This window comes from Salmonella sp. 32031103-2018-00083-FB-01-SM-01, from assembly GCF_017571995.1.
Classification (GTDB): Bacteria; Pseudomonadota; Gammaproteobacteria; order Enterobacterales; family Enterobacteriaceae; genus Salmonella; species Salmonella enterica.
The window spans coordinates 1-115,343 of the sequence record NZ_JAGEQL010000006.1 but is presented as its reverse complement, the minus strand read 5'-3'; the positions used below and the strand labels follow the sequence as shown (position 1 = coordinate 115,343).

Here is a 115,343-nt window from a genome sequence, read left to right as displayed (position 1 = left end):
TCGCGGTACTGTTTATCGCGACGCTTATCGTCGGCGCTATCGTGAATTTTGTGATAGGTCAGCTAGTAGAAAAGACCGGCCTGTCGGGAACTGACCGGGTGTTGGGGATCTGTTTCGGCGCACTGCGAGGGGCGCTGATTGTCGCCGCCATTCTGTTCTTCCTTGATACCTTTACCGGCTTGTCGAAAAGCGAAGACTGGAGCAAATCGCAGCTCATCCCGCAGTTCAGCTTCATCATCAGATGGTTCTTTGACTATCTGCAAAGCTCGTCGAGTTTCTTGCCCAGGACGTAACAGGTTCTGAGATGTGGCTTAACGAGGAAAATGACGTATGTGCGGTATTGTCGGTATCGCCGGTGTTATGCCGGTCAACCAGTCGATTTATGACGCGTTAACAGTGCTCCAGCATCGTGGTCAGGATGCTGCCGGTATCATCACCATTGATGCGAATAACTGCTTCCGCTTGCGTAAGGCAAACGGACTGGTGAACGATATTTTTGAAGCTCGCCACATGCAGCGTTTGCAGGGCAACATGGGGATCGGCCATGTGCGCTACCCTACCGCAGGCAGCTCCAGCGCTTCGGAAGCGCAACCTTTTTACGTTAACTCGCCGTATGGCATCACGTTGGCCCATAATGGCAACCTGACTAACGCGCACGAGCTACGTAAAAAGCTGTTTGAAGAAAAGCGCCGTCATATCAACACCACCTCCGATTCCGAAATCCTGCTCAATATTTTCGCCAGCGAGCTCGACAACTTCCGTCACTATCCGCTGGAAGCCGACAATATTTTTGCCGCGATTGCCGCGACTAACCGTCAAATCCGCGGCGCCTATGCCTGCGTGGCGATGATTATCGGTCACGGTATGGTGGCTTTTCGCGATCCGCACGGCATTCGCCCATTAGTGCTGGGCAAGCGTGACGTTGGCGATGGTCGTACGGAGTATATGGTCGCTTCTGAAAGCGTGGCGCTGGATACGCTGGGCTTTGAATTCCTGCGCGATGTCGCGCCGGGCGAAGCTATCTATATTACCGAAAAGGGGCAACTGTTCACGCGCCAGTGCGCGGATAACCCGGTCAGTAACCCCTGTCTGTTTGAGTACGTTTATTTTGCTCGCCCGGACTCCTTTATCGACAAGATCTCCGTCTACAGCGCTCGTGTGAATATGGGCACCAAACTTGGCGAAAAAATCGCTCGTGAATGGGAAGATCTGGACATCGACGTCGTGATCCCTATCCCGGAAACCTCCTGCGATATCGCACTGGAAATTGCCCGTATTCTCGGCAAGCCGTACCGCCAGGGATTTGTCAAAAATCGTTACGTGGGACGTACCTTTATCATGCCGGGCCAACAGCTACGCCGTAAATCCGTGCGCCGTAAGCTCAATGCTAATCGCGCGGAATTCCGCGATAAGAACGTCCTGCTGGTGGATGATTCCATCGTGCGTGGCACCACATCAGAGCAGATCATCGAGATGGCCCGGGAAGCCGGCGCGAAGAAGGTTTATCTGGCGTCCGCCGCGCCGGAAATTCGTTTCCCTAACGTCTATGGCATTGATATGCCGACCGCCAATGAGCTGATCGCGCATGGTCGCGAGGTGGATGAGATTCGTCAGATCATCGGCGCAGACGGGCTTATCTTCCAGGATCTAAACGATCTGATCGAAGCCGTGCGCGCGGAAAATCCGGATATCCAGCAGTTTGAGTGTTCGGTATTTAACGGGGTATATGTCACCAAAGACGTAGACCAGCAATACCTCGACTTCCTGGATTCATTACGTAATGACGACGCCAAAGCGGTGCTGTTCCAGAACGAAATGGAAAACCTGGAAATGCATAACGAAGGCTAATGGCTTTGCCAGCGGCGCAATGCCGCTGGCCGATGTCAATTACGCACCACGCCGAAGCGAATAGCGTATTTTTGTACTTTGTACTGTAACGTGGTGCGCGATACGTTAAGGCTGCGGGCCGCGGCGGCAATATTCCCCTGATGCGTATCCAGCGCGGTTTCTATTAAATGCCTTTCGTAGTTGGCAACCCGTACCTCCAGCGACCCTTCATACTGCGGATCGGGTGACGAGGGAAGGGGATTTTCCGGCGCGGTTTCCGGTACGCCTAAATTTAACTCGTCCTGTTCAAAAATGATGTGTTTGAGCAGCCCGTCTTTTTCCTGCATGATCATGCTGCGTACAATCGCGTTTTCCAGCATCCTGACATTACCCGGCCAGGCGTGATTGAGCAGATCAGCACGCGCCGTCTCGCTTAATCCGTGAATATCCTGCGGCACGTCATTACGGTATTTATCAATAAAATAATTCGCCAGTAAGGGAATATCTTCCGGGCGGGCGCGCAGCGGCGGTAGCGTTAACATTCCGACGCTCAACCGATAAAAAAGATCTGCCCGCAGACGTTCTTGTTGAATTAATTTGACGGGCGCTTCGTTCATGGCGGCAACGATCCTGACATCAGAGTGGAGCTGCTGTTGTCCGCCGAGCCGCCAGAAGGTTTTATCCTGCAAGAATCGCAGCAGCTTACTTTGCATCTCTATCGGCATGGCGTTCAGCTCATCAAGAAAGAGCGTTCCCCCGTTTGCCAGCTCCAGATAGCCCTGGCTATTTTCCGCGCCGGTATAGGCGCCGCGCACGGTGCCGAAAAGCGTACTTTCGATAAGCGTAGGCGGTAGAGCGCCGCAGTTCAGGGCGATAAATGGTTTATTCGCCCGCTTGCTGCATTGATGTATCAGGCGGGAAAATAGCTCCTTACCCGTTCCCGTCTCCCCGACAATCGTCACCGGAATATTACTGGCGGCCAGCCGTTTGGCTTTGGCGATATTACTGAGCATTTCCGGGTTTTCGGTAATAATGGCATGGTGCTTCTCATGGTGATCGGCATACAGCAGTTGGTTCAGTTCTACCACCTGCTCCTGGAGCCGCCTGACGCCGGACATATTCCTGCCGATTTCGATAACGCCGACCATGCCGCCATCGCTTGCATAGAGCGGCGCGGTGGTGTGCTGATAGTCAACGGCCTGGCCTCGCGCATTGTAATAAATTTGATAATGGCCAATGTATTCCACGCCTTTTTTTAACGATGAAAGCATCGTACTTTGGGTCTCTTTCATGCCCGGATAGACATCCAGCATATGTTTTCCCATTGCCCGTTCAATACTGTAGCCGTCCAGATCCGCGCTTTCCTGATTGTAGTAAACGTATTCACCACGCTCATTAATGACGGCCAACGGCTGATGAATCAAATCGAAAAAGCGGGAAAACATCCTGAGCGCCGAGGCCAGTTCCTGATTGGTGGATGCCATACATGCATTCCTCATATCTATTGTTCATGTTGCCATTATAAAAGTGACGAATTTTCGTCGTTGTGATGAATAGCAAACTCAATGACGAAAATGAGGAAAAACTTATTTTTATAACTAATTGATTATTTGACAAAAAATAGTGGCATACCTTTTGCTTTATCCCTGTAAAGAATACGGATTTTTACCATAAACATTAAGCAGAGGGCGTTATGACTGACTCGATTATGCAGAATTACAACCAGCTACGTGAGCAGGTAATCAACGGCGATCGCCGTTTCCAGCACAAAGACGGTCATTTGTGTTTTGAAGGGGTCGATCTGGACGCTCTGGCGCGCCAGTACCCCACGCCGTTCTATGTGTTTTCTGAGCCGGAGATTATTCGTAACATTCATGAAATCCAGCAGGCATTTGCGGCGCATAAAAATACCAAAACCTTCTTTGCGTCAAAAACCTGCTCGGTCATGGGGGTGTTGAAAGCCATTCGTGACGCCGGAATTTGCGCGGAGGCAAACTCACAATATGAGGTTCGCAAGTGTCTGGAGATAGGCTTTCGCGGCGATCAGATCGTCTTCAACGGCGTGGTGAAAAAGCCTGCCGATCTGGAATATGCCATCGCTAACGATCTGTATCTTATTAATGTTGATAGCCTGTATGAGCTGGAACATATTGATGCCATCTCTCGCAGGCTGAAGAAAGTCGCCAATGTTTGCGTCCGCGTAGAGCCGAATGTTCCCTCGGCGACGCATGCGGAACTGGTTACCGCTTTCCATGCGAAGTCGGGTCTCGACCTGGAACAGGCGGAAGAAACCTGCCGCCGCATTCTGGCGATGCCTTATGTGCATTTGCGCGGCTTGCATATGCATGTGGGCGATCAGGTGCCGGAGTCAGAGCCTTTCGCAAAAGCGACTAAAGTGCTGGTGGATGAATCCCGTCGCCTGGAAGAGGTGCTCGGTATTAAATTTGATTTGATCAACGTGGGCGGCGGAATTCCGGTTCCCTATAAATATGACGACGAGAATGGCGACCCGTTAAAAGATAATATGTATGCCGGTATTACCGCCCAGGATTTTGCCGATGCGGTCATTCGCGAAGTGCATAAATGGCGTACCGATGTGGAAATATGTATTGAACCGGGACGTAAAGTGACCGGGTCGGCGGCGGTTTTACTGACGGAAGTCTCCTGCGAAAAACGTAAAACAAATTACGATCTTAACGGCAATGTGGAATGCCACGTTGAATGGAAATTTGTCGACGCTGGTTACAGCGTACTCTCTGACAGCCAGCATTTTGACTGGTTCTTTTATGTCTATAACGCCTCTCGCATGACGGCAGCGCACGACGCCTGGATAAAATTAGCCGGGCCGCTATGTGATGGCGGAGATTATTTCCACATGGGAGTGAAAGGTGAAGAGTTTTTACTGCCGAAGGAGACTCATGTTGGCGATATTGTCGCGTTTCTTGATGCCGGGGCATACACCATTGAAAGTCAAACCGTTTATAACAACCGTCCGCGCACGGGCGTGGTGATGATCGATAAAAATGGTGAAACGCGTCTGATTCGTCGGGAAGACAGTTACGAAGACATGGTCAAGTACGACATTTATTAATACTGTTTTGGGCTTCAGTTTCATGCTGAAGCCCGTCGTCAGATGATAAGAAGAGGGCAGTGATGCCTGAATGCATAACAGGAGATGGCCATGAGTAACACAAATTCTGGCTTACTTGGCATCAAAGACATTGTCTTTATGAATGTCATCGCTATTCTGAGTTTGCGGCAAATCCCTAACGTGGCGCCTTACGGGGCATCGGCCATGTTGCTATGGGTGATAGCCGCATTCTGCTTGTTTTTTCCTTTAGCGATGGTATGCGGCGAGCTGTCAACCGGCTGGCCGAAAGATGGCGGGATATTTGTCTGGATTAAAGAGGCATTTGGTAAACGTATTGCATGGATTGTCGTGGTTTGTTTTCTCTTTTCCTGCGTACTGTTTTTCCCATTAATGCTGCAATTCGGCTTTACCGCGTTGGGCTATATGATCGGCGGCGGCCTGGCGGAAAATAAAGCATTTATCGGTATTGGTTCCGCGGTAATTTTCTGGCTATTAACGCTGATGAATATCCGCGGGATGGAATGGACAAAAATTATTAATAGCATCAGCGCCTGGTGCGGCGTATTTATTCCCTCCGCCATCCTCATTTTACTGGCGGTGGTATGGCTATGTACCGGACACCAGATGCAGACGGACTACACTACAGCGAAAAACTGGATTCCGGATCTCGGACACTGGGATACGATCGTTTTCTTATCCAGCATGATGTTTGCGTTTGCCGGACTGGAGGTCGCCCCGATGATTGCCGGGCGTACCCGTAATCCACAGCGTGATTTTCCGCGAGCGATGGCCGTCTCCGCCGCCGTTATCGTTGGGATCTATATGGTCGGCACCTGGGCGCTAAACACGCTTTTACCCGCCGGGAAAACCGACATCGTGGCAGGCGTCATGCAGGCTATGCATGCTGCTGCGGACACGCTGCATATGCCGTGGTTAATTCCTGTTATGGCCATCTGTATGTTTTTTGGCGCACTCGGGCAGATTAACTCCTGGCTGGTGGGGCCGATTTATATGCTCCAGGAAGCCTCGCGTGAAGATAATCTGCTGGGGGACCGAATCGGCAAATTACATCCGGTGTGGAAAACGCCCGCCTTTGCCTTGACTGTACAGGCGATTATTGTCACGGTCCTGTGTTTTTCGACTTTTATTTCGCCAAGCGTTGCGGCGGCTTACTGGATGTTAACGGCGCTAACGACCATCACCTATTTTATTCCTTATCTGGTGATGTTCCCGGCGTTCTGGCGTTTACGTAAGACTCAGCCGGATACGCCAAGAAGTTTTAAAATTCCGGGCAAGGTTTTACCGGCTATTTTACCCGCGCTGGGTTTTCTTTCTATCGCCTTTGCCGTTGCGCTGTTATTTATTCCGCCTTCTCAAATTGATATGGGCGGATATTTCCAGTACGCCGGGAAGATTATTGGCGGAGCCGTGCTGGCGGTTGTCGTCGCGGAGTACATTTACCATCGGGCGCAGAAACGTAATGCCCGTTTAAGCATGGCGGGAGGAAAATAAAATGTATATGCCAGTTCTGGAAATAAATCTACGCAAGCTGGAAGAAAACGCCCGCACGGAAAAAGCTCTGCTGGCAAGTAGCGGTATTGACGTGATGGCTGTCAATAAAGTTTTTGACGGCTGCGTGGAAACCGCGCAGGCGGTGTTCAACGGCGGAATTACCGTTATTGCTGAATCACGAACCTATAATTTGAAAAAAATACGCGAGACAGGATGTACGACCTGCCTGTTACGCAGCCCGTGTCTGAGTGAAATCGAAGATGTGGTGCGCTACGCGGATATTAGTTTAAATAGCGAGCCGGTGGTATTACGGGCATTATCGCAAGAAGCCCAACGCCAGGGGAAAACGCATCAGGTATTACTGATGGTGGATATGGGCGATTTACGCGAGGGTATCTGGTTTGGTGAATATCAACGCATTCTTGAGACCGTGACTCTGATTACTGGTCTGCCCGGTCTGGAATTATATGGACTGGGCACCAACTTTAATTGTTACGGCACCGTGTTGCCAACGGTAAAAAATGGCGAGGATTTTCTGGCGCTGGCCGCCCGGCTGGAAGCCGACAGCGGTATTCCTGTCCGGCGGCTTTCTGCGGGAAACTGCACCAGCTATCACCTGCTGGATAAAGGTATCTGGCCGCAGGGGCTGAATCATCTGCGCATCGGCGGACTGCATGAATTCGGCATTGAATATGTGGACATGAAATACCTGAATGAATTTCACCACTCCGCAAAACCGGTCGATAAAGCCTGTTCCGATATGTATATCCTGGAAGCGGAAATCATCGAACTGAACAGTAAACCGACCGTCCCGGTTGGGGAGCTGGGCGTCGATGCCTTTTTGCAAAGTAAAACCTTTGTCGATCGTGGCATACGCCGACGCGCATTGCTGGCGTTTGGTCGTCAGGATGTGCCGTCGGATAACTGTGTGCCATGCGACGACGCTATCACTATCTTAGGGCAAACCAGCGATCATACGCTGGTGGATATTGAAGATTGTCGTCAGTCGCTAAAAGTAGGCGATGTGGTTCGCTTTGAGCTGGATTATACGGGCCTGTTAATGGCCTGCCAGACCAAAGGCGTCGCCTGGAGGTTTACGCGTTAACGCATAACCGCCGCGGCTATGTCGCGGCGGCATCTTTGACCTCACGAAAGACAGGGAGTAACGATGGATACCCTGCAACAATCTCCGCCAGCAGAGCCTGAAGGCGGTCTGCGGCGTAACCTGAAGAAGCGGCACCTGCTGATGATGTCGCTGGGCGGCACGATTGGCACCGGCTTATTTATCGGCATTGCCGAACCGTTAAGCAGCGTCGGGCCGGCGGGAACCTTACTGGCCTATCTGTTTGCCGGAACCATTATGCTGGCGACGATGATGTGTCTTGGCGAATTATCATGCGCCTTTCCTCACTCCGGTTCATTTCAACATTACGCGCTGATGTTTATGCCGTCACCTTGCTGGAGCTATACCATTGGCTGGCTTTACTGGTTTAGCTGGGTGTTTTCCCTGGCAGCCGACCTCACTGCCGCAGGGTTTATTGCTCACCAGTTTTTCCCCGCGGTTCCGGTATATATGTTCTGCCTGGCGATTCTGCTCATCCTGACGGCCATCAATCTTACCTCCGCAAAAAGTTTTGGCGAATGCGAATACTGGCTTTCGGCCATTAAGGTCTTCGCGATCGTGCTGTTTATCTGCGCGGGCGGGGTCATGATCTACTCGCTAATGGGCCATAGCGACTGGCACCCGACATTAAAAGCAGACGGAATGTGGTTTCCCCACGGTTGGGAGCAAATTGTGGTCTGTATGACGATCGTGATTTACTCCTTCCAGGGGGTGGAACTGGTAGGAAATGCGGCAGGGGAGACCGAATCGCCGCACATTATTTTACCGAAAGTGATCCTGGGGATCGGTCTCAGAATCATTTTGTTTTACGGCCTGGCGATTGCGGTGCTGGCGCTGGTCTATCCGCATGAACTGACGCCAAATGGACAAAGCCCCTTTGTATGGGTATTCTCCCACGCGGGCATTCCGGGGGCGGATACGCTGATGACGCTGGTGATCTTTTCCGCCGCGGTTTCTGCCGCTAACTCGGCCATTTACGCCAGTTCGCGTATGCTGTGGTCTATGGCGGGCGATCGCTTTGCGCCAGCCTGCTTTGGTAAAACGAACGGCGGCGGCGTGCCGGTGTATGCTATTTTAATCACGGCCTTGCTGGCGTTGGTGTCGTTGCTGACCCGCTATATTCCCGCACAGCAATTTTATTTATATCTGATCGCCAGTACCGGGCAGGTGGGTTGCCTGGCATGGATAACCATCGGATGGTGCCAGTATCGTTTCCGACAATCGGTGCGTAATGGAACGTACGCCAGCGATTTGCTACGCTATCGATCGCCGCTTTTCCCCTGGACGGCCCGATTTGTCATTATCACCAATTTTGCCATTATGGTCGGCACCTGGTTTAGTGAGCAAGGGGTAGTGATAATGTTGGTTGAGCTGGCTTTTATGATAGGGATTCTTTTGTCATGGTATCTCTTCAGACCCACTTTGAGCCGATTACGTAACACAGTGGGATGAACGGCGCTCGTAAACGGTAAGAGAACATGAAACGACTCATTGTAGGAATTAGCGGCGCCAGCGGAGCGATTTATGGTGTGCGCTTATTACAAATTTTGCGCGATGTCGATAGCGTGGAAACGCATCTGGTGATGAGCCAGGCGGCCCGGCAAACGCTGGCGCTGGAGACCCATTTTTCGCTGCGCGAGGTGCAGGCGCTGGCCGATGTGACGCACGATGCGCGCGACATTGCCGCCAGCATTTCCTCGGGCTCTTACCCGACGGCGGGAATGGTTATCTTGCCTTGTTCGATTAAAACGCTGTCGGGGATTGTCCACAGTTATACTGACGGACTGCTTACCCGCGCGGCGGATGTGATATTAAAAGAGCGGCGACCTCTGGTGCTGTGTGTGCGCGAAACGCCGCTGCATATCGGGCATTTGCGTTTAATGACCCAGGCCGCTGAGATAGGCGCGGTGATTATGCCGCCGGTTCCGGCTTTTTATCATCTTCCTCAGACGTTAGATGATATTATAAATCAAACGGTTAACCGAGTTTTGGATCAGTTTGATATCCCCCTTCCGCACGATCTTTTTGTTCGCTGGCAGGGCGCATAGCGTTGTCTGTTTAGCGTGCATTATTGTCCCTGTTGCCCTGTTTCAGGGCAATTTTGTAACCGCGATCATATCCTCAACATTTAATTCGTTAAAAGCCGCCGAAACGCTGCGGTTCAACCGTCATACCTGCTATCTTCAACATCAGGACAATATTGCAACGTTTTATTAACAAATTTAACGTCGAATCGTTTTGCTGACGTGAAAATGGCATAAGACCTGCATGAAAAAGTCTGCAAACACACAACACCACGTAAAACATAAGAAAATGACGCCACTTGAGGGGTATGTATGAAGAAGACCGTTCTCGCTTTGTCTTTGCTGATAGGTCTGGGCGCGACGGCGGCCAGTTACGCCGCGCTCCCGCAAACGGTTCGTATTGGAACAGATACCACCTACGCGCCTTTCTCATCAAAAGATGCCAAAGGCGAGTTTATTGGCTTTGATATCGATCTCGGTAATGAAATGTGTAAGCGTATGCAGGTGAAATGTACCTGGGTCGCCAGCGACTTTGATGCGCTTATTCCCTCACTAAAAGCGAAAAAAATTGATGCCATTATTTCATCGCTCTCTATCACCGATAAACGCCAGCAAGAAATTGCGTTTTCCGACAAACTTTACGCTGCGGATTCACGCCTGATTGCGGCAAAAGGGTCTCCCATTCAGCCGACGCTGGAATCGCTGAAAGGCAAGCATGTCGGCGTGCTGCAAGGGTCCACGCAAGAGGCTTACGCCAATGATAACTGGCGCACAAAAGGTGTGGATGTGGTGGCTTATGCCAACCAGGATCTTATCTATTCCGATTTAACTGCCGGTCGTCTGGATGCCGCATTACAGGATGAAGTCGCCGCCAGCGAAGGTTTCCTGAAGCAGCCAGCGGGCAAAGAGTATGCGTTTGCCGGTCCTTCCGTGAAGGATAAAAAATATTTTGGCGACGGGACGGGGGTTGGGCTGCGTAAAGACGATACCGAGCTAAAAGCCGCGTTTGATAAAGCGCTGACCGAACTGCGCCAGGACGGAACTTACGACAAAATGGCCAAAAAGTACTTCGATTTTAATGTTTACGGCGATTGAGGGAAGGGGATAACGCGCCGCGCTGGGGAACTATCACGGTGCAAAATAGATGTTTTGCACCTTTTTGGTGCATAAGCCGTTGCGGAACAGGCGCATAAATGCATACTTAATCGATTTTTATGCAAAATAAACCGGCTGACAAGGTAGAATGCTTTGCCTTGTCGGCCTGATTAATGGCACGATAGTCGCATCGGATCTGTAAAGATCTCCTGGAAAGACAGTCTGTTGAGGATAGTTATGAAAAAACTGGCGTTATCCCTTTCTCTGGTGCTGGCATTTTCCAGCGCTACCGCAGCATTTGCCGCTATTCCACAAAAGATTCGTATCGGTACCGATCCTACATACGCGCCGTTTGAATCCAAAAATGCACAAGGTGAATTGGTCGGCTTTGATATCGATCTGGCCAAAGAGCTGTGCAAACGTATCAACACACAGTGTACGTTCGTGGAAAACCCGCTGGATGCGCTGATTCCGTCTTTAAAAGCGAAGAAAATTGATGCCATCATGTCCTCGCTGTCCATCACTGAAAAGCGCCAGCAGGAAATCGCGTTTACCGACAAGCTTTACGCCGCTGATTCCCGTCTGGTGGTGGCGAAGAACTCTGATATTCAGCCAACCGTCGCGTCGCTGAAAGGCAAGCGCGTCGGCGTGCTACAGGGGACGACGCAGGAGACCTTCGGCAATGAGCACTGGGCGCCGAAAGAGATTGAGATCGTCTCTTACCAGGGGCAGGACAACATTTATTCCGATCTGACGGCTGGCCGTATTGATGCGGCGTTCCAGGATGAGGTCGCGGCCAGCGAAGGTTTCCTTAAACAGCCTGTCGGAAAAGACTATAAATTCGGCGGCCCGGCGGTGAAAGATGAGAAGTTATTCGGCGTAGGAACCGGTATGGGGCTGCGCAAAGAGGATAACGAGCTGCGCGAAGCGCTGAACAAAGCCTTTGCTGAAATGCGTGCTGACGGTACTTACGAAAAGCTGGCGAAAAAGTACTTTGATTTTGATGTTTATGGCGGTTAATCACCGTCGGTGCAGATAAAGCCCAAAGAATGTTGACTGTCTGCATTGCCTGATGGCGCTGTGCGTGTCAGGCCTACGGGGAGCATCGTAGGCCGGGCAAGGCACAGCCGCCATCCGGCGTGATGTGAGGCAAAAATGCAAAAGAGGCTTCTTACTTCACCACACACAACAGGACAGGCTGCATGTTGTACGGGTTTTCAGGCGTAATTTTACAGGGCGCGATCGTCACGCTGGAACTGGCGCTCAGTTCCGTTGTGCTGGCCGTGCTTATTGGTCTCGTCGGCGCGGGGGCGAAGCTTTCGCAAAACCGGGTAACGGGGCTTATTTTTGAAGGGTACACCACCCTGATTCGCGGGGTGCCGGATCTGGTCTTAATGCTGCTGATATTTTACGGATTGCAAATCGCGCTTAACGTGGTGACCGATTCGCTGGGTATCGACCAGATAGATATTGATCCGATGGTGGCCGGTATTATCACCCTTGGTTTCATCTACGGCGCCTATTTTACCGAAACCTTTCGCGGCGCGTTTATGGCGGTGCCGAAAGGCCATATCGAGGCGGCGACGGCCTTTGGTTTTACCCACGGGCAAACCTTCCGGCGGATTATGTTCCCGGCGATGATGCGTTACGCCCTGCCGGGGATCGGCAATAACTGGCAGGTGATACTCAAAGCGACGGCGCTGGTGTCGCTGCTGGGTCTGGAAGATGTCGTCAAAGCCACGCAGCTTGCCGGTAAAAGCACCTGGGAGCCTTTCTATTTTGCCGTGGTCTGTGGACTTATCTACCTGGTATTTACCACCGTTTCCAATGGTGTGCTGCTCTTACTTGAGCGTCGCTATTCCGTGGGCGTGAAGAGGGCCGATTTGTGATTGAGATCATTCAGGAGTACTGGAAATCCCTGCTGTGGACGGATGGCTATCGTTTTACCGGCGTGGCGATTACGCTGTGGCTGTTAATTTCATCGGTGGTGATGGGCGGTCTTCTGGCGGTGATTCTGGCGGTAGGTCGCGTTTCCAGTAATAAATTCATCCGTTTTCCCATCTGGCTGTTTACGTATATTTTTCGCGGCACGCCGCTGTACGTACAGCTACTGGTGTTCTATTCGGGGATGTATACGCTGGAGATAGTCAAAGGCACCGATCTTCTTAACGCGTTTTTCCGCAGCGGACTGAACTGTACCGTACTGGCGCTGACGCTGAATACCTGCGCGTACACCACGGAAATTTTCGCCGGGGCGATTCGCTCGGTGCCGCACGGTGAAATTGAAGCGGCACGGGCCTATGGCTTCTCGTCATTTAAAATGTATCGCTGCATTATTTTGCCGTCGGCATTACGCATCGCCTTGCCTGCCTACAGCAACGAAGTGATTTTAATGCTGCACTCTACGGCGCTGGCGTTTACCGCGACGGTGCCGGATTTGTTGAAAATCGCCCGCGATATTAACTCAGCGACTTACCAGCCGTTTACCGCGTTTGGCATTGCCGCCGTGTTGTATTTACTCATTTCGTATGTCCTGATAAGCCTGTTCCGTCGGGCGGAAAGACGCTGGTTGCAGCACGTGTCCTCTAAATAATTCGAGTAACATGATGTCAGAAAATAAATTACACGTTATCGATTTGCACAAACGCTACGGCGGTCATGAAGTGCTGAAAGGGGTATCGCTGCAGGCCCGCGCCGGAGATGTGATTAGCATCATCGGCTCGTCCGGCTCCGGTAAAAGCACTTTTTTGCGCTGCATTAACTTCCTCGAAAAACCGAGCGAAGGCGCGATTATCGTGAACGGTCAGAACATTAATCTGGTGCGCGACAAAGACGGGCAGCTCAAAGTGGCGGATAAAAATCAGCTACGCTTGTTGCGTACCCGCCTGACGATGGTGTTTCAGCACTTCAACCTCTGGAGCCACATGACGGTGCTGGAAAATGTGATGGAAGCGCCGATTCAGGTACTGGGATTAAGCAAGCACGACGCGCGCGAGCGGGCGTTGAAATATCTGGCGAAGGTGGGGATTGATGAGCGCGCTCAGGGCAAATATCCCGTCCATCTCTCCGGCGGCCAACAGCAGCGCGTTTCTATTGCGCGCGCGCTGGCGATGGAACCTGACGTTTTACTGTTCGATGAACCCACATCGGCACTCGATCCTGAACTGGTCGGCGAAGTGTTGCGCATCATGCAACAACTGGCGGAAGAAGGCAAAACGATGGTGGTGGTCACGCATGAAATGGGCTTCGCTCGCCATGTCTCTTCGCACGTTATTTTTCTGCATCAGGGGAAAATTGAAGAAGAGGGCGATCCGGAGCAGGTGTTCGGCAATCCGCAAAGCCCGCGTTTACAGCAATTCCTGAAAGGCTCGCTGAAATAAAAGAAGCCCGGCGGCGCATCGCTCACCGGGCAGGATACGGCGCTTTGGGAACTAGCGAATCACATCCGCCAGCGCCTCTTCTAAATCATACCAGCGAAATGCGAATCCGGCGGCTTCAAGCCGTTTTGGCAGCGCCCGCTGTCCGCCCAGCACCAGCACTGACGACTCTCCCATCAATAAGCGAATTGCCGTCGCCGGAATGCGAATAATCGCCGGACGGCGCAGCGCGCGACCCAGCGCATGAGCAAAATGCTCATTATGGACGGGATACGGCGAGACCATATTGAAGGGACCGCGAAGATCGTTATCCAGCAGCCACAGGATGCCGTTGACCATATCGTCGATGTGAATCCAGGCCAGATATTGCCGACCATTACCCACCGGACCGCCGAGCCCGAGGCGAAACGGCGGAACCATTTTCCCCAGAATCCCGCCTTGCGGCGCCAGGACAACGCCGGTACGCAGCAGGCAGACGCGGGTCTGGTCGCTCTGCGCACGACAGGCAATCTGTTCCCAGCGGGCGCAAAGTTTATGCGTAAATTCGTTGTGCGGCGGCTCATCTTCAGTGACGACAACGTCGCCCAGATCGCCGTAATAGCCCGTGGCGGAGCCGGATATCAACACCGAGGGCGGCGTAGCGCTGGCATGAATTAAATCCACCAACTTTTGCGTGATAGCCCAGCGGCTTTGGCACAACCGTTCTTTTTGTTGCGACGTCCAGCGCTTGTCGGCAATCGGTTCGCCCGCCAGATTGATGATGGCATCAATCTCATTGAGGTGCTCACGTTCCGCCAGCCCTTTCCATAATGTCACTCTGGAATCGAGAATCTGACGCGCGTTATCGGGATTGCGCGTAACGACCGTCACCTGGTGCCCCAGTGTTAACAGCCGGGGAATGAGATGACGCCCTATCAGGCCCGTACCGCCGGTAATCAGAATCTGCATATGACCTCCAGAGTAGGGAGGATTTCCTCTTCCCTAATGTCAGGTTTTTAATACGAATAAGGGTGCCGGACGCAGGTTTTTTCCGTGTATACACCTCTACATCATACATGATGTATGCTACCGCGTTACGCTTTCGTACTGTTACAGTGCAGTTGCGCTTGTAACAGTGCGCGCGCTGTCGCAGGACGCGTGCGAATGCGTTCAAACCAGTTATACACCGCCGGGTAGGTATCAAGATCGATTCGCTGACGCTGATGTGCGTTAACCCACGGCCAACTGGCGATATCCGCAATACTGTAGTGGTCGCCGCCCAGCCACGGGGAGGTTTCCAGGCGTTTATTCAGGACGTTGTATAAGCGTTGCGTTTCAACCTGATAGCGTTCAATCGCATAGGGGATGGCCTGCGGCGCAAAGTGGTTAAAGTGGTGATTCTGGCCCAGCATCGGCCCTAACCCGCCGACCTGCCAGAACAGCCATTGCAGCGTGGTATGGCGTTCACGCAGCTCCCCGCTAAGCAGTTTGCCGCTTTTTTCCGCCAGGTAGAGAAGAATTTCGCCGGATTCAAAAAGACTAAGCGGTTGACCGCCGTCTGCCGGGGCGTGATCGACGATGGCAGGAATTTTATTATTGGGAGAGATAGCCAAAAAATCAGGGCGAAACTGATTGCCCTTGCTGATATCTACTTTTAGCAAACGATACGCCAGCTCCGCCTCTTCCAGAAACAGCGTTATTTTATGCCCGTTGGGCGTGGGGGCGTAGTAAAGGTCAATCATTTTGGCTCCTGCATATGCGTAAAGAGTCTGGGCTGAATTAAGTATAGAAAGCCTCCTGATGTGTGTGAGTTTTCATCAGGTGACAGCAGGCGAAAGACGCTATATTTTGGGAAGAAACCTAATACGCCCTCAAGAGGACATTATGAGTAAGCCTGTTATTGTGCTGTGGTCGGATGCGAACTTTTTCTCTCCCTACGTCTTGTCCGCCTGGGTGGCATTACAAGAAAAAGGGCTTTCCTTTACTCTGAAAACCCGCGATCTGGACCAGGGAGAACATCTGCAACCTGGCTGGCGGGGATATGCGCTGACGCAGCGCGTACCGGTGCTTGAGGCCGACAATTTTGAGCTGAGCGAGTCGTCCGCTATTGCGGAATACCTGGAGGAGCGTTTCGCGCCGCCGCAGTGGGAGCGTATCTACCCGCACGATTTACAAAAACGCGCCCGCGCGCGACAGATTCAGGCGTGGCTACGCAGCGATTTACTGCCGCTTCGCGAAGAACGGCCTACCGACGTGGTGTTTGCCGGGGCGAAAAAAGCGCCGCTAAGCGAGGCTGGAAAAGCCAGCGCGGCAAAACTGTTTGCGACGGCTGAAGCGCTATTGGGGCAGGGGACGCAAAATTTATTTGGTGAATGGTGCATTGCCGATACCGATCTGGCATTGATGATCAATCGTCTGGCGCTGCATGGCGATGACGTGCCGGCGTCGCTGGCGGCGTATGCGACATTCCAGTGGCAGCGTGCTTCCGTACAGCGTTTTATTGCGCTTTCCTCGAAGCGTTCAGGCTGAAAATCTATTCATATTCCAGTATCATAACGCCGTTTTTCACAACGAGGAGTGAGCGATGAAACTGATGTTCGCATCGGACATTCATGGTTCTTTACCCGCCACGGAACGCGTGCTTGAGCGGTTCGCGCAAAGCGGCGCGCGTTGGCTGGTGATATTAGGCGATGTCCTTAACCACGGGCCGCGCAATGCGCTGCCTGAAGGCTATGCGCCCGCCCAGGTCGCCGAACGCCTGAACGCGGTGGCGACGCAAATCATTGCCGTGCGCGGCAACTGCGATAGCGAAGTGGATCAGATGCTGCTGCATTTCCCGATAACAGCGCCGTGGCAGCAAATATTGACGCAAGAGAGGCGGCTATTTTTAACGCATGGGCACCTCTTCGGGCCGACGAATCTGCCCGCTCTGCATACTGGCGATGTGTTGGTCTATGGTCATACGCATCTGCCGGTGGCGCAACAGCAGGAAGGACTGTATCACTTTAATCCTGGGTCAGTGAGCATCCCGAAAGGCGGGTATGCGGCAAGCTACGGTATTCTGGATGATAATGTGTTGAGCGTAATCGCACTCAATGATCAAAGTATCATTGCGCAGGTTGCAATTAACTCGTAATTTACCTCACAAACGTAAATGCGCCGTAAGAGCGCCAGAAATAAGAAGGTTTCCTGATGGTGGAACAGCGTCGTTTGGCAAGTACGGAATGGGTGGATATTGTGAATGAAGACAATGAAGTCATTGCACAGTCCAGCCGGGAACAGATGCGTGCGCAACGCTTACGGCATCGTGCGACGTATATCGTCGTTCATGATGGTATGGGTAAAATTCTGGTGCAGCGTCGTACCGAAACAAAAGATTTTTTGCCCGGTATGTTAGATGCTACCGCAGGCGGCGTGGTCCAGGCTGATGAGCAGCTACTGGAATCTGCCCGCCGCGAAGCGGAAGAAGAGTTGGGTATTGCAGGCGTGCCGTTTGCCGAACACGGTCTGTTTTACTTTGAAGACCCACATTGCCGGGTTTGGGGCGCTCTGTTTAGCTGCGTTTCCCACGGGCCTTTCGCGCTTCAGGAAGATGAAGTCAGCGAAGTGTGTTGGCTGACTCCGGAGGAGATCACCGCGCGCTGTGATGAGTTTACGCCGGACTCGCTCAAAGCGCTGGCGCTGTGGATGACCCGCAACGCCAAAAACGAAGCCGCGCTCCAGGAGAAACCGGAAGAGACGGAATAAGCGTTTTAGCAGCTTTCCCGCATACATAAACTGGAGGCGATGGATTTTCGATCGCTCCAGTTTCCCTGATTTAACCTTTCCAACAGCGCCCGTCCGGCTTCACTGCCAATCTTACGGTGCGGTACGGCCATTGTGGTTAACGGCGGCTGGCAGACCCGGCTGACATCGCTATCACCAAACCCGACCACCGCTAAATCGTCCGGAACTTTGATCCGCCGTCGTTGGCACTCGTATAACGCGCCGCAGGCCAGCTCATCCGATACGCATACCAGCGCGTCCAGCTCCGGCCACGCCAGTAAAAACTCCGGCAGTTGCGACGCGCCGGTAGAAAAATTGGGCGGCAAGGCGGCATTAATCACCCGGTTTGGCGACATATGGTGGCGAAGCATCGCTTTGTACCAGCCGTGCAGATGTTGCTGAAAAATCCACTGCTCCTGATTGGCGCATAGCAGCCCGATATTCTGATAACCGCGCTGAATCAGCATTTCCGTCAGCTCATACATTGCCGCAACGTTATCAATACCGATATTCATATCAATAGGATCGCTGCGAATCGCGCCCATCTCCATCACCGGGATAGAGGCATTTTTCAGCCACTGGCGCACGGTAGTGCTATGTTCGACGCTAAGCAGAATCGCCGCGGCAATGTTGGAGGCCAGCAGCGTTTCGAGCAGCTTCTCCTCTTGTTCCACGCGATGCTGCGATTCCGCCAGCATAATCTGGTAGCCAGCGGGCTGTAAAATTTGTTGCAGCCCGGCGAACATTTCAGAACACCCCGCTTCCGCAAGGTTCGGTACGACCATCGCGATGGTGTGCGAGGAGGCAGACGCCAGCGCGCTGGCGGCGAGATTAGGCATATAGCCCAGCTCATGCACTGCCGCTTCGATTTTTTCCCGGAGTTTATCAGAGACCTGTTCCGGCGTGCGTAAGGCTCGTGATACGGTCATCGTGCCTACACCGGCAAGTTGGGCTACATCGGCGATAGTCACTTTACCGGTACTGCGCCGTTTACGGGGTATCGACATACAAATTCCTGCGTCATTACAACATGTTGAGATGCTTTTTTATTGTCGTTCTTTGCTTCGCATAATTGGCAGTATACGCCTTAAATCCGCTTTTTTGCTGTGATTTCACACCATGATTTTAATTTGATAGCGCTATCACAATTCTGAGTAATAGTCGCTGGTAGCGCTATCTTTGTGATAACGATCGCAGCTAATATCGAATGGCTTGAATAAAGTTTGTTCATAATTTCATACACCGTGGGGGCGAATAACATGCTGGGAACCTGGTTATCTGACGCAACCATCACGCTACAGGAGAGCGTGGAAACGTGGCCGCAGGCGCTGGAAATTTGCGGCAAACCCCTGCTGGACGCAGGTGTTATCGCACCGGAATACATTACGGCGATTGTTCAGCAGCACCAAAAGCTTGGGCCGTATTATGTATTAGCGCCAGGGTTAGCGATGCCGCATGCGAGGCCGGAAGAGGGGGCGAAAGGGTTAGGTTTATCGTTACTGAAACTACAGCGCGGCGTTTCATTTGGCGCAGACGAATTCGATCCGGTTGACATCATTATTATGCTGGCGGCGCCTGATAAGCACAGTCATATCGAAATGATATCGGCGCTGGCGGAATTATTTTCCAGTGATGTAGATATGGAAAAATTACATCAGGCAAAAAACCTGGAGGACATTAAAACGATTATTGACCGTTTCTGATTTTATTCCATTTTCTTGCGGTAAATAACATTACGCCCGTGCGTGATGCAGACCAACTCTACTTTTAAAAGGTGACAATAATGAAAATCATGGCAATTTGCGGTTCCGGCCTGGGTAGTAGTTTTATGGTAGAAATGAACATTAAAAAAGTATTAAAGAAACTCAATATTGACGCTGAAGTGGAACACTCCGATCTCTCATCGGCCACGCCCGGGGCCGCCGATCTTTTTGTAATGGCCAAAGATATTGCGGCCAGCGCTAGCGTACCGGAAAGCCAACTGGTGGTGATCAATAACATCATCGACATCAACGAACTGGAAACGCAGCTGCGCGCATGGTTCGCTAAACAATAATTATTGCTGGCGAGGTGGATATGTTTATCCTTGAAACGCTGAATTTTGTTGTTGATATTTTAAAAGTGCCCTCGGTGCTTGTAGGATTAATTGCGCTGATTGGTCTGGTGGCGCAGAAAAAAGCATTTTCCGATGTGGTAAAAGGCACGATTAAAACCATTTTAGGTTTTATTGTGCTTGGCGGCGGCGCAACCGTACTGGTGGGTTCATTAAATCCGCTAGGGGGTATGTTTGAACACGCTTTTAATATTCAGGGCATTATTCCTAATAATGAAGCGATAGTTTCAATCGCGCTGGAGAAATATGGCGCGTCCACGGCGTTAATTATGGCATTTGGTATGGTGGCCAATATTGTCGTGGCGCGCTTTACGCGTCTTAAATATATCTTTTTGACCGGGCATCACACCTTTTACATGGCCTGTATGATTGGCGTAATCCTGACCGTGGCGGGGTTTGAGGGCGTAGGGCTGGTCTTCACCGGATCGCTAATCCTGGGGCTGGTGATGGCCTTCTTCCCGGCGTTGGCCCAACGTTATATGAGGCGGATTACCGGTACCGATGACATTGCGTTTGGTCACTTCGGTACCCTGGGATATGTGCTTTCCGGCTGGATTGGCAGCCTATGTGGTAAAGGCTCCCGCTCCACGGAAGAGATGAACCTGCCGAAAAACCTCAGTTTTTTACGCGACAGTTCTATCTCGATTTCGCTGACCATGATGATTATCTATCTGATCATGGCAGTCAGCGCAGGGCGTGAGTATGTTGAAGCGACGTTTAGCGGCGGGCAAAACTATCTGGTGTACGCCATCATCATGGCAATCACCTTCGCCGCCGGCGTATTCATCATTCTGCAAGGCGTCCGTCTGATTCTGGCGGAAATTGTTCCGGCCTTTACCGGATTTTCAGAAAAACTGGTGCCAAACGCGCGTCCGGCGCTGGACTGCCCGGTGGTGTATCCCTATGCCCCTAACGCGGTACTGATTGGCTTCCTGTTCAGTTTTCTCGGCGGGCTGGTGGGGCTGTTCCTGCTTGGACAGATGAAGCTTGTGTTAATCCTGCCTGGCGTTGTGCCGCACTTCTTTACCGGCGCGACCGCAGGCGTCTTTGGCAATGCCACCGGCGGTCGCCGCGGGGCGATGATCGGCGCATTTGCTAATGGTCTATTAATCACTTTCCTGCCAGTGCTGTTACTGCCGGTTCTCGGCGCGATCGGCTTCGCCAATACCACGTTCTCGGATGCTGACTTTGGCGTAATCGGTATTTTGCTGGGCAACCTGGCGCGTTATCTGTCGCCGATGGCTATCACGGGGCTGGTGGTGGCGCTATTCGCGCTACTGGTGGCGTACAACGTGCTGGCCAAAAACAAAAAAGTGAATGCCGAAGTGCAGGAAAATAGCGGAGCGAAAGAATGAACGTAACCGAAATCACCCAACTGGCGCGCGACATTCGCGTCGCCACGCTCAAATCCTTAAACCATCTTGGCTTTGGTCACTATGGCGGCAGCATGTCGGTAGTGGAAACTCTGGCGGTTCTGTACGGCGCGGTGATGAAAATCGACCCTGCCGACCCGGACTGGCCGGAGCGCGATTACTTCGTGCTGTCGAAAGGCCATGCGGGCCCCGCGTTGTACAGTACCCTGGCGATTAAAGGCTATTTCCCGCTCGAAGAGCTGAATACGCTTAACCAGAACGGCACCCGTCTTCCCAGCCATCCGGATCGGCTAAAAACGCGCGGCGTGGATGCCACGACCGGCTCACTGGGACAGGGCATCTCTATTGCGGGCGGAATGGCTTTGTCGCATAAACTGGCGCGGCGACCCAACCGGGTATTTTGCATTGTCGGTGATGGGGAGCTCAATGAAGGGCAGTGCTGGGAGGCGTTTCAGTTTATTGCCCACCATCGTCTGAATAATCTGACCGTTTTCATTGACTGGAACAAACAGCAGCTTGACGGTGAGCTGGAGGAGATTATCAATCCATTCGATCTGGAAGGGAAATTCCGCGCGTTTGGTTTCGATGTCGTCACTGTCAAAGGCGATGATATCGCCGGACTACTGGCGGTGGTTCAGCCAGTGCCGCCCGCTGATGCCCGGCCAAGGGTAGTGATCCTTGACAGCATTAAAGGGCAGGGGGTGCCATGCCTGGAGCAGTTAACGAATTCTCACCACTTACGCCTGACGGATGGCATGAAGCAGACGCTCAATGAGGCCATTCATCAACTGGAGGTCATGCATGATTAAGCTTGCGCCCGCAGGGCTTAAAGACGATATCGAAATGCGCAAAGTTTACGCCGGTTTTGTCGCCGGGCAGATTGAGGCCGGAAGCCCAATTATTGCGCTTGAGGCTGATTTAATGAGCTCAATGGCGATGGACAGCGTGGCGCGTGACTACCCGCAGCATGTCATTAACTGCGGTATTATGGAGGCGAATGTGATTGGCACTGCGGCGGGGCTGGCGCTGACCGGTCGTAAACCGTTTGTGCATACCTTTACCGCTTTTGCCAGCCGTCGCTGTTTTGATCAGCTCTTTATGGCGCTGGATTATCAGCGTAACAACGTCAAAGTGATCGCCTCCGATGCCGGAGTGACAGCGTGCCATAACGGTGGCACCCATATGTCTTTTGAAGATATGGGCATTGTTCGCGGGCTGGCGCACTCCGTAGTACTGGAGGTGACGGATGCGGTGATGTTCGCGGATATTTTACGCCAGCTAATGGACCTGGACGGTTTTTACTGGCTGCGTACCATCCGTAAGCAGGCGCGGAGTATCTATGCGCCAGGCTCTACCTTTACCATTGGCAAGGGCAACGTACTGCGCGAGGGCGATGATATTACGCTTATCGCCAACGGCATTATGGTGGCGGAGGCGCTGGAGGCGGCGCGCCAACTGGAGCAGGAAGGCGTGAGCGCCGCAGTCATTGATATGTTCACCTTAAAGCCTATCGATCGCATGTTGGTGAAAAACTACGCGGAAAAAACGCGGCGTATCGTCACGTGTGAAAACCACAGCATCCATAATGGACTGGGATCAGCGGTGGCGGAAGTGCTGGTGGAAAACTGCCCGGTGCCGATGCGCCGTGTTGGCGTCAAAGAGCGTTATGGGCAGGTAGGAACGCAGGATTTCTTACAACAAGAGTACGGACTCACCGCCGCAGCGATTGTAGAAGCCGCGAAATCACTGCTTTAATCATGGAGATATTGCCGGATGGCGCTGATGCTCATCCGGCATTTTGGATCAATGATATCCCATCATCTGCGCGCCAATGACGACCACGCTGGACATAATAAACAGTAGTCCCAGCAGCGACGCTCCCACTTTCAGCCAGTTGCGAAAATCGACCCGGCACACGCCCAGCGTGGCCATCAGCGAAGCTGATGTCGGATAGATAATATGGCTGAAGCCATCACCAAACTGGAAGGCCAGAACAGTCACCTGACGGTTAACACCGACCAGATCGCCGAGCGGCGCCAGTAATGGCATGGTTAATGCCGCCTGACCCGAACCGGACGTGACAAAGAAATTAAATACCGCCTGGAAGAGCAGCATAAACCAGGCGGCGATAGCATTATTAAGCCCGCTGATGCCATGCGCGATACTGTTAAGCAGCGTATTGAGCACGCTGGGTTCCCCGGCTTCGCCGTTGCCGACCAGCAGCAGAATGCCTTTGGCAAAACCCACCAGCAAGGCGGGCGCGATCATCATCCTCGCCCCTTCGGTGAATGAGGACGCCATCACGTTGACCGTCATACCGTTGAGGCGGAAGATAACGCCGATGAGGCCGATCACCACGCCCATGGTGAAAAACTGGCTGGCGATCTCCGGAATAAACCAGGCGTGGACAATCACACCCCAGACGACCCAAATCATTACGCCGGTCAGGACCAGCAGTACCAGCCAGTCACCGAAGGTGAAAGGGCGCTGGACGACTTCATCCTGCTGTTCGCGGAAATAGCGATCGGATTCGTGGACGCGGGAAAGCAGCGGATTCTTTTTCACGCGTGAGGCGTAGACCAGCGTAAAAACCAGCCCAATCAGCGTGGCGACAATCCAGACCACAATACGCAGCCCGGAGCCGGAAAGTACCGGCACGCCGGCAATCCCCTGGGCGACGACTACGCAGAAAGGGTTCATCCACGAACTGGCAAAGCCAATTTGGGTGGCGATATAGGTCACCAGGACGGTGGTAATGCTGTCATAGCCCAGCCTGACCATCAGCGGGGCTATGATAATTGCAAAGGCGACCGCCTCTTCGCCCATGCCAAATACGGCGCCCCCTAACGAAAAGAGGACAAATAGCACCGGAATAAACAGGACTTCGTTGCCCCGCGTGTGGCGAATAAGCGCCAGAATGCCGTTATCCACGGTGCCGGTACGCATCACGATGCCGAATGCGCCGCCAATCACCAACATAAACATAATAATGCCGACGGCAGTGCCGAATTTCGATCCGGATGTTAACCCTTCAAACGGAAAATTCATCAGCCCTGGTCTTTCATCGCCGGTAGTGAAAAATTGTACGCGATGATACTGCGCTTCCCCGGCCTCATTGGTCACAATGCGAAAAGAGTGCGGGTCGACGACTTTGCGGGTTTTTGTCTGGCCATCGACCTGATACTGCACTTCCTGGCTATCAAACATCCCAACGGGGACGACCCAGGTGGCGATACTGGTTAAAATGGCGACAAAAAAGATGATGACCAGCGTATCGGGCATTGCCCATTTTCTGGCTGTTTTTGATTCTGTAACGACAGACATGACAGACTATCCCTGTTGCAAAGCAAGAGGCTAAGTATGAGAAGAAGGGAATAGTTATTCATTGATGCAGCGCAGTTAAGCAAAAAATTCCGCTTTGCAGGGTAAATAGCAGAATGCCGGATGGCGATGCTAACGCGTCTTATCCGGCCTACAACGGTATTTCCCCTGTAGGCCGGACAAGGCGTTCACGCCGCCATCCGGCATTGGCTTTTACTGTTACTGCTGCTGTTGAGAAGCCTGGATCGCCGTCAGGGCGATGGTGTAGACGATATCGTCAACCAGCGCGCCACGGGACAGGTCGTTCACCGGCTTGCGCATACCCTGCAGCATCGGCCCGATGGAGATCAGGTCGGCAGAACGCTGTACCGCTTTGTAGGTGGTGTTACCTGTGTTCAGATCCGGGAAAATGAACACGGTAGCGCGACCCGCAACCGGCGAGTTCGGCGCTTTAGATTTCGCTACGTCAGCCATGACCGCGGCGTCGTACTGCAACGGACCGTCGATCATCAGGTCAGGACGTTTTTCCTGCGCCAGACGCGTCGCTTCACGTACTTTCTCTACGTCGCTGCCTGCGCCAGAGGTGCCGGTGGAGTAGGAGAGCATTGCCACACGCGGTTCGATGCCGAAGGCAATGGCGGAATCCGCAGACTGAATCGCGATTTCTGCCAGCTGCTCTGCAGTCGGGTCTGGGTTGATTGCGCAGTCGCCGTAAACGTAAACCTGTTCCGGCAGTAGCATAAAGAACACAGAAGAGACCAGGGAGCTACCCGGCGCCGTTTTAATAAGCTGCAGCGGCGGACGGATGGTGTTGGCGGTGGTATGAACCGCGCCGGAAACCAGGCCGTCGACTTCGTCTTGCTCCAGCATCAGCGTGCCGAGCACCACGTTGTCTTCCAGCTGTTCGCGGGCAACCGGTTCGGTCATGCCTTTGCTCTTACGCAGCTCAACCAGGCGAGCGACATAGCTTTCACGCACCACTTCCGGATCGACGATTTCAATACCTGCGCCCAGCTCAACGCCCTGAGATGCCGCGACACGGTTGATTTCATCCGGGTTGCCCAGCAGTACGCAAGTGGCGATGCCGCGTTCAGCGCAGATTGCCGCCGCTTTGACGGTACGCGGTTCGTCGCCTTCCGGCAGCACTACGCGTTTACCGGCTTTACGCGCCAGCTCAGTCAGTTGGTAGCGGAACGCCGGCGGAGAGAGACGACGGCTACGCTCGGAAGTGGCGGTCAGCGACTCGATCCAGTCAGCGTTAACGTAGTTCGCGACGTATTCCTGAACTTTCTCGATGCGCTCATGGTCATCAACCGGGACTTCCAGATTGAAGCTTTGCAGGCTCAGTGAAGTCTGCCAGGTGTTGGTGTTCACCATAAAGACCGGCAGACCGGTGGCGAATGCGCGTTCGCACAGTTTAGAAATGCGCGCGTCCATTTCATAGCCGCCGGTCAGCAGCAGGGCGCCGATTTCTACGCCGTTCATCGCGGCCAGGCAAGCTGCGACCAGTACGTCCGGACGGTCAGCGGAGGTCACTAACAACGATCCTGCGCGGAAATGTTCCAGCATATGCGGAATACTACGCGCGCAGAACGTGACGGATTTAACGCGGCGGGTTTTGATATCGCCTTCGTTAATGATGGTGGCGTTCAGGTGACGCGCCATATCGATAGCGCGGGTCGCAATCAGGTCGAAACTCCACGGCACCGCGCCCAGAACCGGCAGCGGGCTGGATTCCTGCAGTTTAGCAGGATCGATTTTGATCACCTGCGCTTTGGAAGAGTCGTCAAAGATCTCCGACAGATCCGGGCGAGTACGGCCTTGTTCATCAACCGGCGCATTCAGTTTGTTGATGATAACGCCGGTGATGTTGGTGTTTTTCGCGCCGCCGAAGCTGCTGCGCGTCAATTCGATACGCTCGTTCAGCTGTTCTGGCGTGTCGGTCCCCTGAGACATGACAAAAACGATTTCCGCATTCAGCGTTTTCGCGATTTCATAGTTCAGAGACTGAGCGAACTGATGTTTACGGGTCGGAACCAGACCTTCAACCAGCACCACTTCCGCGTCTTTGGTATTCGCATGGTAGTTCGCGATGATCTCTTCCATCAGCACGTCTTTCTGGTTGCTGGAGAGCAGAGATTCAACGTGGCTCATCTTCAGCGGTTCAGCCGCCGGCAGGGTAGAGTTCGCGCGAACGATAGTGGTGGTCTGGTCAGGCGCATCGCCGCCAGCGCGAGGCTGGGCGATAGGCTTAAAGACGCTCAGACGAACGCCTTTGCGTTCCATAGCACGGATGACGCCGAGGCTGACGCTGGTCAGGCCGACGCTGGTTCCGGTAGGGATCAGCATAATAATACGGGACACGGTTTATCCTCTTTCGTTACCGTCTTTTGGAGACGGGTTACAAAACAGCACCGCCAGCGAGGCTGGCGGTGTCAAATCAGGCAGTCAGACGGCTCGCGTCCTGCGCGATAACCAGTTCTTCGTTGGTTGGGATCACCACCGCCGGACGGGTACCTTCTTTGTTGATGAAACCAGATTTGCCGAAGCGGGCCGCCAGGTTACGTTCGTGGTCGACTTCAAAGCCCAGCACGCCCAGTTTACCCAGAGACAGTTCGCGAACCATCGCGGCGTTTTCACCGATACCACCGGTGAACACGACTGCATCCAGACGACCGTCCATCAGAGCGGTGTAAGAACCGATGTACTTCGCCAGGCGGTGGCAGTAAACGTCCATCGCACGTTTTGCGTCTTCTTTGGTGGCGTAGTTGTCTTCGACATAACGGCAGTCGCTGGTCACTTCAGTCAGACCCAGCAGACCGGACTCTTTGGTCAGCATTTTGTTGATCTGATCTACGCTCATGCCCAGAGTGTCGTGCAGGTGGAAGATAATCGCAGGGTCGATATCGCCGGAACGGGTACCCATGACCAGGCCTTCCAGCGGGGTCAGACCCATAGAGGTATCCACGCATTTACCGTTACGGATAGCAGAAACAGAACCGCCGTTGCCCAGGTGGCAGGTGATAATGTTCAGTTCTTCTACCGGCTTGTTCAGCATTTTTGCCGCTTCCTGAGTTACATAGAAGTGGCTGGTGCCGTGTGCGCCATAGCGACGAACGCCGTGTTCTTTATACAGGCTGTACGGCAGGGCATACAGGTAAGATTCTTCCGGCATGGTCTGATGGAAGGCGGTGTCGAATACTGCAACGTTTTTATCTTTCAGCTGCGGGAAAGATTTCAGCGCTTCGGCGATACCAATCAGGTGAGCCGGGTTATGCAGCGGTGCGAAAGAGGCGGAATCTTTGATGCCCTGAATGACGGACTCATCAATGACTACGGAACTGGTATACTTCTCGCCGCCGTGTACGATACGGTGACCAATTGCAGTTAACTGCGCAGACAGTTCTGGTTTTTGTGCCAGAATAGTGTTAACGATAAAGTTCAGCGCTTCACTGTGAGCGGCGCCTGCACCTAAAGCCGCTTCTTGTTTACTGCCGTCCATTTTCCATTTGATGCGTGCTTCTGGCAGATGGAAACATTCGGCTAAACCAGAAAGGTATTCATCACCATTAACTGCATCAATAATTGCAAATTTCAGTGAAGAACTACCGCAGTTCAGAACCAGTACTAACTTACTCGACATGGAAGTACCTATTTATGATACGTGGCTAAAAAAACGTCAGTGAGCCATAGAGCGTAGCGCATGATAGCCCTGACATTTATGATTAACATCATGCGCAGGAGTTTTTTTGGGCATGATGGAAGAAATACCTTTGAGTCTATGCCATTTTGCGTATTTTTCAGCCAATGGCATACTATGTGTAATATTGACGACTCAATGATTTTAAACTACCGGCCTTTGACAGGCCGACACAGGATACCTGATAGTGGGTATCGAAGACAAAATGTTTTGAACGTTGTCCCTCGCAGTTGTTGTTTTGCACAAATTTTTTAAATTTTATATGTGAAGTTGAGGTAGGCCATGTCGACACCGGATAATCGCTCCGTAAATTTTTTTAGCTTATTTCGCCGGGGGCAGCACTACGCGAAGACGTGGCCGATGGAAAAACGGCTGGCGCCCGTTTTCATCGAAAACCGCGTCATTCGTATGACGCGCTATGCCATACGATTTATGCCGCCTGTCGCCGTTTTTACATTATGCTGGCAGATAGCACTGGGCGGTCAGTTAGGTCCGGCCGTGGCGACCGCCCTGTTCGCCCTGAGCTTGCCTATGCAGGGATTATGGTGGTTAGGGAAACGTTCCGTGACGCCGTTGCCGCCTTCAATCCTTAACTGGTTTTACGAAGTTCGCGGTAAATTGCAGGAGGCTGGACAAGCGCTGGCGCCGGTAGAAGGAAAGCCGGATTACCAGGCATTAGCTGACACGCTTAAGCGCGCCTTCAAACAACTGGATAAAACTTTCCTGGATGATTTGTAATTGACCCCGGATTACGCATATAAAAGAAGGCATACCAATGCCTTCTTTTTTCATCGCCATAGCGTGATACAGGAGTTCAAAATGGAAATGACCAACGCGCAACGTCTGATTTTGTCTAACCAGTACAAAATGATGACGATGCTCGATCCCACCAACGCCGAGCGTTACCGTCGCTTACAAACAATTATTGAACGCGGCTACGGCCTGCAGATGCGCGAGCTGGATCGCGAGTTTGGCGAGCTGACGGAAGAGACCTGTCGTACCATCATCGATATTATGGAGATGTACCATGCGCTGCACGTCTCCTGGACCAACCTCAAAGATACGCAAGCCATCGACGAACGTCGCGTCACCTTCCTGGGGTTTGACGCTGCGACGGAAGCGCGTTACCTCGGCTATGTCCGTTTTATGGTGAATATAGAAGGACGCTACACTCACTTTGACGCCGGGACGCACGGCTTTAATGCCCAGACGCCGATGTGGGAAAAATACCAGCGGATGTTGAATGTCTGGCATGCCTGCCCGCGTCAGTACCACCTGAGCGCGAATGAAATCAATCAAATCATTAATGCCTGAGGAGGCTCGCGTGCAGTGTAAAGGTTTTCTGTTTGATCTGGATGGAACGTTGGTTGACTCATTACCTGCCGTCGAACGCGCGTGGTGTAGCTGGGCCGATCGTTTTAACCTTGCTCATGATGAGGTGCTGGGCTTTATTCATGGCAAACAGGCGATCACCTCGTTGCGGCATTTTATGGCGGGTAAATCGGAGGCGGAAATTGCCGCTGAGTTTACGCGCCTGGAGCAAATAGAAGCCACTGAAACCGCAGGGATCACCGCGCTGCCGGGGGCAGTCGATTTACTCAATCACCTGAATAAAGCGGGCATTCCGTGGGCTATCGTCACCTCCGGTTCAATGCCGGTCGCGCGTGCGCGCCATCAGGTCGCGGGCCTTCCAGCGCCAGAGGTGTTTGTCACCGCCGAACGAGTCAAACGCGGCAAACCGGAGCCGGATGCGTATTTGCTGGGCGCACAACTGCTTGGCCTGGCCCCTCAGGAGTGCGTCGTAGTAGAAGATGCCCCGGCTGGCGTGCTGTCCGGACTGGCTGCGGGCTGCCACGTCATTGCGGTCAATGCGCCGGCCGACACGCCGCGTCTGGCGGATGTTGATTTTGCGTTGGATAGCCTGACGCAATTATCGGTCGCTAAACAACCAAACGGCGATGTGGTGGTGTTAAGAAAGACCTGATCATGATATCGCCCCGCTTTGGCGGGGCATATTTATGGCAGAATCTCGTTATCTTCTCATCTGACAAGGATATGTTGTGAACGGTGAATTGATTTGGGTTCTCTCTTTACTGGCGATTGCCGTCGTGTTGTTTGCGACGGGCAAAGTACGTATGGATGCGGTGGCTTTATTCGTCATTGTTGCTTTTGTCCTTAGCGGTACCTTGACCCTTCCGGAAGCCTTCTCCGGCTTTAGCGATCCGAATGTCATTCTTATCGCCGCCTTATTTATTATTGGCGACGGCCTCGTGCGCACCGGCGTTGCTACGGTGGTCGGTACCTGGCTGGTTAAAATGGCGGGCAGCAGTGAAATCAAAATGCTGGTTTTACTGATGATCACCGTCGCCGGACTTGGCGCTTTCATGAGTTCAACCGGCGTGGTGGCGATTTTTATCCCCGTTGTTCTTAGCGTTTCTATGCATATGCAGACCTCGCCTTCGCGCCTGATGATGCCGCTGAGTTTTGCCGGGCTTATCAGCGGAATGATGACGCTGGTGGCAACGCCGCCGAACCTGGTGGTTAACAGTGAACTGCTGCGTGAAGGCCTGCACGGGTTCAACTTTTTTAGTGTGACGCCGCTGGGGGTAGTGGTGTTAGCGCTCGGCATTGTTTATATGCTGGTGATGCGCTTCATGCTAAAAGGCGATGCGCCCGGACAACAGGCCGGTAAGCGGCGCACTTTCCGCGATCTTATCCGCGAGTACCGTCTGACGGGGCGCGCTCGCCGTCTGGCGATTCGCCCCGGTTCGCCGATGGTGGGACAGCGACTGGACGACCTTAAACTGCGCGAACGTTACGGCGCCAATGTCATCGGCGTTGAACGCTGGCGGCGCTTTCGGCGGGTTATCGTCAATGTGAACGGCGTATCGGAGTTTCGCGCTCGCGACGTTCTGCTGATTGATATGTCGGCGGCGGAGGTTGACCTCAGAGAGTTCTGCGCCGAGCAACTGCTGGAACCGATGGTATTGCGAGGAGAATATTTTTCCGATCAGGCGTTGGATGTCGGGATGGCGGAAATTTCGCTTATTCCGGAGTCTGAACTGATTGGCAAGTCGGTGCGTGAAATCGCCTTCCGTACACGTTACGGGCTGAATGTGGTCGGCCTGAAACGCGACGGCGTCGCGCTGGAAGGGTCGCTGGCCGATGAGCCGTTATTGATGGGCGATATCATTCTGGTCGTGGGGAACTGGAAGTTAATCAGCCTGCTGGGGCAAAAAGGCCGCGACTTTGTGGTGCTGAATATGCCGGTCGAGGTCAGCGAAGCCTCTCCTGCGCACAGCCAGGCGCCGCACGCCATTTTCTGCCTGGTACTGATGGTGGCGCTGATGTTGACCGATGAAATTCCCAACCCGATCGCGGCGATTATCGCCTGCCTGCTGATGGGAAAATTTCGCTGTATTGATGCTGAAAGCGCGTATAAAGCGATCCACTGGCCGAGCATTATCTTGATTGTGGGTATGATGCCGTTTGCGCTGGCGTTGCAAAAAACCGGCGGCGTCTCTCTGGTCGTGCAAGGGTTAATGGATATCGGCGGCGGCTATGGGCCGTATATGATGCTGGGATGCCTGTTCGTGCTGTGCGCCGTCATAGGACTGTTCATTTCTAACACGGCAACGGCGGTGCTGATGGCGCCGATTGCGCTGGCGGCGGCGAAATCGATGGGGGTGTCGCCCTATCCGTTTGCGATGGCGGTGGCGATGGCGGCCTCCGCCGCCTTTATGACGCCGGTTTCATCGCCGGTCAATACTCTGGTTCTGGGGCCGGGAAACTATAGCTTTAGCGATTTTGTGAAGCTTGGCGTGCCGTTCACGCTTATTGTGATGGCGGTTTGTATTGTGATGATTCCGATGTTGTTTCCGTTTTAACCCCAGACAGGAAAAGGCCTGATGGCGCTGCGCTTATCAGGCCTACGGGAAGAACGGTAGGCCGGATAAGGCGTTAGCCGCCATCCGGCAACTAAAGCGGTGAATCCTGGCTTATCTCGTCAAGAGAAAGATGGAAACTTGGTACGAACACCGCCATAAAATAGTCCATCTCCTGGCTGCGACGTAATTCCAGCGTTTTTTCCAACCGCGTTTTTGCCAGGCCAAACTCATTGTTTCCCGCCGATAGCTCCTCCAGGCATTTCAGGTAGGCGCAAAGCGCATCGGCCTGTTTTACGATTGCCTGTTCTTCTTCGCTCCAGGCATTCTCATCAATAAGCGGTGCGAAAATATCGCGCAATTCATCCGGCGCCATATCAACCAGCTTTTGCTGGGCGATTTTTTCGATCGCTTTATATTCCTGGGCTATCTGGGAATTAAAATATTTTACCGGCGTCGGCAGATCGCCGGTCAGTACTTCCGAGGCATCATGATACATCGCCAGAAGCGCGATGCGTTCAGCATTGAGCTGACCGCCAAATTTACGGTTTTTTATCGCCGCCAACGCATGGGCGACCATCGCCACCTGCAGACTATGTTCGGAGACGTTTTCCGTACGCACGTTACGCATCAGCGGCCAGCGGTTAATCAACTTCATGCGGGAGAGATGGGCGAAAAAATGGCTCTGCTTCATAGATTACCTTTTGTTTTCACTGCGGCAGACTTCATTGTGCGGGGAGGGAGATGAAGATGCAATTCAGGCTACCGAAGTAGCCTGAATTTAAGATTATTGATGGTAACCTGAGAGGAAACGCCCAAAACGGTTGATGGCCATCTCCAGGTCATCTTCACGCGGTAGCGTCACAATGCGGAAGTGATCCGGCCACGGCCAGTTAAAGGCGGTACCTTGTACCAGCAGCACCTTTTCCTGTAGCAGGAAGTCCAGCACCATCTTCTGGTCGTCGTGAATATTAAAACGTTTAGCGTCGATCCTGGGGAACATGTACAACGCGCCGCGCGGTTTTACGCAGGAAACGCCGGGGATATCGTTAATCAACTCCCAGGCGCGGTTACGCTGTTCATACAGTCGGCCGCCCGGCAGAATAAATTCGCTAATGCTTTGATAGCCGCCGAGCGCGGTCTGAATAGCATGTTGCGCCGGGACGTTGGCGCACAGGCGCATTGAGGCTAACATCTCCAGCCCTTCAATATAGCCCTTCGCATGTTTTTTCGGCCCGTTCAGCACCATCCAGCCCTGGCGGAAGCCGGCGACGCGATAGGTTTTAGACAAACCATTAAAGGTGATGGTCAGCAGATCAGGCGCCAGTGCGGCGATAGAGTGATGCTCGGCATCGTCATAGAGAATCTTGTCATAAATTTCATCGGCGAAGATGATGAGATTATGCTCGCGCGCAATGTTGACAATTTCCATCAACAATTCTTTAGAATAGACGGCGCCAGTAGGGTTGTTTGGATTAATAATGACAATACCACGCGTACGTGGGGTGATTTTGGCGCGGATATCGTCAAGGTCCGGGAACCAGTCGGAAGATTCATCGCAAAGATAATGTACCGCCTTGCCGCTGGAGAGCGATACCGCCGCTGTCCATAACGGATAATCGGGCGCGGGAACCAGCATTTCATCGCCACTGTTAAGCAACGCCTGCATCGCCTGAACGATCAGCTCGGAAACGCCGTTACCGATATAGATATCTTCCACGGTTACATCGCGCATTCCACGGGCCTGATAATGCTGCATAATTGCTTTACGGGCGGAATAAAGCCCTTTCGAGTCGCAATATCCTTGCGCCGTCGGCAAATTACGAATGACATCGACCAGAATTTCGTCCGGCGCTTCGAATCCGAAGGGGGCGGGGTTGCCGATATTCAGTTTAAGAACTTTATTACCTTCTTCCTCAAGGCGTTTCGCTTCTTTCAGAACGGGGCCACGAATGTCATAACAGACATTTTCGAGTTTGCTGGATTTTTCAATGGGGGACATGAATCTTGACCTTTTAGCTGTTATTGCCACTCCCTGCCGTGGAAGTCAGCACGAAACAATGTACTCCCACGACGGTGAGTTTTGAAGAGTGAACAGAAGAAGATTTTGTTTATTTTTAACGCGCTTTCGTACTGTTTAAAACTTCATAAAATCATTTGGTTAGATGTATTTTCTATTTTTGTTTGTATGTATAGTGTTTTATTCTATGTGATTGCGCGTAATGTAGTTTTTTATGTTGTTGGAAATTATCTGTTTTATGAGAGATAAGCATTCATCATTAGTGTCGCGCTGGCTATTTCGGAAATACTGAGTATTAAAGGTAAAATGAGAAGGTTAGACCTTTCCGGCGGCGGGGGGTGTGAAACTATTGTTAAGTATAATTAATGAATGGTAGAAATCTTAATTAATTATTATTTAATATTTAAAAAGCATTTACTAAAGTCGTAATAATATCTTTCTGGTCCGATTAGTATAACATATCCCAGGTTAAGATTATTCGTAATAATACTTATAAATATAGCGGTTTTAGGTTAAGATAATGATCCGAAACGGGGGCGTAGTCTGCGTTGTCTGCTAATTATCATGACGCGATTTTATACATAACCTATTGTTCAATATATTGTTTTTGTATCTGTGCGTCTCGGTAAACTATTTGACGCTGTTACAAGATTTACACGTCCATCATTAGCAGAAATCTGTAGACGCCTAAAGGTATGACACATTCTCTTTGATATATCCCGATCAGTTGCATTTGGTATTATATCAGTAAGTAAGAGAAGTGTTTTGGTCGTATTTTCAATTACATTCTAACATTTACCTGGGTAACCAGGCGGTACTGCGAAGGATGCACATTACAAATGGAATTGCTTGTTTCTGAATGCACAGCATTAACCAGGTCAGCCCGATATGACCCGCCAGTAAGTGAAAAATTATGATAAATGCAAATCGTCCGATAATTAACCTCGATCTCGATCTGCTGAGAACGTTCGTGGCCGTTGCCGATCTGAACACCTTCGCCGCGGCGGCGGCGGCGGTATGTCGTACTCAGTCTGCGGTCAGTCAGCAAATGCAGCGTCTTGAGCAACTCGTGGGAAAGGAATTGTTCGCCCGCCATGGTCGTAACAAACTTTTGACCGAACACGGTATCCAGCTTCTGGGGTACGCCAGAAAAATCCTGCGTTTTAATGATGAGGCGTGTTCATCATTAATGTTCAGTAATCTTCAGGGAGTGTTAACAATCGGCGCTTCTGATGAATCAGCTGATACTATCCTGCCTTTTTTGCTTAGCCGAATCAGCTCGGTTTATCCGAAACTCGCGCTTGATGTACGGGTAAAACGCAACGCCTATATGGTGGACATGGTTAAATCGCAGGAAGTAGATTTGGTGGTGACGACTAACCAACCTCATTCGCTGGACTGTCTGAATTTGCGGACCTCGCCCACCCATTGGTATTGTGCGGCTGAGTATGTTTTGCAAAGGGGAGAGCCTGTACCACTAGTCCTGCTGGACGATCCCAGCCCATTCCGCGATATGGTGCTGGAGACGCTAAATGCAGCGGGTATTCCCTGGCGGCTGGCCTATGTGGCGTCTACATTACCGGCGGTACGTGCGGCCGTTAAAGCCGGTCTTGGCGTAACGGCTCGACCTGTCGAAATGATGAGTCCCGACCTTCGCGTGCTGGGCGCTGCAGACGGATTACCGCCTTTGCCGGATACGGAATATCTGTTGTGCCGCGATCCCAATAGCCAGAACGAGCTGGCGATGGTGATTTTCCATGCGATGGAAAGTTATCAAAACCCATGGCATTACAACCAGTTTTCTGCAGAGGGCGGAGATGATCCGCTGATGGTGGAAGGGGGTTTTGAGTAGCTCGCAGGCAAAAGGCGCTAAGTCGTAAATGTAAAAAAGAGCCGCTGGCGATGAAAAAACGCTCAGTGGCTCTTTTTTTGTGCCCATCTGTACGCGCTTAACCGCACAAATTGTAAAAGTTGCGGTAAATCAGCCAGTAGCGATTCGCAGTTCAATGTGGGTAAAAAATAACCAGAACATTCATTTTATGAATTTGCATGTTAAAAAACTAGAGAAATTGTTGCTGTTTTAGGGGGTGAATTAACAAAAGCGTGTCACAGATCAAGAAAATACTCCCATTTAGGGGGAGGCATCTTCACAAATTCCTGTCAAAATAGATGTGTGTTATTTCTTTTGCTTCACAACGGACACGATTCAACAACATAAAATCCCCCCTGGTCGAAGAGTCATTTTCTCCAGGATGGCACTTAATGTTAATGATGATGAATTGATGTAAATTAATGTGAAGGAACTTTTGTTAAAGTTGACAAAAGGTTATAGAAAGGAGTAAAAAACCACATCAATTAGCTGTTTTTATCATTTTCTACAGTAATTGTAGGGTTTTTTTTATTCCTCCCCATGAATCGATGTGGCGCCCATCTGCCGTAAAGAGCAGAGAAACTGGCGCTACTTTTGATGAGTAAGCAATGAGTATGTCAACATCCACTGAAGTCATCGCTCATCACTGGGCATTCGCTATCTTTCTTATCGTTGCCATTGGCCTGTGCTGCCTGATGCTGGTAGGCGGTTGGTTTTTGGGCGGTCGCGCACGCGCGAGGCACAAGAACGTTCCGTTTGAATCAGGTATCGACTCGGTCGGCACCGCCCGCTTACGCTTGTCTGCCAAGTTTTACCTGGTAGCCATGTTCTTCGTTATCTTCGACGTTGAAGCGCTGTATCTGTTCGCATGGTCGACTTCTATCCGCGAAAGCGGCTGGGTTGGCTTTGTGGAAGCTGCAATTTTTATTTTTGTGTTACTGGCTGGTCTGGTTTATCTGGCGCGTATTGGCGCGTTGGACTGGACGCCCGCGCGTTCACGCCGCGAGCGTATGAACCCGGAAACGAACAGTATCGCTAATCGTCAACGCTAACCGCGAGGCATTAAGATGGATTATACGCTCACCCGCATAGATCCTAACGGTGAGAATGACCGTTACCCCCTGCAAAAACAGGAGATCGTAACTGACCCCCTGGAGCAGGAAGTTAACAAAAACGTGTTCATGGGCAAACTGCATGACATGGTTAACTGGGGCCGTAAAAACTCAATTTGGCCCTACAACTTCGGCCTTTCTTGCTGCTATGTAGAGATGGTGACCTCTTTTACCGCAGTGCATGACGTCGCCCGTTTCGGCGCGGAAGTGCTGCGTGCGTCGCCACGTCAGGCTGACCTGATGGTGGTGGCCGGTACCTGCTTTACCAAAATGGCCCCGGTTATTCAGCGTCTGTATGACCAAATGCTGGAGCCAAAATGGGTCATTTCTATGGGCGCCTGCGCCAACTCCGGCGGCATGTACGATATTTATTCGGTAGTGCAGGGCGTTGATAAGTTTATCCCGGTGGATGTGTATATCCCTGGCTGTCCGCCGCGTCCGGAAGCGTATATGCAGGCGTTGATGCTGCTGCAAGAATCGATTGGCAAAGAGCGCCGTCCGCTCTCATGGGTGGTGGGCGATCAGGGCGTGTATCGCGCCAATATGCAGCCAGAACGCGAACGTAAACGCGGCGAGCGTATTGCCGTCACGAACCTGCGTACCCCGGACGAGATTTAATTTGCGCCTGTCGGCAGCAGCACTTCACTTCGCTAACCACTATTTTAATAGCGCGAAGCACTGCCGACCACCACGGACCATTTGCAATGGTGAACAATATGACCGACTTAACCGCGCAAGACGCTGCATGGAGTACCCGCGATCATCTTGATGATCCGGTTATCGGCGAACTGCGCAACCGTTTTGGGCCGGATGCCTTTACCGTTCAGGCGACCCGCACCGGTATCCCCGTTGTTTGGGTCAAGCGTGAACAACTACTGGAGGTTGGCGATTTCTTAAAGAAACTGCCGAAACCTTACGTCATGCTGTTTGACTTACACGGCATGGATGAACGCCTGCGTACGCACCGTGACGGGTTACCCGCCGCGGATTTTTCCGTTTTCTACCACCTGATTTCCATTGAGCGTAATCGCGATATCATGCTCAAGGTGGCGTTGTCTGAAAACGACCTGCGCGTGCCGACCTTCACTAAACTTTTCCCTAACGCCAACTGGTACGAGCGTGAGACCTGGGAGATGTTTGGTATTGATATCGAAGGCCACCCGCACCTGACGCGCATCATGATGCCGCAAACCTGGGAAGGCCATCCGCTGCGTAAAGATTATCCGGCGCGCGCGACCGAATTCGACCCGTTTGAGCTGACCAAAGCCAAGCAGGATCTGGAAATGGAAGCGCTGACCTTTAAGCCGGAAGACTGGGGGATGAAGCGCGGGACTGACAACGAGGACTTTATGTTCCTCAACCTCGGCCCGAACCACCCGTCTGCGCACGGTGCGTTTCGTATTATCCTGCAACTTGACGGCGAAGAAATCGTCGACTGCGTGCCGGATATCGGTTATCACCACCGCGGCGCCGAAAAAATGGGCGAGCGCCAGTCCTGGCATAGCTACATTCCCTATACCGACCGTATCGAATACCTCGGTGGTTGCGTCAATGAAATGCCGTACGTGCTGGCGGTAGAAAAGTTGGCAGGGATCACCGTCCCGGATCGTGTGAACGTCATCCGCGTGATGCTCTCCGAACTGTTCCGCATTAACAGTCATCTGCTGTACATCTCGACCTTTATTCAGGACGTCGGCGCGATGACGCCGGTCTTCTTTGCCTTTACCGACCGGCAGAAAATTTATGACCTGGTGGAAGCCATTACCGGTTTCCGTATGCACCCGGCCTGGTTCCGTATCGGCGGCGTCGCGCACGACTTGCCGCGCGGTTGGGATTGCCTGCTGCGAGAGTTCCTTGAGTGGATGCCGAAGCGTCTGGATTCTTACGAGAAAGCCGCGCTGCGTAACACCATTCTGAAAGGGCGTTCGCAGGGCGTTGCCGCTTACGGCGCGAAAGAGGCGCTGGAGTGGGGCACCACCGGCGCAGGGCTGCGCGCGACCGGGATCGACTTCGACGTGCGTAAATGGCGTCCATACTCTGGCTACGAAAACTTTGACTTTGAAGTGCCGGTGGGCGGCGGCGTTTCCGACTGCTATACCCGCGTGATGCTGAAAGTGGAAGAGCTGCGCCAGAGTCTGCGCATTCTTCAGCAGTGCCTCGATAACATGCCGGAAGGCCCGTTCAAAGCGGATCACCCGCTGACCACGCCGCCGCCGAAAGAGCGCACGCTGCAACATATCGAAACCCTGATCACCCACTTCCTGCAGGTCTCCTGGGGCCCGGTAATGCCGGCGCAGGAGTCCTTCCAGATGGTGGAAGCGACGAAGGGGATTAACAGTTACTACCTGACCAGCGACGGCAGCACTATGAGCTACCGTACCCGCGTGCGCACGCCGAGCTTTGCGCACCTGCAGCAGATTCCCTCGGCGATCCGCGGTAGCCTGGTCTCCGACCTGATTGTCTATCTGGGTAGTATCGATTTTGTTATGTCAGATGTGGACCGCTAATTATGCACGAGAATCAACAACCACAAACCGAGGCTTTTGAGCTGAGTGCGGCAGAGCGTGAAGCGATAGAGCACGAGAAGCACCACTACGAAGACCCGCGTGCGGCGTCCATTGAAGCGCTGAAAATCGTTCAGAAGCAGCGTGGCTGGGTGCCGGACGGCGCGATCTACGCTATTGCCGATGTGCTGGGTATTCCGGCGAGCGACGTCGAAGGCGTCGCCACATTCTACAGCCAGATCTTCCGTCAGCCGGTCGGTCGCCACGTGATTCGCTACTGCGACAGCGTGGTGTGCCATATCACCGGCTATCAGGGGATTCAGGCCGCGCTGGAAAAAAATCTCAACATCAAACCGGGGCAGACGACCTTTGATGGTCGCTTTACGCTGCTGCCGACCTGCTGCCTGGGGAATTGCGATAAAGGGCCGAACATGATGATTGATGAGGATACTCACAGCCATCTGACCCCGGAAGCCATTCCTGAACTACTGGAGCGGTATAAATGAAAAACGTTATCCGTACTCCCGAAACCCACCCGCTGACCTGGCGTCTGCGCGATGACAAACAGCCGGTCTGGCTGGATGAATATCGTAGCAAAAACGGCTACGAAGGCGCGCGTAAGGCGCTGACCGGCCTGTCTCCGGATGAAATCGTCAGCCAGGTAAAAGACGCCGGTCTGAAAGGGCGCGGCGGCGCGGGCTTTTCCACCGGTCTGAAGTGGAGCCTGATGCCGAAAGATGAATCCATGAACATCCGTTACCTGCTGTGTAACGCCGATGAAATGGAGCCGGGCACCTATAAAGACCGTCTGCTGATGGAACAGCTGCCGCACCTGCTGGTGGAAGGTATGCTGATCTCCGCGTTCGCGCTGAAAGCGTATCGTGGTTACATCTTCCTGCGCGGCGAATATATCGAAGCGGCTGTACATCTGCGCCGTGCGATTGCTGAAGCAACCGAGGCCGGGCTGCTTGGCAAAAATATCATGGGCACCGGGTTCGACTTTGAACTGTTTGTCCACACCGGGGCAGGGCGTTACATCTGTGGTGAAGAAACGGCGCTGATTAACTCCCTCGAAGGCCGCCGCGCGAACCCACGCTCCAAGCCGCCCTTCCCTGCGACCTCCGGCGTATGGGGCAAACCGACCTGTGTGAATAACGTCGAAACGTTGTGCAACGTCCCGGCAATCCTCGCCAACGGCGTGGAGTGGTACCAGAACATTTCGAAAAGCAAAGATGCGGGTACCAAGCTGATGGGCTTCTCAGGCCGCGTGAAGAATCCGGGCCTGTGGGAATTACCGTTCGGCACCACCGCGCGCGAGATCCTCGAAGACTACGCGGGCGGTATGCGCGATGGCCTGAAATTCAAAGCCTGGCAGCCGGGCGGGGCGGGAACCGACTTCCTGACCGAGGCGCATCTTGACCTGCCGATGGAGTTCGAAAGCATCGGTAAAGCAGGCAGCCGTCTGGGCACCGCGCTGGCGATGGCGGTAGACCACGAAATCGGCATGGTATCGCTGGTGCGTAACCTGGAAGAGTTCTTTGCCCGCGAATCCTGCGGCTGGTGTACGCCATGCCGCGACGGGCTGCCGTGGAGCGTGAAAATTCTACGCGCGCTGGAGCGTGGCGAAGGCCAGCCGGGGGATATCGAGACACTTGAGCAACTGTGTCGTTTCCTCGGACCGGGTAAAACCTTCTGCGCGCATGCGCCGGGCGCGGTTGAGCCACTGCAAAGCGCAATTAAGTATTTCCGCGAAGAATTCGAAGCTGGCATCAAGCAGCCGTTCAGTAATACCCATTTAATCAATGGTATTCAGCCGAACCTGCTCAAAGAGCGCTGGTGAGTTAACGATTTTTAATTTGGAAGCATGCTAATGGCTACGATTCATGTAGACGGCAAAGAATACGAGGTCAACGGCGCGGACAACCTGCTACAGGCATGTCTGTCCCTCGGCCTTGATATTCCGTATTTTTGCTGGCACCCGGCGCTGGGAAGCGTCGGTGCTTGCCGCCAGTGTGCGGTGAAGCAATACCAAAACGCGGAAGATACGCGTGGTCGCCTGGTGATGTCCTGTATGACGCCAGCCACCGACGGTACCTTTATCTCTATTGACGACGAAGAAGCGAAACAGTTCCGTGAAAGCGTGGTGGAGTGGCTGATGACTAACCACCCGCACGACTGTCCGGTTTGTGAAGAGGGCGGTAACTGCCATCTTCAGGATATGACCGTGATGACGGGTCACAGTTTCCGTCGCTACCGTTTCACCAAACGTACCCACCGCAACCAGGATCTGGGGCCGTTCATCTCTCACGAAATGAACCGCTGCATCGCCTGCTACCGTTGTGTGCGTTACTACAAAGATTATGCCGACGGCACCGATCTGGGCGTCTATGGCGCGCATGACAACGTCTACTTCGGGCGTCCGGAAGACGGTACGCTGGAAAGCGAATTCTCCGGTAACCTGGTCGAGATTTGCCCGACCGGCGTCTTCACCGATAAAACGCATTCCGAGCGTTACAACCGTAAATGGGACATGCAGTTTGCGCCGAGCATCTGCCAGCAGTGTTCCATCGGCTGTAACATCAGCCCGGGCGAGCGCTATGGCGAACTGCGCCGTATCGAAAACCGTTACAACGGTACCGTTAACCACTACTTCCTCTGCGACCGCGGTCGTTTCGGCTATGGCTATGTGAACCTGAAAGACCGTCCGCGTCAGCCGGTTCAGCGCCGTGGTGATGACTTTATTACTCTCAACGCCGAGCAGGCGATGCAGGGCGCGGCGGATATTCTGCGCCAGTCGAAGAAAGTGATCGGTATCGGTTCGCCACGCGCCAGCATTGAGAGCAACTTTGCGCTGCGTGAGCTGGTTGGTGCGGAAAACTTCTACACCGGTATCGCGCGCGGCGAGCAGGAACGTCTGCAACTGGCGCTGAAAGTGTTGCGTGAAGGCGGAATTTACACCCCGGCGCTGCGGGAAATCGAATCTTATGACGCGGTACTGGTATTGGGCGAAGACGTTACCCAGACCGGCGCGCGCGTTGCGCTGGCGGTACGCCAGGCGGTGAAAGGTAAAGCGCGTGAAATGGCGGCGGCGCAGAAAGTAGCCGACTGGCAGATTGCGGCCATCCTGAACATCGGCCAGCGTGCCAAACATCCGCTGTTCGTGACCAACGTGGACGGCACCCGTCTGGATGATATCGCCGCCTGGACCTATCGCGCGCCGGTGGAAGATCAGGCGCGCCTGGGCTTTGCGATTGCTCATGCGCTGGACAATACAGCGCCTGCGGTTGACGGTATCGACAGCGACTTACAAAACAAAATTGATGTCATTGTGCAGGCGTTGGCCGGCGCGAAAAAACCGCTGATTATCTCCGGCACTAACGCCGGTAGCAGTGAGGTGATTCAGGCGGCCGCCAACGTGGCGAAAGCGCTGAAAGGCCGTGGCGCCGACGTCGGTATTACTATGATTGCCCGCTCCGTGAACAGCATGGGGCTGGGTATGATGGGCGGCGGTTCGCTTGATGATGCGTTGGGCGAGCTGGAAACCGGCAGTGCGGACGCGGTGGTGGTGCTGGAAAACGATCTCCACCGTCATGCAAGCGCTACGCGCGTGAACGCTGCGCTCGCCAAAGCGCCGCTGGTGATGGTGGTTGACCATCAGCGCACGGCGATTATGGAAAACGCGCATCTGGTGCTTTCCGCGGCAAGCTTCGCCGAAAGCGATGGTACGGTCATCAACAACGAAGGGCGCGCGCAGCGCTTCTTCCAGGTTTATGATCCGGCCTACTACGATAACAAGACGATTATGCTGGAAAGCTGGCGCTGGCTGCATTCACTGCACAGCACCGTCGAAAACCGCGAAGTGGACTGGACTCAGCTTGACCACGTGATCGACGCGGTCATTGCCGCCATGCCGCAATTTGCCGGTATTAAAGACGCCGCGCCGGATGCGACCTTCCGCATTCGTGGGCAGAAGCTGGCGCGCGAACCGCATCGTTACAGCGGTCGTACCGCAATGCGCGCCAATATCAGCGTGCACGAACCACGTCAGCCGCAGGATAAAGACACCATGTTCGCCTTCTCAATGGAAGGGAATAACCAACCGACTGCCCCGCGATCTGAAATTCCGTTCGCCTGGGCGCCGGGCTGGAACTCCCCGCAGGCGTGGAACAAATTCCAGGATGAAGTGGGCGGCAAACTGCGTCACGGCGATCCGGGCGTGCGTTTGATTGAAGCGACTGAGGGCGGTCTGGATTATTTCACTACCGTGCCGGCAAGCTTCCAGGCGCAGGACGGTCAGTGGCGTATTGCGCCGTATTACCACCTGTTTGGCAGCGACGAATTGTCTCAGCGTTCTCCGGTCTTCCAGAGCCGTATGCCGCAGCCGTATATCAAACTTAACCCGGCGGATGCCGCGAAGTTGGGCGTCAATGCCGGGACGCGCGTCTCCTTTAGCTACGATGGCAATACGGTGACGCTGCCGGTTGAAATCTCTGAAGGGTTAGCGGCAGGGCAGGTAGGGCTGCCGATGGGTATGCCTGGCATCGCGCCGGTTCTGGCTGGCGCGCGTCTTGAGGATCTGCGGGAGGCGCAACAATGAGTTGGATTACACCGGATCTGATTGAGATCCTGCTGAGCATTCTCAAAGCGGTGGTGATTCTGCTGGTGGTCGTTACCTGCGGGGCCTTCATGAGCTTTGGCGAACGTCGTCTGCTGGGTCTGTTCCAGAACCGTTATGGACCAAACCGCGTTGGCTGGGGCGGCTCGCTCCAGCTGGTCGCGGACATGATCAAGATGTTCTTTAAAGAAGACTGGATCCCGAAATTCTCGGATCGCGTCATCTTTACCCTGGCGCCGATGATCGCGTTTACTTCGCTGCTGCTCTCCTTCGCCATTGTGCCGGTTAGCCCTAATTGGGTGGTGGCCGATTTAAACATCGGGATTCTGTTCTTCCTGATGATGGCCGGTCTGGCGGTTTACGCGGTGCTGTTCGCCGGTTGGTCGAGCAACAACAAATACTCGCTGCTGGGCGCGATGCGTGCGTCTGCCCAGACGGTGAGCTACGAAGTGTTTCTTGGTCTTTCCCTGATGGGCGTGGTGGCGCAGGCCGGTTCATTTAATATGACCGATATCGTCAATAACCAGGCGCATCTGTGGAACGTGATTCCGCAATTCTTTGGGTTTGTTACTTTCGCCATCGCGGGCGTAGCGGTCTGTCACCGTCACCCGTTTGACCAGCCGGAAGCCGAGCAGGAACTGGCGGACGGTTACCACATCGAATATTCCGGTATGAAATTCGGTCTGTTCTTTGTGGGGGAGTACATCGGCATCGTCACCGTTTCCGCGCTGATGGTAACGTTGTTCTTCGGTGGCTGGCATGGCCCGTTCTTACCGCCATTCGTCTGGTTCGCGCTGAAAACCGCGTTCTTCATGATGATGTTCATTTTGATTCGTGCGTCGTTACCGCGTCCGCGTTATGACCAGGTAATGTCCTTCGGCTGGAAAGTTTGCCTGCCGCTGACGCTCATCAACTTGCTGGTAACGGCGGCTGTCATTCTGTGGCAGGCGCAATAAGGGACACAAAGACCATGACCTTAAAAGAATTATTAGTAGGTTTCGGCACTCAGGTACGTAGTATCTGGATGATCGGCCTGCATGCGTTCGCCAAACGCGAAACGCGGATGTATCCGGAAGAGCCGGTCTATTTACCGCCCCGTTACCGTGGCCGTATCGTGCTCACGCGCGACCCGGACGGTGAAGAGCGCTGCGTTGCCTGTAACCTGTGTGCGGTAGCCTGTCCGGTAGGCTGTATCTCTCTGCAAAAAGCGGAGACCAAAGATGGCCGCTGGTATCCGGAATTTTTCCGCATTAACTTCTCACGCTGCATCTTCTGCGGCCTGTGCGAAGAAGCGTGCCCGACCACGGCGATTCAGTTGACCCCGGACTTCGAACTGGGCGAATACAAACGTCAGGATCTGGTGTACGAAAAAGAGGATCTGCTGATTTCCGGTCCGGGCAAATACCCGGAATATAACTTCTACCGGATGGCGGGTATGGCAATCGACGGCAAAGATAAAGGCGAAGCAGAGAACGAAGCCAAGCCTATCGACGTCAAGAGCCTGTTACCGTAAGGAGAGGGCAATGGAATTCGCTTTTTATATCTGTGGCCTGATAGCCATCCTCGCGACCCTGCGAGTGATCACCCATACCAATCCGGTACACGCGCTGTTGTATCTGGTGATATCGCTACTGGCGATTTCCGGGGTGTTCTTTTCGCTGGGCGCTTATTTTGCCGGTGCGCTGGAAATTATCGTCTACGCAGGCGCCATCATGGTGCTGTTTGTGTTCGTGGTGATGATGCTCAACCTCGGCGGCAGCGAAATCGAACAGGAACGCCAGTGGCTGAAGCCGCAGGTGTGGATTGGTCCGGCGGTTTTGTCGGCCATTATGCTGGCGGTTATTGTGTACGCCATTCTGGGCGTTAACGACCAGGGCATCGACGGCACGCCGATTAGCGCGAAAGCGGTGGGCATCACGCTGTTCGGGCCTTATGTTCTGGCGGTGGAACTGGCGTCGATGCTGCTGCTGGCAGGCCTGGTGGTGGCGTTCCATGTCGGTCGTGAAGAGCGTGCGGGTGAAGTGCTAAGCAACCGCGCCGATGACCGCGCGAAAAGAAAAACGGAGGAGCGCGCATGATCCCCTTAACACACGGACTGATCCTCGCTGCGATTTTATTCGTCCTGGGTTTAACCGGTCTGGTTATCCGCCGCAATCTGCTGTTTATGCTGATCGGGCTGGAAATCATGATTAACGCCTCCGCGCTGGCCTTTGTGGTCGCCGGGAGCTACTGGGGCCAGACCGATGGTCAGGTGATGTACATTCTCGCCATCAGCCTTGCGGCTGCGGAAGCGAGTATTGGACTTGCGCTGTTGCTGCAACTCCATCGCCGTCGCCAGAACCTGAACATCGATTCAGTAAGTGAGATGCGTGGATGAACATGCTTGCCTTAACCATTATTCTGCCATTGATTGGCTTTGTACTGCTGGCGTTCTCTCGCGGACGCTGGTCGGAAAATCTCTCCGCGACCATTGGCGTGGGCTCCGTTGGTCTGGCGGCGTTGGTGACAGCGTTTGTCGGGATGGATTTCTTCGCCAACGGCAAACAGGCGTTCAGCCAGCCGCTGTGGACGTGGATGTCGGTCGGTAACTTCAACATCGGTTTTAACCTGGTGCTGGACGGCCTGTCGCTGACCATGCTCTCTGTGGTCACCGGCGTCGGCTTCCTGATCCACATGTTCGCGTCCTGGTACATGCGTGGAGAAGAGGGTTACTCCCGCTTCTTCGCTTATACCAACCTGTTTATCGCCAGCATGGTTGTTCTGGTGCTGTCCGATAACCTGCTGTTGATGTACCTCGGCTGGGAAGGCGTGGGCCTGTGCTCTTATCTGTTGATCGGCTTCTATTACAGCGATCCGAAGAATGGCGCAGCGGCAATGAAAGCCTTCGTGGTGACCCGTGTCGGTGACGTATTCCTCGCCTTCGCGCTGTTCATCCTCTACAACGAACTGGGCACGCTGAACTTCCGCGAAATGGTCGAGCTGGCGCCAGCGCACTTTGCTGACGGCAACAACATGCTGATGTGGGCGACGCTGATGCTGCTGGGCGGCGCGGTCGGTAAATCTGCGCAGCTTCCGTTGCAGACCTGGCTTGCCGACGCGATGGCCGGCCCGACGCCGGTCTCCGCGCTGATCCACGCCGCTACCATGGTGACCGCCGGTGTCTACCTGATCGCTCGTACCCATGGTTTGTTCCTGATGACCCCGGAAATTCTGCATCTGGTGGGCATTATCGGGGCGATTACGTTGGTCATGGCGGGTTTCGCCGCGCTGGTGCAGACCGACATCAAACGCGTGCTGGCCTATTCCACCATGAGCCAGATTGGCTACATGTTCCTGGCGCTCGGCGTACAGGCGTGGGATGCGGCAATTTTCCACCTGATGACGCACGCCTTCTTTAAAGCGCTGTTGTTCCTGGCGTCCGGCTCGGTCATTCTGGCCTGCCATCACGAACAGAACATCTTTAAGATGGGCGGTCTGCGTAAGTCGATTCCACTGGTGTATGCCTGCTTCCTGGTGGGGGGCGCGGCGCTGTCGGCGCTGCCGCTGGTCACTGCGGGCTTCTTCAGTAAGGATGAGATCCTGGCTGGCGCGATGGCGAACGGTCATATCAATCTGATGGTGGCGGGCCTGGTCGGCGCGTTCATGACCTCCCTGTACACCTTCCGGATGATTTTCATCGTCTTCCACGGTAAAGAACAAATTCACGCTCATGCAGGGAAGGGGATTACCCACCATCTGCCGCTGATTGTCCTGATGATTCTGTCTACCTTTGTTGGCGCGCTGATTGTGCCGCCGCTGCAGGGAGTGCTGCCGCAGACAACTGAACTGGCGCATGGTCGCGTCATGACGCTGGAAATTACCTCTGGCGTAGTAGCGATTGCCGGCATCCTGATTGCCGCATGGCTGTGGCTGGGTAAACGCACGCTGGTGACGTCGATCGCCAACAGCGCGCCGGGCCGTCTGCTGGGGACCTGGTGGTATAACGCCTGGGGCTTTGACTGGCTGTACGACAAAGTATTCGTCAAGCCATTCCTCGGTATCGCCTGGCTGCTGAAGCGCGACCCGCTTAATGCGTTGATGAACATTCCGGCTATCCTTTCCCGTTTTGCAGGCAAAGGCCTGGTACTGAGCGAGAACGGTTATTTGCGCTGGTATGTGGCATCAATGAGCATTGGCGCTGTCGTTGTGCTGGCACTGTTGATGGCACTGCGTTGATCGTAAAGTGAATTTTATCCAAATTCGTTGAAAATCAGGCCTCTGTCAGAGGCCTTAAAAAGGAATAAAAATCGCCATGTTACTACCCTGGCTAATATTGATTCCCTTTATCGGCGGCTTTCTGTGCTGGCAGACCGAACGCTTTGGCGTGAAGGTGCCGCGCTGGATAGCGCTGATTACCATGGGGCTGACGCTGGCGCTCGGTCTGCAATTGTGGTTGCAGGGCGGCTACTCACTGACGCAATCCGCCGGTATTCCACAGTGGCAATCTGAATTTGTCCTGCCGTGGATCCCGCGTTTTGGCATCTCTATCCATCTGGCGCTCGACGGACTGTCGCTGCTAATGGTGGTGCTGACCGGCCTGCTCGGCGTTCTGGCGGTGCTTTGCTCCTGGCGAGAAATCGAAAAATATCAGGGCTTCTTCCACCTGAACCTGATGTGGATCTTAGGCGGCGTTATCGGCGTGTTCCTGGCCATCGACATGTTCCTGTTCTTCTTCTTCTGGGAAATGATGCTGGTGCCGATGTACTTCCTGATAGCGCTGTGGGGGCATAAAGCTTCTGACGGGAAAACGCGTATCACGGCGGCAACCAAGTTCTTCATTTATACCCAGGCGAGTGGTCTGGTGATGTTGATTGCCATCCTGGCGCTGGTCTTTGTGCACTACAACGCGACCGGCGTGTGGACCTTCAACTATGAAGAGCTGCTGAACACGCCGATGTCCCACGGTGTGGAATATCTGCTGATGCTGGGCTTCTTCATCGCCTTCGCGGTGAAAATGCCGGTGGTGCCGCTGCATGGCTGGCTGCCAGATGCGCACTCCCAGGCGCCGACCGCCGGTTCCGTCGACCTGGCCGGTATCTTGCTGAAAACCGCCGCTTACGGTCTGCTGCGTTTCTCCCTGCCATTGTTCCCGAACGCGTCGGCGGAGTTTGCGCCGATCGCCATGTGGCTGGGCGTTATCGGCATTTTCTACGGCGCGTGGATGGCCTTTACCCAATACGACATCAAGCGCCTGATTGCCTATACCTCCGTTTCGCATATGGGCTTCGTGCTGATCGCTATCTACACCGGCAGCCAACTGGCGTACCAGGGCGCGGTGATTCAGATGATTGCGCACGGTTTGTCCGCAGCCGGTCTGTTCATTCTGTGTGGCCAGTTGTACGAACGTCTGCATACGCGTGACATGCGTATGATGGGCGGCCTGTGGGGCAAGATGAAGTGGTTGCCTGCGCTGTCCATGTTCTTTGCGGTGGCGACGCTCGGGATGCCGGGCACCGGTAACTTTGTCGGCGAATTTATGATTCTGTTCGGCAGCTACCAGGTGGTGCCGGTGATTACCGTTATCTCCACCTTTGGGTTGGTATTCGCCTCTGTATACTCGCTGGCGATGCTGCATCGCGCTTACTTTGGTAAAGCGAAGAGCCAGATTGCCAGCCAGGAACTGCCGGGGATGTCGCTGCGCGAGCTGTTTATCATTCTGTTGCTGGTGGTGCTTCTGGTACTGCTTGGCTTCTATCCGCAGCCGATTCTGGATACCTCGCATTCTGCGATGAGCAACATCCAGCAGTGGTTTGTTAATTCTGTTACTACTACAAGGCCGTAAATCGCCATGACAATAACTCCACAACACCTGATTGCGCTGCTACCGCTGCTGATCGTCGGCTTGACGGTGGTGGTTGTGATGCTCTCCATTGCGTGGCGACGCAATCACTTCCTCAATGCCACGCTGTCGGTCATTGGGCTTAACGCTGCTCTGGTTTCGCTTTGGTTTGTCGGCCAGGCCGGGGCAATGGACGTCACGCCGCTGATGCGCGTTGACGGCTTTGCGATGCTCTACACCGGGCTGGTGCTGCTGGCGAGCCTCGCCACCTGCACCTTTGCCTACCCGTGGCTGGAAGGCTATAACGATAACCAGGAAGAGTTCTACCTGCTGGTGTTAATCGCCAGCCTGGGGGGAATTCTGCTGGCGAACGCCAACCACCTGGCGGCGCTGTTCCTTGGTATTGAACTGATCTCGCTGCCGCTGTTCGGCCTGATTGGTTATGCTTTCCGCCAGAAGCGCTCGCTGGAAGCCAGTATCAAATACACCATCCTCTCCGCCGCCGCCTCGTCTTTCCTGCTGTTCGGGATGGCGCTGGTCTATGCGCAGTCCGGCAACCTGTCTTTCGAAGCGCTCGGTAAGAGCCTCGGCGATGGTATGCTGCACGAGCCGTTGCTGCTGGCGGGCTTTGGCCTGATGATTGTCGGTCTGGGCTTTAAACTCTCTCTGGTGCCGTTCCACCTGTGGACGCCAGACGTATACCAGGGCGCGCCTGCGCCGGTTTCCACCTTCCTGGCGACGGCGAGCAAAATCGCTATCTTCGGCGTGGTGATGCGTCTGTTCCTCTATGCGCCGGTAGGCGACAGCGAAGCGGTACGCGTGGTGCTGGGCATTATCGCCTTTGCCTCTATCATCTTCGGTAACCTGATGGCGCTGAGCCAGACCAACATCAAACGTCTGCTCGGTTACTCTTCTATCTCTCACCTCGGCTATCTGCTGGTGGCGCTGATTGCCCTGCAGAGCGGCGAGATGTCGATGGAAGCGGTAGGCGTTTATCTGGCCGGTTATCTGTTCAGCAGCCTCGGCGCGTTTGGCGTGGTTAGCCTGATGTCCAGCCCGTTCCGCGGTCCGGATGCGGATTCTCTGTACTCTTACCGTGGTCTGTTCTGGCACCGTCCGGTTCTTGCCGCAGTGATGACGGTGATGATGCTGTCGCTGGCAGGTATCCCGATGACGCTGGGCTTTATCGGCAAATTCTACGTGCTGGCGGTCGGCGTTCAGGCCAGTCTGTGGTGGCTGGTCGCCGCCGTGGTGGTGGGTTCCGCGATTGGTTTGTACTACTACCTGCGCGTTGCGGTGAGTCTCTACCTGCACGCGCCGCAGCAACCGGGACGCGACGCGCCGACAAACTGGCAGTACAGCGCGGGTGGGATCGTGGTGCTGATCTCCGCGTTGCTGGTGTTGGTACTGGGCGTCTGGCCGCAGCCGCTGATTAGCCTTGTGCAGTTAGCGACGCCGTTGATGTAAACAATAAGTAAAAACGAAAAACCCGCTTCACGAAGCGGGTTTTTTATTATCTGATGTAATACGTTGAAATAACTATGGATTGTAGGCCGGATAAGGCGCTTGCGCCGCCATCCGGCAGGTAAGGTCTCAGCGACCGGAATTTAACTTAGCAACTGCCGGCTTACCAACGGGCCGCTGACGTTTTGCGCCGCGCGCTCCATCACTTCCTGTATCACTGAAGAGAGTTCATTGATTTCAAATTTGGCGACGTAGCCGTCGGCCTTTACCTTACGCACATGATCTTCGTTGGCGCTGCCGGAAAGGGAAGAGTGAATAACGACCGGGATCTTTTTCAGCCGTTCATCGGTTTTAATTTTACGCGTTAACGTAAAGCCATCCATCTCCGGCATCTCAAGATCTGTCAGGACCAGCGCGATTTTCTCGCTAATTGGCTTACCTTCGGCCTCCGCTTCCTGCGCCAGTTGCTGGATTCTCTCCCATGCATCCTTGCCGGTCACATGCATCTGATGCGGAATTCCCATTGCGTTCAGCCCTTTTTCCAGCATCGCGCGGGCGACTTTGGAGTCTTCCGCCACAATGGCTACCGCGCCTGGGGTAATATAAAATTTATTGGTCTTCAGATTGGTGGCGCGCAGATCGTGGCTGGAGGGGACAATATCATAAAGGATCTGCTCAACGTCGAGCACCAGCGCCAGGTTGTTGGTTTCTTTGTTGTCATCCAGGCAGGCAATACTGGTGATGTAGCGACCGTTGACGGCTTTCTCGGCGGTATGCACCTGCTGCCAGTCAAGACGCATAATATTTTCTACCGACTCGACGGCAAATGCCTGTACGCTGCGCGCATATTCGGTGATCAGCAAAATATTCAGCCCGGTTTCCGGCTTGCAGCCCGCTACCGCTGGCAAATCAATCACCGGAATGACCTGATCCCGAATATTGACCATGCCCAATAGCGGCGCTTTCATGCCTGCCGGGCGCGTAAAGGCGGGCATCGGTACGATTTCGCGCAGCTTAAATACATTGATGCCGAACAGCTCTGACTTCTGTTCATGCAGCGATGTACCAAGACGGAATAACAGCAGCTCAAAACGGTTTGACAGGGTTAAATTCGCCCTGTCATCAATATCTTTCTGAAAATTGTCCATCCTCACCTCATTATGAAAGCCTGCCTTTTTTAGTGTTATCGGCAATGAGGACAAAAAATGGAGCGCTAAACCGGGAAAACAGAAAAATCGTAAGCCAGTTCCGTCGCCGGGAAAATAGCGCGGCATTCCGCCAGTAAGCGCTGACAGCCTTTATCGTCATAGCGTGAGCTAATATGGGTCATGATCAGCCGACCGACGTCAGCTTCCCGCGCCAGCGTCGCGGTTTGACGGGTGGAGCTGTGTCCGCGAGCGTTGGCTTTCTCCTCCATTGACGCATCCAGCGTGGTTTCATGTACCATCACATCCACGCCTTGCGCCAGCGCGAGGGCGGCCTCGCAGGGCGCGGTATCGCCGAAAATCGCCACTGATTTCCCGGCCACGGCGGGAGCAAGGTAGTCGGCGCCATTGATCTGCCTTCCATCGGCAAGCGTGACGGTTTTTCCTGCCTTCAACGCCTGAAACAGCGGGCCGGGCGTAACGCCTGCGGCTTTTAACGCCCTGGCATTCAGCGCGCCAGGCTTGTCATGTTCAACAACGCGATATCCGTAGCACTCCAGTGGATGCTCCAGCCTGAACGCGGTCACTTTACGCAGACCGTCGTCAAGAATATCGCCTGCGCTAATTTCTTCAATTTGCAACGGAAAATCGGTCCATGAACCGCTAAGGCGCAGTGTGGTTGCAATAAACTCACGCACGCCTTGAGGCCCGTATACGGTTAGCGGATGGGGATTCCCCGCCATCGACCGGCTGCATAGCAGACCCGGCAGGCCAAACAGATGATCTCCGTGAAGATGGCTGATAAAAATGCGCTCAAGCTTACCGGGATGAAACGCGGTATTAAGCATTTGATGCTGTGTCCCTTCGCCGCAATCAAAAAGCCATACTCCCGGCTGCGTTGGATGTTGCAGATGTAATAAAATTGCCGTTACATTGCGTGAGCGCGTGGGAACGCCTGCGGACGTACCTAAAAAAATTAATTCCATCTTGTCCATACACGTTTGGTTATCGTTTAACCCAAGATTACCACAACACAGGAGCGCATCATGATTGACTGGCAGGATCTCCACCATAGCGAACTTACCGTTCCTCAACTTTACGCGTTACTCAAATTGCGCTGCGCGGTCTTTGTGGTAGAACAGCGCTGTCCTTACCTGGATGTGGATGGCGATGATTTAGTCGGCGACAATCGGCATATTCTGGGCTGGCATCAGGATGAGCTGGTGGCGTATGCGAGGATTCTGAAAAGCGATAACGAATCAGACCCGGTTGTTATTGGCCGGGTGATCGTCAGCGATGCCTGGCGAGGGGCGAAACTGGGCCAGCAATTAATGGCGAAAACGCTGGAATCTTGTGGGCGGCACTGGCCGGATAAGCCGCTATATCTGGGGGCGCAGGCGCATCTGCAACCTTTTTATGCGCGGTTTGGTTTTATTCCGGTCACCGATGTTTATGACGAAGATGGCATTCCGCACCGGGGAATGGCGCGGGAGGTTCATCAGGCATAAACCGAAACCGTTGACTATAGTTAGGAGCAGGTGTTAACACAACGGAGAATGAGAATGTCATATCAATTTGGTGAATCACGTGTTGATGATGATCTGACTTTGCTCAGCGAAACGCTGGAAGAGGTTTTACGTTCCTCAGGCGATCCCGCCGATCAAAAATACATTGAGCTGAAAGCCCGCGCGGAACAAGCGCTGGAAGAGGTGAAAAACCGCGTAAGCCACGCGTCGGATAGCTATTATTACCGGGCAAAGCAGGCCGTTTATAAAGCGGATGACTACGTTCATGAAAAACCCTGGCAGGGTATTGGCGTAGGCGCGGCGGTAGGACTGGTACTTGGACTGCTGCTGGCGCGGCGCTAAATCCCTCCCACTGAACAGAATTGCAACCCTCCCTAAATGAGGTACTGCTTTTTTAGGGCAGTACCCCGTATAATGTGGGGTTTTTAACAGGGAGGGTCCGCGTGCATTCTATTACTACTGCGCTGGAAAATCTGACGCGTCAGCTATCGCAAGAGATACCGGCGACGCCAGGGCTTTGCGTTTTCGATGCGCCTTTCCCTTTAAACGATGCCTTCGATGCATTGAGCTGGCTGGCCAGCCAGTCATCCTTTCCGCAATTCTACTGGCAACAGCGCAATGGCGACGAAGAAGCTGCCGTTCTCGGGGCAATCACCGTTTTTTCATCGCTCGATCTGGCGCAACGGTTTTTACGTCAGCACGCGCAGCCTGACCTGCGTATTTGGGGGCTGAATGCGTTCGAGCCGAAAGAGGGCTACTTATTGCTGCCGCGGCTGGAGTGGCGACGTAGCGGTGGTACGGCGACCTTACGCTTACATCTGCACAGTGACGTTTCGCTACGCGATGATGCGCGCCAGGCGAAAGCGTTTCTCGCTTCTCTGGTCGGTATTAAGCCTGTTCCGGCGCTGCGCCTTTCGCTCACGAGCGAACAGCACTGGCCGGACAAAGACGGTTGGGTGAAGCTGATTCAGCAGGCCACCCACACCATTGCGCAAGAGGCGTTTGATAAAGTTGTGCTGGCGCGGGCCACCGACTTACAATTCTCCCGTCCGGTCAATGCCGCCGCGATGATGGCGTCCAGTCGTCGTTTAAATCTCAACTGCTACCACTTTTTTATGGCCTTTTCCGCCGATACCGCCTTTCTGGGATCATCGCCGGAGCGGCTCTGGCGGCGGCGTGAAACGGCGCTACGTACCGAAGCGCTGGCCGGGACGGTGGCGAACCATCCGGATAACCATAAAGCCTGGCAGCTTGGCGAATGGTTAATGAAAGACGATAAAAACCAGCGAGAAAATATGCTGGTTGTCGAAGACATCTGCCAGCGACTACAAAACTGCACCCACTCGCTGGATGTGCTGCCGCCGCAGGTGCTCAGACTGCGCAAGGTACAGCATTTGCGCCGCTGTATCTGGACGGCGCTTAATCAGGCGGACGACACGCTCTGCCTGCACCAGTTACAGCCTACCGCAGCGGTCGCGGGGATCCCTCGTGAACCCGCGCGTTGTTTTATAGAACAACATGAGCCGTTCGAACGTGAATGGTATGCCGGGTCGGCAGGCTATCTCTCCACGCGGCAAAGTGAGTTTTGCGTGACGTTACGTTCAGCCAAAGTGACGGCCAATGTGGTGCGATTGTATGCCGGCGCGGGAATCGTCCGCGGCTCCGATCCGGAACAGGAATGGCAGGAAATAGATAATAAAGCGGCCGGGTTACGTACCTTATTGCAGATGGATGTGTAATGAGTCACATATTCCCGACCCATATCAATAATCCATTTTTGCAGCTCTTTATACTTAGTCCCAATGATTGATACCGGACAAACTCATGTCAGTAAGTGCATTTAACCGGCGCTGGGCGGCGGTCATCCTGGAAGCCTTAACCCGTCATGGCGTCAGGCATGTTTGTATCGCCCCTGGTTCCCGTTCCACGCCGCTCACGTTGGCGGCGGCAGAGAATCCTGCTTTTATTCACCATACGCACTTTGATGAGCGTGGGCTTGGTCATCTGGCGTTAGGGCTGGCGAAAGTCAGCCAACAGCCTGTTGCCGTTATTGTCACTTCAGGTACCGCCGTGGCGAACCTCTATCCGGCCTTGATTGAGGCGGGGCTGACGGGCGAGAAGCTTATTTTACTTACCGCCGATCGCCCGCCGGAGCTGATTGACTGCGGCGCCAACCAGGCGATCCGTCAGGCGGGGATGTTTTCCTCGCACCCCTCCCAAACTCTGTCGTTGCCGCGTCCCACGCAGGATATTCCGGCGCGCTGGCTGGTGTCGACCATCGATAATGCGCTCGCCATGCTTCATGCGGGCGCTCTGCACATTAACTGTCCTTTTGCCGAACCGCTGTATGGCGATATGAATGACACCGGCCTGGTCTGGCAGCAGCGTCTCGGCGACTGGTGGCAGGATGAAAAACCCTGGCTGCGCGAAGCGCGTCGACTGGCAAGCGACAAACAGCGCGACTGGTTCTTCTGGCGACAAAAACGCGGCGTCGTCGTCGCCGGGCGTATGAGCGCGGAAGAAGGCAAAAAAGTGGCGCAGTGGGCGCAAACTCTGGGATGGCCATTAATTGGCGACGTATTGTCGCAAACCGGGCAGCCGCTGCCGTGCGCCGACCTGTGGCTCGGCAACGCCAAAGCGGTGACCGAACTGCAGCAGGCGCAAATTGTCGTCCAGCTTGGCAGTAGCCTTACCGGAAAACGCTTACTGCAATGGCAGGCAACCTGCGAGCCGGAAGAGTATTGGGTAATCGACAATATTGAAGGTCGTCTGGACCCGGCGCACCATCGTGGACGCAGACTGATAGCGAAAATCGCCGACTGGCTGGAGATGCATCCGGCGGAAAAACGTAAACCGTGGTGTGTAGAGATCCCGCGTCTGGCGGAACTGGCGTGGCAACGGGTGGTCGCGCAGCGAGACACCTTTGGCGAAGCACAGCTGGCGCACCGTATCCGCGACTATCTGCCGGAGCAGGGGCAATTGTTCGTGGGCAATAGTCTGGTGGTGCGTCTGATCGACGCGCTGTCGCAGTTGCCGGCTGGCTATCCGGTATACAGCAATCGCGGGGCGAGCGGCATTGACGGCCTGCTTTCCACAGCGGCGGGCGTGCAGCGCGCCAGCGCCAAATCGACGCTGGCTATCGTCGGCGATTTATCCGCGCTGTACGATCTTAACGCGCTGGCGTTACTACGTCAGGTATCCGCGCCGTTTGTGTTGATTGTGGTCAACAATAACGGCGGGCAGATCTTTTCCCTGCTGCCGACGCCGCAAAGCAAACGTGAGCGCTTTTATTTGATGCCGCAAAACGTCCATTTTGACCATGCGGCCGCCATGTTTAACCTGCGCTATCATCGCCCGGAAAACTGGGAAGAACTGGAGTCTGCGCTGGCTGGCGCGTGGCGAACCCCGGCGACGACGGTGATTGAGCTGGTGGTAAACGATACGGACGGCGCGCAGACGTTGCAGCAACTTTTGGCTCAGGTAAGCCATCTATGATGTTGCACGCGCAGCACATGCCCGGACAGCCTGGGGCGCCCTCGCTGGTTTTCCTGCACGGTTTTTCTGGCGATTGCCGTGAATGGCAGCCGGTTGGCGAACAGTTTCACGGCTGTTCGCGGCTCTATATTGACTTACCGGGACATGGCGGATCTGCGGCTATTCCGGTCGGCGGATTTGCCGATGTCATCAGATTACTGCGCGCTACGTTAATTAGTTACAACATACTAAAGTTCTGGTTGGTGGGATACTCTCTTGGAGGCCGGGTGGCGATGATGGCAGCCTGTCAGGGAATACCAGGCCTGTGCGGCCTGGTGGTCGAAGGCGGTCATCCGGGGCTGCAAAATGAACAGGCGCGCGCTGAAAGACGATTGTCCGACGGGCGCTGGGCAGAGCGTTTTCGTCGTGAACCCCTGACTGAGGTTTTTCACGACTGGTATCAGCAGCCGGTGTTCGCCTCGCTGACGGCGCAGCAAAGGCAGGCGCTGACGGCGCTGCGTAGCCAGAATAACGGCGAAACGCTGGCTGCGATGCTGGAGGCGACATCGCTTGCCGCCCAGCCGGATTTACGCGAGGCGCTCAACGCGCTGGCATTTCCGTTTTATTATTTATGTGGCGAACGCGACAGCAAATTCCGCGCCCTGACGCAGGAAGTGGCGGCGACATGCCATGTTATTCGTAACGCCGGACACAACGCGCATCGGGAAAACCCCGCTGGCGTGGTAGACAGTCTGGCTCAGATTCTGCGTCTCTGACTAAAGGACACACTATGATCTATCCTGATGAAACAATGCTTTACGCACCGGTAGAATGGCACGACTGCTCGGAGGGTTACACCGACATTCGTTATGAAAAATCCACCGACGGTATTGCAAAAATCACTATTAATCGTCCGCAGGTGCGCAATGCATTTCGTCCGTTGACCGTCAAAGAGATGATTCAGGCGCTGGCGGATGCCCGTTACGACGACAACGTGGGCGTGATTATTCTGACCGGCGAAGGCGATAAAGCGTTTTGCGCGGGCGGCGACCAGAAGGTGCGCGGCGATTACGGCGGTTATCAGGATGACTCCGGCGTGCATCACCTGAACGTGCTGGATTTCCAGCGCCAGATTCGCACCTGTCCAAAACCGGTTGTCGCGATGGTCGCGGGGTATTCCATCGGCGGTGGTCATGTGCTGCACATGATGTGCGACCTGACCATCGCGGCGGAAAACGCCATCTTCGGCCAGACCGGTCCGAAAGTCGGCTCCTTTGACGGCGGCTGGGGCGCTTCATATATGGCGCGTATCGTTGGTCAGAAGAAAGCGCGTGAAATCTGGTTCCTGTGCCGCCAGTACGATGCGCAACAGGCGCTGGATATGGGCCTGGTCAACACCGTGGTTCCGCTGGCGGATCTGGAAAAAGAGACCGTGCGCTGGTGCCGCGAAATGTTGCAAAACAGTCCGATGGCGCTGCGTTGCCTGAAAGCGGCGCTGAATGCCGATTGTGACGGTCAGGCGGGTCTACAGGAGCTGGCGGGCAACGCTACCATGCTGTTCTACATGACCGAAGAAGGGCAGGAAGGCCGTAACGCCTTTAACCAGAAGCGTCAGCCTGACTTCAGCAAATTCAAACGGAACCCATAATGCGTAGCGCGCAGGTATACCGCTGGCAGATCCCCATGGACGCGGGGGTGGTTCTGCGCGACAGGCGGTTAAAAACTCGCGACGGGCTGTATGTTTGTCTGCGTGACGGCGAGCGTGAAGGGTGGGGAGAGATCTCTCCGCTGCCGGGGTTCAGTCAGGAAACGTGGGAAGAGGCGCAGACGGCGCTCCTGACATGGGTGAACGACTGGCTTCAGGGGAGCGAGGGATTACCGGAGATGCCTTCGGTCGCGTTTGGTGCAAGCTGCGCGCTGGCGGAACTGACTGGCGTCTTGCCGGAGGCGGCGGACTATCGCGCCGCGCCGTTATGCACTGGCGATCCTGACGATTTGGTGCTGCGGCTTGCCGATATGCCCGGTGAGAAAATCGCTAAGGTCAAAGTGGGTCTCTATGAAGCGGTACGTGACGGCATGGTGGTTAATTTGCTGCTGGAGGCGATCCCGGATCTGCATCTGCGTCTGGATGCGAATCGCGCCTGGACGCCGCTAAAAGCCCAACAGTTCGCAAAGTATGTTAATCCGGACTACCGCGCTCGTATCGCCTTTCTCGAAGAACCGTGTAAGGCGCGGGATGATTCCCGCGCCTTTGCCCGTGAAACCGGTATCGCGATTGCCTGGGACGAAAGTCTGCGCGAAGCGGATTTCACCTTTGAAGCCGAAGAGGGCGTCAAGGCTGTGGTTATCAAACCTACGCTGACCGGATCGCTTGATAAAGTGCGTGAGCAAGTCGCCGCCGCCCATGCGTTGGGACTGACGGCGGTCATCAGCTCTTCGATCGAGTCCAGCCTCGGCCTGACGCAACTGGCGCGGATTGCCGCCTGGTTGACGCCGGGAACGCTGCCTGGACTGGATACCTTACATCTGATGCAGGCGCAACAGGTTCGCCCCTGGCCCGGTAGCGCGTTGCCTTGTCTGAAGCGTGATGAGCTGGAACGACTGTTATGACATTCACGGACTGGCCGTGGCGCCACTGGCGTCAGGTTCGCAGTCAGGCGCCCGCTCTGCGCCTGAACGATGAAGTGCTAAGCTGGCGCGCCCTCTGTGAGCGTATTGATGCGCTGGCGGATGGGTTTGCCGCGCAGGGCGTACGGGAGGGCGACGGTGTCCTGCTGCGCGCCGGGAATCAGCCGCGCACTCTGTTGGCATGGCTTGCGCTGATGCAGTGCGGCGCGCGGGTTCTGCCCGTCAACCCGCAGTTGCCCCAGACGTTGCTGGAGGCGCTGTTACCGGAGTTAACGCTGCGTTTTGCGCTGACACTGGAAGGCGAAAACGTATTTTCCGGGTTAACCGCGTTGCAGATACAAAAGAGTACAGCGGCGTATGCCGTGGCCTGGCAACCGCAGCGTCTGGTTTCTATGACGCTGACATCGGGTTCCACAGGATTGCCAAAAGCGGCTGTACATACGTGCCAGGCGCATCTTGCCAGCGCGCAGGGGGCGCTTTCGCTAATGCCGTTTGGCCCTCAGGATGACTGGCTGCTATCGCTGCCGCTGTTTCATGTATCCGGGCAGGGTATTATGTGGCGTTGGCTCTTCGCCGGGGCGCGCATGACGGTACGCGATAAGCAACCGCTGGAGCAGATGCTGGCAGGGTGTACTCATGCTTCGCTGGTGCCGACGCAGCTATGGCGGTTGCTGGCGAATCGGGCGGCGGTGACGCTAAAAGCCGTTTTGCTCGGCGGCGCGGTGATTCCGGTTGAACTCACCGACCAGGCCAGCAAACAAGGGATTCGCTGCTGGTGCGGGTATGGGCTCACGGAGTTCGCGTCTACGGTATGCGCCAAAGAGGCCGATGGTTCGGATGATGTGGGCGCGCCGCTCCCCGGCAGAGAGATCAGAATCGTCGATAATGAAGTCTGGCTGCGTGCCGCCAGTATGGCAGAAGGTTACTGGCGTGATGGCAAGCTGATCCCGCTGGTTAATGACGAGGGCTGGTTTGCCACGCGCGATCGCGGCGAGCTGAACCACGGCAGGCTAACCATCGCCGGGCGGCTGGACAACCTGTTCTTTAGCGGCGGCGAAGGCATTCAGCCGGAGGAAGTCGAACGCGTTATTAACGCGCATCCGCTGGTGCAACAAGCCTTCGTCGTGCCGGTAGAAGATAAAGAGTTTGGTCATCGTCCCGTTGCGGTTGTGGAGTATGCATCGCAGGCCGGAGACGTGAACCTCGCTGAATGGGTCCGTGATAAGCTGGCGCGTTTTCAGCAGCCGGTTCGCTGGCTAACGCTGCCGTCAGAACTGAAAAACGGAGGGATTAAAATATCTCGCCGTGCGCTCCAGCAGTGGGTGTGTGAGAGCTGTAAAAATTAATGTTAGGTTAATATACAACCATTCCATCGCTATTGCCGTTTTGTTTATCCGTTGATGTGTAACGTGTTATGAACAATCAGCGTGAAACGGGGGCGCTATGGAATGGTTGGTTAAGAAATCGCATTATGTCAAAAAGAGGGCGTGCCATGTTCTGGTGCTGTGCGATAGCGGCGGTTCGCTAAAAATGATCGCCGAGGCGAATTCCATGATATTACTGAGTCCCGGCGATATCCTGTCGCCTTTACAGGATGCGCAGTATTGTATTAATCGGGAAAAACACCAGACCTTAAAAATCGTTGATGCACGCTGTTATTCCTGCGACGAATGGCAGCGGTTGACGCGCAAGCCTTCATGATCTGGCGGGCAGAAAAATCAGCATTACCCCCGCCATAATACACAATACGCCGAGCATCGCTTTTAGGCTGAAGGCGCCTTGCAAACCGGGTAACAGCATTGAGGCTACCCAGACAAGCACATAGCTGAGACTCAGCAGCGCATAGGCTTTGCTGAGCGCGAGCGTGTGTAATGTTTTCTGCCAGCAGAAGACGGAAACCAGATACCCCGCCAAACCGGCGAATAGCGCCAGGGTCGCGGCATTAAATGCGCCCAGTCCGGAAATAAACGCCAGTGGATGCGCTATCGATGGCAGCCGCATCATGGCGAATCCTAAACTCAACTGGGCGAGGGAGGCAATCGCAACGCTTATCAGTCCCCACATTACGCCCATTATGCCGCACTCCCCAGAATGATAATGCCGCTGATAATCAATGCGACGCCCAACCAGTGGCGGGGCGGAACCTGTTCATGCCAGATTTTCCATGCCGCCAACGTGACCCAGACAAAATTCAGACTCAACATCGGGTAAGCAATTCCCACCGGCAGGGTTTGTAGCACCAGCAGCCACAGCACCATCGCTGCACCCATGCATATCAGCGCCAGGCCCAGCCACAGCATCAGGTGGTGGCGGCGTCCGCCTGTCGTCAATGGCCGTGTCGCTTGCTTCTGGCAGAGCTGACCGCCAACGCTGAGCAGACTGGCAAGCACCAGAACGACGCCGATCATTTAGGCCGATACTGAATTAACACCAGACGCCCCTGATAATCAATATTGTCCGCAGGGGGAAGGGAAAGAGCGCTGATGTCTTCATCTTTGGCTATTGAAAGTACTAGCGTAATAATGCCCTCCTGACGATGCTGGTTGAGCCAGGCGTTAAAATCGTCGGCTTTAACGAATTTATCCTGCACATCAGGATAGCTAAGACCATACCTGAGTTCGCCCGCGTGTCCGTAGAGCATAATATCGTCTCGTTTCAGACTCCAGGCCAGCCCGGCGGCGACGCCCACGTTGTCGACAAGAATATAGCGGCTTGATGCCAAAGGCGCCTGGGTCATTTCGACAAAAAACTGTGGCTGTTTGGACTCCATCACCCTGTCGGGGACGGAAAAGCCGAACAGCAGCGCCAGTCCCAGCGGACAAAACGCGGGTAATAGGTATTTTTGGCTATGACAGAGGCTATACCAGCCCACAAACGCCCAAACAGTAAAGACGCCCCAGACGCAAAAAACTTTATAGGTTTCGATATGCGTCCACACCGGCGATTTCAGCGGGCCCCATGAGGAGACGACAAACGCTGCGACGATCCCGACTAACCCGAACACCAGGTTGATCCCGCCGTTGACACGTAGCGCGGCGACGCCTTCTTTTACGTTATGCAGGACGAAGCGCGCCATGAGTATCGCTATCGGTGCGAAACAGGAAAGAACATAGGTAGGCAGTTTCCCTTTCGCAATGCTGAAAAAGAGAAGCGGCATGATCGTCCATCCGAGCAAATAGAATGCGCCGTTTCGCTCGCGCCAGCCTAGTTTAAGCGCGCCAGGCAGTAATCCCAGCCACGGTAAACTTCCCGCGATCAGTACCGGCAGATAGTACCAGAAAGGGGCCTTATGCTGGGCATCGCTCATGGCGAATCGCTGGATATGCTCCACCCAGAAAAAGTAATGCCAGAAATCGGCTTCGCGTCGCGCAATGGCGATCGCCCAGGGAAGGACAACCACAAAGCAGCTCAAGACCGCCAGCCAGCCGTAAAGCAAAAAGTCCTTCCAGCGTTTCTGAACAATGACCCACGGCAACACGCTCACCACCGGTACGGCCAGGGCGAGGAAGCCTTTAGTTAATACACCCAGACCGCAGGTTGCACCCAGTAGCAAAAACATCCCAATCTTGCCCGTTCGGGTCGTGGCCTGCATCCCCTGCCAGAAACAACACATCCCGGCCGTAAGCCAAAGCGCGATCATTGGGTCGAGTACCGCATACGTCCCGATACTGTAAACGGCAAAGAGGGAGAGAAAGATAACGGAGGCGAGCAACGCGGTACGTTTATCCCGCCATAAGCGGAACGTCAGCCACGCCACCAGCGCTGCAGCCAGCAATGTCGTTAAAATAACGCCAGCCCGCACGCCAAAATTGGTAGCGCCAAAAAGCCACTGACCCAGACTGTTTATCCAGTAACCGGCTATCGGTTTTTCAAAATAACGTAATCCCAGAAAATGCGGCACGATCCAGTCGCCAGACGCCAGCATCTCCCGACTTATTTCGGCATAGCGCGTTTCATCCGGCTGCCAGAGCAGACGGCTATTGACAGGAATAACATAGTAGAGCGCGATAAACGCGGCGAAAGCCAGATAATAGCGTATCGATTTCATCATGAGGCGCTCGCGGCCTGTTGGCACCCCAGCCAACCTTCACGGCCAGGGATGTGTCCACGTACAATTTGCCCCAACGGCAGAGACTCAGGCGATGTCGGCAGCAGTTCGCCCAGAGGACAAAAGGTGATCCCCGCGTCACGTGCACGAACGAGCAAATCTTCAAACAGCGGCTGATGGACAATACCTTCGACTTCCGCATGGATGGTATATACCGGCGTGCCTTTGTCCTGCAACATACGGGAGATAATCCAGGTATTGAACGACTGCGCCTGAACGGCGGGGCCGATAACCTCATCCCATGTGGGTAAGGTGACGGGGATTTGCGGCGTCCCTGTCTGGCCCGGCATCAGTAGCGGACGGAATAAGGTGGTTCCACGGCAATCGCTGTTATACCGCAGGTTGAACGGTTCTTTCGCACGAACAACGCGCCCATCCGCTCGCCAGCCGGCCGCGGCTGAGCAGGTGACGGGTTTTCCGATAATGGCCTCAAGCGCCGTTATGCCGCGCGCGATATCTTCTTCAAGCTGGCGGATACTCCAGTGGCCGCTGTGAGTCTGCCACGCATGGTGATCCCAGGCATGTAGTCCCGTCTCATGGTATGTTGCCGTTTCACGAATAATCCCGGCATTGGCGTTGCCGATATTTTTTCCCGGCCAGGCAGTACCGGCCAGCAGAATATCCCAACCGTAGAGCGAAGCGGCGTTTGAACGTAGCATTTTCCATAAAAATCGCGGTTTTATCAGACGCCAAAGATGACGTCCCATATTGTCCGGCCCGACGCTGAAGAAAAAGCTGGCCTGAACGCCGTGGCGATGCAATGTCTCCAGCAGCCGGGGAACACCTTCACGCGTTCCTCGCAAGGTATCAACATCAATGCGTAAACCGACTTTCGTCATGATGCGCGTTCCGCGATATCTACGCTGCGCAAAAAGAAGTCCAGCGTTTCTTCAACCGTATCCCGCATCGCAATAGACGGTTCCCAGTCCAGACAGCGCCTGGCATTGTCGATACTGGGTTTCCGGTGTGCGACATCCTGATAACCCTTGCCGTAATAACTACGGCTTTCGACGACCTGGAAACCGGCAAACGGTGGGAAATGGCAGCGCAGCGGATGCTTATCAAAACTGTCGAGCAACAGCGTCGCCAGTTCCTGAATACTGGCTTCGTTGTCAGGGTTGCCGATATTAATGATTTTGCCATCGCACCGATCGCCATCATTCACAATAATGCGGAATAAGGCTTCGATCCCGTCACGAATATCGGTGAAACAGCGCTTCTGCTGACCGCCGTCGATAAGCTTTATCGGCGTCCCTTCTACCAGGTTCAGAATCAACTGCGTTATCGCGCGTGAACTGCCGATACGCGCCGCGTTCAGGCTATCCAGCCGCGGCCCCATCCAGTTAAAGGGACGGAAAAGCGTGAAGCGCAATCCCTCTTTTTCGCCATAAGCCCAAATCACCCGGTCGAGAAGCTGTTTGGAAACGGAGTAAATCCAGCGTGGCTTATTCACCGGCCCGACGATCAGATTCGATTTGTCCTCGTCAAAAGAGGCGTCCGTACACATGCCGTACACTTCAGAGGTAGACGGGAAAACCACGCGTTTACGGTATTTCACGCAATAACGGATAATCCGCAGGTTTTCTTCAAAATCAAGTTCAAAGACGCGCAGCGGGTTGCGGGTGTATTCAATCGGGGTAGCAATCGCTACCAGCGGCAGTACGACATCGCATTTTTTGACATGATATTCGATCCATTCTGAGTGGATGCTGATATCTCCCTCCACGAAATGAAAGCGAGGGTGGAGCAGGAACCGGCTAATGGCGTTGCTGCCGATATCCATACCGTAGACCTCGTAATTCTCTTCATTCAGTAACCGTTCGGTCAAATGATTGCCGATAAAACCGTTGACGCCGAGGATGAGAACGCGAATGCGACGTTTACCGCTGGTCGCTGGTGGACGGTTCAAACGCGCGCCCGCCACCAGACCAAGCGTCTGTGCAAGCTGCGAGCCCTGTACAGTAATACCGTCTCCGGCCTGGCCGGTAATAATCTCCAGCGCGCCATCGGCGCAGGCGACCCGCAGCGGAGAGACCGAAATTACCGAGCCGGGAAGCGCGCCCTGCGCATCCGGACAAATTCGGGAAGACCAGATAGTGAATTTTTGCGAGCCGTTATAGCTGAACGCGCCGGGCCAGGGGGCGGCTACCGCCCGCACCAGGTTATGCACCGTGGAAACCGGTTTGTGCCAGTCGATAAGGCCATCTTCCGGCCTGCGGCGACTATAATATGTAGCGTCAGACTCACGCTGAGGAACAGAAGGTATATCGCCGCATTTCATGGTGGGCAGGACGCTATTAAGCAACTGGCGCGCGGCCTGACATAGCTTATGATGCAGGGTAAGCGCAACATCGTCCTGCGCAATAGCGACGCGTTGACTGGCGACAATCTCTCCGGCGTCGGCACGTTTGACCATACGATGCAGCGTTACGCCCGTTTCGCTTTCGCCGTTAACCAGAACCCAGTTTAACGGCGCACGGCCACGATAGGCAGGCAATAGAGAACCGTGCAGATTGAACGCGCCAGCCGGGGCGAGGTGCAGAATTTCTTCGCTTAACAGGTTACGGTAATAGAATGAAAAAATAATATCCGGCGCAAGCTCAGCGATGCGGTCGACCCAGATAGGATGATTTACGTTATCCGGCGCATAAACCGGAATCCCTAATTCTGCCGCCAGCCGGGAGACGGAGCCAAAAAAGGTGTTTTCCGCAGGATTGTCGGCATGAGTGAAAATCGCGGCAATCTCATACCCGGCATCCAGTACGGCCTGCACACCCTGACATCCCATATCGTGATAGGCAAAAATAACGGCTTTCATTGGTGACTTTCCTCAGTAAACGGCGTGCTTTCCGGGTAGATAACTTGTTGAACAAAATAGCGGGGGCGGGCGCGGACATCGTTATAAATGCGACCGATGTATTCGCCCAGCAGTCCCATACCGATGAATTGCGCGCCGATGAAGGTAAACAGGACGGCAAAGAGCATAAATACGCCTTCCGCGGCCCACTGCGGTCCCAGCGCCAGGCGAAGTACAATAAGCAATACCGACAGGCTAAACCCGCCGATGGCGATAACGCTGCCCAGCAGGCTCAACAGGCGCAGCGGCGTCGTCGTCAGGCAGGTCACCAGGTCATACATCAGGTTAATGAGACGCATAAAACTGTATTTAGAGTCGCCAAATTCACGTTCAGCGTGATGCACCGGGATTTCGGTAGCCCGACGAGCGAAAATGTTGGCCAGAATAGGGATAAAGGTGCTGCGTTCATGGCAGCGCAACATAGTATCGATAATAGGGCGGCGATAGGCGCGTAACATGCAGCCGTAATCGCCCATCGCTTTGCCCGTTGTGCGCTGGATCAGCAGATTAATGATTTTTGACGCCGATTTGCGAAACAGGCTGTCCTGTCGGTTCTGTCGCACGGTGCCTACCACATCGAACCCTTCATCGGCTTTCGCCACCAGACGTGGGATCTCTTCCGGCGGGTTTTGCAGATCGGCATCCAGCGTAATGATAAGATCGCCGCTTACATGGCTAAACCCCGCCATAATCGCTGCATGTTGACCGTAGTTACGGTTGAGTAAAATAGAGATGATATGGCTATCGGCCTCCTGGGACGCCTTAACCATCAGCTCCGCCGAGCTATCGCTGCTACCATCATCTATCAATAAAATCTCCCACTCTTTGCCCAGACTCTCGCAGGCGGTGGTGGTGCGTCTTATCAATTCCGGCAGGCTTTCCTGTTCGTTATAGACAGGAATAACCACCGAGACTTTTTTTATGGGGGCGGCGTCAAACATGCTTATTGTCCTGCTATCTGATGAAGGGTGGTAATGACCCGATCAAAGTCACTCTCGGTCATGTCCGGGAAGAGCGGCAGTGAGCAGATCCGCTCGCTGTTCCACTCGGTGTCAGGCAGCGTGAGCGTTGGGAAACGTTCGCGATAATATTTTTGCGTATGCGCGGCGCGGAAATGCAGCCCTGTGCCGATGCCTTTCGTTTTCAGCGATGCCATCAGAGCATCCCGGGTAATACCGCAGCGGGCTTCATCGACCCGGATAATGAATAAATGCCAGGCGTGAATATGCTCCCACGACGGAAGGCTCAGAGGCTGAAAAGGCAGGTCTGCCATTGCCTGGTGGTACTGCGCTGCGATGGCGGCGCGGCGAGCGTTAAGCGCATCCAGTTTCTGTAACTGGGCAAGCGCGATAGCGGCGTTGAGGTCGGGCAAATTATATTTGTAGCCCGGCGCCAGGACTTCCGCTTGTGGCGCGCGTCCTCCGCTCTGTCGATCCCAGGCATCAACGCCAAGCCCGTGAAACTTGAGACTGCGCAGTTTATCGGCGAATTGCGGGTTATCCGTGACGACGATACCGCCTTCAGCGCAGGTAATGTTCTTAATGGCGTGGAAGGAGAAAATCGCGGTGCCCCGGGCGCCAATGTGGCGACCTTTGTAGCTGGTTCCTGTCGCGTGCGCCGCGTCTTCAATCACCGGAATGCCATAACGCTCGCCAAGAGCGTAAATAGCGTCCAGATCGGCGGGCGCGCCAGCGTAGTGGACGGGGATAATTGCTTTGGTTTGTGGCGTAATCGCGGCTTCAATATGTTCAGGCGTGACCATCAGCGTATCGCGATCGACATCGACCATGACGGGGTTCGCGCCGAGTAAAACGATCATATTTAGCGTAGAAACCCACGTCATTGACGGTGTAATGACCTCGTCGCCTTCACCAATGCCCAGCGCCATCAACGCGATGTGCATACCGGCAGTGGCTGAACTGACGGCAACGGCATATTGATTGCCTGTTAGCCGACAAAACTCCGCTTCCAGTTCCTGATTTTTCGGGCCGGTTGTTATCCAACCTGAGTCCAGTACGGTCTTAACGGCAGCGAGCTCTTCCGCGCCCATCGCCGGACGAGAGAAAGGCAAAAAGTCCGACATCATTTTTCCTTCAGCCATTGAAAGCCGCTTTTCAAATATTTCGGGAATAGAAAAGGGCTTATTTTTTAACGCATTTAACTGAACCCTACTGGATGAATATTAAATTAACATTAAGAAATTAAGGTGAAGTAAAAAGATAATTTTTAATGGAATTATGCTTTGCTTTCGCCGAAAGTTTAAGGCATTTTATGCATGCCCAAAAGCTGTTTTTATGTTTCTGGTCTGGTCTTCCGTCGCGGGATTTCATTTTAATCGTATTGCTATTAAGTTAGCTGCACTGTTTGCCTGAGAGGTTAATGTGCTGGCATTTACCCTACGCTTTATTAAAAACAAACGCTATCGCGCGACTCTGGCGGGGGCGTTGGTTATTATCGCCGGGTTGATCTCACAACATGCCTGGAGTGGTAACGGTCTACCGCAGATTAACGGTAAAGCGCTGGCGGCGCTGGCGAAGCAGCATCCGGTAGTAGTGTTATTCCGCCATGCCGAGCGGTGCGATCGTTCCGATAATACCTGCCTGTCAGACAGCACGGGGATTACGGTCAACGGTGCGCAAGACGCCAGAGCGCTGGGTAAAGCCTTCAGTGCCGATATACAAAATTACAATCTCTATTCCAGTAATACGGTGCGCACCATCCAGTCGGCAACCTGGTTTTCTGCGGGCAGGTCGCTTACGGTGGATAAAAAAATGATGGATTGCGGCAGCGGTATTTATGCTTCAATCAATACGTTACTGAAAAAGTCGCAGAATAAAAATATAGTCATTTTTACCCATAATCATTGTTTGACGTATATTGCAAAAAATAAGCGCGGCGTAAAGTTTGATCCGGACTATCTTGATGCGCTCGTTATGCATGCGGAAAACGGAAAACTCTTTTTAGATGGTGAATTTGTTCCCGGCTAGCCGGCATGTTAAAAGCGTAAAGACAGCCTGAAGCGGCTGTCGTCATTATAATAACCCTTTCAATGCTAATGTGTGGCGTGTCGCTACATTCAAATCATACAGCGCCAGTTCTTCTGGCTTGACCCAGGCGTAGTCCTGAAATTCATCGTTAATACATATATCGCGATTAGCGGAAACACAGTCGAAGATGAGATAAATCATATAAATCTCTTCTTGTCTGCCATCAGCGTACGTTTTAACACGGATATCGTCGCGGAAGGTCCATGGCGTAATATCGCTCAGAATCAGTTGTTCGCCGAGTTCTTCCCGAACCTCCCGACGCAGCGCCTCTTCAATGCGTTCGCCTGGCTCGACCCCACCGCCCGACAGCGCCCACTGACCGGGAAAGACGCCGCGGTTGTCGGCCATTTTGCACAGCAGATAACAGCCATCATTTTGAATTAATGGGCAAACTATAGTTCGTTGACGCATAAGTCGCTTCCTTAAACCACCAGGTCATCAGCTTAACAAATCATTCTGCGAAATTCTTTGTGAAAAATGGAAGCGATAACGCAGACTGCGTTTTTGGTTAATTTTGTTGATGCAGGCGTCGCCATGTGATGGCGCAATGATGCGTCATGGCGAAAGTAGTATTTCGTTACAATATGTTTTTGGAATGGTTTCTTAGTGCATTGATTCCTCAGCGTCTGGCAGTACAATTCTGCCGTTTTGGGGAGTTTTTCTTTATGTGCTTGCTGGAAAGGGTAAAAATGAAAAAAAGCATATTATTAGGTTTTGCCGGAATGCTGTTCGTTTCTGCATCGGCGCAGGCTATCAGTATTAGCGGCCAGGCGGGCGAAGATTACACCAACATTGGCGTGGGTTTTGGTACGGAATCGACGGGACTGGCGCTAAGCGGTAACTGGATGCACAACGATGATGATGGCGATGCTGCGGGCGTGGGTCTGGGGCTGAACATTCCGGTGGGACCGCTGCTGGCGACGGTCGGCGGTAAAGGTATTTATACCAATCCGAAAGACAGTGATGAAGGCTATGCGGCGGCTGTCGGCGGTGGGTTACAATGGAAAATCGGCGACAGCTTCCGTCTGTTCGGCGAGTATTATTATTCACCAGATTCGCTGTCCAGCGGTATCGAAAGTTATGAAGAAGCGAATGCAGGCGCGCGTTTCACCATTATGCGCCCGCTGAGCATTGAAGCCGGTTATCGTTACCTGAACCTGGCGGGTAAAGACGGCAACCGCGACAATGCGATTGCTGACGGCCCTTATGTTGGCGTAAACGCCAGCTTTTGATGCTAACGGCGCGGCAATCGTCGCGCCATATTCCTCCTTTTCCCGTCATTCTTCTTTCCACGTCATATTCGTCTTTGCGTTATAGTGTTTTCATCATAAGAGCAGGAGAACACAATGCTAAATGTGGAAATGCTATCCACCGGGGATGAGGTGTTGCACGGACAAATCGTTGACACCAATGCCGCCTGGCTGGCTGATTTTTTCTTTCATCAGGGCGTTCCGTTATCACGGCGAAATACGGTAGGCGATAACCTGGACAGTCTGGTCGCTATCTTGCGTGAACGCAGTCAACATGCTGATGTTTTGATTGTTAATGGCGGGTTAGGGCCGACCAGCGATGATTTAAGCGCGCTCGCCGCGGCAACGGCAAAAGGCGAAGGATTAGTACTGCACCAGGCGTGGCTGACCGAAATGGAACGTTATTTTCAGCAGCGCGGTCGTGTGATGGCGCCGAGCAACCGTAAACAGGCGGAACTGCCTGCCAGCGCGGAGTTTATTAATAATCCGGTCGGCACTGCCTGTGGATTTGCGCTACAGCTCAACCGCTGCCTGATGTTTTTCACCCCCGGCGTACCGTCTGAATTTAAGGTTATGGTGGAGAAGGAAATCTTACCGCGGTTACGCGCGCGTTTTTCGCTGCCGGAGCCGCCGCTTTGCCTGCGGTTAACGACTTTTGGACGTTCAGAAAGCGACCTGGCGCAGCGTCTCGACGCACTGCCGTTGCCGCCCGGCGTGACGATGGGGTATCGCTCATCAATGCCTATCATTGAACTGAAGTTAACCGGCCCGGCGACGCAACGGGAGGCGATGCTGGCGTTATGGCCAGAGGTCAAACGGGTTGCCGGGCAGAACCTGATTTTTGAAGGTACGGAAAACCTGCCGGCGCAAATAGCCCGCCGCCTGCAGGAAAGGCAGTTGAGTCTGACGTTGAGCGAGCAATACACCAGCGGCTTACTGGCGCTACAGCTTTCCCGCGCCGGGGCGCCGGTTCTCGCCAGCGAAGTCGTTCCTTCTCAGGAAGAGACGCTGGCGCAAACGGCGCACTGGACGACAGAACGGCGCAGCAATCATTATGCCGGTCTGGCGCTGGCCGTGTCGGGGCTGGAAAACGAACATCTTAATTTCGCGCTGGCGACGCCGGATGGCACGTATGCCTTACGCGTGCGTTTTAGCGCCAATCGGTATAGTCTGGCAATACGTCAGGAGGTCTGCGCGATGATGGCGCTAAATATGCTGCGCCGCTGGCTTAATGGCGAGGACATTACCAGCGAGCATGGCTGGATAGACGTGGTTGAATCATTGACGGCATAGAACTTTTAGTGGGAAGGCCTGGCCTTCCCACCCTTATATACTTATAAATTCTTCGCAGGGCATCATTTCAGGATAAGAGCTTATCCCACCAGGCGTAATTGTTGAAGCCAGTTTGGGGCCGGCCAGCGCGCAGAAACCGGAGCGTACACGTAGTACGTGAGGATTTTGAGTACTGCCCGGTCCCAAAATGGCGAATAAAATAGCCTAATGGGATAGGCTCTAAGTACTCACCATTACTGGAGACTGTATTCATATATTTGTCGCCGGGTTTGGGTGTTAAATAGTGTTTGTTCCTCTACTGGAAGCGTTAAGAAATTTTCCGCAAATTCTCGTAGTGTGGTAACAGGATCGTTTTGTCCGGCATTCGATAAGAGTTGAATTGCATGGTAACAAAATAGGCCACAGCCGTTGGGTACATTATTCTGTAAATTAATTTCGATAAAATTAACCTCATCGCTTTCTGATATACCTGCAATCTTTGCTGCTTCTATAATCTCTTGCTTAGTATTTTCATTTAAATCATGATAACTGTTAAATATAAGGCATTTTATTTTTTCTGCAAGTTTGTAAAATAAACAGAGAAGCCAGTGATCTCCTGTATTTATCAGAAAGACTTCATTTTCAGATAATCCTGATTGAGCCATCTTTTCAAGTAGCTGAGTGCGTAATATATTTTCTTTGGTGGTAGGATGAATAAGCCCAATAGGATAGTTTACCGAGAGAAAAGGTGATTCTTGAACCAGACCTTGCGTTGCAGCTGCCAGCTCATCTGACGACATCATTCGCGCATTACACCAAAGATTTTCAACTCCCACCTGTTCTTGATCTGTCTGAGCGAACTGGTCGCCCATAATTTTATGTGCTATTCCTATTTTTTTAGAAAGGTCGCTTGTCGCGGAACCGGCCATATAAAGTAATCTGGAAGGGGAATGTAGCTTTTTCCACTCAGTATTATCTTTTGTTATATCGTTATTGGCGATTTGATGTAATACAAGGCAAGCCTGATTGATTTTTTTGTCTATATCTGGTGATCCCGATCTTTTTCCGCTAAAGAGATCAAAAAGAAATTTCTCAACTCTATGTCCCAGGTCATCGTTGCGTAACGCAAGATTGCATAACAGATCAATACAATTCTGATCACCGTTCTCTACGGCGCTAAACAACAACGCAAGCGTCTCATCGCTCACCTCTTCTGCATATAAGCTTTGAAATTGCGGTATGCTCAATCGGTAAAGTGAATTTACACATATATTCATTTTGCTCTGTTTCCTGGTAGGTGAAAGTAGCGAATATGATGTAATTTATAATTATTTGTAAAAATATTATTGTTAGTGGGGGATATATTAAATCAGGCATAGACCTGATTTTATTATTATTCACATAGCACTCAATTATTATTGGAGATATTCAGTTATCCCCCTCTTTAAAGGAGGCTGGTAGTGCGTCGATACAAGAGATATTGCTCTATAAACAGTAACGTCGTTATCTGTCATGCCACCGTGGGTTAGCGGTCATGGTTAACCAAATAGGGCAGGTTATTGCAAAGAGACATCCGCGTTTATACCCAAAATAATCCGTAGCCAACACATAAGCAACTTGAAGTATGAAGGGTATATGTCTGATGGAAAATCGGTCCCGGTTATCAGGGTAATGGCGCCGGAGGGGCTCCGGCGCTTTTTACTTAGCCGAGCGCCTGGGCCAGTAGCGTAATGGGATGTTCGCAGCGTTTGCTTGTAGACATCTCAATTTGCCACTTACAGGTTTCACAATCGGTGACGACAATGTCGGCGCCGCTCTCTTCAATCTGGCGGAACAGCGGCGCGCCGATGGACTGTGATGTCGGATAGTTTTCCTTTTTAAATCCATACGTACCGGCAATGCCGCAGCACTGTGAATCAAGTACCGTCAATTCAAGCCCCGGAATTTGCCGCAACAGTTCAAGCGTGTAAAGCGTCCAGCCCATTTTTTCCATATGACACGGCGTATGGTAGACCACTTTCAGCGGCAAAGGATTAAGCGGCAGCGTTTTCCCGGCATCCAGTTTGCGCCATAGCCAGCGGGTGGCCAGCTCGATATGTTCGCGCAGCCCGGCGTTGTCCACGTCCAGCACTTCAGGATATTCATCGCGCAACGCAAACGTACAGGTGGATGACGTGGCGATGACCGGAATACCTTTGACGGCAATCGCCTCGCGTAGCGACTCCACATTGCTGATAGCCTGCTTGCGAGCTTTATCCGTAAAACCGTTAGCGATCAGCGGTACGCCGCAACACTTTTCTTTACTCAGTAGCTGTACGCCGGTACCCATTGCGTTCAGCACCTTAATCAGATCTTTTCCGAGCTGCGGATGGTTGTAATTCACAAAACAGCCATGGAAAAAGGCGACCTGATCTTTGTATTTAGCCTGCTGCGCTGCCACGCTACGATACCAGCGGCGGAAGGTGCCGAAAGAGTATTTTGGTAAGGTGCGGCGATGATCGATTTTGAGCGCGTAATCAAGCAACTGGCGCACTGGCTTTAATGCGGTGGCGGTATTGACCACCGGCGCGAACGGCGTTGAAACGCTGCCCATCAGATCGGTATGGCTGAGAATAAAGTTACGCAATGACGGGCGCGTCGTATCGTATTTCGCGCGGGCGCGCTGGATGATATCGCCAATCTTCACGTCCGACGGACAGGCGACCTCACACCGTTTGCAGTTAATGCAATATTTCAGCGCCTCATCATACAGCGCGCCGTCTTTCAGACGCAGGCGTTCGCCATCCGGTCCGGCCTGTTTAGGGCCAGGGTAGCCAGGATTAACGCGGCTGACCGGGCACGCGGTGGTGCACACCGTACATTTAATACAACTTTCAAAACGTGTGTCGCTCATTGCTGTTCTCCTGCACGCTCAGCGATATGGTGCGCGGCCTGGAGGGCGCTGACTGCGCAGACGCCGCCGCCGCATCCCTCAGCTATAGGATCGAATCCCGCCAGCACAGAACCTATTGCATACAGATTTTCTACCGTGTTGCCCGCAAGGGAGGGGCGGAAAGCGTCATCCGTCACGACGCCAAACTGCTGCCAGGGCTGTGGGTCGAAGAAATGTTGTTGATACCATTCGGCGCGGGTGGCCGTTTGCTGTACGTCGAGCCCTAAAATAGGTTCGCGGATCCCTTCACGCTCGGCAACCAGACCGCTACTAAAGAAGCTACCGCTGGCAAGTACGGCAAAACGCGGGCGCAGTGGGATATCGGCATGGTTGCGGGTCCATATTTCGCTCACGGTACCGCGACGGCAGGTGACTTTCTTCACTTCATCGCCCGGCATCCAGATGCCGCCCTGACGGACAAACTGGCGCTGGAGCTGATTGTGCAGACGAATACCGAGCACCGATGGCGGCAGCGTCGGCAGCAGCGTGAGCGCGCAGGGCAGACGTTCGTTAAGCCAGCGCCACAGCGTATCGTTCGCCAGCCCGAAACAGGCGGGCATGATGATCATGTCGCAGTTTGTCGCTATTGGCGACAGCGCGTCGTACAGCAGCGGCCATTTTTCTTCGTTATCAAGCAGACGCGCAATATTGACCGCGCGAAATTCCGTCGGGTTATCACGCAGTACGTCCAGTTCCGGAAGGTCGATTTCTGCGGTTTCCACGTTGAGATCGCGTTGACGCAGCGACGCTGCCGCAAGGTGCGCCTGGAAATCCAGTAATCCGCTAACGCCGACGACGCAAATTCGCTGTGCGGATAACGGCCAGACCGGTACTTCCGGCGAGCTAAGCCAGGTTGAACGCAATGTGCCAAGCGGCGTGACACGCTGGTGCGCCTGCTGTACGTCGCCGTATAACTGCGCGCCGCTGGCGTTAAGTAGCGTTTGCGCCTGTTGCGCCAGCGTAAGGACTTTTTGCGCGCCCAAACGTGAATAAGGATGTTCAGGTGCCTGGCGGCGCAGCGCATCAAGCCCGGCGGTAATGTCGGTCACCGGTTGGCCGTCGGGCAGGGCGCTGAGTAGATCCAGCGAGCCGGAGGAAAAATGCAGTGCGCTTTGTCCGCGGGTGACGATGGCGCAGCGTAATCCATGCTGCTGGAGTTGCAGTCCGCACAGCAAACCGGCGAGACCGCCGCCCATAATAACCGTATCAAATTTCATCCTGGTGCTCCTTCTCCAGACCGCATAATCCCTGATAAACCCAGCGCGTGAATTCGCTTTCGCGCAGCGCGTCTCCCCAGGCGACAGGTTGTACGCCTTTCCAGCGCTCATTCAGAAATTCAGAGAGTTGCGTAATAGATTGCGCCGCGGTCGTCACATTAAAACGCTGCAATAGCCCGGCCGCGCGGCAGGCGCACAGCTCGCCCTGGCAAGTGCCCATCCCTACGCGGGTGCGACGACGCAGATCCAGCAGGCTATTCACGGTTAAGTTTTCGACGGCATACTGCACTTCTCCCGCCGTGACGGCCTCGCATTCACAGACCAGGCTACGGTGTTGGCGGCCTTCGCTCAGCCACCCCGGCGTGCGATCGCCATGCCGATAAACCGCCGATCCGCGTAGCGGCGCGGGAAGCGAGATAATGCGTTTCAGCGTATGTTCCGTAGACTCTTTTGAGCCAGGCAACGGCGTATCCGCCGTGATGCAGGGGCGAGTATTGCCCAACTTGCGGCACACGGCGTCGGTCGCCCATTCCGCCATCAGGCGGTACGTCATTAGCTTCCCGCCGGTAATGGTAATGAAGCCATCAAGCCCGTCGCGTTCGGCGTGGTCGAACAACACAATACCGCGGCTGACGTTACGACCGCTGGGATCGTCATCGCTGGCCACCAGCGGGCGGACGCCGGAATACGCGCGCAGAATACGCGTCTTCGCCATGACAGGGGCCAGTTTTTCCCCTTCACGCAGCAGGATATCGACTTCATCTGCGGTGACGCGGTTGCTGTCTATCTCATTGTAATCAATATGGGTAGAGGTGGTGCCGATCAGTGAAATCGTATCGCCAGGTACCAGAATGTCGGCATCCGATGGTTTCCGGCAGCGGTTAATGACATGCTGGTTGATCCGATGGTCCATGATCAACAGCGAGCCTTTCGCCGGGAACATGCGAATACTCAGGTCGGCGTATTCGGCGATCCGTTGCCCCCAGATACCTGCCGCATTGACCACCACCGGCGCGTGAAGCGTCTGGGTTTCGCCAGTGAGATGGTTGCGCACATGGACGCCGCAGACCGTTGCGCCTTCACGAATGAGCCCGGTCACTTCATGCGCCGTTAACACGATTGCGCCATGTTCTCTGGCATCCAGCATATTGGCGGCGGTAAGGCGGAAAGGGTCCACGGTGCCATCCGGCACTTTTACCGCACCGATGAGCGCAGGGTTAACGGAAGGTTCGATGATGCGAGCCTGCTGCGGATCGATGGCTTCAGCGCGAATGCCTGCCGCTTCACAGGCGCGAATAAAGGTGGCCTGAAACGCAAGATCATCTTCCGGCAACGTAATAAACAGACCATCCGTCGGTTCGACGCAATGGCGGGCGATCCGTTTTAAAATCTGATTTTCACTAATGCACTCGCGCGCGGATTCCGCATCGGTAACCGCATAACGAGCGCCGCTGTGCAGCAGCCCGTGGTTACGCCCGGTTGCGCCGGTCGCTATATCATGCCGCTCCACCAGAATGACACGTAAACCGCGCAGCGCGCAGTCGCGGGCGATCCCTGCGCCTGTTGCTCCACCGCCAATGATAATCACGTCACTTGCTTGCGAGTCGCGAGTTTTCATTGTTTTTCCTCACAGTTCGTTTTTTATCATTTAGCCATACAAATCATATGGAATGTTTGATTTCGCGCATAAACGCTCACTATTCGAAAATGAAACGTGATTTCGTGCGCCTTTCTGAACATTAGTCATAAATCTGTAACAATATGTGCTGTAATTCACATTAACGTGACGTATCTTTACTTAACATCGCGGCCACACTGGGAGCAGCGGGGTTGTTTGAACGAACTGCGGTGTTTACCTCTAAATAAAATATGGGCCACGGAGGCTACGATATGTTGAGTATTTTTAAACCAGCGCCGCATAAAGCGCGCTTGCCAGCGGCGGAGATTGATCCGACCTATCGCCGATTACGCTGGCAGATTTTCCTGGGGATATTCTTTGGCTATGCTGCGTATTATCTGGTGCGCAAGAACTTTGCCCTCGCGATGCCCTACCTGGTAGAACAGGGTTTTTCACGCGGCGATCTGGGCTTTGCGCTGTCCGGGATTTCCATCGCTTATGGTTTTTCGAAATTTATAATGGGTTCGGTGTCCGATCGCTCGAATCCGCGCGTTTTTCTGCCGGCAGGGTTGATTCTGGCCGCAGCAGTCATGTTGTTTATGGGCTTTGTACCGTGGGCGACATCCAGCATCGCCGTGATGTTTGTACTGTTGTTCCTTTGCGGCTGGTTCCAGGGGATGGGGTGGCCGCCGTGCGGACGTACGATGGTTCACTGGTGGTCGCAGAAAGAGCGCGGCGGCATTGTGTCGGTCTGGAACTGTGCGCATAACGTCGGCGGCGGGATCCCGCCACTGCTGTTCCTGCTGGGGATGGCGTGGTTTAACGACTGGAAAGCGGCGCTCTATATGCCAGCCTTTGGCGCGATTGTGGTGGCGCTGTTCGCTTTCGCAATGATGCGCGATACGCCGCAATCCTGCGGTCTGCCGCCTATCGAAGAGTATAAAAACGACTATCCGGATGACTACAACGAAAAAGCGGAAGAAGAGCTGACTGCGAAGCAGATCTTCATGCAGTACGTACTGCCAAACAAACTGTTGTGGTACATCGCCATCGCCAACGTGTTTGTTTATCTGTTGCGCTACGGCATCCTCGACTGGTCGCCGACCTACCTGAAAGAAGTGAAGCATTTCGCACTGGATAAATCTTCCTGGGCATATTTCCTGTATGAATACGCGGGTATTCCGGGCACGCTGCTGTGTGGCTGGATGTCGGATAAAGTCTTCCGCGGCAACCGCGGTGCGACGGGCGTGTTCTTTATGACCCTGGTGACTATCGCGACCATCGTTTACTGGATGAACCCGGCAGGAAACCCGAACGTTGATATGGCTTGTATGATTATCATCGGCTTCCTGATCTACGGCCCGGTAATGTTGATCGGTCTGCACGCGCTGGAACTGGCGCCGAAAAAAGCGGCGGGTACGGCGGCGGGCTTCACCGGTCTGTTTGGTTACCTGGGCGGTTCTGTCGCTGCAAGCGCCATTGTGGGTTATACCGTTGACTTCTTCGGTTGGGATGGCGGCTTTATGGTGATGATTGGCGGCAGCATTCTGGCGGTAATCCTGCTGGTGGTCGTGATGATTGGCGAAAAACGCCATCATGATGAGCTGCAGTTAAAACGCAACGGAGGCTAATAACATGAAAACCACACTGAAAAACCTTAGCGTGGCGTTGATGTTGGCAGGAATGGCCATCGGAAGCTGTGCCGTGGCGGCTGAAAAAGTCGTTATCGCCCACCGTGGCGCCAGCGGTTATCTGCCGGAGCATACGCTACCGGCGAAAGCGATGGCGTATGCGCAAGGGGCAGATTATCTGGAACAAGATTTAGTGATGACAAAGGACGACCATCTGGTCGTCCTCCATGACCACTACCTTGACCGGGTGACTGACGTCGCTGACCGTTTTCCGGACCGGGCGCGTAAAGATGGGCGCTATTACGCTATCGATTTTACGCTGGATGAAATTAAATCCCTGAAGTTTACCGAAGGGTTTGATATTGAAAACGGCAAAAAAGTACAAACTTATCCGGGCCGTTTCCCGATGGGAAAATCTGATTTCCGCATTCATACCTTTGAAGAGGAAATTGAATTCGTTCAGGGATTAAATCACTCTACCGGTAAAAATATCGGTATTTATCCGGAAATTAAAGCGCCGTGGTTCCATCATCAGGAAGGGAAAGATATTGCCGCGAAAACGCTGGAAGTGCTGAAGAAGTATGGTTACACCGGCAAGCAGGACAATGTCTATTTGCAGTGTTTTGATGTCGCTGAGCTGAAACGTATTAAGAATGAACTGGAACCCAAAATGGGGATGGATCTCAATCTGGTTCAACTTATTGCGTATACCGACTGGAATGAAACACAGCAGAAACAGCCGGACGGTCGTTGGGTAAATTACAACTACGACTGGATGTTTAAGCCGGGCGCTATGAAGCAGGTGGCGGAATATGCGGACGGTATTGGTCCGGATTACCATATGCTGGTCGCGGAAGGCTCAACGAAAGGGAATATCAAGCTGACTGGAATGGTGCAAGACGCGCATCAGAATAAGATGGTAGTGCATCCTTACACTGTGCGTGCCGATCAATTGCCGGACTATGCCACAGACGTCAATCAGTTGTACGACATCCTGTATAACAAGGCGGGCGTCGACGGGCTGTTCACTGACTTCCCGGATAAGGCGGTCATGTTCCTGCAAAAAAATGACTAAAGGTTTGCCATAGTCGAAGTGACGCGCCGGATGAGGCCATAAACGCCTCATCCGGCCTGGCGCAACGTTTGCCAGCGTAAGTCTGGTAAACGCAATGCCATCAGGCGGTGTTGTTTTATAGCAACCCCTCATCGGTCAGTGTTTCCATACATTTTTGTAATAAAAATAGCGGGCTTCCTTCTACTGGCGGTTCTTTTGCTAACAGGGAAATTTGTCGATAAAAGGTGGGTTCCAGCGCCACGGAACATAATTTTCCTGTCGTGGCTTTTAAGGTTAATTCTGGCAATAAGGCGATACCTAATCCCTGGCGAATAAAATTCAGCGCAGTATCGGGATGGTTAAATTCATATTTAAATATCGGCTCAATACCCTTTTCTTTAAACAACGCCATAATGCTTAATTCATAACGACCTTTACTGACAATAAGGGGTTCGTCCATCAGTTCTTCAACCGTTACTGTACTATTGGCCGCCAGGGGATGATTTTCAGGCACCACTACGGTGAATTTATCCCGGTAAATGGGGACGCAATACATACCGTTGACCGGAAAAGGAACGAAACCGGCATCAATACTTCCGTCCTGCAGCGAATCAATAATAGCCGTACTGTTCTCTTCATAGGGGATAATTTTTACATTTGGATGATGGCTTTCAAAATAGCGAATGACGCCGGGTAAAATGCAGGCGCAGGCGCTGGGAAAACAGCCAATCCGTAGCGTACGGGCCGGGTTCTTTTTTTCTTGTTCGGCAATCTCTTTTACCGCGTTGACGTCGCGCTGGATCGCGCGTAAGTGCCTGACGATGCGGCTACCGGCGGCGGTAAGCTCAATCTCTTTACGACGCTCACGAATCAATATGTCAACGCCGAGCTCCTCCTCAAGCGCGGAGATGGCCTGGCTGACGGCGGATTGCGTCATGTATAGCCGTTTGCTGGCTTCGGTAAATCCGCCGTACTCCAGTACGGCAAGCAGGGCGTGGATTTGGGTTAGCGTCATTAGTAAAACCTAATCAATATAATTAAAACGATTAATTTTTCTAATAGAGTGCACTTGTTTATACTGTGATTCTATCGAATACATCACATTTTGACGCACCTGATAGGTGTTCAGTTGAGCTGAGCGTTGCCTGCGTGCGCCATCTGAACGGGTCGTTAAGAATGAAAGAAAAATTATGGACGAAGGATTTTTGGGCAATCACCATAGTCAGTTTTATTATCTTTTTTGTTTTTTATGTACTGCTAACTTTATTACCCATTTATATCGCTGACCGCCTGCATGCTTCTGCAGATAAGGCCGGGCTGTTAGTGACATGTTTCCTGGCCGCGGCAATTGTTATTCGGCCATTTGCCGGACAGTGGGTGGGAAAATATTCGAATAAAAAGATTCTGGTGCTCTCTTCTCTGGCTTTTTTGGTGATTACCGCGCTGTATCCGGTTTGCCATTCTATCGAGTCGCTGCTCTTTATCCGCGTACTTCATGGGATTACGTTTGGTATTATTACCACGGTAAAAGGAACTATTTCAGCGCGGTTAATTCCGGCCTCCCGACGTGGAGAGGGCATCAGCTTTTTCTCTTTAGCGATGGGCCTGGCGATGGTCGTAGGACCGTGGATCGGTTTGAATATGGCCCGCTGGAACGCGTTCACTGCCGCATTCTGGCTTTGTTCCGCTGTAGCGGCGTTAGGGATTGTGCTTTCCCTGATTGTGACGGTCCCTCCGGTAATTCGTCATGCCGATGGTTCGAAACCGAATCTGGGTTTTGCCGCGATGTTTGACCGCGCCGCCTTGCCTTTTGCGCTGGTCACCTTTTTTATGACTTTCTCCTATGCCGGCGTGTCGGCTTTCCTGGCGCTGTATGCGCGTGAGCTGGATTTAATGGCGGCGGCCAGTAATTTCCTGCTGTGCTACGCGATTTTCCTGATGATATGCCGTACCTTCACCGGGAATATTTGTGATAAAAAAGGGCCGAAATATGTTGTTTTCCCATGCCTGTTGGCTTTTACCATCGGTCTGGTGGCGCTGGGCTACACCAATGGCAGCATCATGATGATTATTTCCGGCGGTCTAATCGGTATCGGCTACGGTTCGGTCACGCCGGTTTTCCAGACGCAAATTATCAGCTCGGTTGAACCGCATAAAATCGGCGTGGCGAATTCACTGTTCTTTAACGCGATGGATGCCGGAATGGCGATTGGCGCCTTTATCATGGGAATGATGGTTGAGTCGGTTGGCTATCGTATGATTTATGTCGCTGGCGCGGTGCTGGTGGTACTCGCTGGCGCACTGTATGCCGTGCAGATGAAAAAACGTGGCGTGATGCCTTTGGTTTCCACCAGCGAGTTGCACTGAGTTACATCTCGATTTCGATATCGCCTTTTGCCCTGCAGCAGCAGGGCAAAATCTCTCCCGGCTGGATAAACGCTAAAGGTTCCGTAATCCAGTCAACCTGACCGGCAACCAGCCGGGTTCGACAGGAGCCGCAATAACCTTCGCGGCACTGATACTCCACCTCAACGTTATGCGATTCCAGCGCGGCCAGCAGAGAAGGGTGTTCATCCTGGCACAGCAGCTGTGTGCCAGTGATACGCAGCGTGACGCGTCCCATCAGAGCTGGAAATTACTCAGATCGTCGGTATCGACTTCCGAATCGATTTGTCCGACCAGATAAGAGCTAACTTCCACTTCCTGTGGCGCGACCTGAACGTTATCGGACACCAGCCAGGTATTGATCCACGGGATTGGGTTGGAGCGGGTCTGGAACGGCAGATCCAGCCCTACCGCCTGCATACGAATATTAGTAATATATTCAACGTATTGACACAGGATATCTTTATTCAGGCCGATCATCGAACCGTCGCGGAACAGATAGTCCGCCCACTCTTTTTCCTGCTGCGCCGCCTGCACGAACAGGTCATAACATTCCTGTTTACACTCTTCGGCGATTTCCGCCATCTCCGGGTCGTCCACGCCGCTACGCAACAGGTTCAGCATATGTTGCGTGCCGGTCAGATGCAGAGCTTCGTCACGGGCGATCAGACGGATAATTTTGGCGTTGCCTTCCATCAGTTCACGCTCGGCAAATGCGAAAGAGCAGGCGAAGCTGACGTAGAAGCGGATGGCTTCCAGCGCGTTCACGCTCATCAGGCACAGATACAGTTTTTTCTTCAGCTCACGCAGATTCACGACAACCGTTTTGCCATTAACGGTATGGGTGCCTTCACCGAGCAGATGCCAGTAACTGGTCATCTCAATAAGTCCGTCGTAGTAGGCGGAGATACCTTCGGCGCGCTTCTGAATTTGCTCATTGGTCACGATATCGTCAAACACGACCGCCGGATCGTTGACGATGTTACGAATAATGTGGGTGTAGGATCGTGAGTGAATCGTCTCAGAAAACGCCCAGGTCTCTACCCACGTCTCCAGCTCCGGGATGGAAATGAGCGGCAGCAGGGCGACGTTCGGGCTACGTCCCTGAATGGAATCCAGCAGCGTCTGGTATTTGAGGTTGCTGATGAAGATATGTTTTTCGTGCTCCGGCAACGCCTGATAATCGATACGATCGCGGGAGACGTCGACCTCTTCCGGACGCCAGAAGAAAGAGAGCTGTTTTTCGATCAGTTTTTCGAAGATGTCATATTTCTGCTGGTCATAGCGTGCAACGTTGACCGGCTGGCCAAAGAACATGGGTTCCTTGAGCTGATCGTTTTTCGTCTGTGAAAAAGTGGTGTATGCCATTGAAGTGAATCCTTTATGGGATGAGCGCCGGATGGCGGCGCAAGCGCCTTATCCGGCCTACAAACCGTACAATCGTAGGCCGGGTAAGCATAGCGCTACCCGGCACTATTCATCAGATCTTACAAGCGCCGCTTTCGCAGCCATCGTCCTGAATAGAAGGCGCCAAATCGTCCTGCGCATCTTCCGCGCCGTCGCGGGTATTTTGATAGTACAGAGTTTTCACGCCAAACTTATACGCGGTGAGCAAATCTTTCAGCAGTTGCTGCATCGGCACTTTTCCTGACGGGAAACGTGACGGATCGTAGTTGGTATTGGCGGAAATAGACTGATCGATAAACTTCTGCATGATACCCACCAGTTGCAGATAACCGTCGTTGTTCGGCATCTCCCACAACAGTTCGTAAGCGTCTTTCAGATGCTCATAATCCGGCACGACCTGACGCAAAATACCGTCTTTCGAGGCCTTGATGCTGACGTAGCCGCGCGGTGGTTCGATACCGTTAGTGGCGTTGGAGATCTGGGAGGACGTTTCCGACGGCATTAGCGCCGATAGCGTGGAGTTACGCAGACCGTGGGTTTTGATCGATTCACGCAGCTGTTCCCAGTCGTAGTGCAGCGGTTCGTTGACGATCGCATCCAGATCTTTTTTGTAGGTGTCGATCGGCAGAATGCCTTTTGCATAGGTGGTTTCGTTGAACCATGGGCAGGCGCCTTGCTCTTTCGCCAGTTCGTTGGACGCTTTAAGCAGATAGTATTGAATGGCTTCGAAGGTTTTATGCGTCAGATTATTGGCGCTGCCGTCGGAATAACGTTTACCGTTTTTCGCCAGCCAGTAGGCGAAGTTAATCACGCCAATGCCCAGCGTACGACGGCCCATTGCGCCGCGTTTGGCAGCCGGAATCGGGTAATCCTGATAATCGAGCAGAGCATCCAAAGCGCGTACTGCCAGAATAGCCAGTTCTTCCAGCTCGTCCAGAGTTTTAATGGCGCCCAGGTTGAATGCAGACAGCGTACACAACGCAATTTCGCCGTTTTCATCGTTGACATCGTTCAGCGGTTTGGTCGGCAGGGCAATCTCCAGACACAGGTTAGACTGGCGTACCGGGGCGACAACCGGATCGAACGGACTGTGAGTATTGCAGTGGTCAACGTTCTGGATATAGATACGACCGGTAGAGGCGCGTTCCTGCATCATCAGCGAGAACAGTTCGACCGCTTTCACACGCTGTTTGCGGATGCTGTCGTCGTTTTCATATTTCACGTACAGGCGTTCGAATTCGTCCTGGTCGGCGAAGAACGCGTCGTACAGCCCCGGCACGTCGGACGGGCTGAACAGGGTAATGTCGCCGCCTTTCAGCAGACGGGTGTACATCAGTTTGTTGATCTGTACGCCGTAGTCCATATGACGCACGCGGTTGCCTTCCACGCCACGGTTGTTTTTCAGCACCAGCAGGCTTTCCACTTCCAGATGCCACATCGGGTAGAACAGTGTCGCCGCGCCGCCGCGCACGCCGCCCTGCGAGCAGGATTTCACCGCCGTCTGGAAGTGCTTGTAGAACGGGATGCAGCCGGTGTGGAACGCTTCGCCGCCGCGAATCGGGCTGCCCAGCGCGCGAATGCGTCCCGCGTTGATGCCGATACCGGCGCGCTGAGAAACGTATTTCACGATAGCGCTGGAGGTGGCGTTGATGGAATCCAGACTGTCGCCACACTCGATCAGTACGCAGGAGCTGAACTGACGGGTCGGGGTACGCACACCGGACATGATGGGCGTCGGCAGCGAGATTTTGAACGTAGAGACCGCATCGTAAAAACGTTTTACATAGTCAAGACGCGTTTCACGCGGGTAGTTCGAGAACAGGCAGGCCGCTACCAGAATGTAGAGGAACTGTGCGCTTTCATAGATTTCGCCGGTCACGCGGTTTTGCACCAGATATTTCCCTTCCAGCTGCTTAACGGCAGCGTAGGAGAAGGTCATATCGCGATCGTGAACGATAAACGAATCCATCTGCTTGAACTCTTCTTCCGTGTAGTCTTCCAGCAGATGATTGTCGTATTTGCCAAGCTCAACCATTTTTACCACATGGTGGTAAAGTGCGGGCGGCTCAAACTGGCCGAAGGCTTTCTTACGCAGGTGGAAAATCGCCAGACGCGCAGCCAGGTATTGATAATCCGGCGCATCGCGAGAGATCAGGTCTGCGGCGGCCTTAATGATAGTTTCATGGATATCGGAGGTCTTAATCCCATCATAAAACTGAATATGCGAGCGTAGCTCGACCTGAGAAACCGATACGTTATTCAGTCCTTCTGCCGCCCAATCAAGCACGCGATGAATTTTGTCGAGATTGATGCGCTCAGTACGGCCGTCACGCTTTGTCACCAGCAGACTCTGATTCATGTGGTTTTCTACCTGTTTACCTGTCCGTGAAAGAAAAATATCCCCCCGCTTATCCACAACGTCACGTTGTGACTAACTCTGTGGATAAATACTATATATAGGGGGTGATCGATAAGTGAAACGCTATATGGTGAGTATTCTAGTAGGGATTCTTTTGAGTACAAGAGTTGATTTTGGCGTTAAATTGCGGTTGTAAAAGCGTAAGAATCGCTAAATGCGCGTCTGATAAGGCCTGGAGAGGATGTCAACAATTCATAAAAAAAAATCAAAATTTGATCGAATGCTGATTTCTTCATCGAAGAGAAAGGTTGCGCCCGATGATCTAACGCAACCCTTATAGGAAAATTCTTTGATGTCAGGCTTTTTTAGCGCGGGTATGCAACATGTAGTTAACGTCTACTCCGGGACCGAGTTTGAAAGTATTGGTTATCGGGTTGTAGTGCAGCCCGGTGATATGTTGCTCTTTCAGGACGGTTTCATCTACCCAGCTTAACAGTTCAGCAGGCTTAATGAATTTCTTCACGTCGTGCGTGCCTTTTGGCACCATGCGCAGAATATACTCAGCGCCGACGACTGCCATCAGCCAGGATTTCCCATTGCGGTTCAACGTTGAGAAGAACACCTCACCGCCGGGTTTAACCAGTTGGGCGCAGGCGTGGACGACCGATTGCGGATCGGGAACGTGCTCCAGCATTTCCATACAGGTGACGACGTCGTATTGCTGAGCGTGTTTTGCCGCATGTTCCTCAACCGTCTCCTGCACGTACTCTACCTCGATGCCGCTTTCCAGCGCATGCAGTTTGGCGACCTGCAAAGGCTCAAAGCCCATATCCAGCCCGGTGACGGTTGCGCCTTCACGCGCCATGCTCTCCGCCAGAATACCGCCGCCGCAGCCGACGTCGAGTACCTTTTTACCAAACAGGCCGCCTGAGCGCTCAGTAATGTAGCCAAGGCGTAGAGGGTTGATGCGATGCAATGGCTTGAATTCGCCCTCCAGATCCCACCAGCGCGACGCGACGGCTTCGAATTTGGCGATTTCATTATGGTCAACGTTGTGAGCTACCGACGGTTTTTCAGTGTTCATGAGTACATGAGATTCCGCTATTGATCTATCGGGGCAGTATAGCAGGTGCAAAGTCGCTGCGTTATATCTACTGCCGTCTTTATTACGCTTTCAGCGCAAGAAGTTTTCTTGCGCGTTCTGTAAAACCGCTACCGATGTGGTGCGTGATAAAATTACAGACGCCCTCGACGTTGTTGTTTTTTAACATATCCAAAATAGTGGCATGTCCCCGGTTAGAGCTGGTGATATATTCAGCGGTAAAATCCAGTCTGTAGCGAATTGCCAATAAACGTGCTGAGATCAACAGGTGTGCTTGCGAAATGTATTTATTATCGGCATATTTCACAAAAACATAATGAAAATCATGATCCAGTTTGAGGTAAGCTTGCGTATCTCGCTCTGCATTAATTTTTGCTGACTTCGATAAAATATTGCTTAATTCGACTATGACATTGTTAGCATTTTTCTCCATCGCTTCACGAATTGCGCCCTGTTCAAGGATAACTCTCATTTTGATGAGATCATTGATATCCTCGTCGGTGACAGAAAAAACAAATGTCCCACTGCGGGGAATGATGTTGACCAGGTTTTCATTATAGCTCAGCCAAATAAAAGCTTCACGAATTGGTGTTTTACTTACCATCAGAATATTTGATAGTTCATTTTCACTGATCGCTTGCCCAAGATCGAAATCGCCATGGATAATCATCTCCCTTATTTTCTCTTTAATCACCTGGGTGATGGATTTGGGTATTTCAATTGATATGTGACTAAAGTCACGCTTTAATCTATTTTTCATTTTCTTCTCCTCCATGGTTAAACCCGGCTCCATTGTAATTAATTTATTCAAAATTAACGGATCTAATATATCAGATATAAGAAAATTTACATACTTTATTGTTGTTATTGTATATTTCATTAAGTTTGCTTGCTGATATATTAGATATGACACATTAGCTTTTGAATTGTATTGTTTTTTACGTAACATCGATTCCGGTCAATACCCTTATTCATTGAATCATAAAAGGTGATGCAAAATGAGTAGTCCACAAGAAAATTTATACGATGCAATTCGTATTGTAAAAAGGAAAATCATTCCTTTGGCCTTTATTCTTTACTTTTTTAACTATATGGATCGTGTCAATATTGGGTTTGCTGCATTACGCATGAATGAATCTCTTGGTATTACGCCTGAGGATTTCGCTAATATTTCTTCTATATTCTTCATATCATATTTAATCTTTCAAATTCCGAGTAGCATTGGCTTGCAAAAGCTTGGCGCAAGAAAATGGATTAGTTCCATTATTATCGGCTGGGGAGCGGTAACTGGGCTGATTTTTTTTGCTAAAGATACTCAACATATTTTGCTGGCTCGCATTTTTTTGGGGGTATTTGAAGCTGGCTTTTTCCCGGGCATGGTTTATTATCTTGCATGCTGGTTCCCGGCTCGTGAACGCGGAAAAGTCAATAGTTTCTTCATGTTATCTATTGCTGTTGCATCGGTATTGGCTGCACCGATGTCTGGTTGGATCATCGAGCATTTGAATACCCCGGATTATGAAGGCTGGCGCTGGCTTTTTGCTATTGAAGGTATCCCAACCGTATTCCTTGGCATCCTGACATTTTATTTACTGCCTGACAGTCCAGAAAAGGCTAAATGGCTTACGCCACAGCAGATATCGGCCTTAGTTAATAAATTACGCACTGACAATGAAACCGCAGCTGCATTAAATAAAAATACCAACTCATCCTTTCTTTCCGTAATCAAAAATCCAGTTTTGCTTCAGCTTTCTTTCGCCTACATGTTGATTCAGGCGGCTGCTCTGGCGGCAAACTACTGGTTGCCGGGGTTGGTGAAGGGATTTTCAGCTGATTTTACGGATACTGACGTTGGTTTAATCATGAGTATTCCGTTTATTTTCGCTATGTTCAGCATGCCCTGGTGGGGCTGGCATTCCGATAAAAAGAATGAACGAAAATGGCATGCTGCATTACCCATGTTTCTGGCGGGCTGTGGTTTTCTGATGATTGCTCTTGTCCCCTCAATGTCGTTGAGAATGCTGGGGCTAACGTTCTATGGTGTTGGGATCCTCAGCTATTACGGACCTTACTGGGCGCTGCCTTCTGCATTATTGTCGCCGTCAGGGTTGGCTATCAGCATTGCGTTTATTAACTCATGTTCAAGTCTTGGCGGATTCCTGATTAATAAATCACTAGGATTCGTTTCTACTCATTATGGTGCGACAGGAATATTTATTGTAGAGGCAATACTTTGCTTCGCTGCGGTAGCCGTTCTGGCGTTAATGAAAATTGATGTGAAAAAAGAAAAAAGCCAACAAACAAATGTTGTATCACGAACCTGAAAAATGGAGAAATTATGAAAATTACGTCTATTGAAGTTTTTGACTGTGAATTAAAAAAAAGAGATCAAACGATGTCCTCCTATAATCCAGTACTTATTCGGGTGAATACCGACTCAGGATTAAGTGGTATTGGCGAAGTAGGACTGGCCTATGGCGCAGGCGCTAAAGCTGGCGTAGGGATCATCAGAGATCTGGCGCCATTGATTGTGGGTGAAGATCCATTAAATATCGAAAAAATTTGGGAGTTCTTTTTCAGAAAGACTTTTTGGGGGATGGGGGGCGGAAACGTTTTTTATGCCGGAATGAGCGCTATTGATATTGCACTTTGGGATATCAAAGGTAAATATTTAGGTGTACCTGTTTATCAGCTCCTTGGTGGGAAAACTAATGAAAAATTAAGAACCTATGCTAGTCAGTTACAATTTGGCTGGGGGGATAAACGCCAGATATTAGTGACACCTGATGAATATGCTGAGGCGGCGCGTGCGGCTCTTGACGATGGATATGATGCGATTAAAGTGGATCCACTCGAAATCGATCGTAATGGCGATGACTGTGTTTTTCAGAATAAAAATCGTAACTATTCAGGATTGTTACTGGCCGATCAATTAAAAATGGGGGAAGCGCGAATTGCCGCTATGCGTGAAGCAATGGGGGATGATGCTGATATTATCGTGGAAATCCATTCTCTTCTCGGTACAAACTCAGCTATTCAATTTGCGAAGGCGATAGAAAAGTATCGTATCTTTCTTTATGAAGAACCGATTCATCCATTAAATTCTGATAATATGCAGAAAGTTTCCCGTTCAACAACGATTCCAATCGCCACTGGCGAGCGTTCCTACACAAGATGGGGATACAGGGAATTACTGGAGAAGCAGTCTATTGCCGTAGCACAACCTGATTTGTGTCTCTGCGGCGGAATTACCGAAGGAAAGAAAATCTGTGACTATGCTAATATTTATGACACCACTGTACAGGTGCATGTTTGCGGCGGTCCTGTTTCCACGGTAGCCGCGCTGCATATGGAAACAGCAATTCCCAACTTTATTATTCATGAGCATCATACTAATGCGATGAAAGCATCTATTCGGGAACTTTGTACCCACGATTATCAGCCGGAAAATGGCTATTATGTCGCGCCGGAACAGCCCGGATTGGGTCAGGAATTAAACGATCAGGTAGTGAAAGAATACCTGGCCTATGTGATTAAATAGCATCTGGTGATACTGATTATGGTTTATGCCTCCCGGCATATCCCCTAAATAATTCGAGTTGCAGGATAAAATGGTTAACCGTCTTGAACAGCGCTTGCGCTAACCCCGACGGGGCGAGGCCCAGGGATGGGCCGAGTAACTTGCCGCCAACGCACATGAAACTTGAAGTATGACGGGTATACGCGGGAGGTATTGATTTTCCAGCCTCTTCCTGGCCAGGCCCCGATCTCCCCTGTGTCGCCTCTGAAGCCGATCGCCGATAAACGCCGAGACCACGCTTATAAATGAAGAGAGCATGCGGCACCCGAATAAAGCATTGTCTGGCTGCATTCCGTTTACCAGTACGTGGGCGAATGTGTTATAATTTGCGACCTTTGAATCCGGGATACAGTAGAGGGATAGCGGTTAGATGAGCGACCTTGCGAGAGAAATTACACCGGTCAACATTGAGGAAGAGCTGAAGAGCTCCTATCTGGATTATGCGATGTCGGTCATTGTTGGCCGTGCGCTGCCGGATGTCCGAGATGGCCTGAAGCCGGTACACCGTCGCGTACTTTACGCCATGAACGTATTGGGCAATGACTGGAACAAAGCCTATAAAAAATCTGCCCGTGTCGTTGGTGACGTAATCGGTAAATACCATCCCCACGGCGATTCCGCAGTGTATGACACCATCGTTCGTATGGCGCAGCCATTCTCGCTGCGTTACATGCTGGTGGATGGTCAGGGTAACTTCGGTTCTATTGACGGCGACTCCGCGGCGGCAATGCGTTATACGGAGATCCGTCTGGCGAAAATCGCCCACGAACTGATGGCCGATCTCGAAAAAGAGACGGTGGATTTCGTGGATAACTATGACGGTACGGAAAAAATTCCGGACGTCATGCCGACCAAAATTCCGAATCTGCTGGTGAACGGTTCTTCCGGTATCGCAGTAGGTATGGCGACGAATATCCCGCCGCACAACCTGACGGAAGTGATTAACGGCTGCCTGGCGTATATCGACAACGAAGACATCAGCATTGAAGGGCTGATGGAACATATTCCGGGTCCGGACTTCCCGACCGCCGCGATCATCAACGGTCGTCGTGGTATCGAAGAAGCCTACCGTACCGGTCGTGGCAAAGTGTACATCCGCGCCCGCGCGGAAGTTGAAGCTGACGCCAAAACGGGCCGCGAAACCATCATCGTCCATGAAATTCCCTATCAGGTGAACAAAGCGCGCCTGATCGAGAAAATCGCCGAGCTGGTGAAAGATAAACGCGTGGAAGGCATCAGCGCGCTGCGTGACGAATCCGATAAAGACGGGATGCGCATCGTGATTGAAGTGAAACGCGATGCGGTGGGCGAGGTGGTGCTTAATAATCTCTACTCCCAGACCCAGCTACAGGTTTCCTTCGGTATTAACATGGTGGCGCTGCATCACGGCCAGCCGAAGATCATGAACCTGAAAGACATCATTTCAGCGTTCGTGCGCCACCGCCGTGAAGTGGTGACGCGTCGTACTATTTTTGAACTGCGTAAAGCCCGTGACCGCGCGCATATCCTTGAAGCTCTGGCGATTGCGCTGGCCAACATCGACCCGATTATCGAACTGATTCGCCGCGCGCCAACGCCGGCAGAAGCAAAAGCGGCGCTGATTTCGCGTCCGTGGGATCTGGGCAACGTTGCTGCGATGCTGGAGCGCGCTGGTGATGACGCTGCGCGTCCGGAATGGCTGGAGCCAGAATTTGGCGTGCGTGACGGTCAGTACTACCTGACTGAGCAGCAGGCGCAGGCGATTCTGGATCTGCGTTTGCAGAAACTGACCGGCCTGGAGCATGAAAAACTGCTCGACGAATACAAAGAGTTGCTGGAGCAGATTGCTGAACTGCTGCACATTCTGGGCAGCGCCGATCGCCTGATGGAAGTGATCCGCGAAGAGATGGAGTTAATTCGCGATCAGTTCGGCGATGAGCGTCGTACCGAAATCACCGCTAACAGCGCCGATATTAATATCGAAGATCTGATTAGCCAGGAAGATGTTGTCGTGACGCTGTCTCACCAGGGTTACGTCAAATATCAACCGCTGACGGATTACGAAGCGCAACGTCGTGGTGGGAAAGGTAAATCTGCCGCGCGTATTAAAGAAGAAGACTTTATCGACCGCCTGCTGGTGGCCAACACTCATGACACCATCCTCTGCTTCTCCAGCCGGGGCCGTCTGTACTGGATGAAGGTCTATCAGTTGCCGGAAGCCAGTCGTGGCGCGCGCGGTCGTCCGATCGTCAACCTGCTGCCGCTGGAAGCCAACGAACGTATCACCGCGATTCTGCCGGTTCGTGAGTACGAAGAAGGCGTGAACGTCTTTATGGCGACCGCCAGCGGTACCGTGAAGAAAACGGCGCTGACCGAATTCAGCCGTCCGCGTTCCGCCGGTATTATCGCGGTGAACCTCAACGACGGCGACGAGCTGATTGGCGTTGACCTGACTTCTGGTTCTGACGAAGTCATGCTGTTCTCGGCCGCGGGTAAAGTGGTGCGCTTCAAAGAAGACGCCGTCCGTGCGATGGGGCGTACCGCGACCGGTGTGCGCGGTATTAAGCTGGCGGGAGACGATAAAGTCGTCTCTCTGATCATCCCACGCGGCGAAGGGGCAATCCTGACCGTCACGCAGAATGGTTACGGCAAACGCACCGCAGCTGAAGAGTATCCAACCAAGTCGCGTGCGACGCAAGGCGTTATCTCTATCAAAGTCACCGAGCGCAACGGTTCCGTTGTTGGCGCGGTACAGGTGGACGATTGCGACCAGATCATGATGATCACGGATGCCGGTACTCTGGTGCGTACCCGTGTGTCCGAGATCAGCGTAGTGGGACGTAATACCCAGGGCGTTATCCTTATCCGCACGGCGGAAGATGAAAACGTGGTGGGTCTACAACGCGTTGCTGAACCGGTAGATGACGAAGAACTCGACGCTATCGACGGCAGCGTGGCGGAAGGGGATGAGGATATCGCCCCGGAAGCGGAAAGCGATGACGACGTTGCGGATGACGCTGACGAGTAATGTTATTGCTGTGCGAGGGCCGGATATCCGGCCCTTTTTCTTTGCCGTTGCGGGCTACGTCATTTACCGCTACCTTAGTCACACTCTATTTACATCCTGAGGCGGAGCTTCGCCCCTTTGAAATACCTTGCTTCCTTTCGAACTACGCTGAAAGTCTCGCGCTACTTATTCAGAGCGTTAGCGTTACTCATTTGGCTCTTAATCGCCTTTGTTTCGGTGTTTTACATCGTCAATGCCCTGCACCAGCGGGAGTCTGAAATTCGTCAGGAGTTCAACCTTAGCTCCGATCAGGCGCAGCGTTTTATCCAGCGCACGTCGGATGTGATGAAAGAGCTCAAATATATCGCCGAGAACCGTTTAACGGCGGAAAACGGCGTCATGTCGTCGCGTGCGCGTGATGACAAAATGGTGGTACCGGACTTTGAACCGCTATTCGCCGACTCAGACTGTGCGGCGATGGGCTCCGCATGGCGCGGTTCGCTGGAGTCGCTGGCCTGGTTTATGCGTTACTGGCGCGACAACTTTTCAGCGGCGTATGATCTTAACCGCGTTTTCCTGATTGGCAGCGATAACCTCTGTATGGCGAATTTCGGCCTGCGTGAAATGCCCGTGGAGCGCGATGATGCGTTAAAAGCGTTACATGAGCGGATTATGAAATACCGCAACGCGCCGCAAGAAGAAAGTGGGAATAACCTTTTCTGGATAAGCCAGGGCGCGCGTCAGGGCGTGGGCTACTTTTATGCGCTGACGCCGGTGTATCTGGCCAACCGTCTGCAGGCGCTGCTGGGCGTCGAGCAGTCCATCCGCATGGAAAATTTTTTCACGCCGGGCAGTTTGCCGATGGGCGTCACCATTATTGATGAGAACGGCCATTCGCTGATTTCGTTGGCCGGTCCTGACGGCATTATTAAAGCGGAGCCGCGCTGGATGCAGGAGCGCTCCTGGTTTGGTTATACGCCAGGTTTTCGCGAACTGGTACTCAAAAAAAGCCTGCCGCCATCCTCGCTCAGTATTGTCTATTCTGTGCCTGTAGATTTAGTCCTGGAGCGTATTCGTATCCTTATCCTGAACGCTATCCTGCTGAACGTGCTGGTGGGCGCAGGGCTGTTTACGCTTGCGCGGATGTATGAGCGGCGAATTTTTATTCCGGCGGAGAGCGATGCCCAGCGTCTGGAAGAGCATGAACAGTTCAACCGTAAAATCGTCGCCTCCGCGCCGGTGGGGATCTGTATTCTGCGCACTATTGATGGCGTCAATATTCTGAGTAACGAACTGGCGCACACCTACCTGAACATGCTCACGCATGAAGACAGACAGCGCCTGACGCAAATCATTTGCGGCCAGCAGGTCAACTTTGTTGATGTATTGACCAGCAATAATACCAATTTGCAAATTAGCTTCGTCCATTCCCGCTATCGTAATGAAAACGTCGCGATTTGCGTGTTGGTAGATGTGAGTACGCGCGTCAAAATGGAAGAGTCGCTGCAGGAGATGGCGCAGGCGGCGGAACAGGCAAGCCAGTCTAAATCCATGTTCCTTGCAACGGTCAGCCATGAATTGCGCACACCGCTGTACGGTATCATCGGCAATCTCGATCTGCTGCAAACCAAAGAGTTGCCAAAAGGCGTGGATCGTCTGGTCACGGCGATGAATAACTCCTCCAGCCTGTTGCTGAAAATTATCAGCGACATTCTCGACTTCTCGAAAATTGAGTCGGAACAGCTAAAGATTGAGCCGCGCGAATTTTCACCGCGAGAGGTGATGAACCATATCACCGCCAATTATCTGCCGCTGGTGGTGCGTAAGCAGCTCGGCCTGTATTGTTTTATTGAGCCTAACGTGCCGGTATCGCTGAACGGCGACCCGATGCGTTTACAGCAGGTCATTTCAAACCTGTTGAGCAACGCCATTAAGTTTACCGATATTGGCTGCATCGTGCTGCATGTGCGCTGTGATGGGGATTATCTCAGCATTCGCGTGCGGGATACCGGGGTTGGTATTCCGGCAAAAGAGGTGGTTCGCCTGTTCGATCCCTTCTTCCAGGTGGGAACCGGCGTACAGCGTAACTTTCAGGGGACCGGTCTGGGGCTGGCGATTTGCGAAAAATTGATCAGCATGATGGACGGCGATATTTCCGTCGATTCGGAGCCTGGCATGGGAAGCCAGTTTACGCTGCGCATCCCGCTTTATGGCGCGCAATACCCTGTGAAAAAGAGCGTGGAAGGACTCGCCGGAACCTGCTGTTGGCTGGCGGTGCGCAATACTTCTTTGTGCCAGTTTATTGAGACCAGTCTGGCGCGTAGCGGCGTTCATACGCAGCGTTATGAAGGGCAAGAACCCGCTGCTGACGATATTTTGATTGTCGATGACGCGCTGGAGCATACCTGGCAGGGGAGGGCGGCGGTCGTCTTTTGCCGCCGCCATATCGGGATTCCGTTGGAAAGAGCGCCGGGCGAGTGGGTGCATAGTGTGGCGTCGGTGCATGAGTTGCCCGCGCTGTTGGCGCGTATCTATAGTATTGAGCTGGATAGTGAAGCGCTTTCCAGCGCATTGCCGACGACGGATAAAACCGCAGATTCAAATGACGACATGATGATTCTGGTCGTTGACGATCATCCGATCAATCGCCGCTTGCTGGCCGATCAACTGGGATCGCTGGGGTATCAGTGTAAGACAGCCAATGATGGCGTGGACGCTCTGAATGTGCTGAGTAAAAATGCTATCGATATTGTTCTGAGCGATGTGAACATGCCGAACATGGACGGCTATCGCCTGACGCAGCGTATCCGTCAGCTTGGGCTGACGCTGCCGGTCGTCGGCGTGACGGCGAACGCGCTGGCGGAAGAGAAACAACGTTGCCTGGAGTCCGGTATGGACAGTTGTTTGTCGAAGCCTGTGACGCTGGATGTGTTGAAACAGACGCTGGCGGTGTATGCCGAGCGGGTACGTAAAACGCGGGCATAAAAAATGCCGGATGGCGGCGTCGCCTGTCCGGCCTGCAAAAGATGAGTCGACTGGTAGGCCTGATAAGCGTAGCGCCATCAGGCTGGGTAACGTAAAAGTGATTTATTCTTTGTCTGTCGGACTCAGGGTGACGGAAGAGAGATAGTTGAGCAGCGCGATATCATTCTCTACGCCCAGTTTCATCATCGCCGATTTCTTCTGGCTGCTGATGGTCTTAATGCTGCGGTTGAGCTTCTTGGCGATTTCGGTGACCAGGAAGCCCTCGGCGAACAGGCGTAATACTTCGCTCTCTTTTGGCGACAGGCGCTTGTCGCCGTAACCGCCTGCGCTGATTTTCTCCAGCAGACGAGAAACGCTTTCTGGGGTGAATTTTTTGCCTTTTTGCAGCGCGGCCAGCGCCTTAGGCAGATCGGTTGGCGCACCCTGCTTGAGTACGATCCCTTCAATATCAAGATCCAACACGGCGCTCAGGATCGCCGGATTGTTGTTCATGGTCAGAACGATAATAGACAGGCTCGGAAAATGACGCTTGATGTACTTGATCAAGGTGATCCCATCGCCGTATTTATCTCCCGGCATGGAGAGGTCAGTGATCAACACATGCGCATCTAATTTCGGCAGATTGTTGATCAATGCTGTGGAATCTTCAAATTCGCCGACAACATTCACCCACTCGATTTGTTCAAGTGATTTGCGAATACCGAACAGTACAATCGGGTGGTCATCGGCAATAATTACGTTCATATTGTTCATGTATTGGGCTACCTTGCTACAGCAAGCTTTTGACGTAGGCGTCAATGTCGCTGATATATTTTTCTATACCTGGAGCATCTTTCTCACGAATCAGATGTTCCAGCGTTTCACATAACTGCTTGCCGGGTACCAGATTAAGCATGGCAAACACCCCTTTCAGGCGGTGGGCCGTTTGGGCCAGCGCAGCGAAATCGCTGGTTGCCGCCTCAGTATACAACCTCTTAACATCATCCGGTACTGTGTCTACAAATAGCGCATAATAGCCGCTGGCATGAAGCTCGGCATTTTCATCTCCGCCGAGCGGGGAGGCGGGAATCTCTTCCTGCGCCAGCTGCTCTTCGATAAGTTGTAGTACAGCTTCCTGCATAGCATTGCTCATATTAAAGTTGACGCGCAACTGACCCGGGCCAATTTTCCGCACGCCTGACTCATCATCGCTTAAAAGCAAGCCCGAGGCAGTAAGATTAGACGGATTATCCGTTAAAAAGAGATCATATTCTTGACTTATCTGCCTTTCATCCGGCGTGATGCAGGTGGCGCCCCAGTTTTCTAACTGACGCAGCACAATCGCGCGAACCTCGTTGGACGTCACATCGACCATCACGCTCACGTCGTCCAGCAGGCGCTCTTCGACCTGGGTATGCTGATCGTGAGGAAGCATTTTGACATGAACGGTATAGCGCGTGCCCAGCGTTTCCCGCGCTTTAATGTTGAGATGACCGCCCAGTTTGCGCGCCAGTTGATTGCACAGCCAGAAGGTGAGCGGATTTGCTTTGCCGTAACGGTCGCCCTGCGTTTCATTCATATACGGGAAATGCAGATTATCAATCTCGTTTAACGTTACGCCTTCGCCCGTATCCAGAATACGGAAAGTCAGACGCTCCGCGATAGATTCATCCTGCTCGACTTCAAGCGTAATTTTACCCATAGCGGTCGTCGTGACGGCATACTGAATCAACAGCAGCAAAATCCGGCGCAGGGCGTCGCGATCGCCCCAGCGTTCATCGTTGCCGCTAAGATGGTTATTAATCAGCAGTTGCAGCCCTTTACGCTTAATGGCGGGCAGCACTTCCGGCACGACTTCGTCAATAAGATCCTGCAGGGAGAACAGCGTTGCTTCGCTCTTCCATGCGTCATTTTCCAGCATATTCGCCAGTTGGATTTCATCGATCATACGTACCAATACATCCGCCTGATCCGCCAGTTTCAGGCTTTCCGGCGTGGTGACTGCCGCGGCGTTAACCGCCAGTTGGCGTACGGGCTCTTTAAGCGTGTTGCTGATATTTTGCATAAAGGCGGCACGGCCCTGCTGATTCTTCTCATACAAACGCTGCGCCTGTTTAAGCTTCTTATTCACCAGCACTTCCCGGTCCTGATCGCGGATAATAAAGATCTGCGTGCGGGGGGCGATCTGGCTGCGAAACAGACGGATCTCATACAGTTCGTTATTAATTGTCGCCTGAATCACGCCCTGATGCTGTTCCGCCATGCTGGTAATATTTTGCAGGTTAAGATGCGGCAACAGATGATCGGCGATTTTATTGCTGATCACGGTGCGGTTTCCTTCCTGATCGTAGACCAGCAGACCCAGCGGCAGCAGAGAAACGATCTCTTCATTAATGGCGCGTAAGACGCGAAGCTCGTTATTCGCCGCGTTGCCAGATGTCGATTCCGTCGTCCGTCCCGGCTGATGACGGAACGTAGCGTAGCCAAATAACGCCAACGCCAGCAGCCCGATGTTCAGCAGTAAAGGCAGCAGAATATTTTGCAACGTATCAAGCAAAAGCGTACCGAACGGTACCTGCCAGATCAGGCGCATTCCGGTAGAGTTAAGCGCTGAGGAGATCTCAATTTTTGAACCGTTAAAGCTAATCGTGACGCTATCAGGCGCTTCCTTTTCACTGCTTCGCCCCGTCGCCTGGGTTGCGTCAGGCTCTATCCGAAAACTGTCCAGCGGCATTCCTGGCGGGATTAAATCATTAATGGGCAGATCAAACGCCACCACGGTCGCCAGATGTCCTGGCTGATTGAAGGTCGTGCGCAGCGTAAAATAGTGACCGTTTTGCCAGGCCAGTTTTCGCAATGAGGAGAAACTTTCGCGCTCATCCAGCGCATTTGCCTGTTGCAACATCTCTGCCCGGCGGGAATCGACGATATTGCCAATAGTGGACTCTTTAAAGCCGGAAGAGAGATCTTTCAACGGTAGGGTAGAGATAAGAATCAGGCTGTTATCCTGTCCATTGAGGTAATACATTGACCACGGCACGTTTTCCGCGCCCCACAGCGTATCCAGATAGGTTGACATACGCTGCGTCATTTCCAGCGTGGCGCTGTCATGGGAACCGAAAATCAGCGCTTCAGTTTTACGTCGCGGCTTTTCAAGATAATACACATCCTGCTTCAGACGCGTTTCCTGAAGTCCTTCACCTGTCGATGGCGTAGTGGTCGCGGCGATGTTGTCATAAATTTGCCAGGTAACATACCGCCAGGTATCCACGCGTTTATGAATAGCGTGGGTGATATCGACAATTTGATAGCTTTTGTCTTTCAACCAGGCGTTGACGGCGCTCTGTACCATAACGCCCATCGTTACCAGCAGCACAATGATCAGCAATAAGAAGAAACGGGTAATGCTTCCCGGTAGAAGGGAGAATCGGGTAGAGACCGTTGTGTCAGACTGACTCATTTATGTTTACGACCTGTAAAAGCAACGCTGAAGGTGAAGGGCAGTATAAAGGGTAATGAATGAATTTCCAGACTCTTACGTCATGCCGGGCAACTTAACACGCGCTCCGTCGGCGGGACGGAAAAAGCGTACAACCTTCGCAGAACGGCACAAATATAAAGACTACTTATAAATGTTTAGCACTAAATATCAAGAAATTATTTGCTAATGTCTTACGAACGGTAGAGCTGCGAGAGTAGTGAATAACCGTGATAGTTTTAGGCAGGTAGCATAAATCTGCCGGGTGTGTCTGAAAAAGGGTAAAAAAAACCGAATGCGAAGCATCCGGTTGAAATAGGGGTAAACAGACATTCAGAAGTGAATGACGGTAATAAATAAAGTTAATGATGATAGCGGTCACTATTTTAGTTGCGAATGAAGATTCTGTTTTATCATTCAGTGCTATGAATTTCATCAATTTAACCCATTGATTTTAAAAGTCTCGTGAATATATTTTGTCTATTTGTGCTTATTTTTACTTGATTTTTGCTTTAAAAAAGTTCCGTAAAATTCATATTTTGAAACATCTATGTAGATAACTGTAACATCTTAAAAGTTTTAGTATCATATTCGTGTTGGATTATTCTGTATTTTTGCGGAGAATGGACTTGCCGACTGGTTAATGAGGGTTAACCAGTAAGCAGTGGCATAAAAAAGCAATAAAGGCATATAACAGAGGGTTAATAACATGAAAGTTAAAGTACTGTCCCTCCTGGTACCAGCTCTGCTGGTGGCAGGCGCAGCGAATGCGGCTGAAATTTATAATAAAGACGGCAACAAATTAGACCTGTTTGGTAAAGTTGATGGCCTGCACTACTTCTCTGACGACAAAGGCAGCGACGGCGACCAGACCTACATGCGTATCGGCTTCAAAGGCGAAACGCAGGTTAACGATCAGCTGACCGGTTATGGCCAGTGGGAATATCAGATTCAGGGCAACCAGACTGAAGGCAGCAACGACTCCTGGACGCGTGTGGCGTTTGCGGGTCTGAAATTCGCTGACGCAGGTTCCTTCGATTATGGTCGTAACTACGGCGTAACCTATGACGTGACCTCCTGGACCGACGTTCTGCCGGAGTTCGGCGGCGACACCTACGGCGCTGACAACTTTATGCAGCAACGTGGTAACGGCTATGCCACTTACCGTAACACCGACTTCTTCGGCCTGGTGGATGGTCTGGACTTCGCGTTACAGTATCAGGGCAAAAACGGCAGCGTGAGCGGTGAAAACACCAACGGTCGCAGCCTGCTGAACCAGAACGGCGACGGTTACGGCGGATCGCTGACTTATGCAATCGGCGAAGGCTTCTCTGTCGGTGGCGCTATCACCACGTCTAAACGTACTGCCGATCAGAACAACACCGCTGACGCTCGCCTGTATGGTAACGGCGATCGCGCTACGGTCTACACCGGCGGCCTGAAATACGATGCGAACAACATCTATCTGGCAGCGCAGTATTCTCAGACCTATAACGCAACCCGTTTTGGTACCTCTAACGGCAACAATAAGTCCGACTCTTACGGTTTTGCCAACAAAGCGCAGAACTTTGAAGTGGTTGCTCAGTACCAGTTCGACTTTGGTCTGCGTCCGTCTGTGGCTTACCTGCAGTCTAAAGGTAAGGACATCAGCAACGGCTACGGCGCCAGCTATGGCGACCAGGACATCGTAAAATACGTTGATGTCGGCGCGACTTACTACTTCAACAAAAACATGTCCACCTATGTTGATTACAAAATCAACCTGCTGGATAAAAACGACTTTACCCGCGATGCGGGCATCAACACCGACGACATCGTAGCGCTGGGTCTGGTTTACCAGTTCTAATCAGCAAAAGATGTTGCTAAAGGGCCTGCGGGCCCTTTTTTCATGCCTTATTCCGGCGTACAAATACGACGTTTTGATATACGCTTGCGTCCATTCGAATGAGGATAAACAGCGATGAAAATGACTTTTTGCCGGGCCGTGTGTCTGGCGGCGGCTTTTTTACTTATGGGCTGCGATGAGGCTCCCGAAACGACAACAGCGTCACCTGCCGCTCAGGTGCTGGAAGGTAAGACGATGGGGACTATCTGGCGGGTGAGCGTGGTTGGCATCGATGCGAAACGCGCCGCAGAGCTACAGACTAAAATCCAGACTCAGCTTGATGCTGATGATTGGTTGCTTTCTACCTATAAAAATGACTCCGCGCTGATGCGTTTTAACCATTCACGCAGTCTTGCGCCCTGGCCGGTCAGCGAAGCCATGGCGGATATCGTGACCTCGGCGCTGCGTATTGGCGCGAAGACGGATGGCGCGATGGATATCACCGTGGGCCCGCTGGTCAATCTGTGGGGGTTTGGACCGGATCGGCAGCCGCTGCATATCCCAACACCAGCACAAATCGATGCGGCAAAAGCGAAAACAGGCCTGCAACATTTGCAGGTTATCGACAGGGCTGGACATCAGTTTTTGCAAAAAGATCTTCCGGATCTTTATGTCGATCTCTCCACGGTCGGGGAGGGCTATGCGGCGGATCATCTGGCGCGTCTGATGGAGCAGGAGGGCATTGCGCGTTATCTGGTCTCGGTGGGCGGCGCATTAAGCAGTCGCGGGATGAATGCGCAGGGGCAGCCGTGGCGCGTCGCGATTCAGAAGCCGACCGACCGGGAAAACGCGGTGCAGGCGATTGTGGATATCAACGGGCATGGCATCAGCACCTCCGGCAGCTACCGTAACTATTATGAGCTGGATGGCAAGCGTGTCTCGCACGTTATCGATCCGCAAACGGGGCGCCCCATTGAACACAACCTGGTATCGGTTACGGTTATCGCGCCAACGGCGCTGGAAGCGGACGGCTGGGACACCGGCCTGATGGTGCTCGGTACACAAAAGGCGCAAGAGGTCGTGCGGCGGGAAGGGCTGGCGGTATTTATGATCATGAAAGAAGGTGAAGGCTTTAAAACCTGGATGTCGCCGCAGTTCAAAACGTTCCTGGTGAGCGATAAGAATTAAAACGCAAGATTACGGGTTTTTGTGGGCGGATTTACGGACACACTGCATGTAAGCAAGCACTATGCTTAATGAAGGAGTCTATGATGAAAAAAGCGTTACTTACCGATGATGAATGCTGGCTGCGGGTGCAGGCGCGCGATGCCAGCGCGGATGGGCGTTTCGTTTTTGCGGTGCGAACTACCGGCGTTTTTTGCCGCCCTTCTTGTCGCTCGAAGCGGGCATTACGTAAAAATGTTCGCTTTTTTGCCAACGCGCAGCAGGCGCTGGACGCCGGTTTTCGCCCCTGCAAGCGCTGTCAGCCGGATAATGCGCGCGCGCAGCAACGGCGGTTGGATAAGATTGCCTGTGCCTGCCGTTTACTTGAGCAGGAGACGCCGGTAACGCTGGCGTCTCTGGCGCAGGCGGTGGCGATGAGTCCGTTTCATCTGCACCGTCTGTTTAAAGCGAGCACCGGAATGACGCCGAAAGGGTGGCAGCAGGCGTGGCGCGCCCGGCGGCTGCGTGAGGCGTTGGCGAAAGGAGAGCCGATCACGGCGGCTATTTACCGCGCCGGCTTCCCGGATAGCAGTAGCTACTACCGACATGCCGACCAGACGCTGGGCATGACGGCAAAACAGTTTCGCAAAGGCGGCGATAATGTCTCCGTTCGCTATGCGCTGACGGACTGGGTTTACGGACGGTGCCTGGTGGCGGAGAGCGAGCGGGGGATTTGCGCGATTCTCCCCGGTGATAGCGACGACGCGCTACTGGCTGAATTACACACCCTTTTCCCGGCGGCCCGCCACGAACCTGCTGACGCGCCTTTTCAGCAACGGGTGCGGCAGGTTGTCGCGGCTATCAACACACGCGATGTGCTGCTCTCGTTGCCGCTGGATATCCAGGGAACCGCGTTTCAACAGCAGGTCTGGCAGGCGTTATGCGCAATTCCCTGCGGCGAAACCGTAAGCTATCAACAGCTTGCCGCGACTATCGGCAAACCCACGGCAGTACGCGCGGTCGCCAGCGCGTGCGGCGCGAATAAACTGGCGATGGTGATCCCGTGTCATCGGGTCGTGCGTCGTGATGGCGCGCTCTCCGGTTATCGTTGGGGCGTGCGTCGAAAAGCGCAGCTATTAAAGCGAGAAGCGCAAAAAGAGGAGTAGCAATGCTGGATCTATTTGCTGATGAAGCGCCCTGGCAAGAGCCCCTGGCGCCTGGCGCGGTGGTGTTGCGCCGCTTTGCGTTTCGCGCGGCGCAGTCGCTATTAGACGATATCGGGTTTGTCGCCAGTCAGTCTCCGTTTCGTCAGATGGTGACGCCGGGCGGCTACACCATGTCGGTGGCGATGACCAACTGCGGCGCGTTAGGGTGGACCACCGATCGTCACGGTTATTGTTATGCCGTGCGCGATCCGTTGACCGATAAACCCTGGCCTGCGCTGCCGTTATCGTTTGCCAGCGTATGTCGTCAGGCGGCAATCGCGGCAGGGTATGCGAGCTTCCAACCGGACGCCTGCCTGATCAATCGCTACGCGCCCGGCGCAAAACTGTCGCTGCATCAGGATAAAGACGAGCCGGATCTGCGCGCGCCTATCGTCTCAGTTTCGTTGGGGGTGCCGGCGATTTTTCAGTTTGGCGGCCTGCGTCGCAGCGATCCGCTCCAGCGGATCTTACTGGAGCATGGCGATATCGTGGTCTGGGGCGGCGAGTCCCGGCTGTTTTATCATGGTATCCAGCCGCTTAAAGCGGGCTTTCATCCCATGACCGGTGAATTTCGTTACAATCTCACCTTCCGTCAGGCGGCTGAAAAAGAATAAAAATAAGAATTATTATTGCTGTGCAGGTGGAGTTAGTTAAACTGCGGGCTGTTATTATCGGTCCGGGTTGTATGCATGGAACTTCTTATTCTTGTCTGGCGGCAGTACCGCTGGCCATTTATTAGCGTGATGGCGCTGAGCCTCGCCAGCGCGGCGCTGGGGATTGGCCTGATCGCGTTTATCAATCAGCGCCTGATTGAAACGGTGGACACCACCGTCATGGTGCTGCCGGAATTTCTCGGTCTGCTCCTGTTGCTAATGGTTGTCACATTAGGTTCCCAACTGGCGCTTACCACTCTGGGACACCATTTCGTTTACCGCCTGCGCAGCGAATTTATCAAGCGCATTCTGGATACGCACGTTGAACGCATTGAGCAACTGGGCAGCGCCTCTTTACTGGCCGGTCTGACCAGCGATATTCGCAATATTACTATCGCCTTTGTGCGTCTGCCTGAGCTGGTACAGGGCATTATCCTCACCGTCGGCTCGGCGGCGTATCTGGCGATGCTATCGACAAAAATGCTGCTGGTTACGGCTATCTGGATGGCGGTCACTATCTGGGGCGGATTTGTGCTGGTGGCGCGGGTTTACCAGCATATGGCGACCCTGCGCGAGACCGAAGATAGGCTGTACAACGACTATCAGACGGTGCTGGAAGGACGCAAAGAGCTGACGCTAAACCGCGAGCGTGCGGAGCAGATTTTTCAGCAATGCTATACCCCGGACGCCAAAGAGTACCGTCATCACATTATCCGTGCCGATACTTTTCATCTGAGCGCCGTCAACTGGTCGAATATCATGATGCTGGGGGCGATAGGCCTGGTCTTCTGGATGGCGAATAGTCTCGGCTGGGCGGATACCAACGTCGCGGCGACCTATTCACTGACGTTGCTGTTCCTGCGCACGCCGCTGCTGTCTGCGGTGGGGGCGTTGCCAACGCTACTGACCGCCCAGGTGGCGTTTAATAAACTGAATAAATTCGCGCTCGCCCCGTATAAGCCTGATTTTCCACAGCCGAAAGCCTTTCCCGACTGGAAGACGCTGGAGCTGCGCAACGTGGTTTTTCACTATCAGGATAACGCGTTTTCCGTGGGGCCCATCAACCTGACGATTCACCGCGGCGAACTGCTGTTTTTAATTGGCGGCAACGGTAGCGGGAAATCGACGCTGGCCATGTTATTGACCGGATTATACCAGCCGCAATCGGGAACGATTTTACTTGATGGTCAACCTATTGCCGCCGGGCAGCCGGAAGATTATCGCAAACTGTTTTCTGCGGTGTTTACCGATGTGTGGTTATTCGACCGCCTGCTGGGGCCGCAGGGGAAACCCGCCAATCCCGCGCTGGTCGAAAAGTGGCTTGAGCACCTGAAAATGACGCACAAGCTGGAGCTAAACGACGGGCGCATTTTGAATCTTAAACTGTCGAAAGGGCAAAAAAAGCGCATTGCGCTGCTGCTGGCGCTGGCGGAAGAGCGCGATATTATTTTGCTGGATGAGTGGGCCGCCGATCAGGACCCGCATTTCCGCCGGGAATTTTATCAGGTACTGTTGCCGTTAATGCAGGAAATGGGCAAAACCATTTTCGCCATCAGCCATGATGATCACTATTTTATTCACGCCGATCGTCTGCTTGAAATGCGTAACGGACAGCTAACCGAACTCACCGGCGACGAACGTGACGCCGCCTCGCGTGATGCGGTTGCGCGTACTGCGTAATGGACTATGGCGCCGGATGAACCACCTGATGGCAACCCTACGTCCGCACGCGGGTAGGCCTGATAAGATGCTACGCGTCGCCACCAGGCATCGGGCGAGCGGGTGTCCAGACGTGTTTTAAAAAGAACCCCGGAGCGCTGCGTGAGCCGGCGTGTTCAGATGCCCGGTAAGTGTGACCGGGCAGCGTAACATTATCGCGCGACGGCGTTCTGTACGTTAGCGTCCGCTTTCCAGATGCGGTATTTCACGTCCACATTCGCTGGGGTATACACCACGATCGGCAGCTTGCTGTTGTAGCGCAGCATCCCGTCTTCACCCAGCCAGGCGGTGACGAATTTTTGCTCTTTCTTACCTTCAGGGCAGGCCATCATGGTTGATACCGGAGAGGTGACGTTATCAAAGACATAATAGTCATAGCCCCAGCCTTCCAGCGTTTTTGTTTCCAGCGTGCCGCCGAGGCGATGCTGGTTACAATCCACATTCAGCGTTTGGCCAATCAACAGTTCCACTTTGAGGGTAGATTCATCCTGCTGAGGGGTAAGGGTTATCACTTGCCGCTTCATTCCTTTTTCCGCCTGCGGATAGGGGGCGATTTTCTCCAGCGGCTGGGCGGTATCGCTATTGTTAGCCCAGGCAGAGGCGCTGGCGAGGGCGGCGAAGACGACGGCAGGGACAAACATCTTCATTTGATTGTTCACAGTATTTCCTTTCTGCTGTTTTCGGTATGCACGGACAACAGATTAACACATTCATATTATCTATTAATCTGTATTTACTCATATTTTCAAGATTATTAATAAAATAGCGTCTTTTTATATAGTGGAATATTCCGATATTGATAATGTAAATGGAATTATCAGCTATTAGTGGCTTTCGTTATATAGATAGCTATATAACTCATTGAAATGTGAGAAAAAGCACGTTTACGGGTCTTTACCCGGCACTCTTTTGATCCGGCAACAGCATTTACCTCTATCGGGGTATGCATCTCTTACACATCCTGAAATATCTTATTTACAAAAATAACTACTCATAAATTGTAAGGTTTTTATTGGCATTCACTCCCTATGGAAGCGTGTCGTTATGGAAGGGCGATATCATGGTTGATTTATCCCGTCGAAGCATGTTGACCGGCAGTTGGCGCAACGCCAGCAATGGGATTCTTCCGCCGTGGGCCAGAGAAACAACCTATTTTCTCGCACATTGTCTGCGTTGCGACGCCTGCATCCAGGCGTGTGAGGCCGACATCCTGCAGCGAGGGACGGGGGGATATCCGAGCGTAGATTTCAAACGGGGCGAGTGCAGCTTTTGTTATGCCTGCGCGCAGGCCTGTACTGAATCGCTTTTTCTTCCGCGCCACACCAGGGCCTGGGATCTGATTTTTACACTCACGGAAAACTGCCTCGCCAGGCAATCGGTTGAATGCCATCGTTGCCAGGACAGTTGTGAACCTATGGCCATTACCTTTCGTCCCACGCTATCCGGCATTTACCAGCCGCAGCTTGACTCGCAGGCCTGTAACGGATGCGGGGCGTGTGTGGCTATCTGCCCCGTGTCAGCCATCAAAGCGGAGAACCACCATGCGCACTAACTGGCAGGTCTGTAGCCTGGTCGTGCAGGCCAAAAGTCAGAACATCGCCGCCATTGGCACACAGTTGAACACGTTGCCGGGTTGCGAAGTCGCGTTAAGCGACGTTGAAAGCGGGCAACTGATCGTGGTGGCGGAAGCAGATCAGAGTGAAACGCTGATGCAAACAATTGAGTCAGTACGCAATGTTGAGGGCGTACTGGCGGTGTCGCTGGTTTATCACCAGCAGGATGAGCAAGGTGAGGAAACACCATGAAACTCAGTCGTCGTAGCTTTATGAAAGCTAACGCCGTTGCGGCCGCTGCGGCGGCTGCCGGTCTGAGCGTGCCGGGCGTCGCCCGCGCCGTTGTCGGGCAGCAGGAAGCCATCAAATGGGATAAAGCGCCGTGCCGTTTTTGCGGAACGGGTTGCGGTGTGTTGGTGGGAACGCAGCAGGGCCGTGTGGTCGCCTGCCAGGGCGACCCCGACGCGCCGGTCAACCGTGGTCTGAACTGCATTAAAGGCTACTTCCTGCCCAAAATCATGTACGGCAAAGATCGTCTGACGCAGCCGATGCTGCGCATGAAAGACGGCAGCTATCACAAAGACGGCGAGTTTACGCCGGTGAGCTGGGAACAGGCCTTCGATGTGATGGAAGAGAAGTTTAAAACCTCCCTGAAAGAGAAAGGACCAGAAGCGATCGGCATGTTTGGGTCGGGTCAATGGACCATCTGGGAAGGCTATGCCGCCGCGAAACTGTTCAAGGCTGGTTTCCGCTCTAACAACATCGACCCGAACGCGCGTCACTGCATGGCCTCGGCGGTGGTGGGCTTTATGCGCACCTTTGGCATGGATGAACCGATGGGCTGCTACGACGATATCGAGCAGGCCGATGCGTTTGTGCTGTGGGGTTCCAACATGGCGGAGATGCACCCGATTTTATGGTCGCGCATCACTAACCGCCGTTTGTCCGACCCGAATGTGAAAGTCGCTGTCCTCTCCACCTTCCAGCACCGTAGCTTTGAGCTGGCGGACAACGGTATTGTCTTTACCCCGCAAAGCGATCTGGTGATCCTTAACTATATCGCGAATTACATTATTCAGAACAACGCGGTAAATCAGGATTTCTTCACAAAGCATGTGAACCTGCGTAAAGGGGCGACGGATATCGGCTACGGCTTACGCCCGACGCACCCGCTGGAAAAAGCGGCGAAGAATCCGGGCTCCGATGCTTCCGAGCCGATGAGCTTCGACGAGTATAAAGCCTTCGTGGCGGAATATACGCTGGACAAGACCGCTGAAATGACCGGCGTGCCGAAAGATCAACTGGAACAGTTGGCGCAGCTCTACGCCGATCCGAATAAGCGCGTGATCTCTTACTGGACGATGGGTTTTAACCAGCATACTCGCGGCGTGTGGGCGAATAACCTGGTTTACAACCTCCATCTGCTGACCGGAAAAATCTCCCAGCCTGGCTGCGGTCCTTTCTCGCTGACCGGCCAGCCTTCCGCCTGCGGTACGGCGCGTGAAGTGGGAACCTTCTCACACCGTCTGCCCGCAGACATGGTCGTGACGAACGAAAAACACCGTGATATCTGCGAAAAACACTGGCAGATCCCTGCTGGTACTATCCCGGCAAAAGTGGGTTTACATGCGGTGGCGCAGGATCGCGCGTTGAAAGACGGCAAGCTGAACGTCTACTGGGTAATGTGTAATAACAATATGCAGGCCGGGCCGAACATCAATGAAGATCGGATGCCGGGCTGGCGCGATCCGCGTAACTTTATCATTGTCTCCGATCCTTACCCGACGGTGAGCGCGCTGTCTGCGGATCTGATCCTGCCGACCGCCATGTGGGTTGAGAAAGAAGGCGCTTACGGCAACGCCGAACGCCGCACGCAGTTCTGGCGTCAGCAAATTAAAGCGCCGGGCGAAGCTAAATCCGACCTCTGGCAACTGGTGCAGTTCTCCCGTCGTTTTAAAACCGAGGAGGTCTGGCCGGAGGCGTTGCTGGCCCAGAAGCCGGAGCTGCGCGGTAAAACGCTGTATGACGTTCTGTTCGCCACGCCGGCGGTCAGCAAATTCCCGCTGAGCGAGCTGAAAGAGGATCAGTTAAACGATGAGTCTCGTGAACTGGGCTTCTATCTGCAAAAAGGGTTGTTTGAAGAATACGCCTGGTTTGGACGTGGCCACGGGCACGATCTGGCGCCGTTCGACGATTACCACAACGCGCGCGGTCTGCGCTGGCCGGTCGTCGAAGGCAAAGAGACGCAATGGCGTTACAGCGAAGGCAACGACCCGTATGTAAAAGCGGGGGAAGGGTACAAATTCTACGGTAAACCGGATGGCAAAGCGGTGATCTTCGCGCTGCCATTTGAACCCGCGGCGGAGTCGCCGGACAACGAGTACGATCTGTGGCTTTCCACCGGTCGCGTGCTGGAACACTGGCATACCGGCAGTATGACGCGCCGCGTGCCTGAATTGCATCGCGCCTTCCCGGAAGCGGTGGTCTTTATTCACCCGCTGGATGCGAAAGCGCGCGATCTGCGTCGTGGGGATAAGGTTAAAGTGTCGTCCCGCCGCGGCGAAGTGATTTCGATTGTCGAAACGCGTGGACGTAACCGTCCGCCGCAGGGACTGGTGTATATGCCGTTCTTCGATGCCGCTCAGCTAGTGAACAACCTGACGCTGGATGCGACGGACCCGCTCTCTAAAGAGACGGACTTCAAGAAGTGCGCCGTTAAACTGGCGAAGGTGTAACGCGTTATGTCCCGTACAGCGAAACCCCAAAATGGCCGCCGCCGCTTCCTGCGTGATGTTGTGCGCACTGCGGGCGGGCTGGCGGCGGTTGGCGTGGCGCTGGGCTTGCAACAGCAAACCGCGCGCGCAACGGGCGTGCGGCTGCGTCCGCCTGGCGCGCTGAATGAAAATGTCTTCGCCAGCGCCTGTGTGCGCTGCGGGCAGTGCGTTCAGGCGTGTCCATACGACACGCTAAAACTGGCGACGCTGGCCTCCGGGCTATCGGCAGGCACGCCCTATTTCGTCGCTCGCGACATCCCCTGCGAAATGTGTGAAGACATTCCGTGCGCCAAAGTCTGCCCCAGCGGGGCGCTGAATAAAGATATCGCCTCCATTGATGACTCGCGCATGGGGCTGGCGGTGCTGCTGGATCAGGAAAACTGCCTCAACTTTCAGGGGCTGCGCTGCGACGTTTGCTACCGCGAATGCCCGAAAATCGATGAGGCCATCACGCTGGAGCTGGATCGCAACATGCGCACCGGCAAACATGCGCGCTTTCTGCCCACCGTACACAGCGACGCCTGTACCGGCTGCGGCAAATGCGAAAAAGTCTGCGTACTGGAGCAACCAGCGATAAAAGTGTTGCCGTTGTCATTGGCGAAAGGGGAGTTAGGACACCATTACCGCTTCGGCTGGCTGGAGGGGAAAGATGGCAAATCGTAAACGCGACGCCGGGCGAGAAGCGCGGGCGAAAAAAGGCTGGTGGCGTAGCCACCGCTGGCTGGTGTTACGCCGTATCAGCCAGTTTATGGTGCTGGGGATGTTTCTCAGCGGCCCGTGGCTGGGCTTTTGGGTTTTGCATGGCAACTACAGCAGTAGTTTGCTGTTCGATACCCTCCCGTTGACCGATCCACTGATTACCCTGGAAAGTCTCGCCAGTGGACATCTTCCCGCTACCGTGGCGCTGACGGGAGCAGTGATTATCACTGTGCTGTATGCGCTGGCGGGAAAGCGATTATTTTGCAGTTGGGTTTGCCCGCTAAACCCCGTTACCGATTTGGCTAACTGGATGCGCAGGAAATTTGACCTGAACCAGTCTGCGACGATTCCACGCCATATACGGTACGTCCTTCTGGTGGTGGTGTTAATCGGTTCGGCGTTGACCGGCACGCTGCTGTGGGAATGGATTAATCCCGTGTCGCTGTTAGGCCGTAGTCTGGTTATGGGATTTAGTAGCGGCGCGTTGCTGATTATTGCTTTGTTTTTATTTGATTTATTAGTCGTTGAGCACGGTTGGTGCGGTCATATTTGCCCGATGGGCGCGCTGTATGGCGTGCTGGGCAGTAAAGGCGTAGTGACCGTGACGGCCAAAAAACGTGAGAAATGTAATCGCTGTATGGATTGTTTTCATGTTTGCCCGGAACCGCATGTGCTACGTGCGCCGGTGCTGGATGAGCAAAGCCCGGCGCAGGTCACTCACCGCGACTGCCTGACCTGCGGTCGCTGTGTGGATGTCTGTTCTGAGGATGTTTTTACAATAACGATACACAACATCATTCGGGATGCATCGCGGCGGTAAGCGAGGAAATCCCCAGGAGCATAGATAACGATGTGACTGGGATTTTCGAGCGCAGCCAACAAAGAGGCAGCTCGAAGGATGAAGTGTAAATGCGATGGAGTTCGGGAGCGAAACAATGAAAAGCCATGACCTGATGAAAGCGCTGTGTCAATGGATGGCCACGCTTGCCCTGGTGGTAAGTGGTGCGGTTTGGGCGGCAAACGGAGTGGATCTGAGCCAGTCGCCGGAAGTATCCGGGACGCAGGAAGGGGCGATTCGTATGCCGAAAGAGCAGGAACGTATGCCGCTAAATTACGTCAACCAGCCGCCGATGATCCCGCACAGCGTCGAGGGCTACCAGGTGACGACCAATACCAACCGCTGTCTGCAATGCCACGGCGTGGAAAGTTATCGTACGACGGGCGCGCCGCGTATCAGTCCGACGCACTTTATGGACAGCGACGGTAAAGTGTCGGGCAACGTCGCGCCGCGTCGTTATTTCTGCCTGCAGTGCCACGTACCGCAGTCTGATACCGCGCCGATTATCGACAATACCTTTACCCCCTCGCAAGGTTACGGGAAATAAGAGGTCATTATGGAAAATTCTAACCGTAAACCTGGCTGGATAAAGCGCGTCTGGCGATGGTGGCGCAGCCCCAGCCGCCTGGCGCTGGGGACGCTGCTGTTAATCGGTTTTATCGGCGGCGTCATCTTCTGGGGCGGCTTCAATACCGGAATGGAAAAGGCTAACACCGAAGAGTTTTGTATTAGCTGCCATGAAATGCGCAACACGGTGTATGAGGAGTATATGGAAACCGTCCACTACAACAACCGTAGTGGCGTTCGCGCCACCTGTCCTGACTGCCATGTGCCGCATGAGTGGGGGCCGAAGATGATCCGTAAGATCAAAGCCAGTAAGGAGCTGTATGCGAAGGTATTTGGGCTGATAGATACACCGCAGAAATTTGAAGCTCATCGCCTGACAATGGCACAAAATGAGTGGCGGCGCATGAAAGACAACAACTCGCAGGAATGCCGTAACTGCCACAATTTCGACTTTATGGATCTGACCGCGCAAAAAGGCGTCGCGGCGAAAATGCACGATCAGGCGGTAAAAGATGGACAGACCTGTATCGATTGCCACAAAGGGATCGCGCATAAACTGCCGGATATGCGTGATGTTAAACCAGGTTTCTGACAGGACGTTGATGAGTGGGAATGCTTGAAGCCAGAGATCTGTACTGCGAGCGGGACGAGAGGACGCTGTTTCGCGGGCTGTCGTTCACCGTGGACGCCGGGGAGTGGGTGCAGGTCACCGGCGGCAACGGCGCCGGAAAAACCACCC

General features: G+C 53.2%; 103 protein-coding genes (1 of these 103 running past the window's edge). 71 read left to right on the top strand and 32 right to left on the bottom strand.

Going from position 1 to position 115,343, the window contains the following annotated elements; genetic code table 11:
- Together cvpA and purF are read left to right on the top strand one after the other, a co-directional pair.
- Nucleotides 1-293 carry the 3' portion of a colicin V production protein gene (cvpA, locus tag J4614_RS17295; RefSeq protein ID WP_000262102.1) on the top strand. Its footprint begins 196 nt before the window's first position, so the window shows 293 of its 489 coding nt (coding positions 197-489); its start codon lies beyond the left edge, outside the window; it ends in the stop codon at nt 291-293.
- A gap of 37 nt (nt 294-330) precedes the next feature.
- Nucleotides 331-1,848, top strand: a complete 1,518-nt coding sequence (purF, locus tag J4614_RS17290; RefSeq protein WP_000334205.1) for an amidophosphoribosyltransferase — start codon at nt 331-333, stop codon at nt 1,846-1,848.
- 35 nt (nt 1,849-1,883) lie between these two features.
- Here purF and J4614_RS17285 read toward each other — a convergent pair whose 3' ends face one another.
- The gene (locus J4614_RS17285; RefSeq protein ID WP_000168925.1) at nt 1,884-3,311 is read right to left on the bottom strand and encodes a sigma-54-dependent Fis family transcriptional regulator; all 1,428 of its coding nucleotides are present in this window, start codon (nt 3,309-3,311) and stop codon (nt 1,884-1,886) included.
- Between the two features lie 209 nt (nt 3,312-3,520).
- Here J4614_RS17285 and J4614_RS17280 point away from each other — a divergent pair, with 209 nt between their 5' ends.
- The 10 genes from J4614_RS17280 to hisP all read left to right on the top strand — a co-directional run bounded on the left by J4614_RS17280 (nt 3,521) and on the right by hisP (nt 14,052).
- Nucleotides 3,521-4,918 carry an alanine racemase gene (locus J4614_RS17280; protein WP_000132314.1) on the top strand — a complete coding sequence of 466 codons (1,398 nt, stop codon included), beginning with the start codon at nt 3,521-3,523 and terminating at the stop codon, nt 4,916-4,918.
- 90 nt (nt 4,919-5,008) lie between these two features.
- Nucleotides 5,009-6,430, top strand: a complete 1,422-nt coding sequence (locus tag J4614_RS17275; RefSeq protein WP_000072512.1) for an APC family permease — start codon at nt 5,009-5,011, stop codon at nt 6,428-6,430.
- 1 nt (nt 6,431) lies between these two features.
- Nucleotides 6,432-7,535: an alanine/ornithine racemase family PLP-dependent enzyme gene (locus J4614_RS17270; protein ID WP_000281907.1), complete on the top strand. Its 1,104-nt coding sequence runs from the start codon at nt 6,432-6,434 to the stop codon at nt 7,533-7,535.
- A gap of 63 nt (nt 7,536-7,598) precedes the next feature.
- Nucleotides 7,599-9,005 (top strand): amino acid permease, encoded by a 1,407-nt coding sequence (locus J4614_RS17265; protein WP_000380350.1) that lies wholly within the window; start codon nt 7,599-7,601, stop codon nt 9,003-9,005.
- 26 nt (nt 9,006-9,031) lie between these two features.
- On the top strand, nt 9,032-9,601 hold the full coding sequence (locus J4614_RS17260; RefSeq protein ID WP_000825680.1) for a UbiX family flavin prenyltransferase: 570 nt from the start codon (nt 9,032-9,034) through the stop codon (nt 9,599-9,601).
- A 288-nt stretch (nt 9,602-9,889) separates the two neighbouring features.
- Nucleotides 9,890-10,672 carry a lysine/arginine/ornithine ABC transporter substrate-binding protein ArgT gene (argT, locus tag J4614_RS17255; protein ID WP_000754423.1) on the top strand — a complete coding sequence of 261 codons (783 nt, stop codon included), beginning with the start codon at nt 9,890-9,892 and terminating at the stop codon, nt 10,670-10,672.
- A 237-nt stretch (nt 10,673-10,909) separates the two neighbouring features.
- Nucleotides 10,910-11,692, top strand: coding sequence for a histidine ABC transporter substrate-binding protein HisJ (hisJ, locus tag J4614_RS17250; RefSeq protein WP_079972599.1), 783 nt, complete (start codon nt 10,910-10,912; stop codon nt 11,690-11,692).
- A gap of 182 nt (nt 11,693-11,874) precedes the next feature.
- Nucleotides 11,875-12,561 (top strand): histidine ABC transporter permease HisQ, encoded by a 687-nt coding sequence (locus tag J4614_RS17245; protein ID WP_000965498.1) that lies wholly within the window; start codon nt 11,875-11,877, stop codon nt 12,559-12,561.
- Nucleotides 12,558-13,265 (top strand): histidine ABC transporter permease HisM, encoded by a 708-nt coding sequence (gene hisM / locus J4614_RS17240; protein ID WP_000569771.1) that lies wholly within the window; start codon nt 12,558-12,560, stop codon nt 13,263-13,265. Before J4614_RS17245 ends, hisM begins: the two co-directional genes overlap by 4 nt.
- 13 nt (nt 13,266-13,278) lie before the next feature.
- Nucleotides 13,279-14,052 carry a histidine ABC transporter ATP-binding protein HisP gene (gene hisP, locus J4614_RS17235; protein ID WP_001293591.1) on the top strand — a complete coding sequence of 258 codons (774 nt, stop codon included), beginning with the start codon at nt 13,279-13,281 and terminating at the stop codon, nt 14,050-14,052.
- Between the two features lie 51 nt (nt 14,053-14,103).
- On the opposite strand, the gene J4614_RS17230 is transcribed toward hisP, so the two are convergent.
- Together J4614_RS17230 and yfcG are read right to left on the bottom strand one after the other, a co-directional pair.
- Nucleotides 14,104-14,997: a TIGR01777 family oxidoreductase gene (locus tag J4614_RS17230; RefSeq protein ID WP_001166274.1), complete on the bottom strand. Its 894-nt coding sequence runs from the start codon at nt 14,995-14,997 to the stop codon at nt 14,104-14,106.
- 125 nt (nt 14,998-15,122) lie between these two features.
- Complete coding sequence (yfcG, locus tag J4614_RS17225; RefSeq protein ID WP_000566563.1) at nt 15,123-15,770, bottom strand: GSH-dependent disulfide bond oxidoreductase; 648 nt, start codon at nt 15,768-15,770, stop codon at nt 15,123-15,125.
- A gap of 142 nt (nt 15,771-15,912) precedes the next feature.
- On the opposite strand from yfcG, the gene yfcF reads away from it, so the two are divergent.
- The 3 genes from yfcF to yfcD are packed head-to-tail and all read left to right on the top strand — an operon-like array spanning nt 15,913 to nt 17,775.
- Nucleotides 15,913-16,557 carry a glutathione transferase gene (yfcF, locus tag J4614_RS17220; RefSeq protein ID WP_000043010.1) on the top strand — a complete coding sequence of 215 codons (645 nt, stop codon included), beginning with the start codon at nt 15,913-15,915 and terminating at the stop codon, nt 16,555-16,557.
- Nucleotides 16,558-16,612: 55 nt separating this feature from the next.
- Nucleotides 16,613-17,164, top strand: a complete 552-nt coding sequence (gene yfcE / locus J4614_RS17215) for a phosphodiesterase (protein WP_000772458.1) — start codon at nt 16,613-16,615, stop codon at nt 17,162-17,164.
- Nucleotides 17,165-17,220: 56 nt separating this feature from the next.
- On the top strand, nt 17,221-17,775 hold the full coding sequence (gene yfcD, locus J4614_RS17210; protein WP_000230214.1) for an NUDIX hydrolase YfcD: 555 nt from the start codon (nt 17,221-17,223) through the stop codon (nt 17,773-17,775).
- Between the two features lie 5 nt (nt 17,776-17,780).
- On the opposite strand, the gene J4614_RS17205 is transcribed toward yfcD, so the two are convergent.
- Nucleotides 17,781-18,800 carry a LacI family DNA-binding transcriptional regulator gene (locus tag J4614_RS17205; protein WP_000026949.1) on the bottom strand — a complete coding sequence of 340 codons (1,020 nt, stop codon included), beginning with the start codon at nt 18,798-18,800 and terminating at the stop codon, nt 17,781-17,783.
- A gap of 252 nt (nt 18,801-19,052) precedes the next feature.
- Between J4614_RS17205 and J4614_RS17200 the strand changes: the two genes are divergently transcribed.
- The 5 genes from J4614_RS17200 to J4614_RS17180 all read left to right on the top strand — a co-directional run bounded on the left by J4614_RS17200 (nt 19,053) and on the right by J4614_RS17180 (nt 23,034).
- The gene (locus J4614_RS17200; RefSeq protein WP_000901810.1) at nt 19,053-19,496 is read left to right on the top strand and encodes a PTS sugar transporter subunit IIA; all 444 of its coding nucleotides are present in this window, start codon (nt 19,053-19,055) and stop codon (nt 19,494-19,496) included.
- A gap of 80 nt (nt 19,497-19,576) precedes the next feature.
- On the top strand, nt 19,577-19,849 hold the full coding sequence (locus J4614_RS17195; protein ID WP_000699818.1) for a PTS sugar transporter subunit IIB: 273 nt from the start codon (nt 19,577-19,579) through the stop codon (nt 19,847-19,849).
- A gap of 20 nt (nt 19,850-19,869) precedes the next feature.
- A complete protein-coding gene (locus J4614_RS17190) occupies nt 19,870-21,261 on the top strand; it encodes a PTS ascorbate transporter subunit IIC (RefSeq protein ID WP_001542443.1) in 1,392 nt (463 codons plus the stop codon).
- The gene (locus J4614_RS17185; protein WP_001103257.1) at nt 21,258-22,088 is read left to right on the top strand and encodes a transketolase; all 831 of its coding nucleotides are present in this window, start codon (nt 21,258-21,260) and stop codon (nt 22,086-22,088) included. The genes J4614_RS17190 and J4614_RS17185 overlap by 4 nt, the downstream gene beginning before the upstream one ends.
- Complete coding sequence (locus J4614_RS17180) at nt 22,081-23,034, top strand: transketolase family protein (RefSeq protein WP_000593025.1); 954 nt, start codon at nt 22,081-22,083, stop codon at nt 23,032-23,034. Before J4614_RS17185 ends, J4614_RS17180 begins: the two co-directional genes overlap by 8 nt.
- Before the next feature lie 48 nt (nt 23,035-23,082).
- Here J4614_RS17180 and yfcC read toward each other — a convergent pair whose 3' ends face one another.
- The 3 genes from yfcC to ackA all read right to left on the bottom strand — a co-directional run bounded on the left by yfcC (nt 23,083) and on the right by ackA (nt 28,243).
- Nucleotides 23,083-24,603 carry a putative basic amino acid antiporter YfcC gene (gene yfcC / locus J4614_RS17175; protein WP_000117932.1) on the bottom strand — a complete coding sequence of 507 codons (1,521 nt, stop codon included), beginning with the start codon at nt 24,601-24,603 and terminating at the stop codon, nt 23,083-23,085.
- A gap of 216 nt (nt 24,604-24,819) precedes the next feature.
- Nucleotides 24,820-26,964 carry a phosphate acetyltransferase gene (pta, locus tag J4614_RS17170; protein ID WP_000086690.1) on the bottom strand — a complete coding sequence of 715 codons (2,145 nt, stop codon included), beginning with the start codon at nt 26,962-26,964 and terminating at the stop codon, nt 24,820-24,822.
- A gap of 76 nt (nt 26,965-27,040) precedes the next feature.
- Nucleotides 27,041-28,243: an acetate kinase gene (ackA, locus tag J4614_RS17165; RefSeq protein WP_000095689.1), complete on the bottom strand. Its 1,203-nt coding sequence runs from the start codon at nt 28,241-28,243 to the stop codon at nt 27,041-27,043.
- A 339-nt stretch (nt 28,244-28,582) separates the two neighbouring features.
- Between ackA and yfbV the strand changes: the two genes are divergently transcribed.
- The 4 genes from yfbV to J4614_RS17145 all read left to right on the top strand — a co-directional run bounded on the left by yfbV (nt 28,583) and on the right by J4614_RS17145 (nt 32,187).
- Nucleotides 28,583-29,038: a terminus macrodomain insulation protein YfbV gene (gene yfbV, locus J4614_RS17160; protein WP_023214995.1), complete on the top strand. Its 456-nt coding sequence runs from the start codon at nt 28,583-28,585 to the stop codon at nt 29,036-29,038.
- Between the two features lie 81 nt (nt 29,039-29,119).
- On the top strand, nt 29,120-29,614 hold the full coding sequence (locus J4614_RS17155; RefSeq protein WP_000426135.1) for a YfbU family protein: 495 nt from the start codon (nt 29,120-29,122) through the stop codon (nt 29,612-29,614).
- Nucleotides 29,607-30,284, top strand: coding sequence for a sugar phosphatase (locus J4614_RS17150; protein ID WP_001555201.1), 678 nt, complete (start codon nt 29,607-29,609; stop codon nt 30,282-30,284). Before J4614_RS17155 ends, J4614_RS17150 begins: the two co-directional genes overlap by 8 nt.
- 76 nt (nt 30,285-30,360) lie before the next feature.
- A complete protein-coding gene (locus tag J4614_RS17145) occupies nt 30,361-32,187 on the top strand; it encodes an SLC13 family permease (protein ID WP_001012861.1) in 1,827 nt (608 codons plus the stop codon).
- A 91-nt stretch (nt 32,188-32,278) separates the two neighbouring features.
- On the opposite strand, the gene yfbR is transcribed toward J4614_RS17145, so the two are convergent.
- Both yfbR and alaA read right to left on the bottom strand, forming a co-directional pair.
- Complete coding sequence (yfbR, locus tag J4614_RS17140; RefSeq protein WP_000813882.1) at nt 32,279-32,878, bottom strand: 5'-deoxynucleotidase; 600 nt, start codon at nt 32,876-32,878, stop codon at nt 32,279-32,281.
- A gap of 93 nt (nt 32,879-32,971) precedes the next feature.
- Nucleotides 32,972-34,186 carry an alanine transaminase AlaA gene (alaA, locus tag J4614_RS17135; RefSeq protein WP_000074540.1) on the bottom strand — a complete coding sequence of 405 codons (1,215 nt, stop codon included), beginning with the start codon at nt 34,184-34,186 and terminating at the stop codon, nt 32,972-32,974.
- Between the two features lie 931 nt (nt 34,187-35,117).
- Between alaA and lrhA the strand changes: the two genes are divergently transcribed.
- The 15 genes from lrhA (at nt 35,118) to nuoN (ending at nt 51,590) form a co-directional block, all read left to right on the top strand.
- Complete coding sequence (lrhA, locus tag J4614_RS17130; RefSeq protein ID WP_000606288.1) at nt 35,118-36,056, top strand: transcriptional regulator LrhA; 939 nt, start codon at nt 35,118-35,120, stop codon at nt 36,054-36,056.
- 79 nt (nt 36,057-36,135) lie between these two features.
- Nucleotides 36,136-36,288 (top strand): hypothetical protein, encoded by a 153-nt coding sequence (locus J4614_RS17125; RefSeq protein WP_001121022.1) that lies wholly within the window; start codon nt 36,136-36,138, stop codon nt 36,286-36,288.
- A gap of 394 nt (nt 36,289-36,682) precedes the next feature.
- Nucleotides 36,683-37,126, top strand: coding sequence for an NADH-quinone oxidoreductase subunit NuoA (gene nuoA / locus J4614_RS17120; protein ID WP_000062993.1), 444 nt, complete (start codon nt 36,683-36,685; stop codon nt 37,124-37,126).
- Between the two features lie 15 nt (nt 37,127-37,141).
- Nucleotides 37,142-37,804: an NADH-quinone oxidoreductase subunit NuoB gene (gene nuoB, locus J4614_RS17115; protein ID WP_000386728.1), complete on the top strand. Its 663-nt coding sequence runs from the start codon at nt 37,142-37,144 to the stop codon at nt 37,802-37,804.
- Between the two features lie 86 nt (nt 37,805-37,890).
- Nucleotides 37,891-39,693 (top strand): NADH-quinone oxidoreductase subunit C/D, encoded by a 1,803-nt coding sequence (gene nuoC, locus J4614_RS17110; protein ID WP_208293256.1) that lies wholly within the window; start codon nt 37,891-37,893, stop codon nt 39,691-39,693.
- A gap of 2 nt (nt 39,694-39,695) precedes the next feature.
- The gene (gene nuoE / locus J4614_RS17105) at nt 39,696-40,196 is read left to right on the top strand and encodes an NADH-quinone oxidoreductase subunit NuoE (RefSeq protein WP_000545038.1); all 501 of its coding nucleotides are present in this window, start codon (nt 39,696-39,698) and stop codon (nt 40,194-40,196) included.
- The gene (gene nuoF, locus J4614_RS17100) at nt 40,193-41,530 is read left to right on the top strand and encodes an NADH-quinone oxidoreductase subunit NuoF (protein ID WP_000800048.1); all 1,338 of its coding nucleotides are present in this window, start codon (nt 40,193-40,195) and stop codon (nt 41,528-41,530) included. Before nuoE ends, nuoF begins: the two co-directional genes overlap by 4 nt.
- 30 nt (nt 41,531-41,560) lie before the next feature.
- Complete coding sequence (gene nuoG, locus J4614_RS17095) at nt 41,561-44,287, top strand: NADH-quinone oxidoreductase subunit NuoG (protein WP_001528469.1); 2,727 nt, start codon at nt 41,561-41,563, stop codon at nt 44,285-44,287.
- Nucleotides 44,284-45,261: an NADH-quinone oxidoreductase subunit NuoH gene (nuoH, locus tag J4614_RS17090; protein ID WP_000118515.1), complete on the top strand. Its 978-nt coding sequence runs from the start codon at nt 44,284-44,286 to the stop codon at nt 45,259-45,261. Before nuoG ends, nuoH begins: the two co-directional genes overlap by 4 nt.
- Before the next feature lie 14 nt (nt 45,262-45,275).
- Nucleotides 45,276-45,818, top strand: coding sequence for an NADH-quinone oxidoreductase subunit NuoI (nuoI, locus tag J4614_RS17085; RefSeq protein WP_000172747.1), 543 nt, complete (start codon nt 45,276-45,278; stop codon nt 45,816-45,818).
- A gap of 10 nt (nt 45,819-45,828) precedes the next feature.
- Complete coding sequence (gene nuoJ / locus J4614_RS17080; protein WP_000393522.1) at nt 45,829-46,383, top strand: NADH-quinone oxidoreductase subunit J; 555 nt, start codon at nt 45,829-45,831, stop codon at nt 46,381-46,383.
- Nucleotides 46,380-46,682 carry an NADH-quinone oxidoreductase subunit NuoK gene (nuoK, locus tag J4614_RS17075; RefSeq protein ID WP_000612687.1) on the top strand — a complete coding sequence of 101 codons (303 nt, stop codon included), beginning with the start codon at nt 46,380-46,382 and terminating at the stop codon, nt 46,680-46,682. The genes nuoJ and nuoK overlap by 4 nt, the downstream gene beginning before the upstream one ends.
- Nucleotides 46,679-48,520, top strand: coding sequence for an NADH-quinone oxidoreductase subunit L (gene nuoL / locus J4614_RS17070; protein WP_001056581.1), 1,842 nt, complete (start codon nt 46,679-46,681; stop codon nt 48,518-48,520). The genes nuoK and nuoL overlap by 4 nt, the downstream gene beginning before the upstream one ends.
- 76 nt (nt 48,521-48,596) lie before the next feature.
- Nucleotides 48,597-50,126: an NADH-quinone oxidoreductase subunit M gene (gene nuoM, locus J4614_RS17065; RefSeq protein WP_000926430.1), complete on the top strand. Its 1,530-nt coding sequence runs from the start codon at nt 48,597-48,599 to the stop codon at nt 50,124-50,126.
- A 6-nt stretch (nt 50,127-50,132) separates the two neighbouring features.
- Nucleotides 50,133-51,590, top strand: coding sequence for an NADH-quinone oxidoreductase subunit NuoN (gene nuoN, locus J4614_RS17060; RefSeq protein ID WP_000156669.1), 1,458 nt, complete (start codon nt 50,133-50,135; stop codon nt 51,588-51,590).
- A 140-nt stretch (nt 51,591-51,730) separates the two neighbouring features.
- On the opposite strand, the gene J4614_RS17055 is transcribed toward nuoN, so the two are convergent.
- Together J4614_RS17055 and rbn are read right to left on the bottom strand one after the other, a co-directional pair.
- Nucleotides 51,731-52,735, bottom strand: coding sequence for a chemotaxis protein (locus J4614_RS17055; RefSeq protein ID WP_000368564.1), 1,005 nt, complete (start codon nt 52,733-52,735; stop codon nt 51,731-51,733).
- Between the two features lie 65 nt (nt 52,736-52,800).
- Nucleotides 52,801-53,718, bottom strand: coding sequence for a ribonuclease BN (rbn, locus tag J4614_RS17050; RefSeq protein WP_000419094.1), 918 nt, complete (start codon nt 53,716-53,718; stop codon nt 52,801-52,803).
- 60 nt (nt 53,719-53,778) lie between these two features.
- On the opposite strand from rbn, the gene J4614_RS17045 reads away from it, so the two are divergent.
- The 9 genes from J4614_RS17045 (at nt 53,779) to pmrD (ending at nt 62,061) form a co-directional block, all read left to right on the top strand.
- Nucleotides 53,779-54,240: a GNAT family N-acetyltransferase gene (locus J4614_RS17045; protein WP_000568155.1), complete on the top strand. Its 462-nt coding sequence runs from the start codon at nt 53,779-53,781 to the stop codon at nt 54,238-54,240.
- Nucleotides 54,241-54,294: 54 nt separating this feature from the next.
- Entirely contained in the window at nt 54,295-54,600 is a 306-nt protein-coding gene (gene elaB, locus J4614_RS17040; protein ID WP_001522308.1) for a stress response protein ElaB, read from the top strand.
- Between the two features lie 101 nt (nt 54,601-54,701).
- Nucleotides 54,702-55,997 (top strand): isochorismate synthase MenF, encoded by a 1,296-nt coding sequence (gene menF, locus J4614_RS17035; RefSeq protein WP_000555675.1) that lies wholly within the window; start codon nt 54,702-54,704, stop codon nt 55,995-55,997.
- Between the two features lie 85 nt (nt 55,998-56,082).
- The gene (gene menD / locus J4614_RS17030) at nt 56,083-57,753 is read left to right on the top strand and encodes a 2-succinyl-5-enolpyruvyl-6-hydroxy-3-cyclohexene-1-carboxylic-acid synthase (protein ID WP_000116398.1); all 1,671 of its coding nucleotides are present in this window, start codon (nt 56,083-56,085) and stop codon (nt 57,751-57,753) included.
- Entirely contained in the window at nt 57,750-58,508 is a 759-nt protein-coding gene (gene menH / locus J4614_RS17025) for a 2-succinyl-6-hydroxy-2,4-cyclohexadiene-1-carboxylate synthase (protein WP_138019945.1), read from the top strand. The genes menD and menH overlap by 4 nt, the downstream gene beginning before the upstream one ends.
- A gap of 14 nt (nt 58,509-58,522) precedes the next feature.
- Nucleotides 58,523-59,380, top strand: coding sequence for a 1,4-dihydroxy-2-naphthoyl-CoA synthase (gene menB / locus J4614_RS17020; protein ID WP_000640013.1), 858 nt, complete (start codon nt 58,523-58,525; stop codon nt 59,378-59,380).
- Nucleotides 59,380-60,342, top strand: coding sequence for an o-succinylbenzoate synthase (gene menC, locus J4614_RS17015; RefSeq protein WP_001255555.1), 963 nt, complete (start codon nt 59,380-59,382; stop codon nt 60,340-60,342). The genes menB and menC overlap by 1 nt, the downstream gene beginning before the upstream one ends.
- A complete protein-coding gene (menE, locus tag J4614_RS17010; protein WP_208293255.1) occupies nt 60,339-61,706 on the top strand; it encodes an o-succinylbenzoate--CoA ligase in 1,368 nt (455 codons plus the stop codon). Before menC ends, menE begins: the two co-directional genes overlap by 4 nt.
- A 97-nt stretch (nt 61,707-61,803) precedes the next feature.
- On the top strand, nt 61,804-62,061 hold the full coding sequence (pmrD, locus tag J4614_RS17005; protein ID WP_000455132.1) for a signal transduction protein PmrD: 258 nt from the start codon (nt 61,804-61,806) through the stop codon (nt 62,059-62,061).
- Here pmrD and arnF read toward each other — a convergent pair.
- Genes arnF through arnB form a run of 7 tightly spaced genes read right to left on the bottom strand, consistent with a single transcriptional unit; the run spans nt 62,056 to nt 69,408 of the window.
- On the bottom strand, nt 62,056-62,433 hold the full coding sequence (gene arnF, locus J4614_RS17000) for a 4-amino-4-deoxy-L-arabinose-phosphoundecaprenol flippase subunit ArnF (RefSeq protein WP_000538694.1): 378 nt from the start codon (nt 62,431-62,433) through the stop codon (nt 62,056-62,058). The genes pmrD and arnF overlap by 6 nt on opposite strands.
- On the bottom strand, nt 62,433-62,768 hold the full coding sequence (arnE, locus tag J4614_RS16995) for a 4-amino-4-deoxy-L-arabinose-phosphoundecaprenol flippase subunit ArnE (RefSeq protein ID WP_208293254.1): 336 nt from the start codon (nt 62,766-62,768) through the stop codon (nt 62,433-62,435). The genes arnF and arnE overlap by 1 nt, the downstream gene beginning before the upstream one ends.
- Nucleotides 62,765-64,411 carry a lipid IV(A) 4-amino-4-deoxy-L-arabinosyltransferase gene (gene arnT / locus J4614_RS16990; protein ID WP_031603978.1) on the bottom strand — a complete coding sequence of 549 codons (1,647 nt, stop codon included), beginning with the start codon at nt 64,409-64,411 and terminating at the stop codon, nt 62,765-62,767. Before arnT ends, arnE begins: the two co-directional genes overlap by 4 nt.
- Nucleotides 64,408-65,307, bottom strand: a complete 900-nt coding sequence (gene arnD / locus J4614_RS16985; RefSeq protein ID WP_000169775.1) for a 4-deoxy-4-formamido-L-arabinose-phosphoundecaprenol deformylase — start codon at nt 65,305-65,307, stop codon at nt 64,408-64,410. Before arnD ends, arnT begins: the two co-directional genes overlap by 4 nt.
- Nucleotides 65,304-67,286, bottom strand: a complete 1,983-nt coding sequence (arnA, locus tag J4614_RS16980) for a bifunctional UDP-4-amino-4-deoxy-L-arabinose formyltransferase/UDP-glucuronic acid oxidase ArnA (RefSeq protein ID WP_117344281.1) — start codon at nt 67,284-67,286, stop codon at nt 65,304-65,306. The genes arnD and arnA overlap by 4 nt, the downstream gene beginning before the upstream one ends.
- A complete protein-coding gene (gene arnC, locus J4614_RS16975; RefSeq protein ID WP_001630040.1) occupies nt 67,283-68,266 on the bottom strand; it encodes an undecaprenyl-phosphate 4-deoxy-4-formamido-L-arabinose transferase in 984 nt (327 codons plus the stop codon). The genes arnA and arnC overlap by 4 nt, the downstream gene beginning before the upstream one ends.
- Before the next feature lie 2 nt (nt 68,267-68,268).
- Complete coding sequence (gene arnB, locus J4614_RS16970) at nt 68,269-69,408, bottom strand: UDP-4-amino-4-deoxy-L-arabinose aminotransferase (protein WP_131065774.1); 1,140 nt, start codon at nt 69,406-69,408, stop codon at nt 68,269-68,271.
- A gap of 298 nt (nt 69,409-69,706) precedes the next feature.
- On the opposite strand from arnB, the gene pmrG reads away from it, so the two are divergent.
- Nucleotides 69,707-70,312, top strand: coding sequence for a lipopolysaccharide core heptose(II)-phosphate phosphatase PmrG (gene pmrG, locus J4614_RS16965; protein ID WP_000879260.1), 606 nt, complete (start codon nt 69,707-69,709; stop codon nt 70,310-70,312).
- 45 nt (nt 70,313-70,357) lie between these two features.
- On the opposite strand, the gene nudI is transcribed toward pmrG, so the two are convergent.
- Nucleotides 70,358-70,783 carry a nucleoside triphosphatase NudI gene (nudI, locus tag J4614_RS16960; RefSeq protein WP_001249905.1) on the bottom strand — a complete coding sequence of 142 codons (426 nt, stop codon included), beginning with the start codon at nt 70,781-70,783 and terminating at the stop codon, nt 70,358-70,360.
- Nucleotides 70,784-71,061: 278 nt separating this feature from the next.
- Between nudI and J4614_RS16955 the strand changes: the two genes are divergently transcribed.
- Together J4614_RS16955 and J4614_RS16950 are read left to right on the top strand one after the other, a co-directional pair.
- A complete protein-coding gene (locus J4614_RS16955; RefSeq protein WP_001562414.1) occupies nt 71,062-71,604 on the top strand; it encodes a YfaZ family outer membrane protein in 543 nt (180 codons plus the stop codon).
- A 114-nt stretch (nt 71,605-71,718) separates the two neighbouring features.
- Nucleotides 71,719-72,915: a nicotinamide mononucleotide deamidase-related protein YfaY gene (locus tag J4614_RS16950; RefSeq protein WP_023207568.1), complete on the top strand. Its 1,197-nt coding sequence runs from the start codon at nt 71,719-71,721 to the stop codon at nt 72,913-72,915.
- A gap of 233 nt (nt 72,916-73,148) precedes the next feature.
- On the opposite strand, the gene sseL is transcribed toward J4614_RS16950, so the two are convergent.
- The 4 genes from sseL to glpA form a co-directional block, all read right to left on the bottom strand.
- Nucleotides 73,149-74,171, bottom strand: a complete 1,023-nt coding sequence (sseL, locus tag J4614_RS16945; RefSeq protein ID WP_080177747.1) for an SPI-2 type III secretion system effector deubiquitinase SseL — start codon at nt 74,169-74,171, stop codon at nt 73,149-73,151.
- A gap of 425 nt (nt 74,172-74,596) precedes the next feature.
- Nucleotides 74,597-75,787 carry an anaerobic glycerol-3-phosphate dehydrogenase subunit GlpC gene (gene glpC, locus J4614_RS16940; RefSeq protein ID WP_001285726.1) on the bottom strand — a complete coding sequence of 397 codons (1,191 nt, stop codon included), beginning with the start codon at nt 75,785-75,787 and terminating at the stop codon, nt 74,597-74,599.
- The gene (glpB, locus tag J4614_RS16935; protein WP_000667152.1) at nt 75,784-77,043 is read right to left on the bottom strand and encodes a glycerol-3-phosphate dehydrogenase subunit GlpB; all 1,260 of its coding nucleotides are present in this window, start codon (nt 77,041-77,043) and stop codon (nt 75,784-75,786) included. The genes glpC and glpB overlap by 4 nt, the downstream gene beginning before the upstream one ends.
- The gene (glpA, locus tag J4614_RS16930; protein WP_000857205.1) at nt 77,033-78,661 is read right to left on the bottom strand and encodes an anaerobic glycerol-3-phosphate dehydrogenase subunit A; all 1,629 of its coding nucleotides are present in this window, start codon (nt 78,659-78,661) and stop codon (nt 77,033-77,035) included. The genes glpB and glpA overlap by 11 nt, the downstream gene beginning before the upstream one ends.
- Nucleotides 78,662-78,933: 272 nt before the next feature.
- On the opposite strand from glpA, the gene glpT reads away from it, so the two are divergent.
- Both glpT and glpQ read left to right on the top strand, forming a co-directional pair.
- Nucleotides 78,934-80,292, top strand: coding sequence for a glycerol-3-phosphate transporter (gene glpT / locus J4614_RS16925; RefSeq protein ID WP_000948739.1), 1,359 nt, complete (start codon nt 78,934-78,936; stop codon nt 80,290-80,292).
- 4 nt (nt 80,293-80,296) lie between these two features.
- Nucleotides 80,297-81,367, top strand: coding sequence for a glycerophosphodiester phosphodiesterase (glpQ, locus tag J4614_RS16920; RefSeq protein ID WP_000858943.1), 1,071 nt, complete (start codon nt 80,297-80,299; stop codon nt 81,365-81,367).
- A gap of 115 nt (nt 81,368-81,482) precedes the next feature.
- Here glpQ and J4614_RS16915 read toward each other — a convergent pair whose 3' ends face one another.
- A complete protein-coding gene (locus tag J4614_RS16915; protein WP_000176719.1) occupies nt 81,483-82,361 on the bottom strand; it encodes a LysR substrate-binding domain-containing protein in 879 nt (292 codons plus the stop codon).
- A 161-nt stretch (nt 82,362-82,522) separates the two neighbouring features.
- On the opposite strand from J4614_RS16915, the gene J4614_RS16910 reads away from it, so the two are divergent.
- On the top strand, nt 82,523-83,713 hold the full coding sequence (locus J4614_RS16910) for an MFS transporter (RefSeq protein ID WP_023214986.1): 1,191 nt from the start codon (nt 82,523-82,525) through the stop codon (nt 83,711-83,713).
- A 1-nt stretch (nt 83,714) separates the two neighbouring features.
- Here the strand turns inward: J4614_RS16910 and yfaE are convergent, their stop codons facing one another.
- The 5 genes from yfaE to J4614_RS16885 form a co-directional block, all read right to left on the bottom strand.
- On the bottom strand, nt 83,715-83,969 hold the full coding sequence (yfaE, locus tag J4614_RS16905; protein ID WP_000533921.1) for a ferredoxin-like diferric-tyrosyl radical cofactor maintenance protein YfaE: 255 nt from the start codon (nt 83,967-83,969) through the stop codon (nt 83,715-83,717).
- A complete protein-coding gene (gene nrdB / locus J4614_RS16900; RefSeq protein WP_000332033.1) occupies nt 83,969-85,099 on the bottom strand; it encodes a class Ia ribonucleoside-diphosphate reductase subunit beta in 1,131 nt (376 codons plus the stop codon). Before nrdB ends, yfaE begins: the two co-directional genes overlap by 1 nt.
- A 112-nt stretch (nt 85,100-85,211) precedes the next feature.
- The gene (gene nrdA, locus J4614_RS16895; RefSeq protein ID WP_001076494.1) at nt 85,212-87,497 is read right to left on the bottom strand and encodes a class 1a ribonucleoside-diphosphate reductase subunit alpha; all 2,286 of its coding nucleotides are present in this window, start codon (nt 87,495-87,497) and stop codon (nt 85,212-85,214) included.
- Between the two features lie 355 nt (nt 87,498-87,852).
- On the bottom strand, nt 87,853-88,581 hold the full coding sequence (gene ubiG, locus J4614_RS16890; protein ID WP_001091009.1) for a bifunctional 2-polyprenyl-6-hydroxyphenol methylase/3-demethylubiquinol 3-O-methyltransferase UbiG: 729 nt from the start codon (nt 88,579-88,581) through the stop codon (nt 87,853-87,855).
- 82 nt (nt 88,582-88,663) lie between these two features.
- The gene (locus J4614_RS16885) at nt 88,664-89,548 is read right to left on the bottom strand and encodes a GntR family transcriptional regulator (protein WP_000944714.1); all 885 of its coding nucleotides are present in this window, start codon (nt 89,546-89,548) and stop codon (nt 88,664-88,666) included.
- A 49-nt stretch (nt 89,549-89,597) separates the two neighbouring features.
- Here J4614_RS16885 and J4614_RS16880 point away from each other — a divergent pair, with 49 nt between their 5' ends.
- The 4 genes from J4614_RS16880 to rcsC all read left to right on the top strand — a co-directional run bounded on the left by J4614_RS16880 (nt 89,598) and on the right by rcsC (nt 98,150).
- Complete coding sequence (locus J4614_RS16880; RefSeq protein ID WP_000098078.1) at nt 89,598-90,923, top strand: MFS transporter; 1,326 nt, start codon at nt 89,598-89,600, stop codon at nt 90,921-90,923.
- Nucleotides 90,924-90,937: 14 nt separating this feature from the next.
- The gene (locus tag J4614_RS16875; protein WP_031601994.1) at nt 90,938-92,140 is read left to right on the top strand and encodes a mandelate racemase/muconate lactonizing enzyme family protein; all 1,203 of its coding nucleotides are present in this window, start codon (nt 90,938-90,940) and stop codon (nt 92,138-92,140) included.
- A gap of 409 nt (nt 92,141-92,549) precedes the next feature.
- Complete coding sequence (gene gyrA, locus J4614_RS16870) at nt 92,550-95,186, top strand: DNA topoisomerase (ATP-hydrolyzing) subunit A (RefSeq protein WP_001281274.1); 2,637 nt, start codon at nt 92,550-92,552, stop codon at nt 95,184-95,186.
- A 117-nt stretch (nt 95,187-95,303) separates the two neighbouring features.
- Entirely contained in the window at nt 95,304-98,150 is a 2,847-nt protein-coding gene (gene rcsC, locus J4614_RS16865; RefSeq protein WP_000876072.1) for a two-component system sensor histidine kinase RcsC, read from the top strand.
- Nucleotides 98,151-98,252: 102 nt separating this feature from the next.
- Here the strand turns inward: rcsC and rcsB are convergent, their stop codons facing one another.
- Both rcsB and rcsD read right to left on the bottom strand, forming a co-directional pair.
- Nucleotides 98,253-98,903, bottom strand: coding sequence for a response regulator transcription factor RcsB (gene rcsB / locus J4614_RS16860; protein ID WP_001061919.1), 651 nt, complete (start codon nt 98,901-98,903; stop codon nt 98,253-98,255).
- Between the two features lie 16 nt (nt 98,904-98,919).
- Nucleotides 98,920-101,589 carry a phosphotransferase RcsD gene (rcsD, locus tag J4614_RS16855; RefSeq protein ID WP_000083205.1) on the bottom strand — a complete coding sequence of 890 codons (2,670 nt, stop codon included), beginning with the start codon at nt 101,587-101,589 and terminating at the stop codon, nt 98,920-98,922.
- A gap of 727 nt (nt 101,590-102,316) precedes the next feature.
- On the opposite strand from rcsD, the gene J4614_RS16850 reads away from it, so the two are divergent.
- The 5 genes from J4614_RS16850 to J4614_RS16830 all read left to right on the top strand — a co-directional run bounded on the left by J4614_RS16850 (nt 102,317) and on the right by J4614_RS16830 (nt 108,134).
- Complete coding sequence (locus tag J4614_RS16850) at nt 102,317-103,453, top strand: porin OmpC (protein ID WP_000865520.1); 1,137 nt, start codon at nt 102,317-102,319, stop codon at nt 103,451-103,453.
- A 114-nt stretch (nt 103,454-103,567) separates the two neighbouring features.
- On the top strand, nt 103,568-104,620 hold the full coding sequence (gene apbE, locus J4614_RS16845) for an FAD:protein FMN transferase ApbE (RefSeq protein ID WP_000784299.1): 1,053 nt from the start codon (nt 103,568-103,570) through the stop codon (nt 104,618-104,620).
- Between the two features lie 80 nt (nt 104,621-104,700).
- Complete coding sequence (gene ada / locus J4614_RS16840; protein ID WP_000975970.1) at nt 104,701-105,762, top strand: bifunctional DNA-binding transcriptional regulator/O6-methylguanine-DNA methyltransferase Ada; 1,062 nt, start codon at nt 104,701-104,703, stop codon at nt 105,760-105,762.
- A 2-nt stretch (nt 105,763-105,764) separates the two neighbouring features.
- Nucleotides 105,765-106,415 carry a DNA oxidative demethylase AlkB gene (gene alkB / locus J4614_RS16835; RefSeq protein WP_000884989.1) on the top strand — a complete coding sequence of 217 codons (651 nt, stop codon included), beginning with the start codon at nt 105,765-105,767 and terminating at the stop codon, nt 106,413-106,415.
- A gap of 75 nt (nt 106,416-106,490) precedes the next feature.
- Nucleotides 106,491-108,134, top strand: a complete 1,644-nt coding sequence (locus tag J4614_RS16830) for a multidrug ABC transporter permease/ATP-binding protein (protein ID WP_024155120.1) — start codon at nt 106,491-106,493, stop codon at nt 108,132-108,134.
- Between the two features lie 191 nt (nt 108,135-108,325).
- On the opposite strand, the gene eco is transcribed toward J4614_RS16830, so the two are convergent.
- Nucleotides 108,326-108,820, bottom strand: coding sequence for a serine protease inhibitor ecotin (eco, locus tag J4614_RS16825; protein WP_001550295.1), 495 nt, complete (start codon nt 108,818-108,820; stop codon nt 108,326-108,328).
- Nucleotides 108,821-109,233: 413 nt separating this feature from the next.
- Here eco and napF point away from each other — a divergent pair, with 413 nt between their 5' ends.
- The 8 genes from napF to J4614_RS16785 form a co-directional block, all read left to right on the top strand.
- Complete coding sequence (gene napF / locus J4614_RS16820) at nt 109,234-109,725, top strand: ferredoxin-type protein NapF (RefSeq protein ID WP_000228072.1); 492 nt, start codon at nt 109,234-109,236, stop codon at nt 109,723-109,725.
- On the top strand, nt 109,715-109,978 hold the full coding sequence (gene napD / locus J4614_RS16815; RefSeq protein ID WP_001260058.1) for a chaperone NapD: 264 nt from the start codon (nt 109,715-109,717) through the stop codon (nt 109,976-109,978). The genes napF and napD overlap by 11 nt, the downstream gene beginning before the upstream one ends.
- Nucleotides 109,975-112,461 (top strand): nitrate reductase catalytic subunit NapA, encoded by a 2,487-nt coding sequence (napA, locus tag J4614_RS16810; protein ID WP_000778097.1) that lies wholly within the window; start codon nt 109,975-109,977, stop codon nt 112,459-112,461. Before napD ends, napA begins: the two co-directional genes overlap by 4 nt.
- Before the next feature lie 6 nt (nt 112,462-112,467).
- A complete protein-coding gene (gene napG, locus J4614_RS16805; RefSeq protein WP_000091679.1) occupies nt 112,468-113,163 on the top strand; it encodes a ferredoxin-type protein NapG in 696 nt (231 codons plus the stop codon).
- A complete protein-coding gene (napH, locus tag J4614_RS16800) occupies nt 113,150-114,019 on the top strand; it encodes a quinol dehydrogenase ferredoxin subunit NapH (protein WP_023214981.1) in 870 nt (289 codons plus the stop codon). Before napG ends, napH begins: the two co-directional genes overlap by 14 nt.
- Before the next feature lie 115 nt (nt 114,020-114,134).
- Complete coding sequence (gene napB / locus J4614_RS16795) at nt 114,135-114,584, top strand: nitrate reductase cytochrome c-type subunit (protein ID WP_000835182.1); 450 nt, start codon at nt 114,135-114,137, stop codon at nt 114,582-114,584.
- Nucleotides 114,585-114,593: 9 nt separating this feature from the next.
- On the top strand, nt 114,594-115,196 hold the full coding sequence (gene napC, locus J4614_RS16790) for a cytochrome c-type protein NapC (RefSeq protein ID WP_023214980.1): 603 nt from the start codon (nt 114,594-114,596) through the stop codon (nt 115,194-115,196).
- Nucleotides 115,197-115,216: 20 nt separating this feature from the next.
- A partial coding sequence (locus J4614_RS16785) for an ATP-binding cassette domain-containing protein (RefSeq protein ID WP_116781764.1) occupies nt 115,217-115,343 on the top strand: 127 nt, incomplete at its 3' end.

Excerpts from the sequence above, each read along its gene's own strand:
- rcsD (WP_000083205.1), bottom strand. The coding sequence starts at position 101,589 with ATGAGTCAGTCTGACACAACGGTCTCTACCCGATTCTCCCTTCTACCG.
- J4614_RS17195 (WP_000699818.1), top strand. The coding sequence starts at position 19,577 with ATGAAAATCATGGCAATTTGCGGTTCCGGCCTGGGTAGTAGTTTTATG.
- J4614_RS17265 (WP_000380350.1), top strand. The coding sequence starts at position 7,599 with ATGGATACCCTGCAACAATCTCCGCCAGCAGAGCCTGAAGGCGGTCTG.
- J4614_RS17185 (WP_001103257.1), top strand. The coding sequence starts at position 21,258 with ATGAACGTAACCGAAATCACCCAACTGGCGCGCGACATTCGCGTCGCC.
- menD (WP_000116398.1), top strand. The coding sequence starts at position 56,083 with ATGTCAGTAAGTGCATTTAACCGGCGCTGGGCGGCGGTCATCCTGGAA.
- alaA (WP_000074540.1), bottom strand. The coding sequence starts at position 34,186 with ATGTCCCCCATTGAAAAATCCAGCAAACTCGAAAATGTCTGTTATGAC.
- alkB (WP_000884989.1), top strand. The coding sequence starts at position 105,765 with ATGCTGGATCTATTTGCTGATGAAGCGCCCTGGCAAGAGCCCCTGGCG.
- argT (WP_000754423.1), top strand. The coding sequence starts at position 9,890 with ATGAAGAAGACCGTTCTCGCTTTGTCTTTGCTGATAGGTCTGGGCGCG.
- glpB (WP_000667152.1), bottom strand. The coding sequence starts at position 77,043 with ATGAAATTTGATACGGTTATTATGGGCGGCGGTCTCGCCGGTTTGCTG.
- napH (WP_023214981.1), top strand. The coding sequence starts at position 113,150 with ATGGCAAATCGTAAACGCGACGCCGGGCGAGAAGCGCGGGCGAAAAAA.
- J4614_RS17275 (WP_000072512.1), top strand. The coding sequence starts at position 5,009 with ATGAGTAACACAAATTCTGGCTTACTTGGCATCAAAGACATTGTCTTT.
- napD (WP_001260058.1), top strand. The coding sequence starts at position 109,715 with ATGCGCACTAACTGGCAGGTCTGTAGCCTGGTCGTGCAGGCCAAAAGT.
- arnD (WP_000169775.1), bottom strand. The coding sequence starts at position 65,307 with ATGACGAAAGTCGGTTTACGCATTGATGTTGATACCTTGCGAGGAACG.
- J4614_RS16915 (WP_000176719.1), bottom strand. The coding sequence starts at position 82,361 with ATGACGCTAACCCAAATCCACGCCCTGCTTGCCGTACTGGAGTACGGC.
- hisP (WP_001293591.1), top strand. The coding sequence starts at position 13,279 with ATGTCAGAAAATAAATTACACGTTATCGATTTGCACAAACGCTACGGC.
- lrhA (WP_000606288.1), top strand. The coding sequence starts at position 35,118 with ATGATAAATGCAAATCGTCCGATAATTAACCTCGATCTCGATCTGCTG.
- nuoI (WP_000172747.1), top strand. The coding sequence starts at position 45,276 with ATGACCTTAAAAGAATTATTAGTAGGTTTCGGCACTCAGGTACGTAGT.
- J4614_RS17260 (WP_000825680.1), top strand. The coding sequence starts at position 9,032 with ATGAAACGACTCATTGTAGGAATTAGCGGCGCCAGCGGAGCGATTTAT.
- gyrA (WP_001281274.1), top strand. The coding sequence starts at position 92,550 with ATGAGCGACCTTGCGAGAGAAATTACACCGGTCAACATTGAGGAAGAG.
- rcsB (WP_001061919.1), bottom strand. The coding sequence starts at position 98,903 with ATGAACAATATGAACGTAATTATTGCCGATGACCACCCGATTGTACTG.
- nuoN (WP_000156669.1), top strand. The coding sequence starts at position 50,133 with ATGACAATAACTCCACAACACCTGATTGCGCTGCTACCGCTGCTGATC.
- apbE (WP_000784299.1), top strand. The coding sequence starts at position 103,568 with ATGAAAATGACTTTTTGCCGGGCCGTGTGTCTGGCGGCGGCTTTTTTA.
- yfbV (WP_023214995.1), top strand. The coding sequence starts at position 28,583 with ATGTCGACACCGGATAATCGCTCCGTAAATTTTTTTAGCTTATTTCGC.
- nuoE (WP_000545038.1), top strand. The coding sequence starts at position 39,696 with ATGCACGAGAATCAACAACCACAAACCGAGGCTTTTGAGCTGAGTGCG.
- yfcF (WP_000043010.1), top strand. The coding sequence starts at position 15,913 with ATGAGTAAGCCTGTTATTGTGCTGTGGTCGGATGCGAACTTTTTCTCT.
- nuoF (WP_000800048.1), top strand. The coding sequence starts at position 40,193 with ATGAAAAACGTTATCCGTACTCCCGAAACCCACCCGCTGACCTGGCGT.
- glpT (WP_000948739.1), top strand. The coding sequence starts at position 78,934 with ATGTTGAGTATTTTTAAACCAGCGCCGCATAAAGCGCGCTTGCCAGCG.
- J4614_RS16950 (WP_023207568.1), top strand. The coding sequence starts at position 71,719 with ATGCTAAATGTGGAAATGCTATCCACCGGGGATGAGGTGTTGCACGGA.
- yfcG (WP_000566563.1), bottom strand. The coding sequence starts at position 15,770 with ATGATTGACCTTTACTACGCCCCCACGCCCAACGGGCATAAAATAACG.
- J4614_RS17285 (WP_000168925.1), bottom strand. The coding sequence starts at position 3,311 with ATGGCATCCACCAATCAGGAACTGGCCTCGGCGCTCAGGATGTTTTCC.
- J4614_RS17045 (WP_000568155.1), top strand. The coding sequence starts at position 53,779 with ATGATTGACTGGCAGGATCTCCACCATAGCGAACTTACCGTTCCTCAA.
- eco (WP_001550295.1), bottom strand. The coding sequence starts at position 108,820 with ATGAAGATGTTTGTCCCTGCCGTCGTCTTCGCCGCCCTCGCCAGCGCC.
- nudI (WP_001249905.1), bottom strand. The coding sequence starts at position 70,783 with ATGCGTCAACGAACTATAGTTTGCCCATTAATTCAAAATGATGGCTGT.
- nuoL (WP_001056581.1), top strand. The coding sequence starts at position 46,679 with ATGAACATGCTTGCCTTAACCATTATTCTGCCATTGATTGGCTTTGTA.
- napB (WP_000835182.1), top strand. The coding sequence starts at position 114,135 with ATGAAAAGCCATGACCTGATGAAAGCGCTGTGTCAATGGATGGCCACG.
- menH (WP_138019945.1), top strand. The coding sequence starts at position 57,750 with ATGATGTTGCACGCGCAGCACATGCCCGGACAGCCTGGGGCGCCCTCG.
- glpC (WP_001285726.1), bottom strand. The coding sequence starts at position 75,787 with ATGAGCGACACACGTTTTGAAAGTTGTATTAAATGTACGGTGTGCACC.
- glpA (WP_000857205.1), bottom strand. The coding sequence starts at position 78,661 with ATGAAAACTCGCGACTCGCAAGCAAGTGACGTGATTATCATTGGCGGT.
- yfcD (WP_000230214.1), top strand. The coding sequence starts at position 17,221 with ATGGTGGAACAGCGTCGTTTGGCAAGTACGGAATGGGTGGATATTGTG.
- J4614_RS17205 (WP_000026949.1), bottom strand. The coding sequence starts at position 18,800 with ATGTCGATACCCCGTAAACGGCGCAGTACCGGTAAAGTGACTATCGCC.
- nuoJ (WP_000393522.1), top strand. The coding sequence starts at position 45,829 with ATGGAATTCGCTTTTTATATCTGTGGCCTGATAGCCATCCTCGCGACC.
- sseL (WP_080177747.1), bottom strand. The coding sequence starts at position 74,171 with ATGAATATATGTGTAAATTCACTTTACCGATTGAGCATACCGCAATTT.
- J4614_RS16880 (WP_000098078.1), top strand. The coding sequence starts at position 89,598 with ATGAGTAGTCCACAAGAAAATTTATACGATGCAATTCGTATTGTAAAA.
- ackA (WP_000095689.1), bottom strand. The coding sequence starts at position 28,243 with ATGTCGAGTAAGTTAGTACTGGTTCTGAACTGCGGTAGTTCTTCACTG.
- J4614_RS17200 (WP_000901810.1), top strand. The coding sequence starts at position 19,053 with ATGCTGGGAACCTGGTTATCTGACGCAACCATCACGCTACAGGAGAGC.
- ubiG (WP_001091009.1), bottom strand. The coding sequence starts at position 88,581 with ATGAACACTGAAAAACCGTCGGTAGCTCACAACGTTGACCATAATGAA.
- arnE (WP_208293254.1), bottom strand. The coding sequence starts at position 62,768 with ATGATCGGCGTCGTTCTGGTGCTTGCCAGTCTGCTCAGCGTTGGCGGT.
- yfcE (WP_000772458.1), top strand. The coding sequence starts at position 16,613 with ATGAAACTGATGTTCGCATCGGACATTCATGGTTCTTTACCCGCCACG.
- nuoH (WP_000118515.1), top strand. The coding sequence starts at position 44,284 with ATGAGTTGGATTACACCGGATCTGATTGAGATCCTGCTGAGCATTCTC.
- yfaE (WP_000533921.1), bottom strand. The coding sequence starts at position 83,969 with ATGGGACGCGTCACGCTGCGTATCACTGGCACACAGCTGCTGTGCCAG.
- elaB (WP_001522308.1), top strand. The coding sequence starts at position 54,295 with ATGTCATATCAATTTGGTGAATCACGTGTTGATGATGATCTGACTTTG.
- purF (WP_000334205.1), top strand. The coding sequence starts at position 331 with ATGTGCGGTATTGTCGGTATCGCCGGTGTTATGCCGGTCAACCAGTCG.
- J4614_RS17155 (WP_000426135.1), top strand. The coding sequence starts at position 29,120 with ATGGAAATGACCAACGCGCAACGTCTGATTTTGTCTAACCAGTACAAA.
- J4614_RS17180 (WP_000593025.1), top strand. The coding sequence starts at position 22,081 with ATGATTAAGCTTGCGCCCGCAGGGCTTAAAGACGATATCGAAATGCGC.
- nuoA (WP_000062993.1), top strand. The coding sequence starts at position 36,683 with ATGAGTATGTCAACATCCACTGAAGTCATCGCTCATCACTGGGCATTC.
- menC (WP_001255555.1), top strand. The coding sequence starts at position 59,380 with ATGCGTAGCGCGCAGGTATACCGCTGGCAGATCCCCATGGACGCGGGG.
- J4614_RS17270 (WP_000281907.1), top strand. The coding sequence starts at position 6,432 with ATGTATATGCCAGTTCTGGAAATAAATCTACGCAAGCTGGAAGAAAAC.
- napG (WP_000091679.1), top strand. The coding sequence starts at position 112,468 with ATGTCCCGTACAGCGAAACCCCAAAATGGCCGCCGCCGCTTCCTGCGT.
- pmrD (WP_000455132.1), top strand. The coding sequence starts at position 61,804 with ATGGAATGGTTGGTTAAGAAATCGCATTATGTCAAAAAGAGGGCGTGC.
- J4614_RS17055 (WP_000368564.1), bottom strand. The coding sequence starts at position 52,735 with ATGGACAATTTTCAGAAAGATATTGATGACAGGGCGAATTTAACCCTG.
- napC (WP_023214980.1), top strand. The coding sequence starts at position 114,594 with ATGGAAAATTCTAACCGTAAACCTGGCTGGATAAAGCGCGTCTGGCGA.
- arnF (WP_000538694.1), bottom strand. The coding sequence starts at position 62,433 with ATGGGCGTAATGTGGGGACTGATAAGCGTTGCGATTGCCTCCCTCGCC.
- nrdA (WP_001076494.1), bottom strand. The coding sequence starts at position 87,497 with ATGAATCAGAGTCTGCTGGTGACAAAGCGTGACGGCCGTACTGAGCGC.
- arnB (WP_131065774.1), bottom strand. The coding sequence starts at position 69,408 with ATGTCGGACTTTTTGCCTTTCTCTCGTCCGGCGATGGGCGCGGAAGAG.
- J4614_RS16955 (WP_001562414.1), top strand. The coding sequence starts at position 71,062 with ATGAAAAAAAGCATATTATTAGGTTTTGCCGGAATGCTGTTCGTTTCT.
- napF (WP_000228072.1), top strand. The coding sequence starts at position 109,234 with ATGGTTGATTTATCCCGTCGAAGCATGTTGACCGGCAGTTGGCGCAAC.
- J4614_RS17150 (WP_001555201.1), top strand. The coding sequence starts at position 29,607 with ATGCCTGAGGAGGCTCGCGTGCAGTGTAAAGGTTTTCTGTTTGATCTG.
- arnT (WP_031603978.1), bottom strand. The coding sequence starts at position 64,411 with ATGATGAAATCGATACGCTATTATCTGGCTTTCGCCGCGTTTATCGCG.
- J4614_RS16850 (WP_000865520.1), top strand. The coding sequence starts at position 102,317 with ATGAAAGTTAAAGTACTGTCCCTCCTGGTACCAGCTCTGCTGGTGGCA.
- arnC (WP_001630040.1), bottom strand. The coding sequence starts at position 68,266 with ATGTTTGACGCCGCCCCCATAAAAAAAGTCTCGGTGGTTATTCCTGTC.
- J4614_RS16910 (WP_023214986.1), top strand. The coding sequence starts at position 82,523 with ATGAAAGAAAAATTATGGACGAAGGATTTTTGGGCAATCACCATAGTC.
- yfcC (WP_000117932.1), bottom strand. The coding sequence starts at position 24,603 with ATGTCTGTCGTTACAGAATCAAAAACAGCCAGAAAATGGGCAATGCCC.
- yfbR (WP_000813882.1), bottom strand. The coding sequence starts at position 32,878 with ATGAAGCAGAGCCATTTTTTCGCCCATCTCTCCCGCATGAAGTTGATT.
- nuoC (WP_208293256.1), top strand. The coding sequence starts at position 37,891 with ATGGTGAACAATATGACCGACTTAACCGCGCAAGACGCTGCATGGAGT.
- nuoM (WP_000926430.1), top strand. The coding sequence starts at position 48,597 with ATGTTACTACCCTGGCTAATATTGATTCCCTTTATCGGCGGCTTTCTG.
- nrdB (WP_000332033.1), bottom strand. The coding sequence starts at position 85,099 with ATGGCATACACCACTTTTTCACAGACGAAAAACGATCAGCTCAAGGAA.
- J4614_RS17190 (WP_001542443.1), top strand. The coding sequence starts at position 19,870 with ATGTTTATCCTTGAAACGCTGAATTTTGTTGTTGATATTTTAAAAGTG.
- hisJ (WP_079972599.1), top strand. The coding sequence starts at position 10,910 with ATGAAAAAACTGGCGTTATCCCTTTCTCTGGTGCTGGCATTTTCCAGC.
- J4614_RS16830 (WP_024155120.1), top strand. The coding sequence starts at position 106,491 with ATGGAACTTCTTATTCTTGTCTGGCGGCAGTACCGCTGGCCATTTATT.
- nuoG (WP_001528469.1), top strand. The coding sequence starts at position 41,561 with ATGGCTACGATTCATGTAGACGGCAAAGAATACGAGGTCAACGGCGCG.
- J4614_RS16875 (WP_031601994.1), top strand. The coding sequence starts at position 90,938 with ATGAAAATTACGTCTATTGAAGTTTTTGACTGTGAATTAAAAAAAAGA.
- rbn (WP_000419094.1), bottom strand. The coding sequence starts at position 53,718 with ATGGAATTAATTTTTTTAGGTACGTCCGCAGGCGTTCCCACGCGCTCA.
- arnA (WP_117344281.1), bottom strand. The coding sequence starts at position 67,286 with ATGAAAGCCGTTATTTTTGCCTATCACGATATGGGATGTCAGGGTGTG.
- glpQ (WP_000858943.1), top strand. The coding sequence starts at position 80,297 with ATGAAAACCACACTGAAAAACCTTAGCGTGGCGTTGATGTTGGCAGGA.
- J4614_RS17245 (WP_000965498.1), top strand. The coding sequence starts at position 11,875 with ATGTTGTACGGGTTTTCAGGCGTAATTTTACAGGGCGCGATCGTCACG.
- nuoK (WP_000612687.1), top strand. The coding sequence starts at position 46,380 with ATGATCCCCTTAACACACGGACTGATCCTCGCTGCGATTTTATTCGTC.
- napA (WP_000778097.1), top strand. The coding sequence starts at position 109,975 with ATGAAACTCAGTCGTCGTAGCTTTATGAAAGCTAACGCCGTTGCGGCC.
- nuoB (WP_000386728.1), top strand. The coding sequence starts at position 37,142 with ATGGATTATACGCTCACCCGCATAGATCCTAACGGTGAGAATGACCGT.
- menE (WP_208293255.1), top strand. The coding sequence starts at position 60,339 with ATGACATTCACGGACTGGCCGTGGCGCCACTGGCGTCAGGTTCGCAGT.
- ada (WP_000975970.1), top strand. The coding sequence starts at position 104,701 with ATGATGAAAAAAGCGTTACTTACCGATGATGAATGCTGGCTGCGGGTG.
- J4614_RS16885 (WP_000944714.1), bottom strand. The coding sequence starts at position 89,548 with ATGTTACGTAAAAAACAATACAATTCAAAAGCTAATGTGTCATATCTA.
- menB (WP_000640013.1), top strand. The coding sequence starts at position 58,523 with ATGATCTATCCTGATGAAACAATGCTTTACGCACCGGTAGAATGGCAC.
- J4614_RS17230 (WP_001166274.1), bottom strand. The coding sequence starts at position 14,997 with ATGCAGATTCTGATTACCGGCGGTACGGGCCTGATAGGGCGTCATCTC.
- J4614_RS17280 (WP_000132314.1), top strand. The coding sequence starts at position 3,521 with ATGACTGACTCGATTATGCAGAATTACAACCAGCTACGTGAGCAGGTA.